Genomic DNA, 114,169 nt, shown 5'->3' with positions numbered 1-114,169 from the left:
CGTGGGAGACCTCGAGGACGATCGACTCGACGGTCGTGCCGGCGAAGCTGTTCTTGGCCTGGTCCATCCGCCACGCCGAGCGGTCCACCCGGGCGCCGTCCTTGAGCGCGCCGTTGATGGTGGCGAGTTCGTCGAGGTCGATGTAGAACGGGTCGCTGATCCGCCCGGCCCAGATCCGGACGTTGCCCCCGGTCGACACCTCGCCGGTGTGACCCTCGGCGATGGGGGTGCCCATCGCGGCGTCGTCGCGGGCATCCTCGCCGGCGAGTTCGTACAACTGGAAGGTCTGCTTTCCGTCGCCGTCCGTCTCGCCGAAGGCGAACCGGTAGGTCAGCCCCTCCATCTCCGCGCCGTTGAAGTGGATCTTTATCTCGTAGCGCGCCTCGGCGTGGAAGCCGCGCTTGATGTCCGCCTTCGTCACCGAGCTGTTGACGTCCATCACGAACACCGTGGCGCGGTCGCCGTTGAAGACGTACAGATCGTCGATGTAGAGCTGGCCGCCCTGGGCGGCGAGGGGGGTGTCGAGATGGTGCGACATGAGCTGACTCCCGAATTGCCGGATTCTGGACGTATCCGAACATAGCGGGCGTCGGCCTGCTCTCCCTGCCATCGGACTAATTCGGGCTCGCCCCGAGTGCGGCGGGGACAGGGTGCGGGGCCGCCCGACGCTGCTGCCGCGGGCGGCCCCCCATCCGTGCCGGGTGTCGCTCAGACGCGGGACCACTTCTGGTTCGCCGCACCGATGCAGTCCCACAGGTGCAGCTTGCCGCCGTTGTTGGGGTTGGCGTCCCGCACGTCCACGCACCTGTTGGCGTTGAGGTTGACCAGGTCGCCGGCGGCGTTGAGGGTGAAGCGCTGCGCGGTGTTGCCGTTGCAGGTGACCAGGTTGACCTCGGTGCCGTTCGCCGTGCCGGCCCAGGCGGGATCCATGCACTTGCCCATCGCGCGGACCGTCCCGTCGGAGGCGAAGGTCCAGGCCTGGGCCGCTGTGGTGTTGCAGTCCCAGATCTGCAACTTGGCGCCCTCGACCGGGTTGGCGCTGGGAATGTCGATGCACCGCCCGCTCTGCGCGCCCCGGATCCGGCTGGTGCCGGGTGTCGGCTCGCCGCCGCCTCCGGAGGTGTAGCTGGACACTCGCACGTAGTCGACGAGCATCTGCTGCGGGAACTGCGTGGAGCCGTCCGGGTAGCCGGGCCAGTTACCGCCCACCGCGACGTTGAGGATCATGAAGAAGGGGTGGTCGAACACCCAGCGGTTGCCGCCGAGTCGCGCGGGATCGACCCGGTGGTACTGGACCCCGTCCAGGTACCAGGTGATCACGTTCGGCTCCCAGTCCACCCGGTAGGTGTGGAAGCCGTCGGCGAGTGGCGCCCCGATGCTGCGACTGCCGGTGATGCCGCCGCCGCCGGAGTAGCCGGGCCCGTGCACGGTGCCGTAGACGGTGTTGGGCTCCCGGCCGATGTTCTCCATGATGTCGATCTCGCCGGCGTCGGGCCATCCGCCGCCGGTGCCGAGCATCCAGAACGCCGGCCAGATGCCCTGGCCGCGCGGAATCTTGATCCGGGCCTCGAATCGGCCGTAGGTCTGGGTGAAGGTGGCCGCCGACAGCAGCCGCGCCGACGTGTACTCGCAGCGCCCGTAGTGGCACTGGTAGTTGGCGGGATTGTCCCGGCGGGCCGTGATGACGAGGTTGCCCTGGCCGTCGTGGACGGCGTTGCTGGTGCTGTTGGTGTAGTACTGCCGCTCGTTGTTGCCCCAACCGCCGCCGCCGATGTCGAAGCGCCACTTGTTCTGGTCGACGGGGGTGCCGGCCGGGGAGTTGAACTCGTCCTGCCAGCTGATGGGGCCGATGGCGGCCTCGGCTCGGTCGGGATGCGCCGGGACGAGCGCCGCGGCGGTCGCGACGAGGGCGACCGCCAGGAGTACGAGGGGACGAGACCGGGTGCGGGCTGTGAACACGGGGGGCTCCTCAGCGGGGAGTGGTGGAGGCTGCGCGAGGAAAAGGGCGGAGAGCGCTCTCTGTAGAGAAGGATGTCGATATCGTGTCTTTCTGTCAAGAGTGTTTCCAATGCACCCGCATCGCCCTTCGCGCCCTCCACCCCGCGCGCGGTACGGCGATCGCCAGTGACTCCGAGATGGACGCGACGACCGCAGCGGTCGGGCTCGTCCGGGTGGCCCGCACCGCCCGGACGAGTGTTACTCGATAGCGGTCGAATCGACCCTTCCTATTGCCGTGGGGCGTCCACCCGGGACAGGATGACGAGGCGTGCGGGAAACCTCCTCGTAACCTGCGCGCTGCTGGTCTCTGTCACAAGGAAGTGGGAGTCAGTCATGAGCGACGCGTCGACGGCGCTGGGTGTGCGCCTCTACCCGGACCTGGTCGAGCGAGGTGGTCTGGCCCCCGCGCTCATCGAAACCGCTGCCCGACACGGGCTCGATCTCGGCCGGGTCACCGCCCCCGAGCAGGGGCGGAGCCGATTCACCTGCGCCGAGTTGCACTCCGAGCAGGGCGTGGTCTGCGTGAAGCTGGGATCGCAGGCCCGATATTTCATGATCGACCTGCGGGTGTCGGGCGAGGTGCTGGCCCGCGGCGACGTGATGGACCTGTTGCAGGTCGCCAAGGTGGCCGCGGCCTGGCAGGCCGGGCTGACGGTCGCCGAGCTCACCGCCCGGTTCCCGTTCATGGAGGAGATCAGGCACCGCCCGGCGCCCGTGGCCCAGGTCAGCTGACGCGCCTGCGCGCAAGGGTCAACAGCGCAACCGCGGTGGCAGGGGAGCCTCGACGCCGACCCCACGGTCCAGGTAGGTCGACTGGACGAAGGCGACGAAGCGTTCCGCGTCGGTGGCGGTGGACGCCAGCCCGAACGAGACACGGACCGCCCCACCCGTCGGCAGGCGCAGCGCGGCAAGGTAGCTGTCGATCGTGTCGACCCGCGCCAACAACCGCCGCCGCAGCGACTCCCGGCTGATCCCGAACGCGCCCTCACCCGCGCCCGGGTTGCAGAAGCAGCCAGTGCGCAGGGCGAAACCGGCCGCCGCCGACTCCCGCGCGACCAGCCGCTCATCGACAAGGGTGCCGTCCGGGTCGCGGAGGTTGAACGTCACGGTGCCGCCGCGGCCCGCGCCCGTCGTCGGCCCGTACACCTGGACCAGGGGTTGACCGCTGGCGTGCCGCAGCGTGGTCAGCCGCGCCAGCAGCCACTCGGTGAGCAGACCGACCCGGGAGTGCACGAGGTCCACCCCGATCGAGTCCAGCCACCGCAGCCCGAACTCCACGTCCGGGATGCTCAGGAAGTTGAGCGTGCCGTCCTCGAACGCCGACTCGTCGTCCATCGACCGGTGCCAGTCACCCTGCACGCTTACCGCGCGGATCGTGCCACCGGCGAACCACGGCCGGCGCAGCCGGGCCAGCGCGTCCCGGCGGGCCAGCAACGCGCCAACCCCGGTCGGGTAGCCGAAGAGCTTGTACCAGCTCAGACACACGAACTCCGGCCGGACGACGCTGAGGTCCAGCCGATTCGTCGGCGCGAAGGCGGCGGCGTCGAGCAGCACGTCGTAGCCGTGCTGGTGGGCCAACTCCACCCAGCCCAGCGGGTGCTGCACGCCGGAGAAGTTGCTCTGCGCCGGATAGGCCAACAGCCCTCGCCGACCCCGACCCCACCGCCGGCCACGGCTGGCGTCGAGCACCGTGGACAGGGCCGACTCGGCGACCCGCAGCTCCGGCCCGCTCAGCGGCACGTAGCGCACGGCCGCGCCGGCCGCCCGGGCGTACTCGCGGATGCCGTTCACCGAGTTGTGGTTGTCCCAGGTCAGCACGAGCGGAGCGGCGCGGCCGAAGTCGTACGCCTCACCGACCAGCCGGCAGGCGCCGCTGGCGTTCGGGGTGAAGACCACCGCGTACTCGGACGGGTCCGCGCGGAAGAAGTCGAGCACCGCGCGTCGTGCCGACTCCACCAGGGAACCGGCCGCCGCGCTGCTCGGGTTCTCCGAGTGCGGGTTGCCGTACAGGCCGGCGAGCAGCCGGTCGTGATGTTCGCGTACCTGGGCCTGCGCCGCGACCCCGGCCCCGGCGTAGTCGAGGTACACCTGCCCGCCGCTGTCCAGGTGCCGGTATTCGGTGGCGCGCAGCTCGTCGATCCGGCCGGTGGCGGCGTATCCCGGCAGCGCCGTGGGGGAGGCGTGCGGGATCGGCTCAGGACGCACGGCGGGGGTCCCGTCGGACCAGCACCGCCCAGGCGGCGACGAGGAAGAGCACCGTGAAGCCGCCGAGCACCAGCCAGTTCACCCAGACCGGCCGGGAGAAGCTGTCACCGTACGTGGCCAGCAGCGGTGGACCGAGCGGGGAGCCGCCGTCGCGCCAGAGTCGTTCCACCCCGGCGGTGTGCCCCAGACCCTCGAACGCCCAGCGGTTGGACATCGCGAAGCTGAGCCACTGACCACCGACCGCCATGGCCGGCACCGGCAGGATCGCACCGACGAAGAGCACCTGCGGAAAGCAGAGCATCGGCAGCATGAGCGTCGCCTGGGCCGCGTCGGAGACCGCCGCGGAGCACAGCAGGCCGAGGGTGAGCGCCGCCGCCGAGGAGAGCAGCAGTGTCGCGTACAGGGCCGCGAAGTCGGTGCCGTCGACCGGCGGCAGCCGGTCGATCCCGCGCAACACCCCGAGCAGGGCCAGGTCCACCAGGGCCAGCAGCGGCAGCAGCACCGCGACCTTGCCCATCAGGTACGGCAGCAGCCGGACACCCGCCAGCCGCTCCCGGCGCAGGATCGGCAGCTCGGTGCAGATCTGCAGTAACCCGTAGGTGAGCCCGAAGAAGAAACCGCCGAACGCGATCCAGAACAGGATCATCACGGTCACGGTCGGGCTCGGCCGGGTGGGCTCGAACGCCCCCGGTCGGAACAGCAGGGCGAACATGGCGAGCACCATCAACGGCGAGCCGAGCAGGATCGCCAGGGTCAGCCGATTACGGACGACGATCTCCGCGTCGCGGGCGGTGAGGACGGCCCACTGGCGCAGCCGGCCGACCCGCCGGGGCGCCGGCAGGGCGCTGCCCCCGCCGCCTACCGCACCGGCCGGTCCGCTGTCGTCGCGCTGCGCGGCGAAGCGATCGGGCCACTCGGCCGGATGCGACGCCTCGTCGAGCCGAGGGTGCACCTCGACGAGGGACCGCAGGTCGAAGAACTCCCGGGCGGCGGCGGGCGTGCCGCTGAACGCCAGTCGGCCCTGACGGGTCAGTACGACCACCCGGTCGCAGCGGTCCACGTCGGTGATCTGGTGGGTGGTGAGCACGACCGTGGTCCCGGAGTCGGCGAGCGTACGCAGCACCCGCAGCAGCTCCACGGCGATCGCCGGATCCAACCCCGAGGTGGGCTCGTCCAGGAAGAACACGCCGGGCCGGGTGAGCAGCTCGACGGCGATGCTGGCGCGTTTGCGTTCACCACCGCTGAGCAGGCCCACTCCGGTGGCGGCCCGTTCGGTGAGGCGCAGTTCGGCGAGCACCTCCGCGACGCGGCGGGTGACCTCGGCCGGCCCGGTGCCGGGTGCCAGGCGCAGTCGGGCGGCGTAGCGCAGGGTGCGGGCCAGTGGCAGCTCGCGGTGGATGATGTCGTCCTGCGGGACGAAACCGATCGCGCCCGCCGGGGCGGTGCCGTCGTAGGTCACGGTGCCCGCCGTCGGTCGCCGTACCCCGGCCAGCAGCTCCAGCAGGCTCGTCTTGCCGGCGCCGCTGACGCCGATGATCGCGACCAGTTCGCCAGGCGCGATGGTCAGCGAGATGTCGTCCAGGATCTGGCGACCGCCCCGAACGGTCTGGCCGAGACCACCGGCGGCGATGCCGACGCCGGTACGCGAAGGAGAGGTGGTCTGCTCGGTCGTCATGTCGGCTGCTCGATCCGGTCGGGGAGTGGTCCGCCTGAACATCGTGCCCCGCCGATGCTACTGAGTGGCCGCGCAGTGCGCCCGGAGTGGACGGTCGACGACAGTCGGCCGTTCAGCCGGTGGTGGTCCTGGCCTGCGCCGGCACCTGGAGGAGGTCCAGGCAGTTGCGCCACAGCATCTCCAGCTGGCCGGGGTCGTTGAGCAACTTCGCGAGCAGGACCCGTCCCTCGATCTGCGCGACGATCGATCGGGCGGCCTCCCGGCTGTCGACCGCCGGGCCCGCCAGGCCGCGGTCCTTCGCCTCGACGACGACCTGCTCGATGAGGCTGATCTGCTCCTCGAAGATCTCCTGGAGCCGACCGCGGATCTCCTCGGCCTGGTTGCTGAGTTCGAGGGCGAGGTTGCCGAACAGGCAGCCGGCGACCACGCCGGCTTTCTGCTTGCCGACGCGCTGGATGTCCTCGGTGGCCTCGAACAGGTCCTGCAGCCGCTGTAGCGGGTCGCGCTCGCTGACGAGCACCTGCTCCCACTGGCGGCGCTGGGTGACCCAGTGCTCGTCGATGACGGTGCGGGCGAGTGCCTGCTTGGACTCGAAGAAGTAGTAGAAGCTGCCCTTCGGCACGCCCGCCGCCGAGCAGATCTCGGCCACCCCGAGCGCCGTGTAGCCGCGCTGCTCGATCAGCGCGGCGGCCGCGTCCAGGATCTTGTTCCTCGCGTCACTTGTCCGTCCCATGCTTCGACAATACACGACCGGTCGGCTAGCTTTTAGTAGACCAGTCGTCTAGAGGAAGTTGTCTTCTCATGAACAGCAGTCAGGCACAGAAGGTCGTGGTGATCACCGGCGCCTCCCAGGGCATCGGCGCCGACCTCGTGGACGCGTACCGCAAGCTCGGGTACGGCGTCGTCGCGACATCACGCTCGATCGGCGCGTCCCACGACCCGGAGGTCGTCACGGTTCGGGGTGACATCGCCGAGGCCGACACCGCGGAGCGGGTGGTGCGTGCCGCTCTGGACCGGTTCGGGCGGATCGACACCCTGGTGAACAACGCCGGCGTCTTCGTCGCCAAGCCGTTCACCGACTACACCGACGAGGAGTTCGACCAGGTCACCGCTGTCAACCTCGCCGGGTTCTTCCACCTCACCCGACGCGTCCTGCCGCACCTGCTGGCCGGGGGATCGGGGCACATCGTCAGCATCACGACAAGCTTCGTCGACCAGCCCAGTTCGCACGTTCCGTCGGCGCTCGCGTCGTTGACCAAGGGCGGCATCAGCTCCGCCACCAAGTCCCTGGCCATCGAGTACGCGGCCCGCGGCGTACGGGTCAACGCCGTCGCGCCCGGCATCATCAAGACCCCGATGCACCCGGTCGAGACGCACCAGACGCTCGCGGGCCTGCACCCGGTCGGCCGGATGGGCGAGACCAGCGACGTGGTCGACGCCGTCCTCTACCTCGAGTCCGCCCCCTTCGTCACCGGCGAGATCCTGCACGTCGACGGCGGCCAGAACGCCGGTCACTGACGCCACCGCACACCGGAAAGGGAGTAGACGATGCCGATCGTGACCATCCAGATCACCCGCGAGGGCAGCACCGCGGGGGCGTCCGCGGCGACCGCCGAGGAGAAGGCCGCCCTCATCAAGGGCGTGAGCGAGCTGCTGCGCGACGTCCTGAACAAGCCGTTGACGTCGACCTTCGTGGTGATCGACGAGGTCGAGACCGAGAACTGGGGTCGCGGCGGCCTCCCGGTCGAACAGTTCCGTAAGCAGCAGGTGCCCGAGTAGGGCCGAGGGTGCCCGCCGACGTCCGGGGCAGGATCCGCGCCGCTGGTGCGGATCCTGCCCGGGCGGCGCCCGGCGGAAGGTAGGCCGGAAGAGCCGAGCCGCTGCCGCGCCCTAGGCCGGCGGGGCCTCGACGAAGAACTGCCGCAGCGCGTCGGCGACCAGGGTGGGTGCCGTCATGGTCACGAAGTGCGACTGACCCGCCCAGACGACGTAGCGGGCCGCCGGAATCGTCCGCGCGAGCGTGTTCATCGTCGTGGGCATCGGCTCCCAGGTGTCCGCGCCGGCCAGCAGCAGAGTCGGCACGGTGATCGAGGACCACCGGCTGATGTCCGTGCTGTCCCCGGCGAGGGCCTCGAGGTCGTGCAGCCAGCCGGTCGCCGCCCGCCGCGCCTCGACCGGGTCGGGCGTCCGGTCGCCCGCCGAGGCGGCGAGCGCGGCGACGATCGCCGCCGGGACCCGGGTCACCTCGTTCAACGCCGCTGCCATCGCCGCCGCGTCGTCGCGGGCGAAGGCGGAACGGTACCGGGCCAGCAGGGGTGCGATCTCCGCTCCGGCCGCGAAGAGCGGAGGCTCGAAGATGGCAAGCGAGCGGATGCCGCGCGGATCGGCCGAGGCGGTGTGCAACGCCAGTGTCGCTCCGTACGAGGCGCCGACGACATGGACGGTCCTGCCGGTGGGCTGGCGTGCCGCCTCGACGACCGCGAGCAGGTCGGCGGTCTCCTGGGTGAAGGACTTGGGGCCGGGCGGGACGTCACTGGGACCGTAGCCGCGGCGGGCCGGCAGCCACACCTCGTGGTCACGGGCGAGCTGGTCGGCGACGGTGGCCCAGGAGTGCAGCCCACCACCCGAGCCGTGCACGAGGACGACGGGGTCGCCGGCACCCAGGCGCCGGAGCGCCAGGCGCGTCCCGTCGGAGGACTCGACGTACTGGTCGGGGCTGCTCACTGCTGCTCCTGTTCTCCGGTCGGCCAGTTGCTGAGCGTCGTGTGGACCGCGTCGAGGATCGAGTGCCACGACGCGTCGACGGCGCGGGGATGGCCGAAGCCGTCGACGACTTCGAGACTCGCGAAGCCGTGCAGGGTGCTGCGGACGAATCGCATCGCGTCGGTAAGCGCCGGCTCGTCGAGCCCGTAGCCGCGCAGCATCGCGTAGCTCAGCTCGATCAACCGCAGATGCCCGGCCGAACCCGTGCCGACCTCCGGTGGAAGCGGGAGCTGCGTCGCGGCGTACTGCCCGGGGTGCGCCACGGCGAACGCGCGCCAGGCGTCGGCGAACCCGACGAGAGCCCGGTGGCCCGCCCGCCCGGCCACGGCGATCGCGAGCTCGTCGGCGAAAGCGGCAGCCGCCCGGACCGCGACCTGCTCGATCAACGCGTCGCGGCTGCGGACGTGCACGTAGAGCGCGGCGTCCGAGACGCCGAAGTGCCGGGCGACGGCCGCGACTGTCAACCGGGACAGGCCGACCGCGTCGGCCAGTTCGGCCGCGGCGGCCGAAACGCGCGCGCTGGTCAGTCCCTGCCGTGGCATACCGAACCTTTGTCTCGCTAGGAAGAAACTTAGGGGCCCTAAGATAACACCCCCGTCCGCCCGGTCCACCGGCCCGGGGCATGAACGGCCCAGTCGGGGGAAGACCGCTCTTTCGTCACCGAACAGGAGGCCCGGGATGCGAGCCGTCGTCTACGCCGACGTCCGGACCGTCGCCGTGCGGGAGGTGCCCGACGCGACGCTGGAGGCGGAGACCGACGCCCTGGTGCGGATCACCTCCACCGCGCTGTGCGGCACCGACCTGCACATGTACGACGGGCGGACCGGTGCCGACCCCGGGCTGGTGCTCGGCCACGAACCACTGGGCGTGGTGCAGGAGGTGGGCCGGGCGGTGCAGACCGTCCGGCCGGGCACCCGCGTGGTGATCCCCACGCACCTCTTCTGCGGGACGTGCGTGATGTGCGCCCGGGGGCTCTCGGCCGCCTGTCTGCGGGCGCGGGCGGAGGGGCCGGGCGCGGCGTACGGCTACGCCGGGATGGGCCCCTATCGGGGTGCCCAGGCCGACCTGCTGCGCGTGCCCTGGGCCGACGCCAACTGCGTACCGGTGCCTGGCGAGCCGGGGGACGGGTACGAGGACGACTTCGTGCTGCTTGCCGACGCGTTCGTCACGGGGTGGCACTCCGCCGCCACCCTTGCCGGGGTCGAGGCCGGTGACACGGTGGCCGTCTTCGGCGCCGGCACCATCGGCCTGCTCGGCGCCTACGCGGCCCTGCTGCGGGGTGCCCGGGTCGTCTACTGCGTCGACGGCGTCGAGGCGCGGCTCGACAAGGCCGGGGAGATCGGTGCCGTGCCTGTCGATTTCCGCCGGGGGGACCCGGTCGAGCAGATCCGCGCCGACCGGGCCCGGGTCGGGCTGCCGCTCGGCGAGGAGAAGCTGGGCGGTGTCGACAAGGTGATCGACGCGGTCGGGTTCCAGGCCCGCGACCGGGAGCACCCCGAGCGGGAACGCCCGGACCAGGTCATCGCCGACGCCGCCCGGTTGGTCAACCCGGCCGGCGCGATCGCGGTCGCGGGCGTGTATCCGGAGAAGGACCTGCGTCCCGGGCCCGGCGCGGACGCCCACGAGGATCTCGTCGTCCCGTGGGGGACGTTGTTCGCCAAGGGCGTCGCCGTCCGGTTCGGCCGCACCCACGACCGCCGTTACACGGTGCTGCTGCGCGACCTGGTCGTCGCCGGTCGGGCCCGGCCCAGCGTCGTCGTGACCCACCACGGCAGCCTGGCCGACGCGCCGGAGCTGTACCGCCGCTTCGACCGCCGGGAGGACGGGGTGATCAAGGTGGTGCTGCGCCCGAGTTGACGCGTCGGCGTCGGCGCGGACAGCCTCGATTCGCCCTTGAGGGCCGTTAAGCCGCAGATCCCTCCCCTGGTGGCGGGCGCGACGCGACGATCACTGTCGATCCGACCCGTCGGTAGAGGCGTGGGTCACATCGTCCGTCGAGGATCGTCGTGCCGTCCGGGGCTCGGTGCGGACCCCGCGGCCCGATCAAGATCATTCGATGATGACGAGCGGGCGACGTGGCGTCCCGTCTCCGGCCCGACGCGGATCAGCGCTGGTGGTGGGCCTGTCGGGGATGATGGGAGCCGATCGCGGCGTTGTCTTCCATTTGACAACGTTGCCACCGGCAGGCGAAGGTGCCGGGAGGGGCTGCGGAGGCGGCTGTGACGGGCGAATACTCTGCTTCGTCTATATTGCCGGATTGTTACTTTTTCAACAGTCCCTCGCCTTGCGGATGGCCCTGCGGCCGCAATACGTTGCCGTCAACAACAAAACCAAGTGAAGGTTCAACCTTCCGGAGGCAACCGATGACGTTGGCGAGGTGGTACGAGCGATGAGCGACGTGCCGATCCTCCTTGAGATGCGCTCCATCACCAAGGAGTTCCCCGGAGTCAAGGCCCTCTCCGACGTCAACCTGGTGGTTCGCGCCGGTGAGATCCATGCCATCTGCGGCGAGAACGGTGCGGGCAAGTCCACGCTGATGAAGGTCCTCAGCGGGGTCTACCCGTACGGCAGCTACGACGGCCAGATCGTCTACCAGGGGTCGGAGAGCAAGTTCTCCGACATCCGGGCCAGCGAGAACGCCGGAATCGTGATCATCCACCAGGAGCTCGCGCTCATTCCCGGCATGTCGATCGCCGAGAACATCTTCCTCGGTAACGAACCGCGCAAGCGGGGCGCGATCGACTGGAAGGCCGCGAACCGGATGGCGCTGGACCTGATGGCCCGGGTCGGTCTCCAGGAGGACCCGGACACCCTGATCAAGGACATCGGCGTCGGCAAGCAGCAACTCGTGGAGATCGCCAAGGCGTTCGCCAAGGACGTGAAGCTGCTCATCCTGGACGAGCCGACGGCCGCGCTGAACGAGGCGGACTCCCGGCACCTGCTGGACCTGCTGCGCGGCTTCCGCTCCCGTGGCATCACCTCGATCATGATCTCGCACAAGCTGAACGAGATCGAGGCGATCGCCGACCAGATCACCATCCTGCGCGACGGCCGGACCGTGGAGACCCTCGACGTCAAGGCGGACGGGGTCGACGAGGACCGGATCGTGCGGGGCATGGTCGGCCGGGAGTTGCACAGTCGGTTCCCGGACCACACCCCGAAGGTCGGTGAGGTCTTCTTCGAGGTCCGCGACTGGAATGTCAGGCACCCGATCTCCGCCGACCGGCAGGTCTGCAAGAACGAGAGCTTCGTGGTGCGTCGCGGCGAGATCGTCGGCTTCGCCGGCCTGATGGGCGCGGGCCGTACCGAACTCGCCATGAGCATCTTCGGCCGCTCCTACGGGGTGTACGAGTCGGGCACGATCATCAAGGACGGCAAGGAGATCGTCCTGAAGTCGGTCGCGGACGCGATCGACAACGGGCTCGCGTACGTCAGCGAGGACCGCAAGGCGATCGGCCTCAACCTGCTCGACGACATCAAGTCGTCGACGGTGGCCGCCAAGCTGTCCAAGATCTCGCACCACGGCGTCCTGAACGAGGTCGAGGAATACCAGGCGGCCGAGGCGTACCGCAAGGAGTTGCGGACCAAGGCCCCGACGGTCGACGAGAGCGTCTCGAAGCTCTCCGGCGGCAACCAGCAGAAGGTCGTCCTGGCGAAGTGGATGTTCACCGACCCGGACCTGCTGATCCTCGACGAGCCGACGCGCGGCATCGACGTGGGTGCCAAGTACGAGATCTACGGCATCATCCAGCGGCTCGCCGACCAGGGGAAGGGCGTTGTCGTCATCTCCTCGGAGCTGCCTGAGCTGATCGGGCTCTGCGACCGCATCTACACCGTGTTCGAAGGCGCCATCACGGGCGAGATCGCTCGGGCGGACGCCACCCCGGAAAACCTCATGAAGCAGATGACCTCGACGAAGAAGTTGGCCTCCCGATGAGCCGTATCAAGGACCTTCAGAAGAATCTGTTTGGAGGTACGACCTCCAACGCGCGCCAGTTCGGGATGATTTTCACCCTGGTGGCGATCGTCGTCCTGTTCCAGATCCTGACCGATGGCCTGACCCTGCGGTCGGACAACCTGATCGCGCTGTTCCAGCAGAACTCCTACATTCTGATCCTGGCCATCGGCATGCTCATGGTGATCGTGGCCGGACACATCGACCTGTCGGTCGGCTCGGTCGCGGCCTTCGCGGGCATCCTGGTCGCCAAGTCGATGACCGAGTGGGACCTGCCCTGGCCCGCCGCCATCGTGTTCGGCCTCGCCATCGGCGCGGTCATCGGCGCCTGGCAGGGATTCTGGGTGGCGTACATCGGAGTCCCGGCGTTCATCGTCACCCTGGCCGGCATGCTGCTGTTCCGCGGCGGCAACCAGTACATCGGTAACGCCAACACCATCCCGGTGCCGGAGGGCTTCCGGGAGATCGGCTCCGGCTTCCTGCCCGAGTTCGGTCCGAACACCGGCTACAACAACGCCACGCTGCTCCTCGGCCTGGTCGCGGCCGTGGCGGTGGTGTGGCGCGAGATCCGGGCCCGCAACACCCGACGGGCGATGGACGCCGACCCGGCGCCGATGTGGGTCTCGATCCTGCGGATGGCCATCATGGTCGGGGTGATCGCCTTCGCCTCGCTGCGCTTCGCCAGCGGTCGCGTCGGCACCAGCTTCCCGATCTCGGGGATCATCCTGCTGGTGCTGGTGATCGCGTACTCCTTCTACACCCGCAACACGGCCGGTGGCCGGCACATCTACGCGGTGGGCGGCAACTCCCGGGCGGCCGAGCTGTCCGGCGTGAAACTCAAGCGGGTCAACTTCTTCGTCATGATGAACATGTCCGTCCTGGCCGCGCTGGCCGGCATGATCTTCGTGGCCCGTTCGGCGGCCTCCGGACCGCAGGACGGCAACGGCTGGGAGCTGGACGCCATCGCCGCGGTGTTCATCGGTGGCGCGGCCGTCTCCGGCGGCATCGGCACCATCAGCGGCTCGATCGTCGGTGGTCTCGTCATGGCCGTGCTCAACAACGGCCTGCAGCTCATGGGCGTCGGCACCGACCGCGTCCAGATCATCAAGGGTCTGGTCCTGCTGCTGGCCGTCGCGATCGACGTCTACAACAAGAGCCAGGGGCGCTTCTCCATCATCGGGAGCCTGATGCGGCCGTTCCGCCGCGACGACTCCGCCTCGCCCGCCTCACCGCCGGACGCGGAGCGCGAGCCCGCCAAGGCAGCGGTGTCCGGCTGACGGTCACCGACCTCACCACCCCGGTTACACATCCAGAAAGGCAAGTCCTCACCATGCGTAAATTCTTCGGCACGTCGGTGGTCGCCATCAGCGCCGCCGCCATGCTGGCCCTCGCCGGTTGCGGCTCCGGCCGTGACGGCGACTCCGGCACCAGCGGCGAGGCCGCCAAGGGCTTCCCGGCCAACTCCCTGATCGGCGTGGCCCTCCCGGCCAAGACCTCGGAGAACTGGGTCCTCGCCGGTGACCTGTTCACCAACGGCCTCAAGGAGGCCGGCTTCCAGGGCAACGTGCAGTACGCCGGTGCGTCGACCACGGTCGCCGACCAGCAGGCGCAGATCACCTCCATGGTGACCAAGGGCGCCAAGGTCATCGTCATCGGCGCGACCGACGCCGCACAGCTGTCGACCCAGGTCGCGGCGGCCCACGCGGCCGGTGTGAAGGTCATCGCCTACGACCGGCTGATCACCAACACCCCGGACCTCGACTACTACGTCGCGTTCGACAACTTCAAGGTCGGCCAGCTCCAGGGCCAGGCCCTGCTGGACGGCATGAAGGCCAAGAAGCCGAACGGCCCGTACAACATCGAGCTGTTCTCCGGCTCGCCGGACGACAACAACGCAGGTGTCTTCTTCAACGGCGCGATGAGCGTGCTCAAGCCGGAGATCGACAAGGGCACCGTCGTCGTCGCCTCGGGTCAGAAGGACGTCAAGCAGACCGCCATCCAGGGCTGGAAGGCCGAGGGTGCGCAGGCCCGCATGGACCAGCTGCTGACCTCGACCTACGGCAACAAGGAGCTGGACGGCGTCCTCTCCCCGAACGACACCCTGGCCCGCGCCATCCTGACCTCGGTCAAGGGTGCCGGCAAGCCGACCCCGATCGTCACCGGCCAGGACTCCGAGGTGGAGTCGGTCAAGTCGATCGTCAAGGGTGAGCAGTACATGACGATCAACAAGGACACCCGCAACCTGGTGAAGGAGACCATCAACATGGTCAAGGCTCTCCAGGCCGGTGACAAGCCGCAGGTGAACGACACCAAGTCCTACAACAACGGCAGCAAGGTCGTCGACACGTTCCTGCTCCCGCCGGTCGCCGTCACCAAGGCGAACGCGGCCGAGGCGTACGCGAACGACCCGAAGCTCGCGCCGCTCACCAAGTAATCACCGCACGACAGGTAGCAACGCCGATGGGTCCCGGGTCTCCTCTTCCGGGACCCATCGTCGTCCGGACAGCCCCGCACCACCCGGCACCGATCCGGAAGGAGGTCTGACCGTGGCACCACCCGTCCGGTCCAGGCCAGCCGGCATCGGCCGCCACACCGAGCCCTCGCTGCCGTCGGTACCCGGAGCCAGCCAGGAGGAGATCCGGCGGCAGAATCTCGGCGCCGTGCTGCGCTACGTCCACGTGCACGGGCCGACGTCCCGGGCCGAACTGACAAGCCGGCTCGGCCTCAACCGAAGCACCATCGGCGCCCTCGCGGCCGACCTGGTCGCCAGCGGCCTGGTCACCGAGGAGGCACCGACCACCGCCCGCCGCGCCGGCCGGCCCTCACTCGTGGTCAGTCCCCGCTTCGACCGCGTCTACGCACACGCGTTGAGCATCGACGCCGACCGTCTACGTGCCGCCCGGGTCGGCCTCGGCGGGGAGATCCTCGATCGGCGGGAGATACCGCGACCCAGTGGCCTGTCGGCTGTCGACGCCGTCAGGCCCCTCGCCGACCTGGTCCGGGACATGGAACGGTCGGTGGCCGCCGACGCGCTGCTTGTCGGCGGCGCCGTTGCGGTCACCGACACCACCCGTGACCAGGCCGGCCGGATCCGGATCGCCAGCATCGACGAGACGCTCGCCGTCGCACTGGAGGCGGAGTTCAGCGGCGGCCCCGGTTTCGTGGCAGGTGACCTGGCCGACATCGCCGGGCTGGCCGAGCACGTCCGGGGCGTGGCGGTGGGCACCGACGACGTCATCTACCTGCACGGCGACCTCGGCATCAGCGCCGGCATCATCGTCGGTGGCCGACTGGTGATAGGCCACCGCGGTCACAGCGGCAAGGTCGGCCACATGGTCGTCAACCCCAACGGTCTGCCCTGCGGCTGCGGTTCACGTGGCTGTTGGGAGACCGAGATCTCCGAAGCCGCGTTGTTGCGGCACGCGGGCCGCGATCCGAGCGACCGCGCGGCGGTGGCCGAGGTGCTGCGCGCGGCGGCGGACGGCGACCGAACCGCCCGGGACGCCGTCGAGCAGGTCGCTGGGTGGCTCGGCTTCGGGGTGGCCAACCTGGTGAACGTGGTCAACCCGGATGCCGTGGTGTTCGGCGGATCGCTCCGGGACATCTTCACCGCCGGAGCGGACGCCGTCCGCGAGCGGTTGGACACCATGCCGCTGCCGGCGTCCCGCGAGCACCTACGGCTGCGCGCGGCGGCACTCGGCCGCGACGCCGCCCTCATCGGCGCCGCCGAGCTGGCCTTCGACAAGCTCCTGGCCGACCCGCTCAACGTCGGCGTCGTGGGCCAGGCCGCGACCGCGTCCTGACCCACCCGACAGATGCGCCAGCGGTGGTCGATCCACCGGGGGCGCGGTCGGTCAACCTGCCGGTCGTAGCACCCGGCCGGGGCCGGCGGCGTTGTCCGCGGCGGCCTGGCTGCGCTGCGCCCCGGTGACGCAGACGTCGTCGCCGATGAACGCCTCGCGCCACACGTAGCCGGCCACGCAGGTGTGCGGGCCGTACGGGCCACTGACCCAGCGACTCGCGGCGACCGCGTTGTCCGCCAGCACCTGGGAGCGGGTCGTGCCGCTGACGCAGACGTAGTCGGACTGGTCGGCGTCGCGCCACACGTACCCGCTGACGCAGGTGTTCGGGCCGGACACCAGCCGGGCCGGGTTGCGCCGGGACGCAGCGGCGGCGTTGTCGGCGGCGGCCTGGCTGCGCTGCGCCCCGGTGACGCAGACGTCGTCCCCGGCGTACGCCTCACGCCACACGTACCCGGCGACGCAGGTGTGCGGACCGTACGGGCCGTTCACCCAGCGGCTGGCCGCGGCGGCGTTGTCCGCCCACACCTGGCTGCGCGTCGCACCTGTGACACAGACGAGGTCGCCGGCGCGGGCCTCGCGCCAGACGTACCCCTGGACGCAGCGGTTGACCACGTCGGTGGTCACGGTCACGGACGCGGAGTTGCCGGAGAGCCAGTTCACGCCGATCTGCACACCGTTGGCGTTGAGCGACTGGGCCGGGCCGCCGCCGGGCCCGGTACGCAGCAGGGTGGGCGTGCCGTTGCGGACCTCGTGCAGCAGCACGGTGTCGGCGGGGATGCCGGCGCTCCAGCCGGTCTTCCGGCGGAACTCGACCGTGTAGTAGTGGAACAGGTCGGCCGGGTCGAACGGGATCCGGACGAGCTGCGGGCCGCTCGCGGCGGGCACCTCCAGCGGGGCCAGCGTGAGGGTGCGCGAGCCGACCCCGTCGGCGGCCATGGTGAAGACCCGGTTCTTCGGCAGCCAGCCCAGCTCGTCGCGGTGCGGCCCGTTCAGGCCGACGGCGCTGGTGCCGTAGTTGGCGGTCCCGAAGGCGTGGATGTGCATGGCGCTCATCTCGTCCCACGGGTCGTCGTACTCGCCCGGTTGCGACCAGGGCGCGTTCTGGTACGTCGTGTCGTTGGAGAACGAGTGGTCCAGGTTGTAGCCGTGCAGCATCTCGTGGGCGGCGAAGCCGACGTTCCAGGCGCCCGGGTCGAGCAGCACCCGGCCGCCGGCCGCACCGGAATCCACCCAGTCGTTGAGCATGACCGCGATCCGGTTGCCGGCGGGCACCGCGTAGCCGGCGGTCGCCGCGGTGTCCACGCAGCGCTGGATCCGGGTCCACCTGTCGATCGACTGGAACTGCGCAAGCGTGTACGGCATCGAATACCAGCCCCGCACCACCGAGCCGGCCAGCGACACCCGCCCGCCGGACTGGTCGGCGAGATAGTCCGCCACGCCGCCGGTGCCGACCCCGGCCGCGGTGAGGAAGTTGGCGAAGTGCGACGGCGGTTGTGGTTCCGCCGGCTTGTCGCTGAACTTGCACAGCAGCACCGACCAGGCGGTCGCGTTGCGGATCGGGCTGGCCGACGCCGGAGCGGCAGGCAACGCCACCGCGCCCAGCACGGCGCAGCCGAGCGCCACGGCCGACGCGGCGACCCGGCGGAGGATTCTGGACTTCACGCGTGCTCCCATCGCTACGGTCCGGCCAACCCGGGCCCGGAGTCCACATCGGAGCACTGCGGGTGAGCGGATCGGCACGTTGAGTCGCGTTGGCGACGGGCCGGAATCCGACTTCGCCGACCGGGGCGTTGTCGGTGGCCGAGGTTAGGCTCGGCGGCGTGGTTCCCCACCAACTCGATCGGGCCCAGGCGCGACAGATCGCCGTCCGGGCCCAACTGCTCGCCGCTGCACGTCCGACCGATCTGCTGACGATGGTGCGTCAGTTGACGCTTGTGCAGATCGACCCGACGGCGGTCGTCGCGCCCAGCGCCGACCTGGTCTGCTGGAGCCGGCTCGGCTCGTCGTACCAGCCGGCGCAGGTGCGCCAGGCCCTCGAACGGGACCGGACGCTCTTCGAGCACCAGGCGATGATGCGGCCGATGGACGATCTGGGGCTCTATCTCGCGGCGATGGCGGCCTGGCCCACCCACCGGCGGGAGCGCGAGTGGCTGCGCGTCAACGACTCCTTCCGGCGGGACGTGCTCGACCTGCTCGGCCGCACCGGGCCACTGCTCTCCCGCGACATCCCGGACACGTGCGCGGTGCCCTGGCCGTCGTCGGGCTGGACCAACAACCGCAACGTCACCCAGATGCTGGAGTTCCTGGTCGCGCGCGGCGAGGTCGCGATCGCCGGCCGCCAGGGCCGACAGCGCCTGTGGGACGTGGCCGAGCGGGTCTACCCGGCCGACACGCCAGTCGTGCCGCTGGAGCAGGCGCTCCGGCTGCGCAACGAGCGGCGACTGCGGGCGCTGGGCATCGCCCGGGCGAAGACGACGGTCCTGCCCGGCGAGCCGGCGGACGTCGGTGACGCGGGGGAGCCGGCCGTCGTCGAGGGCGTCGCGGGGCAGTGGCGGGTGGACCCGGCCGCGCTCGGGCAGCCCTTCTCTGGGCGTACGGCGCTGTTGTCGCCCTTCGACCGGCTGGTGCACGACCGGGTCCGCCTGGCGGAGCTCTTCGAGTACGAGTACGTGCTGGAGATGTACAAACCGAAGGCGAGCCGACGGTGGGGCTACTTCGCGCTGCCGATCCTGCACGGCGACCGGTTGGTCGGGAAGGTCGACGCGAGCGCGGACCGCCGGCGGGGCACGCTCACCGTGCACGCCGTCCACGAGGACGTGCCCTTCTCCGGGGAGCTGACCCGGGCCGTGCACGACGAGCTGCGCGACCTCGCGTCCTGGCTGGCGCTGACCGTCGAGGGCCTGCGCTGACCGGTGATCGCCGAGCCCCCGTGGCCCCGGCGATCACCGGTCGTCGACTACGCGATCCGACGCACCCGGCGGATGGCGAGGTAGAGCAGGAGCAGGGCCAGGGCGACGAAGATGCCCGTCTCGATCCCCTGGAACAGCCAGAACCGGTCCGCCGGCTGGTACAACTGCCAGTTGTACGCGCCCGGCTCGAGTCCCAGTTCCGCACCGCAGACCCGACCGTCCGGCCCCTTGCCACCCGGCGGGCACTGGATCCGGCCGCCCTCCGAGATCATCGTGCCGTCGGGGTTCCGGACGCCCTGGGCGAGGATCCAGTCGCCCCGGCTGATCTCCGGTGGCCCTTCCCCCTCGATCGGAAAGGTCTGGGTGTGGGCCGGCTGGTAGTGCCGTCGGGCCAGGAGCTCCACCGCCGCCCGTACGCCGATGTAACCGGCGAGGGTGATGCCCATGGCGGGCAGCATCCGCTTCCAGACGGTGCCGGCGAAGACGCCGAGCGCCACGGCGAACAGGGTGTACCCGATCGGGACGATGCCCTGCAGATCGAAGACGATCATGCCGAACCGGCCCTCGTGCGCGGCCTTGGTGAGCGGGTCGACCCACCAGGACATGCCCAGCCCGTAGACCGTCGCGAGGACCAGGACGCCCGCGCCCACCAGCCCGAACTTCACCAGTGCCCAGCGGGTGCGGCCGACGCCCTGGGTCCAGACGAAGCGGTGTGTGCCCTGTTCCACCTCGCGGGCGACAAGCGGTGCGCCCCAGAACAGGCCGATCAGCGCCGGCAGGGTGATCAGCAGCACGGCCACCAGGTTGAGGCTGCCGTACTGGTTGCCGAAGCGCCGGAAGCCCGCGTCGCAGGTCTCCCGGGTCGCCGCCGCCACGTTGGTGTCCGCGAGCTGGCGCGCGCAGTCCGTCAGCCCGAGGTCGGCGAAGGTGTTCCGCATCGCCAGGCCGATCGGCACCAGCAGCGCGGCGAGCGCCACGAGCCCCAGCAGGGTGTAGAACGCCTGCTTGCGGTGTTGCCGCCAGGTCAACCAGATCATGCTGCCACTCCCCACTCGCTGTGCCTGGTCTGCGTGGTGCCGTCGGCCAGGTAGGCCAGCACGACGTCCTCCAGGCTGACCTCGCGGACCGTCCAGGCCGGGTCGGTGACCGGGCCGTCGGTGCGGACCAGCAGCGTGGACTGCCGGTCGGTGTGGCTGGCCCGGATCACGGCGGCGACGCCCCCGATGACGCCGCCGTCGTGCCGGGGGCCGACCAGTTGGCGGTGCTCGGCGACCAGGTCGTCGACGGCGCCGGTGAGCTGCACCTGGGCGGAGTTGAGCACGATCAGGTAGTCGCAGACCCGTTCCAGGTCGGCCAGCAGGTGCGAGGAGAGCAGGACTGTGGTGCCGGATTCCGCGACGCTGCCCATCAGCGACTGGAGGAACTCCCGCCGGGCCAGGGGGTCGAGGCTGGCGACCGGCTCGTCGAGCAGCAGCAGCCGGGGCTGCTTGGCCAGCGCGAGGGCGAGCGCCACCTGGGCCCGTTGCCCGCCGGAGAGCTTGCCCACCGGTCGGTCCGGTGGAATGCCGAGCTGTGCCAACCGCTGGCGGGCCAGCGTGGCGTCCCACCGCTTGTTCAGCTTGCCGCCGGCGATGACCAGCTCGGCGGCGGTGAAGTCCCGGTAGAGCGGGGTGTCCTGGGCGACGAATCCGATGTCGGCCAGGCCCTCCGTGTCGCCGTACGGGGATCTGCCGAAGATCCGGACCGCGCCCGCGTCGGGCTTGAGCAGGCCGACGGCCAGGTGCAGCAGTGTGCTCTTGCCCGCGCCGTTCGGCCCGACCAGCGCGGCGATCCGGCCGGCCGGCAGGTGCAGCGAACAGTCTCGCAACGCCCAGGTGCTGCCGTACCGCTTGCCCAGCCGGTCGGCCTCCAAGACCATGTCCATCCTCTGTCCTCTCGATCCGGCTGCGCCCCCGGCTTCGCGGCGGAGCAGCCCTTGCTTCGGTGCCTGGTGGTTCGCTCGCCGCGCACGCTCAGGCGGGCTCCTTCTGCGGTGCGTCGTCGGCGAGGGTGGCTCGCAGCGTGGTCTCCACCAGGGCGATGACGTCCTCGGCCGAGAGGCCCGCGGTCTGCGCGCGGTGCAACCAGGCGACCAGGTCCTCGCGTAGCTCGGCCTGGTTGGGCAGGGACGCGCCGGCCAGGGTGCGCTGGACGAACGTGCCCACCCCGGGTCGGCCGCCGACCAGACCCTCGATCTCCAGCTCCCGGTACGCCTTCAGCACCGTGTTCGGGTTGATCGCCAGTGACTGCGCGACGTCCCGGACCTTCGGCAACTGGTCGCCAGGCGTCAGCAGACCGACGCGCAGCGCCTGCTTCACCTGCTGCACGAGCTGCATGTAGGTGTTCACCTTCGACCGGCTGTCCAACACGAACTCGATCACTCGCGATGATCCTTCCTGTTGTCCTACGACAGTAGGACTAATAGACAGCTTCATCGGCGTTCCCGCCGCTGTCAAGTCCGCGGCGCGTCGCGGTGCCTCCGGCGCGTCGGGCTCGGTGGCACCGGCGGGCCAGAGGTTGGCACCAACGGGTCAGCCCACCGGGAAGGGACCGGCACGCGATTCGTGCCGACGGGGAGGTGTTCGGTGGTCACCAACGAAGTGGCGACGTCGAGAGCGACTCCACTGCAGGTGGCCCGTTCCCGCGGGCGGGTACGCGGGCGACTGATCCTGCTCGGCCCGGCGTTCGTCGCCGCCGTCGCCTACGTCGACCCCGGCAACTTCGCCACCAACTCCGCAGCCGGCGCCCGCTACGGCTACCTGCTGGTCTGGGTCGTGGTGGTGGCCAACCTGATGGCGATGCTGGTGCAGACCCTCACCGCCAAGCTGGGACTGGCCACCGGGCGCAGCCTGCCCGAGCTGTGCCGGGAGCGGCTGCCCCGGCCGCTGAACCGGCTGATGTGGGTGCAGGCCGAGCTGGTCGCCATGGCCACCGACCTGGCCGAGGTGATCGGTGGCGCGGTCGCCCTGTACCTGCTCTTCGGCATCCCGCTGCTGCCCGGCGGGCTCATCATCGGCACTGCGGCGTTCGCCGTGCTCGCCCTGCGCTCGCGCGGGTTCCGCGCCTTCGAGATCGCCATCGCCGTACTGCTCGGTGTGATCGTCCTGGCCTTCGCGGCCAACCTGCTCGCGTCCGGCTCGGACCCCGGCTCGGCCATGGCCGGTCTGGTGCCTCGCCTCCAGGGCACCGACAGCGTGCTGCTGGCCGCCGGCATCCTGGGCGCCACGGTCATGCCGCACGTCATCTACGTGCACTCCGCACTGACCCGCGACCGCATCCCGGCCACCGACGACACCGAGCGTCGGGTCCTGTTCCGGGGCCAGCGCACCGACGTGCTGCTCGCCCTGAGCGCGGCCGGCGCGGTCAACCTCGCCATGCTGCTGATCGCCGCTGCGAGCTTCCGTGGCGGCGGCCCGGGTGGCGCGGACAGCCTGGAGGGAGTGCACGCCGGGCTCGGCCAGACCATCGGCACCGCGGCGGCGTTCGGGTTCGCGGTCGCCCTGCTGGTGTCCGGGCTGGCCTCCACGAGCGTCGGCACCTACGCCGGTGAGGTGATCATGCAGGGCTTCCTGCGGCGGCGGGTGCCGCTGCTGCTGCGCCGGCTGGTCACCCTGCTGCCCGCCCTGGCCGTGCTCGCCATCGGCCTCGACCCCACCCGAGCCCTGGTGCTGTCCCAGGTCATCCTCAGTTTCGGCATCCCCTTCGCGCTGATCCCGGTTGTCGCGTTCACCAGGCGGCGCGAGCTGATGGGCAACCTGGTCAACCACCCGCTCACCACCGCCGCCGCGTCGCTGGTGGCCGTGCTGGTGGTCGCGCTGAACGCCTTCCTGCTGTGGCAGGTCACCGCCGGCTGAGCTGGCTGGGCCGGCTCAGGTCGGGCTGGCCGGCTTCGCTGGCTGGTCGGACGTGGTCGGTTGAGCCGAGCCGTCCAGGTGCCGTCCGCGCGAGCGTGATGCCTGTGAGTCATCTTGATGACTCACAGGCATCACACGCGTTGGCGACCTGCACCCCGGCGTGGGTGGCCGGGCCGGCGGTGTACGCGCTCAGGTGCGGCGGCCCTCGTCGCGGGTGGGGATCTCCTGGCGCTGTTCGAGGGCGTCGGCCGGATTGGCGTCGGCCGGCAGCGACGTCACCTCCTCGAGCGTGCCCGCCGGGAGGGCGCCCTGTTCGGCAAGGTCCGCCTCGGACGCTTCGGGGTCGACGTCACCCGAGACCCGGTCCGGCGGCCCGTAGTCGACGGCGTTCTGCCGTTGCTCCAGGGCATCGGCCTCCGGAGGAGGAAACGTATCGCCCTGGTCGTCCCGGTACGTGCTCATCGGAGCCTCCTGCCCGGCGGGTGTCGACATGCCGCCGGGCCGCTGCCTACCCGCCGCCGCCGTCGGCACGCCTGGAGAGAGCCATCATCCGGGGTTGTCGAGTGGACAGGAGTGGGCAGTCGACCGGCCCGTGACCCGCCGACGGCCGCGCCCAACGGTGGTCAGCCGACCGGCGGCTCGACCGTGGTGTCCCGGCGGGCCCTGGCGGCCAGCCCCAGCCCCAGCAGCGCGCATCCCGCGCCGACCAGGAAGAGCAGCGAGGCCGCCGGCTGGCCCAGCCACTCCCACAACGGGTGCCGGGCCGGGTGCGGCTCGCCCAGGTGGTGCCGCAGCAGCTGCGGTGCGGCCAGCAGCACCGGCAGCCACCACAGCACCACTGCCACACCGAACAGGACGTTCACCGGGCCGCGACGCCGGCGTCCCTCGACACGTCGGCTGACCCAGCCGAAGACCACCCAACCCGCGACCGCGCCCAGCAGCGTGCCGAGCACGCCGGCGGGGAGCACCGCCGGGGGTGGCGCGCGGTGCAGCTCGACCGACAGGTAGGTGGCTTCGGCGGCGGTCTGGGTGGAGATCGAGGCGCTCAGGATGGTGTCGCCCCGTCGGGCGACCAGGGCGGTGTTGGTGATCGCCCGCGGTGTGGCGCACACCTTGTCCCCGCAGGTGATGCCCTCGGTCACCTGCGGGTCGTACACCCGCCAGCCGGCACCGGTCAGGCGTTCCCGGGCAACCGCGACGATCTGCTCGGCAGGCACCGGTGGCGCGCCGAAGGCGGCGGCGCCGGTGGCGCTCTCCTGATATTCGCCACCGTCACCGAACACCAGGGTCTTGACGGTTTTCAGGCGCAAGGCGTGCCCGTAGACGACGAAGAGCGCGGGCGGGACGTCGATGTCGCCGAGGTCGTGCCCGGGAAACACCTCGGCCAGGATCGCGCCGGCCTCGGCCCGGTCGGGTTGCGGTCGGGAGGTCTCCCAGGCGGCCCGGCTGGCCAACGCGCCGGTGAAGAGGCCACAGATGACCGCGGCGAGCGGCACCCAGGCGACGGCGGCACCAACGGCCGGACGGTTGAGGCGGCGCAGCGGCCGCCCGAACCGGCGGACCACCCACGTGTCGATCACGGGCATTGTCACCCTTCAGACTGAAGATCAAGCCGGGTGACAGTACATCGACAGGGGGAGCGGGCGGGTACCCGCGATGACCACCGCCGGTGGCCGGGATCGGCCAGGATGGGCGGGTGGCCGCGTCACGGTCGCGACGAGGAGGGTGGGCGATGCGGGTACGCGGGCGGTTGACCTGGGCGCGGCGTTCCCGTGCGGGTGCGGCGGTGGCTGCCGTGCTCGCCGCGGTGCTGACACCGGCGGTGCTGCCGAGGGCGAGCGCGGCGGCGGGTGCGGCGGCGGCCGGGACGCCTGTCTGCCAGGTGCGCGACGACCGGCTCCGCGAGCTCTCCGGCATGGTCGCCACCGACGACGGGTACGTGGTCGTCAACGACGGTGCCGACGACGAGGCCCGCCGCCGGATCTTCTTCCTCGACAAGCGCTGCGCGGTGGTCCGGGCGGTGGCTTTCCCGTCCCGCCCTCGCGACACCGAGGACCTGGCCATCGGCCGCGACGGCACCGTCTGGGTCGCCGACATCGGCGACAACGACCACTCCCGGCCGACGATCGCCGTCTGGCGGCTCGCTCCCGGGTCGGACGAGCCGGTGCTGCACCGGATGACCTACCCGGACCGCCCGCACGACGCGGAGGCGCTGCTGCTCGACGCGTCCGACCGGCCGCTTGTCATCACCAAGGGCGGCAGCGGCACCGTCTTCCTGTACGCGCCGACCGCCGCGCTGCGGCCGGGGGCGACGACGCCGCTGGCCTCGGTCGGCCAGGTGACCCTGCCGACGACCAGCACCAGCAACCCGTTCTCGTTCCTCGGGCGCGGTGTGATCACCGGGGCGGCGAGCGCACCGGACGGGCATCGGGTGGTGCTGCGCAGCTACGCCGACGCCTTCGAGTACGACGTGCCCGACGGCGACGTGGTCCGCGCGCTGACCACCGGCACCCCGCGGATCACCCCGTTGCCGGACGAGCCCCAGGGCGAGTCGGTCACCTACAGTCGCGACGGCCGGTCGTTGCTCACCGTCTCCGAATCCGCCGACCAGCCGGCGGGCACCTGGCCGACGATCCTGCGCTACCCGGCCACGGACGGACCGGCCACCGCCGCGCGCCCGACCGGATCCGCCGCCTCGGCGTTGCCCACCCTCGTCCGTCCGATCGCCGAGGACGCCACCGGCCCGGTTGGCCGTACCTGGCTGCTGGCGGCCGGCGCCGGCGTCCTGCTGGCGCTGCTCGGCCTGGCCGGCGTGCTGCGCTGGCGGCACACGGCGCGCCGCTGAGCGGACGCCCGCCGTGCGGCAGGATGGTGGGATGTCCGTGCTGTCCACGTTGCGTCACCCGATCGTCGCGGCCCCGATGGCGGGTGGCCCGTCCACGCCAGCGCTGGCGGCAGCCGTCTCCGCCGCCGGTGGACTGGGCTTCCTGGCCGCCGGGATGATCGACACCGAGCGGTTGGCCGCCGACGTCGCGGAGGTTCGCGCGCGCACCGACCAGCCGTTCGGCGTCAACGTCTTCCTGCCCGACCCCGGCGGCGTCGACGACGCCGCCGTCCGGGCGTACGCCGAGCGGCTCGCCCCGCAGGCCGCCGAGCGCGGGGTGAGGCTGGGTGAGCCGGTCGGCGGCGACGACGCGTACCCGGAGAAGGTGGCCGCGCTGCTCGCGGACCCGGTCCCGGTCGTGTCCTTCGTGTTCGGGCTGCCGGACCGGGCGGCGGTGCTCGCCCTGCGCGAGCGGGGCACCGAGGTGTGGGCCACCGTCACCCGCCCGGACGCCGCGACGGCCGCCGCCGACCTGGGTGTGGACGCGGTGGTGGTGCAGGGCACCGAGGCCGGTGGGCACCGGGGTGGTCTGCCGGACGACGACGACTACGCGCTGCTGCCCCTGCTCCGGCTGGCCGCCACCCGTTGCCACCTGCCCCTGGTGGCCGCGGGGGGCGTCGTCGACGGTCCCGCGCTGGCCGCCGCGCTGGCTGCCGGTGCCACCGCCGCGCAGCTCGGCACGGCCTTCCTGCGCTGCCCGGAGGCGGGCAGTTCGCCGATGCACCGGGCCGCGGTGGCCGGGGCCGCGCCGACCGCGCTGACCCGGTCGTACACCGGCAAGCGGGCCCGGGGCGTAGCCAACGACTTCCTGCGCCAGCACGACGCGTCGGCACCGACCGGTTACCCCCAGGTGCTCAACCTGACGCGTCCGCTGTTGGCCGCCGCCCGGCGCGACGGCGACGCGTCGGTCGCGAACCTGTGGGCGGGGCAGGCGCACTCCCTCGCGCGGGACCTGCCGGCAGCCGACGTGGTCACCGAGGTGAGTGCCGGCGCCCGAGCCGCACTGGCGGCGGTGGTCGAGCGGTCGGCACGCTGGGGCTGACCGGCGGCTCGGGCCGGCGGGACGGCCGACCGGGTAACCCGTAGAGTCTCGCCATGATCGAGATCGGTGCGCAGGTCGACCTGTCCCACCCGCCCGACCGGGTCTGGCTCGCACTCACCGATCGGAAACTGCTCGGTCGGTGGTTCGCCGAGGCCGACACGGTCGAGGGCGTGGCGGACCGCCTGCTGCTGCACACGGCCGAGTTGCCCGGCTTCGAGGCGAACGTCGAGGTCGAGGTGACCGAGCGGCAGGAGCCGGCGCTCCTCGTGCTGGCCTGCGACGAGGCCGGCCGGCTCAGTGAGCTGACCTGCGCGGTGACGGCCACCGGCCAGGGCTGCCGGCTGGAGGTGCGGGAGGTCACCACGCACGGCGCGTGGTCCGCCGAGCAGCACGACCCACGCGAGCAGCAGCTACGGCAGGCGCTCACCGTACGACTGCCGGCCATCCTCGACTGGCTCGCGTTCCAGCAGGTCGACCTGCGTCGCGGCGACGGTGGGATGACCACCGAGCTGCCGCTGGTCATGCTCCGCGCGTCCGGCCGCACCCGCCGTCGGCGTCGCATCCTGGTCGCCCTGGTCGCCGGGGCCGCGCTGCTGGCGGGTACGGCGGCCTGGATAACGTTGCCGCCCGAGTCGACGCCCACCGCCGCCCCGACGTCGACCGGCGCGCCGTCGCCGTCCGAGACGGCCGGCGCGACCGCCGCCGCGCCGAGGGCGACCCCCTCCACGCGCCCCTCGCGGAGCACCGCGTCGGCGACCACCCGCCCGAGCCGGACCCCGTCGGCGCAGCCACCGAGTTCACCAGCGTCCGCTCCACCACCCGCGCCGCCCGCGCCGCCGACGCCAGTGGTGGCCCGGTACGAGACCGACTCCAGCCGGCTGTTCGGCTACACGGGTGAGGTCGTGGTCGACAACCCGGGCGGCGTGGCGGTGGCGGACTGGGCAGTGGTGGTCACTCTCGGCGAGGGCACCACAGTCGACGACGTCGACGGCGCGAACTGGCGACTGGACGGGCGGACGATCACCTTCACCGGCGCCCCCCTGGCGGCCGGGGGGTCCCGGACGATCAGCTTCGACGTCCGCGACAGCCGGCCGAAGGCCCGGGAACCGGAGAGCTGCACGATCGGCGGGCAACCCTGCGCGGGCCTCTGACTAGGCTGCCGGCATGGCACTTCTGCACAAGGCGACACTGCGCCCCACGAAGCTCGACCTGCTGGCGGCCTGGCTTCCCGACCGACAGTGGTACGCCGGGCCCGCCGGCGTCGAGCTGGTGAGCCGGGGCGCGTACCGCTTCGACGACCCGGCTGGCGAGGTCGGCATCGAGACGGTGCTGGTCAGCACCCCCGACGGGCCGGTCCATCAGGTCCCGCTCACCTATCGGGCCGCGCCCCTCGACGGCGCGGACGCCTGGTTGGTCGGCACCACCGAGCACTCGGTGCTCGGCCGGCGCTGGGTGTACGACGGCTGCGTCGACCAGGTGTACGCCGCCGCGCTCGCCCACGCCATCCGCTCCGGCTCCGGCCAGGCGGAGCAGTACTTCGAGGTGGACGGTCGGCGTGAGGTGCGCGAGCCGAGCGTGACGATCGCCGTCAGCGGCGCCGTGGACGCCGACGCGGCCCCGGTCGGCGCCGTGCGTCGGGTGGTCGACGAGGACAGCACACTCGTCGTCACCGACACCGTCGAACTGGTCGTCGTCCGCCGCCCCGGCGCTGCCGAGGCCGCCGGGGCTGCCCTGCTGGGCAGTTGGGCCGGGCAGCCGACGAGCGTGCCGCTGGCGTACGTCCGGGCGCGCTGAGCGAGGCGGTGGGCGGCCCGACGAGTCGGACCGCCCACCGCGTTCACCACTGCGCCGGAGGCGGGGGCGGCGACACGGGCGGCCGGTCGTCGCAGGTGATGGTGTTGGGTAGCAGCCACGGCGCGAGCCACCCGCCGTCGTTGCCGCCGAGGTCGGTCACTGTGAACTCCGAACCGGCCGGGGTGAAGTGGAACGAACCGCAGTTGTTGATCCCCACCGCGCCCACGTTGCGGGCGTCCACGTTGGCGAACGAGGCGGACCCGGCCGAGCGGGCGCTGACCACCGAGGTGCCGGTGCCGTCGACCCGGATGTCCCGGAACCGCACGTTGGAGATCGAGTAGAGGTCCTTCACCGGCCAGTCGCTGACCAGCATGATCGCGTTGTAGGTGCTGTCGAGGTACGCGTCGCCGGTGACCTCGATGGCCGCGTCGATGCTCCGGTCCAGGGCGAAGAACCAGATGGCGCCCAGCCCGATGTTCCAGTTCAACTCGTAGGTGCCGGCGCGGGCGGTGGTGTTGTCGGTGATCCGTAGGTGCCCGGTGAACGGCTCCGCGCCGAAGCGGGCCCCGACGTGGAGGCCACTGCCCTCGCGGACCGGGTCGGCGACGAGGTTGTGCGAGACGGTGGTGTCCGTGCCGCCGTAGATGGCGATGCCGTTGGCAAGCGTCGGTGACTGCACGGTGTTGTGGTCGAACGTGTTGCGCGCGTTCGCCGTCTTCTCCGACCACATCGCCAGACCGTCGTCGCCGGTGTTGCGGACGAAGTTGTGCGCCACGAGGGAGTCGGTCACTCCGGTGTGGAAGTTGAGCGCGTCGGCGATCTGGTCGACGACGATGTTGTTGGTGACGCGGACGTTGCGCATCGGCCCGTCGAACCACAGGCCGGCCTTGGTGTGGCGCAGGTAGAGCCCGTCGATTGTGGAGTCACTCATCGCCCCACCGATCGCGTTCACCTGGTCGGTGTCGATGCGTTCCCGGACGTCGCCCTCGATGGTGAAGCCGGAGAGGTGGACGTTGCGGCTGCCGCCGTCGGCGGCGTCGCGGCCGTAGAACCCGACGCCGGTGTGCACCGAGCCGTCCGGCGCGGGCGTGGGCAGGGCGACCTCGCGGCCCTTGATGACCGTGTACCAGTTGCCGGCGCCCTCGATTGTCACGTCGTCGACGATGATGTGCCGGTTGACCTGGTAGGTGCCCGGCGGGAGGTAGACAGTGAGGTGGGCGCGCCGGGCGAAGGCGATGGCCCGGTCCAGCGCGTCGGCGGAGTCCCGCCGGCCGGTGGGGTCGGCGCCGAAGGCGAGCACGTTCGCCGCGAGCAGCTTCACGCGCGGCGGCGCGACCAGTTCGGAGTCCAGCAGGTCGATGACGGTCCAGGCCGCGGCGCTGCCGGTTGGCGCGGTCAGCCGGATCCGGTCACCGGCCCGGTAGGTGCGCCCGAGCAGCAGGCGCTGCTCGTCGTAGAAGTGGGTGGGCCGAAACGGCGTGCTGATGCTCGGGTACGGCGTGGTGGCCGCCGGCACGCACTGACACTCGGTGATCCACCAGTCCGGGTGCAGCAGCCCGGCCTGCGGGTCGTTGGAGAACGGGTACTGGTTGTAGAGCCACGAGTACTGGGAGGTCAGCGTCATGCTGCGCACGTGCCTGCCGTTGGCGTCGACGCGCAGCGGAGCGGTGATCCCGCCGCCGGACGGCGCGTCCGGGATGCTGTAGCGCACGTTTATCGCGTTCGCCGCGCTGGGGAGGACGAACTCCACGTACTCACCGGGGGTGAGCCGGACCGCCCGGCGGCCGGAGGCCTCGGCGGGCAGCGTGTAGGCAGACCGGTCGGGGCCGATGATCTCGCCGTTGGTGCGCGCGTTCTCCGCCTCCTGTTCGACGAAGTCGACGTCGGCGCCGCGCCCGGCGACAAGTGCCGGGTCGAGGGCGGCACGGGTGACCACCGGCCGGGTGCCGGCGGGCGCGGATGGACCGGCGACGGCCACGGTGGGCACGGCGACCAGCACGGCGAGCCCGGCCGCGAGCGCCACGGCGGTGCCGGCAGGCCGGCCGGGGCGTCTCCGGGCCGGCGGGATGCTGCGAATCATCGGTGACCCTCCTGGGTGGGTGGTGGTGGAGGTCCGCCCGGCGCTTCCCCCAACGCCCGACATTGATCGTCATGATGCAGCACCGAACATGGCACTGCAAGACCACAATCGAACAACGAAAATAGACGACCATTAGACCGCAAGAATTGGACGATCGACGAGTTGAGGTGTCGCGCTTCGCCTGCGCCCAGACCGCCCACTGCCGGCGTACCCTGGGCCGCGTGGATCAAGAAGACCGGATCGCCCTGTTCCTCGACTACGAGAACCTCGCGTTGGGGGCGCGCGATCACCGTGGCGGCGCGGACTTCGACTTCCGGCCGATCGCCGACGCGCTCGCCGAACGGGGTCGGGTGGTGGTCCGCCGCGCGTACGCCGACTGGTCCTACTTCGACGAGGACCGCCGGATGCTCACCCGGTCCCACGTCGAGCTGATCGAGATCCCGCAGCGGATGGGCGCGTCCCGGAAGAACGCCGCGGACATCAAGATGGCTGTCGACGCGATCGAGTTGGCGTTCGAACGTGACTACATCTCCACGTTCGTCATCTGTAGCGGCGACAGCGACTTCACCCCTCTCGTGCACAAGCTTCGCGAGCTGAACAAGCGGGTCATCGGCGTCGGGGTCGAGGGGTCGACGTCGGCGCTGCTCCCGCCGGCGTGCGACGAGTTCCTCTACTACGACCGGCTGGAAGGTGTGGACATCCCGCCGACCCGCAGCCGGCGCGGTCGTCCGACCCGGCAGACCGGCCCGGACCAGCGCCCGCCCGAGCCGGAGCTCGAGCGGGAACCCGAGCCGGAGGTGGGCGGTCGACCCGCCGGCGAGGAGCCCGGACGGGACGTCGACGCGCTCGCCGTGCTCGTCGCCCAGACGGTGGCCGGGTTGCAGGGCAGCGCCAACGGCGAGGTCACCGCGTCCCGGCTCAAGCGCACCCTGTTGCGCAAGGACCCGACGTTCAGCGAGTCCGACTACGGTTTCCGCACCTTCGGGGAACTGCTGCGACACCTCGCCGAGCACACGGTGATCGAGCTGGCCGAGGGTCCCGCGAAGGGCGACCCCGAGGTCTCGCTGCCCGAGCACGGCGACCGGGAGGTGGCGTTCGGTCTGCTCCGTGGCGTGGTGGCGGAGCTGGGCAGCGGCGGCAACCCGGTGGCGCTGTCCGGGTTGAAGAACCAGTTGCGGCGGGCCCGGCCCGACTTCAGCGAGAAGAAGCTCGGATACCGCAGCTTCTTGCAGTTCTGCAAGGCCGCGGCCACCGGCGGCGCGGTCGACCTGCGGTGGAGCCCCGAAGCTGACGACTACCTGCTGACCACCCAGGGTTGATGCATCCCAGCCCGGCAGGCCAGCACCCTGGCCGGTGTGCTCAGCGGCAGGTGAGTGCACCCTGATTGGTCGATCAGGACGGGGTGGATCTGCCGTTGCGGCTCCTCCCCGTCAACGCATAGGCCGAAATGCGCCGGAATTACGGCTATCGCCCTGGTATAGGCCCACCTGCGCCGTACCCCCGGCGCAAAATTTGCTATACGGTCGGCGAATGAAGGTCGAGGAGCATTGGTGGAACGGAGACACGACCCCGCGCGGGCGCCGGGACGTGTATATCCGTACTGACGGGCAGGGTTGGGAGGTCCGCGCCCAGATCGGTGGGGCGTCGGGTCGTGAGCGGGTGCAGCAGTGCCCAAGCCGGGCCTCGGCGGCCATCCTCGCCGACGCGTGGCGCGGCACCCACCCATCCTGGCGCGAGCTGAAGCAGCGCTGATCCGGCACCGGGCCGGGCCGGCAACGCTCCTGGGCTCCCCGCCCGGTGCGCTCCCCGGCCGGCCCGGCGCTCGGCTCAGCTCGCCAACGACGCTCAGCTCACCGCTTCTGCAGCATGATCGAAGCGACGTCTGCCATCAGCGCCAGACGTCGAATCTTCTTGATCAGTTGATGAAAAGTAGGTTTCCGCGGGCGGATTCGACTACTTTCCATCACCTGATCAAGGGACGCCGCAGGTGGTCCGTGTTCCCGTCGTCAGGCCGGGTACACGGAGATCGGCCGATCGTGCCCGATGGAGGTCGCTCATGTCGCAGGGTCCCGACGAGGAGAAGCCCAGGCTCGACGAGGAGGCCCGGGAGGCCGAGCGTCGGCTCGGCCAGCTCAGCCGCCCGTCAAACGACGCGCTGACCGACGACGACGCCCGCACGCCGGACGACGCCCCTTCCGAGGAGGACGCCGACCAGTAGATCCACTCGGCTTCGGTGAAGTCGGTGTGTCAGGGACATCCTGATACCGCGACTTCACGGAAACCGAGTCGATCATCAGCGGGCCGGCGGCCATCGCCCCGGTCAGGCGGTCGGGACCGGCAGCACCACACCCTCGGCCGCCGACCGGTGCGCCAGCTCGATCAACTCGACGGTGGCGACCGAGTCCCGGGGGTCCACCGGCATCGGCGTGCCGTCGCGCAGCGCCGCCGCCACCTGTGCGTAGAAGCTCTGGTACGCGCCGGCCTCGGTCGGCACCGCCCGCAGGTCACCATCCACGCCGAGCATGCCGTACCGCTCCGGCGGCACCTCGCCCCAACCCGGCTGGTCCGGCCGGCCGCCCTCGTGCAGCGCCGCCTCCTGCACGTCGAGGCCGTACGTCGTGTAGCCGGCCCGGTCGCCCAGCACCCGCAGCCGGGGCCCGAGCTGTGCGGTCACCGCGCCCATCCACAGGTGCGAGTGCACCCCGTTGGCATGGGTCAACGCCACGAAGGCGTCGTCGTCGACGGCCGCACCCGCGCGGCGGCGGTCCACCTCCGCGTAGACGCGGTCGACCCGGCCGAACAGTTGCACCGCCTGGTCGATCAGGTGGGCGCCGAGGTCGAAGAGCGCGCCGCCGGCCTCCTCGGGACCGGCAAGCTCCCGCCAGCCCGGCTTGATCGTCGGACGGAACCGCTCGAACCGGGACTCGAAGCGCAGCACCCGCCCCAACTCGCCCTGCTCCACCAGCCGGCGGGCGGTCAGGAAGTCGCCATCCCAGCGCCGGTTCTGGAAGACCGTCAACGGCACCCCACGCTCGGTCGCCTCGCCGATCAGGGCGCGGCCCTCCGCGGCGGTCGGGGAGAGCGGCTTGTCGACGACGACGGGCAGCCCGGCGGCAAGTGCCGCCCGGGCCATCGGCACGTGCTGTCGGTTCGGCGTCGCCACCACGACCAGGTCCAACGCATCCGGCGTACGCCACAGCTCGTCGGCGTCGTCGACCAGGCGGGCGTCCGGGAAGTGCTGCCGGGCCTGGTCGCGTCGCTGCGGATCGCGGGTCACGATCGCGTCGAGCCGCAGCCCCGGGGTCGCGGCGATCAGCGGCGCGTGGAACACCCGACCCGCCAGCCCGTACCCCAGCAGACCGACCCGCAACGCCTCCGCCATGCCCGTACCCCCGTCTCGCCGGCCCGCGCTCCTCGGTGGCCGCGGTACCGGTTGTCGAATCTACGCGCCGGCCTCGGCCCGACGCTGGTCAGCCCGCCGGGTCGCTGCGCAGGTAGGTGAGCACCGCGAGCACCCGACGGTTGGTGTCGTCGCTGGGCGGCAGGTCGAGCTTCAGCAGGATGTTGCCGACGTGCTTACCGACCGCCGCCTCGCTGACGTGCAGTCGGCCGGCGATCGACGCGTTCGACCGACCCTCGGCCAGCAACGCCAGCACCTCGCGTTCCCGGGCGGAGAGCGCGGCGAGCGGATCGCGCGGGCGGTGCAGCAGTTGCCGCACCACGTCCGGGTCGATGGCGGTGCCGCCCGCCGCGACCCGGCGCAGCGTGTCGACGAACTCGGTGACCTCGGCAACCCGGTCCTTGAGCAGGTAGCCCACCCGCTGACCGTCGCCGCTGTCCAGCAGCGCCGCCGCGTACCCGGTCTGCACGTACTGGCTGAGCACCACCACGGGCAGGTGGGGTCGCTCGGCGCGTAACGCGACGGCCGCCCGGAGCCCGTCGTCGCGGCGGCCCGGCGGCATCCGGATGTCGGTGAGGACCAGGTCCGGTTGGTGCTCGCGGGCCGCGCCCAGCAGCTCGGGCGCGGAGCCGACGGCGGCGCACACAGTGAACTCGAAGCGGGTCAGCAGCGCGACCAGACCCTCCCGCAGCAGCACCTCGTCCTCCGCGAGGACCACCCGGGTCACCGGCGACACGGCAGCTCCACCCGGACCAGGGTAGGCCCGCCGGGCGGGCTGGACAGCAGCAGCCGGCCGTCCACGGCGGCGACCCGGTCGGCGAGACCGGTCAGGCCGGTGCCCCGGGTGGGGTCGGCACCGCCACGCCCGTTGTCGGTCACCTCGATGACGAGGTCCCCGCCGGCCCGGGTGAGGCGTACCTCGGCGTGGGTCGCCCCGGCGTGCCGGGCGACGTTGCCAAGTGCCTCGGACACCACGAAGTAGGCGGTCGTCTCGACGATCTCCGGCAGGTCGCCGTGCAGGTCGGCGTGCACGGTGACCGGGATGGTGGCGACGTCGGCCAGCTCGCTCGCGGCACCGGCCAGGCCGAGGTCGGTGAGGCTCTGCGGGCGGATGCCGTGCACCAGTTGCCGCAACATCACCATCAGGCCCCGGGCCTGGTCGTGTGCCACGGCGAGGGGCCGGGCGGCGGGGGAGTCCTCGGGGACGTCCAACCGGGCCAGGCCCAGCTGGAGGGTGAGGCTTGTCAGTCGTGGTTGCGCGCCGTCGTGCAGGTCCCGTTCGATCCGACGCCGTTCCGCCTCGTACGCGCCGACCAGCCGGGTGCGCGACCGGGCGACCTCGCGCAGCGCCGCCGCGTCGACCGGCCAGGCCAGCGCCCACCGGGTCACGGCTGCCTGGGCGGCGGCGACCAGACCTGCCGCGTAGCAGAAGACCGGCAGGAGCAGCACCGCCACGATCGCGTACGGGATGGCTTCGCCGGTGGTCTCGATCGGCTGCCAGATGACCACCGGCTCGGCGTCGCCGGCCAGCCAGGGACTCGTGATCATCCCGACGTCGAGCAGCACCAGCAGCAGGAACACCCAATACACGACCGGCACGAAACCGCCCAGGCAGAACAGGTACGCCACCTCCCGCCAGGCCCCGGCGCTGCGGTAGCGGGCAACCAGACCCGGCCACGGCGGCGCGGGCAGCGGGCGGTTGTCCACGAGCCCCAGCCGCCACCGCTCGATGACGGCCACCGGGAAGCTCACGATCGGTGCCAGCGCCAGCAGGCTGAGGCTGCCGGTCGCCAGGAACAGCAGGAGCGCGACACTGGGCGGCCGACCATGCAGCAGCAGGCCGTTGGCGGCGGCCAGCAGCGGCGCGCCGATGATGAGCAACCCGATGGCGAGCAGGCCCGCGATCGGCACGGTGCTGACCAGGTAGGCCAGCGCCCGCCAGGGCCAGGCGGAGATCAGCCAGTCGCGGCGACGCAGCGCCTCGGCCAGTCGGGAGGGGAGTTGCGGGGTCATGCCGAAAACGCTAATCGCGGACGACCCGGCGCCCCAGCCGACCAGATCCACTTTCCGAGGTAGGTCCAGCACTACCTGCCGAACCTGTGGCCCGGTGTCGTCCGCCGACTCCGCGGCCCGGCCAGCGGGCGACGTACGGCGTACGGCCGCGTTGTTAGGATGACCGGACCATGGCGAGCGAACGCAAGGCGACCGCGGACCCGGCCCGCAGCCTGGCCATCCTCTGGCGCACCAGGGAACCGGCCAGCCGCAGCGCCGGCCCGGGGCTCAGCGTCGACCGGATCGTCCGGGCCGCGATCGACATCGCCGACACCGAGGGCCTCGACGCGCTGACCATGCGCCGGGTCGGCGAGGCGTTGGGCGTCGGCACCATGTCCGTCTACACCTACGTGCCGGGCAAGGCCGAACTCGTCGCCGTCATGATCGACACCGCGTACGGCGAGATGCCGCCCCTCACCGTCGAGGGGGACTGGCGGGCCCGGCTGGAGCGGGTCGCCCGCGACAACCTCGCGCTCTACCAGCGGCACCGGTGGATGCTCCGGGCCGAGACGACCCGACCCGTGCTCGGCCCCCACCTGGTCGCCAAATACGACCGCGAGCTGAACACGGTCGCCGACATCGGGCTCACCGACGTCGAGATGGACGCGGTGCTCACGCTCGTCCTCGGGCACGTGAAGACCTCCGCCCGCGCCGCGTCCGAGGTGGTCGACCTGGAACGGGAGACCGGCATGACCGACGGCCAGTGGTGGCAGTCGCACGCGCCCTGGCTGGAGACGTTCCTGACGGCCGGGGCCTACCCGACCGCCGCCCGGGTCGGCACCGCGGCCGGCCAGCAGCACGGTGCCGCCTACGGCCCGGAGTACGCCTTCGAGTTCGGCCTGCAACGCGTCCTCGACGGGATTGCGGTGGTGGTCGCCGAACGGGCCACCGCCGGCTAGCGCAGCCGGGACCCGGCCGGATCGGGCACCCCGGCCGCCGCGTGCCGGGCCAGGCGGGCGAGCGCGCGCGCCGACGGGCTGCCCGGCTCGGCGTGGTAGACGACGAGCGACTGGGTGGTGCCGGCGATCGTGAGCTTCTCGTAGCGCAACTTCAGCTCGCCCACCCGGGGATGGCGGAACACCCGGACCCCGCCACCGGCGCGGGCGACCACGTCGTGCCGGGCCCACAGCCGCCGGAACCGTTCACTGCCGGCGGACAACTCCTCGCGCCGCAGGCCGGGCACCCGCCGACGGCCGTGCGCGGGCAGCCCGACGTCGCCCGGCCTGATCAGCTCGCGCCGGGCACGCAGGTACTCGCCGAGCGGACCGGCCGTGCGCACCAACCCATCGTAGGAGCGGCCACCGGCCGCCCATCCTGGTCCTGCCACTACCAGGAAAACCAGGAACCCGGCTGGCGGCGGCCGCCGGGGTGACAGTTTGTGGCGGGAGCCTCAACGAGAGATGGGACAGAGATGAGCGAGCGACTCACGACCCCGTTCGGTTTCGCCTCGACCGCCGACGAGGTCCTCGCCGGAGTCGACCTGAGCGGCAAACGGGCCGTCATCACCGGGGGCGCGGCCGGCATCGGCGTCGAGACCGCTCGCTCGTTGGCCGCCGCCGGTGCCGAGGTCGTACTCGGGGTACGCCGGGTCAGCGCCGGCGAGCAGGCCGCGGCCGACATCGCGGCCGGCATCGGCGCCGACCGGGTCACCGTCCGTGAGCTGGACCTGGCCGACCAGGATTCGGTACGCCGGTTCGTCGCCGGTTGGGACCAGCCGCTGCACATCCTCGTCAACAACGCCGGGATCATGGCGCTGCCCGAGCTGGAGCGCACCGCCGAGGGCTGGGAGATGCAGTTCGCCACCAACTTCATGGGGCACTACACGCTGACCGTCGGGCTGCACGACGCGCTCGTCGCCGCCGGTGGCGCCCGGGTGGTGTCGGTCAGCTCAAGCGGCAACCTCTTCTCCCCGGTGATCTTCGACGACCTGCACTTCGCGTTCCGGCCGTACGACCCGCTGCTGGCCTACGGGCAGTCCAAGAGCGCCGAGGCCCTGCTCGCCGTCGAGGCGACCCGCCGCTGGTCCGGCGAGGGCATCTACGCCAACGCGCTCAACCCGGGTGCGATCGCCACCGGCCTGCAGAAGCACACCGGCGGGCTGCGTACGCCCAGGGAACGGCAGAAGACCCCGCAGCAGGGCGCCGCGACCTCGGTGCTGCTCGCCGCGTCCCCGCTGCTGGACGGCGTCGGCGGTCGCTACTTCGAGGACTGCGCCGAGGCCCCGGTCGTCACCGAGCGGCCCGCCGACTACAGCGGGGTGGCGGCGTACGCGATCGATCCGGACAACGCGCAGCGGCTCTGGGACGTGGCGGCGGACCTGGTCGCGGCCGGCGCCCCGACGTCGGTGCGCCCCCGATGACCGCGCACCGACGGGTGGCGCCGCCCGCCGCGGGAAGCGGCGCGCCCGATCAGCGACGGCACGGGTAACCGCCCCGATGCCGCAGCGACAGGCGCATTCCGGCGACCAACCGCGACACGACGACGTGGTGGAGTTGCGGGTGCACGGCGTGTCGGGGGCACGGCCCTCGGTCGTGCTGCACGAGGCGAGGGTGCGGCAGGTCGCGGGCGACGACAGCGGGGGCTTCCACCGCCGCGCCGGGCCGGACGGCACCGACGCGGACGGGCTGACGCTGGAGGCGTACCGCTGGGGTGACCTGCCCTCCGGCACCGTGGCTCGGACCCTCTCCATGGTCTTCCTGCTGCCGTTCATGCTCAGCAACCTGGCGGTGTGGATGCGGCCCGCCGGCCGCGCCGCCGGCGGGGTCACCGTCCTGTGCCGGCTGCTCGCGCTCAACCTCACAGTGGTGTACGTGGTGTCCATCGCCGGGGTCGCTCTCGACCTGCTCGCCTGGCGGTGTCTCGGCGCGGTCCACTGCCGGGCGCCCTTCGACACGATGGCCGGCTTCGACGGCCGGCACGTCGGGCAGCGGCTGGCCGTGCTGGCGCTGCTGCCGATCGCCGGGGTCGCCCTCCTGCGGCTGCTCGGCACCCGCCGGTCCCGTCCGGCCGGCAACCCACTGTGGGCGGTGGAGCCGCTTGTGGAGCGGCTGCGCGCGATCCATGTCGCCGCCGCGCTCGCGGTACTCGATCTCCTGCTGCTCACGGCCCGTCGCGCCGGCGGCGCGACGCCCGCGACGACGCTGCTGCTGACGCTCAGCGCGGCGGTCCTGCTGGCCTGCGTCGGTCTGCTCGCCGTGCCGGGGCTGATCGACCGTGCCGCGACCGCGCGGATGTCCACCTGGACCGCGAGGGCCGCGGGTCTGGTGGCGGCCGGGCTGACCGTGGCGACCCTCGTCGCCGTCGCGAGCGACGAGCGGGGCTGGCCGTCGTCGACAGCGCTCCCCGGCTACGGCGCGATCACGGGCGCGGCGCTGCTCGGCCAGATGGTGCTGCTGGTGCTGCTCTGCGGGCTGGTGCTGTGGCGGCACCGTCGCGTCAGGGGCCGGTCGGCCCTGCCGCGAGGACTGGGCGCGACGGTCATCGCGGCCATCGCGGTCGGTCTGTCCGGCGCGCTCTCCGCCGGCCTCGTCTATCAGACGGGGGTGCTGCTCGGCGGCTATCGCGGTGACGACCAGCCGCCACTGCCGTACCGCTGGACGATCATGGCGGTGTTCCTGCACGTGGTCGCGGCGGCGTTGGTGTGCAGCGCGGTGACCGTCCTGTCCCGGCGTCGCCGGTGGCGTGCGGCGGCGGACATCACCGCCGGCGACTTTCCCGCGCCGCCGCCGGAGGCGACCGGGCGGCTGCGGGAGGTCACCAAGGCCGTGGCCCGGGCACGGTTCACCGAGTGGCTGGGCCCCCTGGCCACCGCGTACGCGCTGCTCGCGGTGATCGGGCTGACCACGAGTCTGCTCGGGCAGTTCGGGCGCGAGCCGGACGAGGTGGCGTGGCAGGTTCTCGGGCTGCCCGCCGGGTTCGTCGGGATGGCACTCACCGGGGGCACCTACGTCATCGCCGCAGTGGTCCTCGTCCTGTTGTCGGGTGGTGTGTTCGCCTACCGGACGGCATGGTTCCGCCGGCACGTCGGGATCCTCTGGGACCTGGGCACCTTCTGGCCCCGGGCCGCCCACCCGTTCGCACCCCCGAGCTACGCCGACCGCGCGGTGCCGGAGTTGGCCGACCGGATCACCCAGCTCGCCGAGCGGCACGCGGGGGTGGTGCTGTGCGGGCACAGCCACGGCTCGGCGTTGCTGGCCCTCGCGGTGCTGCGGCTGCCTCCGCGAACACGCCGACGGGTCGCGCTGCTCACCTACGGCTCCCCGCTGGACCGCCTCTACGCCCGGCTCTTTCCGGCGTACCTGAACGAGAACGTGCTGCGCGAGGTGGGGAAGCGGATCGACTGGCGGTGGCTCAACCTCTGGCGCGACACGGACCCGGTCGGAGGTTGGATCTTCGCCGCGCACCGGCCCGGCGATCCGCCGCCCGACGCCGCCGACCCGGCCGGACGGGTCGACCGCAGGCTGCGCGACCCTCGGGACCTGCTGGCATCACCGGGGAAGCGTCGACCGCCACCGTTGCGCGGGCACCACCCGGACGAGTCCGAGCCCGAGTTCCGGGCGGCGCTGCGGGAACTCGCCGGCCGACTGCGCACCAGCAACGGCGGATGAGCCGCCCGGGTCAGGGGCCACCTTCGACGACGTGCGGGCGCCGGGGCGCGCAGGAGCGGCGGCCGCGCGCCCCCGGCGCGCACAGTGTCGGAAGTATTACCGGAGGCGACCGGCGCTCAGCGGTGGTCGATCAGCGCCGCAGCAGGGCCCGCAGTGCCCCGACCACCACCGCGGGGGCCTCCTCCGCCATGAAGTGCCCGCAGGTGACCGTCTGGTGTTCGAGGTCCGGGGCCCAGGCCCGCCACACCCCGGCCGCGTCGTAGCCGAGCGCGGCGCCCCAGTCCTGTTGGAGCACTGTCACCGGCATGCGCAGCCGGTTGCCCGCCGCCCGGTCGGCGCTGTCGTGGGTGACGTCGATGCCGGCCGACGCCCGGTAGTCGGCGACGATCGAGGCGACCGCGTCGCGGGACGCCCGCAGGTAGGCGGCGCGCACCTCGGCCGGCAGCGCCCCCGGGTCGCGGGTCCAGACGTCCAGGAAGTGGCCGAAGAACGCGTCCGGGCTGCCGCCGATCAGCTCCTCGGGCAGTCCGGGCGGCTGGGCCATCAGGTACAGGTGGAAGGCGACCGCGGCGCTGGCGCCGTGCAGCACGTCCCACATGTCGAGGGTGGGCAGCACGTCGAGCAGCGCGAGCCGGCTGATCGCCGCCGGGTGGTCGAGGCCGGCCCGGAACGCGACAAGGGCGCCCCGGTCGTGCCCGGCTAGGGCGAAGCGCTCATGGCCGAGCGCACCGGCCAGCGCCACCACGTCGGCGGCCATGGTCCGCTTGGCGTACCCGGTGCCGTCGGCGTCCACTGGTTTGTCGCTGTCTCCGTAGCCGCGCAGGTCGGGGCAGATGACCGTGTGGTCGGCGGCCAGGTCGGCCGCGACGTGCCGCCACATGAGGTGGGTCTGCGGGAAGCCGTGCAACAGCACGATCGGTGGCCCGGAGCCGCCCACGGCGGCGGTGAGCGTCACGCCGTCGGCGACGGTGACGCGCTGGTAGTCGAATCCGTTGATCCTCGGCTCCACGGGGAACCTTCCTGGTGAGCAGGGCCGGCTCGGGCGGTGACCCGTCGCCGTCGTACGGTGTCGAGCCTGCCCGGTGGTGATCAGCAGACGGTCAGCGCCGGATCAGTGCGGGCCGGCACAGCCGCCTAGATTGGTGTCATGACCAGGCAGCCGACGCCACCGGTGGAGGTGACGTTCGGGGTCCTCGGGCCGGTGACCGCCGCCGTCGGGGGCGGCCCGGTTTCGGTGCGGGGGCACCGGCAGCGCCTGGTGCTGGCCCGGTTGCTGATCGCCCACGGCCGGGTGGTGTCGGTGGACCGCCTCGTCGACGACCTGTGGGAGGTCCCGCCGGACGGCGCGGTGGGCGCGATCCGCACCTTCGTCGCCGACCTGCGCCGGGCGCTGGAGCCCGACCGGCCGCCCCGCCAGCCATCCCGCCTCCTGGTGACCGAACCCTCGGGGTACGCGCTGCGGGCCGCCCCGGACGCGGTGGACGCGGCACGCTTCGAGGCGGCCGTCGGCGAGGCCGGACGGCTGCTGACGGCCGAACTGCCCGCACCGGCCCTGGCCGCGCTGGACCCGGCGCTCGCGCTCTGGCGCGGACCCGCGTACGCGGACTGCGCAGGCGCGCTCTGGGCCGTCGCGGAGATCAACCGGCTGGACGAGCTGCGGATGCTCGCCGTCGAACGGCGGGCCGAGGCGCTGCTCGCGCTGGGTCGACCGGACGAGGCCGCCGCCGACCTGCCCGCCCACCTCGCCGGCCATCCGCTGCGGGAGGACGCCTGGCGGCTGCTCGCGTTGGCCCGCTACCGCGCCGGCCGGCAGGGCGAGGCGTTGGCCGCGCTACGCGAAGCCCGCGACGCCGTGGTGTCCGCGCTGGGGGTGGACCCGGGGCCTGAGCTGCGGCGGCTGGAGGCCGACATCCTGGCCCAGGCGGCACACCTCACCCGCACGCCCGCGGTGGCCGTCGCGGTCGGGCCGGTCCGAGGTGGCGGGTCGGGATCGGTGCCGGGGCGGCCGTTCGTCGGGCGGGACGCGGAGGTGGCGCGGCTGCGGCACGCCGCCGAGGCCGCCGCCGGTCCGGGCCGGCCAACCCTCGCCCTGCTCAGCGGGGACCCGGGCGCCGGCAAGTCCGCAGTGGCCGAGGCGCTGACCCGGCAGCTCGCCGCCGCGGGCTGGAGCACGGCATGGGGTCGCAGCCCCGAGTACGACGGCGCTCCGGCCGCCTGGCCGTGGACGCAGATCACCGACGCGCTCACCGGGCCGGTGGGCGGCGGGCTGGCCGGGACGGCGGTGACCGAGGGCCCGGGTGATCCCGCCGTGGCCCGGTTCCGTCGGCACCGCGCGGTGGCGGCGCTGGTCTCCGCCGTCGCCGACCGGGGACCCCTGCTGCTGGTCCTGGACGATCTGCACCGCGCCGACTGCGACACGTTGGACCTGCTCACCGGCCTGCTCACCGGGCCGCAGCCGGCCACCGGGCCGGTGCTGGTCCTCGGCACCTACCGGGCCACCGAGGTGAGCCCCGAGCTGACCGCCGCGCTGGCCCGCGTGGCCGGACTCGAACCGGTGCGGGAATACCTCGGCGGACTGTCCCCCGAGGCGACCGGCGAGCTGGCCCGCGCCGTCGCGGGGCCGGAGCTGGACCCGCCCACCGTCCGGCTGATCCACCACCGCAGCGGCGGCAACCCGTTTTTCGTCCGGGAGCTGGCCCAGTTGTACGCGAGCGCGGGTCCGGCGGCGCTGGCGGCGGTGCCACCGGGGGTGCGCGACGTGATCCGGCACCGCCTCGCACAGTTGCCCGCGCCGACCCGTACCGTGCTGCGGCAGGCCGCAGTGCTCGGCCGGGACCTCGACCCCGCGGTGCTCGGCGAGCTGGCGGGCGACCCGGCGGCCCTGCTGGACGCCGTGGACCGCGGGTTGCAGGCCGGGTTCCTGACCGAGCAGGAGCCCGACGGGCGACTACGGTTCACCCACATCCTGGTCCGCGACACGCTCTACGCGGACCTGTCCGCGTCGCGTCGCGCGGCCTGGCACGCCGCCGTGGCCGAGGCGATGCGGCGGCAGCAGCCCGTCGACCCCGCCGCGCTCGCCCACCACCTGCTGCACGCCGGAGGGCAGGAGAACGCCCACCGCGCCGCCGGCTACGCCCGAACCGCTGCCGAACAGGCCGAACGGGACGGCAACCCGCACGAGGCGGCTCGGCTGTGGGCGCAGGTCGTCGACGCGTACGACCGGGCCGGGCTGAACGAGCGGCGCGAGCGGCTCGGCGCGGTGCTCGGCCTCGGGCGCGCGCTGGCGGTGACCGGCCGGTTGGCCGAGGCGCGGCGGCACCGCGCGGCGGCGATCACCGACGCCGAGGCGGTCGGTGACCCCCGGCTGACCGCGGAGGTGCTTGCCGGTTTCGACGTGCCCGCCATCTGGACCCGCAACGACGACGACGCGCTCTCGGAGCGGATCGTGCGCGCCGCCGAGCACGCCCTGACCGGCCTCGGCCCGACCGGTTCGGCGCAACGCAGCAGGCTGCTGAGCACGCTCGCGCTGGAGCTGCGGGGCACCACCGGCGACCGTGGCCGCCGGGCCGCGGCCGAGGCCGAGCGGATCGCCCGGACGATCGCCGACCCCGGGCTGCTGGCGTTCGCGCTCAACGCGCGTTTCATGCACGCCTTCCACCGGGTCGGGCTGGCCGACGAACGGGCCAGGATCGGCGCGGAACTTGTCGACCTGGCCACTCCCCGACAGTTGGTGACCTTCGAGGTGCTGGGTCACCTCATCCTGGTCCAGGCGTGCTGCGCGCGGGCCGACCGGGCCGGCGCGGACGCGCACGCCCGCGCCGCCGACCGCCTCGCGCAGCGGTACGAGTTGCCGCTGGTCGGGGTCTTCACCGGCTGGTACGCGGCGCTGCGCCTGGCCGTGGGCGGGGACGGGGAGGCCGCGGCGACCGCGTACCGGGCTGCCGCCGAACGCCTACCCGCCGACGCCATGCCGGGCCTGGCCCGGGGGTTGCTGCCGCTCGCCCTGCTCGGCCTGCGACTGGCCGACGCCGTCAGCGACGACCCGCAGGTTCCTGGGCATCAGCGCCCGATTCCCGGCCCGGACGACGAGGACTGGGCGCGGCTGGACTGGGGCCCGCACGAGCCCTGGGTCCGACCACTGCTGCTCGCCGCCGCCGGTGACCGGGTCGCCACCCGGGCGGCGCTGCGCGCCCTCCCGGACGGGCCGCACGACCTGTTGCGGGAGGTGCGGCTGTGCCTCACCGCTCGGGCGGCGCTCGCCGTCGGCGACCGGGCCACCATGGAGCACGTCGCCGCCGCGCTCCGGCCGGCCGCCGCCGAGCTGGCTGCCGGCAGCGGGCTGGTCACCGCCGGCCCGGTGGCCGGGCACCTCGCCGAGCTGACCACCGCCCTGGGTCGCGACCAGGAGGCCGCCGCGCACCGCCGTACCGCCCGCGCGCTCACCGCGCGCGTCCGCGCCGACGACCCGACCTGAGCGCCGTGCCGACGTGGTTACGCATGCGGTGCGTCTGGACAGCGACGCCGGCATGCGTCAGGCCAGGGTGTACTCCAGGACATAGGAGTGGCTGCCGTCGTCGGCCTGGATGATCTCGAAAGCTCCCGCGATCCCGGTGAGGTCACCGGAGCCGGTTCCCGGGACGACGCGGATCGCGAGATACTCACCGTGGCTGCCGGGTGCGCTGTGTTGGAGGACGAACGAGCCGTTGCGGCCGTCGAGTTCGCCCGTGAACCGCTCCACGGCGACATAGGCAGCGGGGCTGCCCTCGATGTCGGTCACCGACAGCATGGTCACCGTACTGATGCCGGCCAGGCCGCCCTGGAAGGTCTTGGTGATCCGCGCCCGGCCGAGCGCGGCCCCCGGGCCTTCGTCGAGCGCCTCCGGCTCGAATGCGGTGACGTCGAACGTTCCGTCCGTCTTCGTGCTCATCTCGCACCCTCTCATCTTGATCGCCTTTATCGCGGAGCAGCCTTGCAGACGGCACTGACATTCCCCGGACGGTGACCCGCGGAAGCCCTGCTCAGTGCTGCCGGCGGGGGCCCAACGGGCATCGGGGCATCTCGCTGCTCGGCCTCCGCGGTGGCGGTGCCCGTTCTCGTGCCACACGGCACGCCCCCGCGCTCGGGCTACGTGGCGACTTGCCGGTTTCCGCCGGAACCAGCCGGCGCGTGCGGTCAGATGGAACCACCGGCGCGTCCGCCGTCGGCCATGGTCCGAGGGGGTACGCGTGGAGGTGCTCGTCCTGATCGTGGTGCTGGGCGCCACCGTCCTGATCGGCACCACCCTCGGCGGCCGGTACCGGGTCGCCCCGCCGGTCCTGCTCATCGCGTTCGGGGTGCTGCTCGGGCTCACGCCGCCGCTGTCCGAGGTGACCCTGGAACCGGACCTGGTGCTGCTGATCTTCCTGCCGGCGATCCTGTACCGGGAGAGCCTCACCATCAGCCTGCGCGAGATCCGGGCCAACCTGCCGGTGATCGGGCTGCTCGCCGTGGTGCTCGTGGTGCTCACCATGGTGACGGTGTCGTTCACCGCGCAGGCGTTCGGCGTGAATTCCGCCGCCGCCTGGGTGCTCGGCGCGGTCCTCGCGCCAACCGACGCCGCAGCGGTCACCGGCCTGGCCAAACGGCTGCCCCGGAAGCTCCTCACCACCCTGCACGCGGAGAGCCTGATCAACGACGGCACCGCGCTCGTGGTCTTCGCAGTGGCCGTGGGCCTGCTCACCGGAGGTGCGAAGCCGGGCGTGCTGGGCGTCAGCGAGGAGTTCGTCGGCGCCAGCGTCGGCGGCGTACTCGCCGGTCTGCTGGTGGGTGCCGCCGTGGTGCTGATCCGCAAGCGGCTCGACGATCCGCTGCGCGAGGGCGCGCTGAGTGTGCTGACACCGTTCGGGGCCTTCCTGCTCGCCGACACCGTGCACGCCAGCGGGGTGCTGGCGGTGGTGGTCGCCGGGCTGGTGCTGGCCTACGCCGGCCCGCGGGTGATCCGCGCCCGGTCCCGGGTGCTGGCGTACGCGTTCTGGGACCTGACCACGTTCCTGATCAACGGCGGGCTGTTCGTCCTGCTCGGCACGCAGATCCCCCGGGCGGTGCGGGGCATCACCAGCACCTCGCCGCAACGGGCGCTGGTGATCGTCGTGGTGGTCACCCTGGTCGTCGTCTCCACCCGGCTGCTCTTCATCTACCTCACCTCCCAGTCGGCGCGGCTGCGGCGTCGCCGGATGGTGGACGACGGCGGGGGTCCGTCCGGCTGGCGGGTGGGGACCGTGGGCGGCTGGTCCGGTTTCCGGGGCGCGGTGTCGCTCGCCGCCGCACTGGCCGTCCCGACGATGACGGTCGCCGGTCAACCGGTGGTCGAACGTGACCTGATCATCTTCGTCACCGCGCTGGTGATCGTGCTGATCATGCTCCTCCAGGGCACCACCCTGCCGCTGGTGGTGCGCTGGGCGGGGCTGACCGGTGACCCGGAACGCGTGGACGAGACCAGGCATGCCCGGCGGCGGGCCACCGAGGCGGGGCTGGCCGCCCTGCCGCAGGTCGCCGCCGAGGTCGGTGCCCGCGAGGAGGCGGTGCGCCGGTTGCAGGCCGAGTACCAACGGCACCTGGCGGACGTCAACGAGACCGGGGGGAACACCGCCGAGGAACGTCGCCTGGAACATCGGCTGCGCCTCGGCGTCCTCGCCCACAAGCGACGGGAGATCACCCGACTGCGGGACAACCGGGAGATCGACGACCTCGTGCTTCAGGAGCTCCAGGCCGCGCTGGACAACGAGGAGATTCGGCTGCTGGGGCGCGGGCCCAACGAATAGGCGGCGGCGCTGGGTCAGAGCACCTGTGCGAGGAACCGGCGCAGCCGAGGATGCTCGGCCCGCTCGAAGATCGCCTCGGGTGGGCCGGACTCCAACACCACGCCCCGGTCCATGAAGGCGACGGTGTCGGCGACCTGCCGGGCGAAGCCCATCTCGTGGGTCACTACCACCATGGTCATGCCGGCGGCGGACAGGTCGGCCATCACCCCGAGGACGCCCTTGACCAACTCCGGGTCGAGCGCCGAGGTGGCCTCATCGAAGAGCATCACCTCGGGGCGCAGCGCCAACGCCCGGGCGATCGCCACCCGCTGCTGCTGACCACCGGAGAGCTGCGCCGGCCGCGCGTCGGCCTTGCCGGCCAACCCCACCAGCTCCAGGTGGTCCCGCGCGACGGTCTCCGCTTCGTCCGCGCCGAGCTTGCGGAGCCGACGCAGCGCGAGGGTGACGTTGCGCAGCACGCTCAGGTGCGGAAAGAGGTTGAAGTGCTGGAAGACCATGCCCACCCGCTGTCGCAGCGCGTCCGGGTCGTCGGACAGCACGCTGCGCCCGTCGAGCAGCACGTCGCCACGGTCCGGCTCGATCAGCCGGTTGATGGTGCGCAGCAGGGTGGACTTGCCCGACCCGGACGGGCCGATCACACAGGCCGTCGCACCGCGCGGCACCGTGAGGTCGACGCCGCGCAGCACCCGGTTCGGTCCGAAGGCGAGGTGCACATCGCGGACGTCGAGGCTGACCGAGGTGGTCGTCACTGTGGTCATCGCCGGTGTCCTTCCGTCGCGGCGTACGCCGATGTGGTGTCGTCGTCCTCGTCCTCGTCGGACGGTGTGGTTGCCGCCCGGCCGTTGCGCAGCCGCCGGTCGATCCAGTTGACGACGTGCGTCAGGGGGACGGTGAGGGCCAGGTAGCAGAGCCCAGCCAGCAGCAGCGCCGACTCGTTGCCGGTGGTGGCTGCGTAGTCCTGCCCGATCCGGAACAGCTCCCGCTGACTTGCCACCAGGCCGAGGAAGTAGACCAGGCTGGAGTCCTTGATCAGGGCGATGAGCTGGTTCACCCAGGCCGGCAGCACCCGCCGGATGCCCTGCGGGATGATCACCAGCCGCATCGCGTCGGCCCAGGAGAAGCCGAGAGCACGGGCACCCTCCAGTTGGGCGGCCTCCACCGACTGGATGCCAGAGCGGAAGATCTCCCCGATGTACGCGGCCGCGATGAGCGACAGCGCCAGGATTCCCAACGGGTAGGGGTCCGGCCCCCAGACCTCCATGCCCAGCGGGGCCAGCCCGACGCCGATCAGCAGGATCGTCGCGGCCGCCGGCAGCCCTCGGAACACGTCGGTGTAGACCCGCGCCGGCCAGCGCAGCCACCGACTGCGGGAGATGCCGGCGACGGCCAACAGCAGGCCCAGCACCGAGCCGAGCAGGGCGGCGGAGACCGCCAGGATCAGCGTGTTGGGCAGCCCGACGGTCAGCATCTCGGGCAGCGCCTCGCGCATCGCGTCGGCGTCGAAGAAGGTCTCCCAGAGGGTGCTCAACGGATCCATCGGTCGCCTCTCCTACCGCCCCGCTCGCTCGTCACCGGTTCAGGACGCGGCCGACGCCGACGCGGTCGGTGCCGGCACCGTGCCGCTGCCCGGCCTGAAGTCCGCCGGGATCGGCCGGCCCGGGTAGTACTGCGTCTGCAACCGGCTCCACGTGCCGTCCGCGATGACCTCGTCGAGGCCCCTGTTCAGCGCCTCGCGCAGCTTGTCGCTGCCCTTGGCCACGGCGTACGCGGTCGGAGCCGGGCTGAGCTGCTTGGCCGCCACGGTGATCTTGCCGTTGCTGTCGGCGGCCGACTTCTCGCCGATCTCGGCCGGGGCGATCCACGCGTCGGCGGTGCCGGCCTTGAGCTGGTTGATCGCGCCGTTGTAGTCCGGGACCCGCACCGGGTCGAGCTGCTTGCCGGTGGCGTAGTCGTCCTGCACGGTGCCCTGCACCACCACGACCCGCTTGCCGGTGAGCTGGTCGAAGCCGGTGATCGGTGAACCGGCCGGAACGTCCAGGCCGAAGTAGCCGAAGTCGTAGCCGTTGCCGAAGTCGACTGTCTTCTTGCGCGCCTCGGTGATGGTGATCGAGGAGCTGCCGACGTCGAACTTGTGGTTGTTGACCTGGGAGAGCAGCGCGGAGAAGTCGGTGCCGACGAACTCCACAGTGAGGCCGAGCTTGCCGGCCACGGCGGTCAGCAGGTCGTTGTCGAAGCCGGTGAACCTGCCGTCCTTGAGGAAGACGTTCGGCGGGGCGTCGGTCAGGGTGCCAGCCCGCAGCACGCCCGGCTGGGCCAGACCGTACGGGTTGGCGGTGGCATCGGACGAGCTGTCGTCGCCGCAGGCGGTGAGCGCGGTGGCGGCCAGGATGGTTGCCGCGCCCAGGGCGGCGGCTCGGGTCAGGGCGGGAAGAAATCGCACGGGTGTCTCCGAAGGCTGGTGTCTCGGCGCGCACAGGCGTGCGCCACCGACGGCACGCCCGATGGGCGTACCGGTGGGAAGAAGTGCGGGAAGGGGTGCGCTAGTGCGTGGTGCCGCGACAGGCGGCGCTGCACATTCGCATCATGTCCACGTGCCGTCGCCGGGTCAGTGCCGGCGCGGGCCAACCGCCGCGGAGTTCCGCGACGTCGGTCGGTGGGGCGGTGCCGAGGATGTGCATGGTTCTCCCGGGTCTGTGCTGACCTGGGTGCCAGGCCACGCTTGCACCGACGTCGTGCCGGTGCCTGGTCTTCACCCGGGGCACCCCACCGCGGAGGAGGGTTGCCGGCCAGCGAGCCGGGGCTTCGCGCTGGCACTCATGACCTGCGGCGAGGTTAGCAGTACGCCCGGGCGGAACGTCCAGTCGTTATGACCACGCTCACCGTGCCCAACGGGTGCCCGGCCGCAGGTCAGCCAGCGTGCACGTGCGGCCGGCGACACGGGTCGGGTTCCTGGCGGCGCAGGATCTCCCGGGTGACCGAGGCGATCGCGCCCTGCCCGAACGCCAGGTAGCGCAGGAAGTTGCGGGTCGGGCCGCCCTCGCTCCACTCGAAGTAGATGTGCGGTCGCCGCCCCGTCCGGTCGCGGATCTCCAGCAGCAGCACGGCCAGCGCGTTGGGCACCGAGGAACTGGTCAGGCTGAGCACCGCGAAGCGGTCGTCGGCCAGGCCGCCGCGTACCAGCAGTTCGGTCTCGAAGTCCGACGGGTCGGTGACGTGCACCTCGACGAAGATCACGTCGCTGTCGTCGGGGAAGTCGTTGTCCGCCATCGTCTGTTTCAACTTGGCGCGGTATTCGGCCTCGTCGTGCCGGTCGGGCTCGTGGGCGACGAGCCGGATGCGCCGTCCGGCACGCTCGTCGATCATCCGGGTGGCGACCGGATCCAACTCGACCCGGTCCACCCGCAGCTCGTAGGCCCGGGAGACCCGGGACAGCAGCGAGACCACGATGATCCCGCCGATGAAACAGGCCGCGATCTTGACGCCGTCGGGGCGTTCCACCACGTTCGCCAGTGTGGTGTAGACGAAGACCACGGCGATGACGCCGAACGCGATGGTGCGACCGCGCTGACGCCGCCGGGCCGCCGCGAGCGTCACCGCCGTCGCCGCCGAGGTGATCAACACCAGCACACCCGTGGCGTACGCGCCACCCTGCGCGTCCACGCTGGCCTCGAAGACGACAGTGATCAGGAAGGCCACCGTGGTGAAGACCAGCACCAGCGGCCGGACGGCCCGCGCCCAGGCCGGTGCCATGCCGTAGCGGGGCAGGTAGCGGGGGACGAGGTTGAGCAGACCGGCCATCGCCGACGCTCCCGCGAACCAGAGGATCCCGATTGTGGACAGGTCGTAGACGGTGCCGAACACCTCCCCGAGGTGCTGGTGCGCCAGGTAGGCAAGCGCCCGGCCGTTCGCCGGCCCACCCGGGCGGAAGTCCTCCGCCGGGATCAGGATGGTGGTCGTCACGCTGCTGGTGATCAGGAAGACGCTCATGATCACCGCGGCGGTGGTGAGCAGTCGGCGCGCGCCGCGGATCCGGCCCAGCGGTCGAGCCTCCGAGTCCTGCGGGTCGCCCCGCACGCTCGGCATCACCGCCACCCCGGTCTCGAAGCCGGACAGGCCCAACGCCAGTTTCGGGAAGACCAGCAGCGACAGCCCGACCACCAGCCAGGGATCGCCGTGCCCGGTGGTGAGCGTGGTGGTCCAGTCCTCGACCGCGCTGGGATGCGTCACCACCCGCCACAGCGCGTCGGCCACCACCACCGCGTTCAGCGTCAGGTAGACCGCGACCAGGACGACGGCGATCCCGATGGCCTCGGTGAAACCCTTGAGGAACACCGCCCCCAGCAGCGACACGAGCAACAGGGTGACCAGCACCTCGTGCCCCTTGAGCCCACTCGGCCAGAACGGGTTCTCGTCGATGTGCGCGGTCGCGTCGGCGGCCGACAGGGTGATGGTGATGATGAAGTCGGTGGCCGCGAAACCGAGCAGCACCAGCACCAGCAACTTGCCCGGCCAGTAGCTCAGCAGGCGTACGAGCATCGCGATGGAACCCTCACCGTGCGGGCTCTCCACCGCCACCCGCCGGTAGACCGGCAGCGCGCCCAGCAGGGTCACCAGCACCAGCACCAGCGTCGCCACCGGCGACAGTGCCCCGGCGGCCAGCGCCGCGATGCCCGGCTGGTAGCCCAGGGTGGAGAAGTAGTCGACGCCGGTCAGGCACATCACCTTCCACCACGGATGGTGCCGGTGCTCCGACGGGCGTCGGTGCGGCCCCGGGTGCCGCACCGCCTGGTCCGAGCCGGCGTCGAGCAACCACCCCCGCAGCCGGCCGCCGCGCCTGTCGACCTCCATCGGCGCGTCCCCCGTCATCCGCCCATGGTCACCGTGAGTATCCGCCCGTTGGGCCGCGCCCGTCCCCGGGTGCCCGGAACCCATTCGGCGACGGGCGGGTTTCGGGTCACAGACATGGGGGATGCAGCGCCCCCGGGTTGGCGGGAGCGCACCGGGCCGGACGGCGCCGGGGGAGGGGACAGGCATGGTCGGTGGCCGTCGCTTCCGCCCCGGTGGTGGTTTCGGTCGCCAACTGGACGAGTACGAGACCCGGGTCGGCGTGCCGCCGTCGACGGTGGCACCCGAGCCGCCCACCGGTGGTCTGGTGGACAGCGCGGTCTACGTCCGGGGGCACCGCTTCGCCTCGCCGTCCGGGCTCGCCGAGACGTACCGCTGCCTGCAGGAGCAGGACGGTGCGATGGCCTGGATCGGGTTGTACCGGCCCGACATCGAGCAGATCACCTCGCTGGCCCGGGAGTTCCGGCTGCACGACCTGGCGGTCGAGGACGCGATCAACGCCCACCAGCGCCCCAAGCTGGAGCGGTACGGGCACACCCTGTTCGTGGTGCTGCGCGCCGCCCGCTACGACGACAGGCGCGAGGAGGTCGAGTTCTCCGAGCTGCACCTGTTCATCGGGCCGGGCTTCGTGGTCACCGTCCGGCACGGTGAGGTCCCGGATCTGGCCGCGGTGCGGCGGCGGATGGAGACCGAGGCGCCGATGCTCGCCCGGGGTCCGGAGGCGATCCTGTACGCGATCCTCGACCAGGTCGTCGACGGGTACGCGCCGGTGGTGGCCGGGCTGGAGAACGACATCGACGAGATCGAGACCCAGGTGTTCGGCGGCGACCCGAACGCCAGCCGGCGCATCTACGGCCTCAGCCGCGAGGTCATCCAGTTCCAGCGGGCCGCCCGCCCACTGCTCACCGTGCTCGACGCGCTGGCCGACGGCGCCGGCAGCGCCAGCACCGACGAGGAGCTGCGCCGCTACCTGCGGGACGTGACCGACCACCTGACCCAGGTGGTGGAGCGGGTGGACGGTTTCCGGCACCTGTTGCAGAACATCCTCACCGTCAACGCCACCCTCGTCTCGCAGCAGCAGAACGAGGAGATGCGCAGCCTCACCGCGGCCAGCTACGCGCAGAACGAGGAGCTGAAGAAGGTCTCGTCGTGGGCGGCGATCCTGTTCGCTCCCACGCTCATCGGCACCGTGTACGGAATGAACTTCGTCCACATGCCGGAGTTGAACTGGCGCTTCGGCTACCTGTTCGCGCTGCTGCTGATGCTGCTGGTCTGCGGCACCCTCTACCTGATCTTCAAGCGGCGCGGCTGGCTGTGACCCACGCGGCCGGGATCACTCGATGCCGCGCAGGATGTGCCGCTCGTCCTCGACGTCGTCGTCGCCGGCGGCGATCCGCCCGAGCAGGACGGCGGCGGCCCAGATCGTCAGTGGCGTCGCCGCCCCGGTCATGCCGCCGCCGGTCCGGTCGTCCCGGGCCTGGCTGCGCTCCGCACGTGCTGGTCTGCGCTGAGCCTGCATGGGCCCCGCCTCTCCTCGTCGAAGCCGTCGTCGGCGGCGCGGCGTCAGCGCGCCACCGGTACGACAGCCACTCGAACCTTCCCACGCCCGGCCGTATTCGCACCGCTTGTTTTCGGGTTTCCGACTGTGGCCTGCCAAACCGGACATTACGCATCGACGTTGTAGGGACCGAACGATTGGGTAGCGGAACCGGGTGAGCCGAACTGCCGAGATGGCCCCGCCCGTCGTACCCGCGCGCCGAACGCTGCCCCGCTACCTCGTCGCCGCGACGCTGGCCCGGGGCGCGGACGCCGGCGCGGCGGTGGGGGTGGTGTTGCTGGCCACCCTGCCGTCGGTGGGGGCGGCCCGTCCGGCGCTGCTCGGCGGCCTGCTGGCCACCTGTCTGACCGCACCGCACCTGCTCGGCCCGCTGCTGGCCCGGTGGCTGGACCGGGCGCCGGACGGCCGGGGCCGGTTGGCGGTCGGCTTCGCCACGTACGCCGTGGCGGTCGCGGCGGCCGGGCTGCTGCTCGGTCGGGTGCCGGTCGGTGTGCCAGCGGTGTTGCTGATCGTCGCCGGGACCTGCGGACCGCTGCTGACCGGGGGCTTGAGCAGCCGGCTCGCCGGGCTGCTCGATCCGGACGAGCGGGCGCAACGTCGAGGTCAGGGCTGGGACGCGGTGACGTACGGGATCGGTGCCAGCGCCGGACCGGCCGTGGTGGCGACCCTCGCCGCGCTTGTCGGACCCCGGATGTCACTGGTCGGGTTGGGTGCCGCCACCCTGATCGCGGCCGCCCTGGTGGGCACACTGCCGCCCCGGGTGCCCGGGGACGTGCCAGCGCGGACCGGGCCGCCCGCGCGGGGCGCGCTGAGGGCCGTGCTCGGCCCCGGGCCGCTGCGCCGGGTCACCGCGGTCACCACGGTCGCCGCGCTGACCGGTGGGGCGATCTCGGTGCTCACCGTCGCGCTGGCAGCGGACCTCGGCCGGCAGGCGGTCTCCGGTGCGCTGCTGGCGGCCGTCTACGGCGGCGGAAACCTCGCCGCCGCCCTGCTGGTCACCGCGTTCCCGCTGACCGGCGAGCCGGAGCGACTCACCGTCCGATGGGCGGCGCTCGGCGCGGTGGGGATCGCGCTCTGCGCCGCCGTGCCCGGCTTCCCTTTGGCGCTCGTCGCGTTTGCCCTGGCCGGGGCGGCGACCGCGCCGCTCTTCGCCGCCACCCTGGCGGCTCGGTCGGCGTACGCGCCGGACGCCGTGCGGGCACAGGTGTTCGTGTCGACGGCGGCGCTCAAGGTTGCCGCTGCCTCGCTCGGCACCGGGTTGGCCGGGGTGCTCGCCCCGCTGGGTCCGCGCCTGTTGTTGGGGGCCGGAGCGTCGGTCACGCTCGCCGCGGCGGTGGCGGCGGCGGTCTCCGCGCGCCAGCGGCGCGACAGGTGACACGGCCGTCCACGTCGGTCGGCGCGGGGCCGCTGGTGCTCAGGGCAGCGGGTGGGCGATGCCGCGGGCGTGGTCGGTGAGCGCCGCGCCGACCACCGTCGCGGCCAGCGGCAACACCTCGAGACAGCGGCGCACCGCCGCGGCCATCAGCGCGTTCGGCACCCGCATGGAGAGCGTGCAGTGCGGCACCCAGCGGCCCGGCCGGTAGTGCTCGGCCAGGGGGATGCCGGCGGCGGTGAGCCGGTCGGACACCATCCGCTGGTGGGTCAGCAACTCCGGGGTGGGCGCCGGGCCGAGCCAGAGCACCCGGCCGACGAACTGCCCGGCGTGCTGGAAGTCCAGCCGCAGCGGGGCCGCGACGACAGTCCCGCGCAGCGCCTCGGCGACCTGCTCGGGGTTGAAGCGGGGCGCCACCGCGAGCGAGACGTGCGGCCGGTGGCGCTGCTCCCACAGGGAACGCATGCTCTGCACGCCCTCGGCCTCCAGGGCGTCCCAGAGCACCCGGATCCGCCGGGTGGCGTCCGGGTCCAGATACAGCTCCAACGCCGCGACCACCCGATCACCGTAGTCGCCGAGGTTTGATCGCACCGGCCAGCGGTACCTGAGGGGAAACCGACCAGGAGGGCGTGCCCGTGGACGTGAGTGACCTGCTGACCGAGGCGTACGACCGACTGCCCGACCTCGTGCGTGCGGCGGTCGACGGGCTGCGCCCCGAGCACCTGCACTGGGCGCCCGGCCCCGGTGCCAACTCGATCGGCTGGCTCGTCTGGCACCTGACCCGGGTCCAGGATCACCACGTCGCCGACCTGCTCGACACCGACCAGGTCTGGGTGAGCGGCGACTGGGCGGGCCGGTTCGGGCTCACCGCCGACCCGGACGACACCGGCTACGGTCACTCGGCCGCCCAGGTCGAGGCGGTGCGGCCGGAGAGCGCGCAGGCGCTCGTCGACTACTACGAGGCGGTGGCGTCGCGGACCGCATCGTTGCTGGCCGGCCTGCGCCCGGCGGACCTGGACCGCGTGGTCGACGAGTCGTGGGACCCGCCGGTCACCCTCGGCGTGCGGCTGGTCAGCATCGCCGAGGACGACCTGCAACACGTCGGCCAGGCCGCCTACGTGCGCGGCCTGATCGACGCCGACGCGTCCACAGGCACCGGGACCGGTCGGTAGGAGGCCCGCCGGGACGCGGGCGCGGCGATGACGCTCGGGAACCTCAGCCCATCGTCTTCGCGCCGTCGATCGACTCCCGCAGAATGTCGGCGTGCCCGGCGTGCTGGGACGTCTCGGCGATCAGGTGCAGCAGCACCCGGCGGACCGTCCAACTCGCGCCCGGCTCGAACCAGGGCGCCTTCGGCAGCAGGTGCGCCGAATCCAGGTCGAGGGTGGCGATCAGCGCGTCGGTCCGGTCGGCCACCTCCTGGAACCGCTCGACCAGACCGGCGAGGGTCTCGCCCGGCGTCATCCGGAACTGACCGACCCAGTCGATCTCCTCGCGCTGCATCGCCTCGGCTCCGCCGACGGCGAAGAGCATCCACCGGTGCTCGACGCCGGCCACGTGCTTGACCAGGCCGCCGAGGCTCAGCTCGCTGACCGTGGAGCGGGTGGCCGCCTGCTCGTCGGTGAGCCCGTCCACAGTGCGCAGGAGGAGACCCCGGTGCCGGCGGAGCGTCTGCAGTAGGTCGGCCCGCTCACCGGTGAGCTGCTCCGTGCTGGTCATGCCGCCACCCTTCGTCGATGTCCACTCGGGTGCCACCCTAGGGCGAGGCACCGACACTTCCGGTGTCGGACAGGACGTGCGACGAACGAGTCGCCAGCGGTTGCCGATCCGCGTCCGGGGCGGTCCACTGAATGACATGGGTGTGATTAAGGTGGGCACGTCGTCCTGGGCCGACCAGTCGTTGCTGCGCTCCGGGTGGTACCCGCGCTCGGCGAACACGCCGGCCCGTCGACTCGGCTTCTACGCCGGCCGGTTCCCGCTGGTCGAGGTGGACACGTCCTACTACGCGGTTCCCGTACCGGAGACCACGCTCGGCTGGGTCGACGCCACACCTGACGACTTCACCTTCGACGTCAAGGCGTTCAGTCTCTTCACCGGTCATCCGACGCCGGTCGCCGCGCTGCCCCGGGACCTGCGTCCGGCCGGCGGCCCGAGCCGGATCCGCCGTCGTGACCTGCCCGAGCGCGCGTACGACGAGCTGTGGACCCGGTTCCGCGCGGCCCTCGCCCCGATCGCGGCGGCCGGCAAACTGGGTGCGGTGCTGTTGCAGTTCCCACCCTGGCTGGTACGCGGTGTCGCGGCCGAACGCCGGATCATCGAGCTGGCGCAGCGCTGCCGGCCGTGGCGGGTCGGCGTGGAGCTGCGGCACAGCTCCTGGTTCGACGGTCCGGCCGCGGCGGAGACGCTTGACCTGCTGCGCGCGCACGACCTGTCACTTGTCTGCGTCGACATGCCGCAGGGGCACCCGTCGTCGGTGCCGCCGATCCTGACCATGACCGCCGAGCCGGCGATCGTCCGGTTCCACGGCCACAGCCAGGCCTGGCGGGACGGCGACAAGCAGGAGAAGTTCCGGTACGCCTACGCCGACGACGAGCTTCGGCACTGGGCCGGGCTGCTTGCCGAACTCGCCGGCCCGGTCGACGACCTGCACGTGCTGTTCAACAACTGCTGTGCCGGTCAGGCCCAACGCGACGCCACCCGGCTGGCGCACCTGCTCACCGAGACGATGATCGCCGATCGGACCGTGCCGGCCACGTCGACCGGCTGACCGTCAGCAGTGGTGTCAGGAGCGTCGGCCGCGGCTGCGCAGCGCGTCCTGCGTCGACTCGCCGATGTCGGCGTCGTCCGGGAAGGTCCGGCCACTGGGCGCCGGGTCCGGTGGGGCGCCCGGTCCGGCCATCGCCGTCCGAGTCGGCTCCACCGAGCCGAAACCGTGCCGTCCCGCCGGGTCGGTCCGGCTCGCCGGGGCGCCCGCCCGCCGGTCTCCGCGTCGTCCCTCGGGCACGGCGGTCTCCTCGCTGCCCTCGTCCATCGGCGAGTCCTCGTCGCTGCCCCAGGGCGCGTCGGCGTCGAAGCCGTCGCCGCCACCCCACGGCTGGGTCGCCTCCGGCTCCTGCCGGTCGTTGTCGCCGCTGCGTCCCCTGTGCGCCGTCATGACCACCCCGCTCGTCGGTCCGCCACAGTCGGCGGACGGTGTGCTGGTCTCAGGCCGCGCGGTGTGATCACCCGACCTTCGTCGCGTCGGTGCGCGCGCAGGGCCGGCCTGCGCCCCGCCGTCCAGAGGGGCGGCGGGACGCCGGCCGGCCCGGCGGTCAGCGCCCGGCCATCGCCATCGACCGCTTGCCGTTGCTCATGCCCGGCATCTTGATCATGCTCTTCGAGGCGCCCTTCATGCCGCCACTCCGGCCGAGGATCCCCTTGAACACCTGGCCGGGCTTCTGCTGCTCACTCATGTACGCGGTGACCACGACCAGGGTCCCGGTCAGCGCCGGGATGGCCCACTGGAGCAGCTTCATCTGCCGCTGCGAGGAGGCCACGCTGGCCGGGGTCTGGTGGTTCGGCTCGGTGGTCCCGCTGACCGGTGAGGCGCCGGCCTTCTCCAGGCGCATGCCGACCAACCGGCTGTAGCCGGTCACGGCGAGCGCGCCGATCGTCAACGCCGTCTTGATCGCGCTGGTCCGGCCGACCCCGGACTGGGCCGCCACGCGTGGGCTCTCGGTCACCAGTTCGCCGACCGCGCCGGCCAGGTGCGCGCCGATGGCGGCCGCGTTGACCGGGGTCCATTTGGACCATCCCGCCGACGCTACCGAGAGTCGCTGGGTCGAGTCGCTGATCTTCCCGGCTGCGCCGTTGACGCCGAAGGCACCCATGAGGGAGCCGCCGAACCAGGCCGCGAGGCCCAGATCGTGCATCGAGCGCAGTGCGGTATGCCGTTCGGACATGTGATCCCCTTCCGCCGTGTTGGGCGCTGCGGCTTACCCGCCGCCCGGGCGGCTAACCCCGTCACCCGGCGGCTGATCCGCGCCGCACCGGCACGACCGGGACGTTCGGGCTTCGACGTACCGCATCGCCGCCGACAGGAGTCGTCCGCGCGCTGGCGGGTAGATCCCGAGCGACGCTGACGGAGAGGGGAACGGGATGTCGCAGCCGGACGAGAGTCGGGAGAAGACCCCCAAGACCGACGCGGTGCTCATGCACCCGGACAACGACCCACACCGGAACACCGCGGAGGTCGCGCCGCGCAAGGATCACGCGGAGATCCAGGTCGAGCGCGACGGCGAGCTGGTGCCGCTGGACCAGGACGAGTGAGCCTCCCGGACGCTCCGGCGCGGCTCAGCGGGGCGGCAGGTCGCCGGCGAAACCGGCGATCCGCCGCGCCAGCGGGGTGCTCGCGCGGACCCAGGTGAAGTGGTCCAGCGCCGCGCCGGCCTGCGCCGCCGTGTAGCGCTCGCGGGTGAGTGGCGCGGCCACGAGCTTCACGCAGAGGTTGTCCATGGTCTCGTGCGGGGTGTACTGGTCATCGTCCACACTGATCGCCAGCACCGGTGTGCGCACCGCGCGTACCGCCGCCTCGGTGTCCGTACCGTTCAAACGGGGAAAACAGCCGCTGCGCGCGGTGTACGCCCAGTCGCGCATCACGCCGCGCGCCTGCCGGCCGCCGAAGCCCCAGCCCGGCCAGACCCCGAGCAGGGCCGCGGTGGCGGCGATCCCCTGGGTGTACGGCAGCAGGCCGAGGCCGCGCAGGCCCGGGTAGCTTCGCCAGTACGGGATGCCGACCGCGATCAGCGCCAACGCGTCCACCTCGTCGGCACCGTGCAGGGCGAGGTGCAGCAGCGCGGCCTGACCGCCGAGCGAGTGCCCGACCAGCAGCCGGTTGCGCCCGTCCAGCCGTGGCTTGAGCGCGGCCAGCACGGCGCCGACGTCGTCGGCCAACTCGGCGTAGCCGTAGCGGTCGGCCCGGCTCGGCGTCGGGGTGCTCGCCCCGTTTCCGCGGAGGTCGGCGACGACCACGGCCAGCCCGGCGGCGCGTAGCTCGGCCGCGAAGGGGCGGTAGTAGCGGGCCCGCACACCCATCGCGGGCCAGAGCACGACCACCGGCGCATCCGTCGTGCCGACCGGCTCCGGGTAGACCTGCACACCCAACCGACCGCCGTCGACGTCGACGAACTCCTGCGCGTACCCCGGATCTCCGTCCACCGGCCCAGCTTACGGCCCCGCGTTACCGGCGGGTAGCCGACGGTGCCGGGCGCGACGGAGGGCCCCGCCGTGGCGGAGCCCTCCGGTTGGCGACGCAGTCAGGAGACGGAGATCGTCCCGTTGCCGGCACGGACGCAGGCCACCGAGCGGGCGCTGGTCGAGGCCGCGCCGCTCAGGCACTGACCGAGCACCTGGTGCCCGGTGGCGTTCGGGTGCCACGACTCCTGGCAGGTCTGGAAGTAGCTGACGCAGGTGTTGGCGATCCGCTGGATGTCGAGCTTGTCCTTGCCGGCGAGGCTGGTGACGAAGGTGCCGCTCGCGCCGTCCTGCAACCGGATCGGGGTGGCCAGCGTGCCCGTCGGGCTGTTGGTCTGCTCGCAGAGGCGGGCGCCGTTGAAGGCCTGCTGCACGTTCAGGTACACCAGGTCGTCGGCGGGGAACTCGGCGGCCAGGGTGTCCCGGGTGGACTTCACGATGGCGCCCAGGCCCTGCGAGAAGCGGTGGCCCGGCGCCAGGCTGGCGCGGTGGATCGGGCAGCCGGCCGCGTACCGCTCGGCGCCGAGGTCACGGAACTTGTCCCGGGTGTCGTCGCGGCTGTCCTCCTCGTGGAACTGCGGGTTCAGGTCCAGCGGCAGGGGGTTCGTGTAGTCCTGGAACACCACCCGGTGCTGCCCGTCCGCGTCGATCTGGTCCAGTGTGGTCAGCACCTGGCGCACGGCGGCGGTGGTCTCCGCGGTCGCGGCGCTGAGCTGCGCGGCGGTGGCCAGGTCGGCGTCGCTGCACGGCTTCTGCTCGACCGGGCCGTTGAGGTACGCCCAGAACTCCCACCAGCCGGTCCACGCGTCGGCGATGAACCGGTTGGCGCACTTCTCCGCGACGCTGCCGAAGGTGAACGAGCTGTTGTTGGAACCCAGGCCGATAAGCACCAGGTCGATGTCCTGGGTCTGCGCGACGGCGCGGAGCTGGTCGAGCTGCGCGGCCACGGTGCGGCCGTTGGTCCGCGCCTGCGAGGCGTTGGCGATGTCGTGCGGCTGCCCACCGGAGCAGGCCAGGTTGAACCGGTTCTGAATGCCCGGCAGGTTCGCCTGGTTGAGCGAGGCGTTCGCCGACCGGTGGCAGAAGTACGCGTTGTTGTTGGCGGCCGCCCAGCCGGGGAAGCCCTGGGTGACGCCGTTGGCGTCGACCACCGGGGTGTACGCCCCGGCGCCCTCGCCACTGATGAAGCTGTCCCCGAGTGCCACCGCGGCGGTGGGCAGCGCGGCGGACGCGGGTGCGGGCAGCGCGACGGCTGTCGACAGCGCGGCCATGGCGATCGTCAGTCCCGCGGCGAGCGCGGTACGCCGGAACCTGGGCATGGGGCCCCCATCCATCGAAAGATGAAAGATTCTCTGAGAGCGCGATCAGATCACCCCTCTGCGACGGGCGTCAATGGCCCGTAACAGATTCGTTCGATGAAAGACACGCGCTTGTAGGCGCGACGTCCTACCGCGTGGAGGTCCGCGCCCGCCGGCGCACGTCAGCGCCCTTCGGCGCGCGGGGCTATCGGCCGGTCGGGCCGCCGCGGCGCCTCAGCAGAGCCGCGCCGACGGCGTTCAGACCGACACCCCAGATCAGGAGTACGCACAGCCACTGCGCCCACCGCAGCACGGTCATGTCACCCGAGAGCAGGTTGCGGACACTGCCGAGCGGGGTGAGCCACGGCTGCGCCGGACGGAGAGCGTCCACGGCGCCCAGCAGCCCGAACGGGACCAACGGCAGGACGATCGTGGCCAGGAACGCGATCACCGTCGAGCGCAGCAGCAGACCCAGCCCGGTGCCCACCAGACCGGCGACGACCTGCACCAGCACACTGCCCAGCGCGACCGTCCCGGCGAACCGCCACGGCTCGTCGGCGACGTCGGCCGGGGTGAGGGCCAGCGTCGCGGCGCAGATCAGCACACCGCCGACACCGAGGACGACCGCCGGCAGCCCCACCGCGAGCACCGTGGGCAGGACCGGGACGCGCACGGGCGCCCGGCGCAGGTCGTGTACCAGCAGGATGCCGAAGAGCGGCGTCATGACCGACAGCAGGCTCTGGACCGTGTCCGAGAGGTCGGCGAAGGTCCGGTCGGCCGGGGCCGCCGCCGCGACCACCGCCACGGCGGACAGCAGACCCGCCACCAGGGTGCCCACCAGCAGCCACCGCCGGGCCCGGGTGCCGAGGGAGTGCCGCAGCGCGTCGCGAATCGTTACGTCCATCTCGACCGCCTCCTGATCTCGTTGACCCGGACGGCGTGCACCCCGCGCGCAAACCGGCCCGCGATCATGGGTGAGCGTACCGGCGACGCTGTCTCTGCGTGGTCCGGTGATCACCGAGTGGGTGTTCGTTGGCTCACGTCCGGCGGCCGGCGCGCGGCGGGTCGCGTAGGTCCTCCGGGAGTTGTCCTAGCCTCGGGCTAGGCTCGCTGCGGCGCGCCACGCCGGCTGATGTCGCCGGTGACGGGCAGCACACAGCCGAGACCGGGGAGTACGACCAGTTGACCGCAGAGCCTGACACCCTGTATGGGGCCGATGACCTCACCCACCTTGAGGGGCTGGACGCTGTCCGTAAGCGGCCCGGCATGTACATCGGCTCCACCGACAGCCGTGGCGTGGGTCACCTCGTCAACGAGATCCTCGACAACTCCACCGACGAGGGTGTCGCCGGCCACGCCAGCACCGTCGAGGTGATCCTGCACGCCGACGGCTCGGTGCAGGTCGACGACGACGGCCGGGGCATCCCCACCGACGTGCATGCCAAGTCCGGCATCTCCGGCGTCGAGCTGGTGCTCACCCGGCTGCACGCCGGCGGCAAGTTCGGCGGCTCCGGCTACAAGACCTCCGGCGGCCTGCACGGCGTCGGCGCCTCGGCGGTCAACGCGCTGTCCCGCCGGTTCGACGTGACCGTCCGCCGGGCCGGCAAGATCCACACGATGTCGTTCCGACACGGCGTCCCCGGCATCTTCGACGGCGCCGGGCCGGACGCGCCCTTCACCGCCGGCCCCGGGCTCCAGGTCATCGGCGCGATGAAGCGCGGTCAGCGCACCGGCACCTCGATCCGCTGGTGGCACGACGCCCGCTACTTCGAGACCGGCGCCGCGCTCGACGTGGACGCGGTCCGCACCAAGCTGCGCAACACCGCCTTCCTGGTCCCCGGCGTGACCTACCTGCTGCGCGACCTGACCGGTGAGGCACCCGCCGAGGAGCGGTTCCACTACCCCAACGGGCTCAGCGACATGGTGGAGTTCCTGGCCCCGGCCGGCGACCGGCCCGTCTCCGGCACCCTGCTCGTCAACGGCGAGGGGACCTACCGGGAGAACGCCGCCGACGCCAACGGCGTCATGCAGTCGAACGTGCAGCGGCGCGCCGAGGTCGAGGTGGCGTTCCGGTGGGGCACCGGCTACGAACGCACTGTCGAGTGCTTCACCAACACCATCCGCAACGCGCACGGCGGCACCCACCGCAAGGGCTTCGAGCGGGCTCTCGTCCGCGCCCTCGCCGAGGCGGTCCGCAACACCCGCGGTCTGCTCAAGGCCAAGGAGGAGCCGCCCCTGCTGGACGACGTCCTGGAGGGGATGACCGCGGTGGTGCACGTGCGCATCCCCGAGCCGCAGTTCACCTCGCAGACCAAGGACGAGCTCTCCACCCCGGGGATCACCAAGGTGCTCCAGAGCCTTGTCGACGCGCACGTGAAGGCCTGGCTGGAGGACCGGCGCACCAAGGCCGAGGCACGCACCGTCCTGCAGAAGATCGTCGACGCGGCCCGGGTGCGCCTCACCCAGAAGCAGCAAAAGGACGCCGCCCGGCGCAAGACCGCCCTGGAGGGCGCGTCGATGCCGCCGAAGCTCGTCGACTGCCGGGCCACCGGCATCGACCGCAGCGAGCTGTTCATCGTGGAGGGCGACAGCGCCCTCGGCACGAGCCGCATGGCCCGTTCCTCGGAATACCAGGCGCTGCTGCCGATCCGCGGCAAGATCCTCAATGTGCAGAAGGCCAACCTCCAGCAGGTTCTGGACAATGCCGAGTGTGCGGCCATCGTCCAGGTCCTCGGGGCCGGCTCGGGGCGCACGTTCGACCTGGCCGCGCTGCGCTACGGCCGAGTGCTGATCATGGCCGACGCCGATGTGGACGGCGCGCACATCCGTACGCTGCTGATCACTCTCTTCGCCCGCTACATGCGGCCGCTGATCGAGGCCGGTCGGCTCTACGCCGCGATGCCACCCCTGCACAAGATCACCACCAGGGGGCGTAGCCCGCAGACCGTCTACACCTACACCCAGGCTGAGATGGAGACGACGGTCCGCAAGCTGGAGAAGGCCGGCAAGCAGATCGTCACGCCCATCCCACGCTTCAAGGGTCTCGGTGAGATGGACGCGGACGAGTTGTGGGACACCACGATGAACCCGGCCACCCGGGCCGTCCGACGGATCACCCTCGACGACGTCGACGCCGCCGAACGCATCCTCGAACTGCTGATGGGCGAGAAGGTCGAGCCGCGTCGCAACTGGCTCATCGACTCCGCCGACCGCGTCGACCGGGATGCGATCGACGCATGAGCGAGCGAGTTCGGTGCAGCGTCCGTTCCGTTCCAGTGGAGAGCTGAGTCATGGCACGCCGTAAGGAAAACAAGGTCGACCTCTCCTCGTTCGACCAGGCCGGCGCGCGGGTCTTCGACAACCCGCTGGTCACCGAGGTGTCCGACTCCTATCTGGAGTACGCGTTCTCGGTCATCCACTCCCGCGCCCTGCCCGACGCGCGCGACGGCCTCAAGCCCGTGCACCGGCGCATCCTCTGGTCGATGTACGAGCAGGGCTACCGCCCGGATCGCGGGCACGTGAAGTCTGCCCGAATTGTGGGCGACTGCTTCGTCGCCGGCACACTCGTCTCGACGCCCGCTGGCCTCCGGGCCATTGAGGAGATCGAGGTCGGTGACCTGGTTCTGGATGGTGCTGGCACCCCGGTGCCGGTGACCGCTGTCTATCAGAATCCGGTGTCCGACCTCGTACGCGTCACCTGGAGCAACGGGCACACGATGCTCGTCACCCCGGGCCAGCGCTTCCGCGTGGTCGCCGATGACCTTTCTGTCAAGTGGGTGGAGGCTCGGGAACTCCCGGGGCAGTTGGCGCTGGCGTACGGCAGCCGCCGAAATGTGGTGTCAACACCGACCGGCGACGTCTACGACTATGTGCGCGGGCTACTGGTGGCCGAGGGCTTCCCTGTGCACCGATCTCGCGCGGCGGACGGTCGGGTCCGGATCCACATGTGTGACATCGAGCCGCTGGATGTCGCCCATGGTTGGGCCATCGACAGTGGGCTGAACGTTTCCCGAGGGAAGCGTGAGGCCCAGAATCCGTTGCATCGCGACCAGCACATCCTTACCTTCAGCCGACACGAAGGGCTGCTGGAGGCCACGCGGCCGCTCAGCCGCGACAAGTATGTGCCCGGCGACATCATTGGCGACCGATCGGCCTGGGTGCCATTTCTTGCCGGCTTCTTCGATGGAGACGGCTACATTCGTAAGCGTTTTCGGGAGATTGTCTTCGTCAGCACCAGCGAGGTACTGGTGCGGCAGATTTACGCCATGCTTGCCGACCTGGGGCTACACGGGCACCACTGGACCAGCGGCCGTCGCTCACAGGAGAACCCACTTCTTGGCCTGTCGGTCAGCGGCCGAGACGCCTCGGCTCTCGCCCGTCTTCTGCTGCCGTGGGTGCGGATCGGTTACAAGCACGACGACTTGCAACGGGTCGCCGAGATCGACTACCAGTACAGCGGCAAGCAGGGCAACGACCGGCTGCCGTACGGCCCGGTCATCGCCGAGTTCACGGCCGCGCACCAGGGCGGCGGGTGGTTTCGGGACCGGGATGGCCAAGCGTTCCGGGACTCGCTTTCGGCGAGCGGCGGGCCGAAGGTGCGATATGGCAAGGACCGTAATGGTGTTCTGCTCGCTGACCGATCTTTCCAATTGGAGCGCGCGGTACGAGACGGCTGGATCCGCAAACTCCACCGCCTCGGCTCGCCGCTCGCTGCTCGGCTTGACGCGTTGGTCGGCAGTTCGTTCCTTCGGGTCACCTCGGTAGAGCCGGTGTCGCCGGACGTCACCTACGACATTCAGGTCGGCAGCGACGAGCACGCCTTTGTTGCCGAGGGTTACGTTGTCCACAACTGCATGGGTAAGTACCATCCGCACGGCGACACGGCGATCTACGACGCCATGGTCCGCCTCGCACAGGACTTCTCGCTCAACGTGCCGCTCATCGACGGCCATGGCAACTTCGGCTCTCCCGACGACGGCCCGGCAGCTTCGCGCTACACGGAAGCCCGAATGTCCCGGGAGGCCATGCTGCTCGTCGGTGAGCTGGGCGAGGACACCGTCGACGTCGAGCCCAACTACGACGGGTCGCTGACCCAGCCGACCGTGCTGCCGGCCGCGTTCCCCAACCTGCTGGTCAACGGCGCGTCCGGGATCGCGGTCGGGATGGCCACCAACATGATCCCGCACAACCTCGCCGAGGTCGTCTCCGCGGCCCGCTGGCTGATCAACCACCCGGACGCCACCCTGGACAAGCTCATGGAGTTCGTCCCCGGCCCCGACCTGCCCACCGGTGGGGTGCTGCTCGGCCTGGACGAGGTGCGTCGGGCGTACGAGACCGGGCGCGGTGTGGTGCGGATGCGCGGCAAGGTGGAGATCGGCCCGATCGAGGGCAGCCGGGGCCGCCAGGCGATCACGGTGGTCGAGCTGCCCTACGGCGTCGGCGCGGAGAAGGTCATCGCCGCGATCACCAACGAGGTCACCAAGACCAAGCGGCTGACCGGCATCGCCGACGTCAAGGACCTCACCGACCGGGAGAGCGGCACCCGGCTCGTCGTCGAGTGCAAGGTGGGCGTCAACCCACAGGCGTTGCTCGCCGACCTCTACCGGCTGACCCCGTTGGAGCAGTCGTTCGGCGTCAACAACCTGGTCCTGGTCGACGGGCAGCCGCGCACGCTGGGGCTCAAGGCGCTGCTGGAGGTCTTCCTGGCGCACCGCTACGAGGTGGTCACCCGGCGCACCTCGTACCGTCGGCGTAAGCGCCAGGAGCGGCTGCACCTGGTCGACGGTCTGCTGATCGCCCTGCTGGACATCGACGAGGTGGTCCGGCTGATCCGGGGCAGCGACGACGCGCAGGCCGCGAAGGACGGGCTGATGAGCCGGTTCGGCCTGTCCGACATCCAGGCCACCTACATCCTGGACACTCCGCTGCGCCGGCTGACCAAGTTCGACCGGATCGAGCTGGAGGCCGAGCAGGAACGACTGCGCGCCGAGATCGCCGAGCTGAGCAAGATCCTCGACGACGAGCGGGTGCTCCGGAAGGTGGTCTCCGACGAGTTGGCCGCCGTGGTCAAGCAGTTCGGCACCGAACGGCGGACGACGCTTGTCGACGGGGACCTCAAGGAGGTGTTGGCCGCGTCCGCGCCGGCCGGCCCCCTCGAAGTCGCCGACGACCCGTGCCAGGTGATCCTCTCCGCGACCGGGCTGGTCGCGCGGACCGCGGCCGAGTCGGAGGAGAGCGCCGAGGGGCGTCGGCGCAACGGCCGGGTCAAGCACGACACGGTACGTGCCATCGTGCACTCCACGGCCCGGGGTCGGGTGCTGTTGCTGACAAGCGCTGGCCGGGCCTTCAAGGTGGACGTCCTGCCGCTGCCGGTGTTGCCCGAGCAGGCCGGCACGGTATCGCTGCGGGGCGGCATGTCCGCGGCCGAGTTGGTGCCGTTGGCGGCGGGGGAGACGGTCGTCGGCCTGGCCCCGCTGGGCGGGCAGGCAGAGGGTTCTCCGGGGCTGGCGTTGGGCACCCGGCAGGGCGTGGTGAAGATCTGCGCGCCGGAGTGGCCGGTGCGCTCCGACGAGTTCGAGGTGATCGGCCTGCGGGACGGCGACGAGGTGGTCGGTGCGACCTGGTTGGCCGACGGCACCGAATCGCTCACGTTCGTCACGTCGGAGGCGTCGCTGTTGCGGTTCCCCGCCGGGCTGGTCCGTCCGCAGGGCCTCAAGGGTGGCGGGATGGCCGGCATCAACCTGCCGGCCGGGGCGCGGGTGGCGTTCTTCGGCGCGGTCCGCACCGACGACCCGGGGCATGGCGAGCCGATGGTGGTCACCTCCACCGGCGCGACGGTCAAGGTGACGCCGTTCAAGGCGTACCCGGCGAAGGGTCGGGCGACCGGCGGTGTGCGTGCGCACCGCTTCCTCAAGGGTGAGACCGACGTGGTCGTGGCCTGGGTGGGTCCGCGTCCGGTCGGCGCGACCGGCACCGGTGATCCGGTGGAGTTGCCGGCGGCGGATCCCCGCCGCGACGGCTCCGGCTTCGCGGTGATGCTCGGCCCGACGGTGGTCGGCCACGTGATCGAACGCGACTGACCCCCCCAGAGGGGGGCACTCATGCGTGCGAGGGAGGCTCTCATGCGTGCGGGGGAGATGGCGGGCACCGGCAAGATCGCCCGGCGGCGCGATGCCGTCGGGGCGGCGAAACGGGAGGCTTGACCACGTCGAACACACGACGCAAGCACCCCGAGGAGTCACCACAATGGAGTTTCGCCCCGCTTTCATCGCCGCCCCGGTCCTGGTGATGAGCTATGGCATCATCCGTCTCGTCGACGGTCTGGACGGCGAGCGTGGTCCCGGCCCAGCCTGGACCATCGGGCACGTCGCGTTCATCGGCGCGCTCGTCGCGTTCGTCTCGGTGTTCTGGCAGATGCGCCGCATGACCGGCGGCCGGGTCCTGGCGACGGTGTTCGCCACGGCCGGCACCGTCGGTGCGCTGGCGCTGATCACCCAGTTCTCGATCGACCTGGTGGCCGGCTTGCTGTCCACCGACAACTACGGCATGAGCATGATCATTCACCAGGTACGCACCCTGCCGGGAATCTCGCAGCTGGCCTACGATTTCGGGCCCTACGCCTTCTACCTCGGCCAGCTCGCGTTGGTCGTCCTGCTCGCGGTGCGGCGCCGGGTCAAGGTGTGGACGCCGGTCCTGGTGCTGGCCGACCTTGCCACGCCGTTCATCGACAAGGACCTGATTCCGCTGGGATCGGTCCTGTTGCTGGTCTCCTTCCTTCCGCTGGCCCGCCGCGCCACCGCCGCCACCCCGGCGAGCCCGGTGCCGGCCCTCGCCTGAGCGGCGGGTCCCGAACCGATCCCCCCGGGGCCGGGGGATCGGCCGCCCGTGGGAAGGAGGGTCAGGGCTGATGCACACTGTCGCGATGTCGTTCGCCCGTCTCGTACGCACCACCAATCCGTACGTGGTGGATGCGGCCATCGCCGTGTTCGTTCTCGTCGCGGTGTCGCTGCCGTTCGTGCTCCCCCAGCGGGGTGGCGCACCGGGGCTGCTGGCGTACCTGATCAGCGCGGGTACGGCGATCCCGCTGATCTGGCGCAGACGGGTGCCGTTCACCGTGTTGGTGGTGGTCGCACTTGCCACGATCGCGGGCAAGGCCGTGGACGCGCCAGGGCAGCCCCTCGCGTACGGCGGGCTTGTCGCGCTCTACACGGTCGCCGCGCTGGGGGGTCGCCGGCAGCGCTGGGGAGCGCTCGCCGCCACCTTCCCGGGTGTGGCGGCAGGGGTGGCGTTCAACACCAACCGCATCAGTGAGTACTTCTACACCTTCCTGGTCTTCTTCACCGCTTACGTCCTGGGTCGACTCAGCCACGCTCGCCAGGAGCGCGCGACAGTGCTGGAGGATCGGGCGCTTCGGGCTGAGCGTGAGCGTGAGTTCGAGGCCGATCGGGCCGCCATCCGCGAGCGGGCGCGAATCGCCCGGGAGATGCACGACGTGTTGTCCCACGCGGTGAGCCTCATGATCGTGCAGGCCGAGGCCGGACCGGTCGCGGTGCGGACCGCCCCGCACCGGGCCGAGGCGGCGTTCGACGCGATCGCCGCCGCCGGCCGCGACGCCATGGTGCAACTGCGGGGCATGCTCGGCCTGCTGCGCACGGAGGCCGGCCCCCGCAGTCCGCAGCCCACCCTGGCCCAACTGCGGCCGCTTGTCGACGGAGTCCCGGCGGCCGGGTTGCGGGTGACCGGTGAGCAGCGCCCGGTGTCGGCCGACGTGGAGCTGGCGGCGTACCGCATCGTCCAGGAGGCCCTGACCAACGCCGTCAAGCACGCGGCGGCCAGCACCGTCGACGTCCACCTGGACTGGTCTCCCGAAGCCCTCACGATCACCGTGGCCGACGACGGTGCCGGAGGCGGTGGTCCGGGTGGCGGGCACGGCCTCGTCGGCATCCGGGAACGGGCGATCGCCTGCGGAGGTACGGCGAGAACGGGGCCGGACGTCGGTGGGCGCGGGTTCACCGTCGAGGTTCGGCTACCCTTCCCGGCGTGACGATTCGGGTGGTGATCGCGGACGACCAGGAGCTTGTGCGCAGCGGGTTCGCCATGATCCTTGACGCCCAACCGGACATCACCGTCCTTGCCGAAGTCGGTGACGGCGAGGCGGCGGTGGCCGCCGTTCGGGAGCACCGGCCGGAGGTGGCGCTCCTGGACATCCGGATGCCGGTAATGGACGGCATCGAGGCCGCCCGTCGTATCTGTGCCGACGCCGGTAGCCGGGTCATCATGCTCACCACCTTCGACCAGGACGACTACATCTACGAGGCGCTCTACGCCGGTGCCAGTGGTTTCCTGCTCAAGGACGTACGCCGTGAGGACCTCGTCCATGCCGTCCGGGTGGTGGCCTCCGGCGATTCGCTGCTCGCCCCCTCGGTCACCCGGCAGATCATCGCCGACATCACCGGTCGCCACCGCAGTGGTGTGACCCGGTCGGTCGGCGGGTCCGACGCCCGCCTCGACGTGCTCACCGCCCGCGAACGGGAGGCCCTGCACCTGCTGGGTCGAGGTCTGTCCAACGCGGAGATCGCCGAGACCCTGGTGGTCAGCGAGCACACCGTGAAGACCCATGTCAGCAACGTGCTGACCAAACTCGGCCTCCGGGACCGTGCCCAGGCGGTTATCTGCGCCTACGAGACCGGCCTGATCGCCGTCGGTGAGAGCTGAGCCTGCCTCAGGCCACGCCGGCCGGGCGGAACTGGACGCTCACCCGGGGGCCGACCGGGCGTGTGGTTTTCGGGATGGCGTGCTCCCAGGTGCGTTGGCACGAGCCGCCCATCACGATCAGGTCGCCGTGGCCCACCGGGAAGCGGAGGCTGTCGCCACCGCCGCGCGGGCGTAGCAGCAGTGGTCGGGGTGAGCCGAAGGAGACGATCGCGACGATGGTGTCGGTGTGCGCGGACCGGCCGATGGTGTCGCCGTGCCAGGCGACGCTGTCGCGGCCGGACCGGTAGAGACACATGCCGGCGGTGACGAAGGGCTCGCCCAACTCGGGCGCGTAGTGCCGGGTCAGCGCGGCCCGGGCCTCGGTGAGCACCGGGTGGGGCAGTTGCCGGTCGCCGTCGTACCAGCAGAGCAGGCGGGGCACGTCGACCTCGCTGTCGTACATGGTGCGCCGCTCGGCACGCCAGGGCACCTCGGTGAGCAGGGTGTCGAGGATCGTGTCGGAGCCGTGCACCCAGCCGGGAAGGTGGTCGACCCAGGCGTTCCGGCTGAGCTGGTGCCGGCGGATCGGGCCGGGCAGGGGCCCCACTGTCGGCCCGGCGTCGGCCAGGTCGAGCATCGACGGCTGGTAGGCGGCCTGCGTCATCCAGCCACCCTAGCAGCACTTTCGTACACCCGTGCCAATGGTCGACTCAGCTCGGGCGGAGGGCCTCCAGCACCGCGTCCACGACCCGGGCCCGGCCCTGCCCGTCGACGGTCGACCAGGCCTGCGTGGCGAGCGTCGCGCGCCGCTGCGGTGAGCTGAGCAGCCCGAGCAGGGTCCGCGCCGCCGCCGCGCGGGTGGCCCGTCCGGCGACGCCGGCGGCGGTCAGCTCCGGCAACTCGCCGAGACCGGCGGCGAGGCCGTGCCGCACCACCCGGGTGTACGACTCACGTTGGTTGTCGACCACGCACACCAGCGCGGCGGGCGCGCCCAGGCAGCAGAGTTCCCAGGTGGACGTGCCGGCGGCGCTGACCACCAGGTCGGCTTCGGTGATCAGTGCCGGCAACGCGCCGGTGGGTGGCACCGGCCGGATGATCTGCCCGCGGCCGGGGGTGACGTCCTCGACCTCGGCCTCGATCTCGGGTCGACCGACGATGACCGTGAGGTCCATCGGATGGCCGGTGGCGACGAGCACCCGGGTCAGTACCGGTGCCGCACCGACCGCGTCGGTGCCGCCGAAGAAGGCCAGCACCCGGGGTCGGCTGACCGTCGTGGCCTGTGGGGGCGTCGCCGGCCGGGCGGTGATCACGGAGTCACGCAGCAGGGCGTACCGGCTGCCGGCGAGCAGCCGACCCGGCAACCCTGGCAGCTCCGCGCCGAAGTTCTGGTCGAGGTAGAGGTCGGCGTCCTGGCCCCGGCTGTCCCCGTCGATCACGGCGAGGGTGAACACGCCGGCGGCGCGGAGGGCGCCCGCCCCGGCCGGGTCCAGCTCGTAGGAGTCGAGGACCAGCACGTCCAGGTGGTGTCGGCGGGCCGCCTCGACCAGCCCGTCCGGCGAGTCCGGGCCCGGATGCAGGGGAATGCCCCGGGCGGCCAGCTCCGCGGTGGCCCAGGGGAGCCGTTCGACGGTGCCGAACACGGCGACGTGGGCACCCCGGGCGAGGAACTCCTCGGCGAGTGCCAGGCAGCGCACGAGGTGGCCGACGCCCCGCCGTGGACTGGCGTCGCAGCGCAACCCGACCCGCGGCGTGCTCAGCACTCCTCCAGTTGCTTCTGCCGGACGTCGGCGTTGAGCGCGCGCAGGTGGGGTTGCCCGTGCAGCCAGTCGGCGAGCTTGGCCAGCGGCACGCTGACGTCACCGAAGTGGTCGACGACGGCGCTGACCAGCGCCCAGTCCCGCTCGGTGTCGAGGGTCAGCCGCAGCGCCGACCGGTCCGGGGTGAGCGTCACCCCGAGCACCCGGAACAGCTCCGGATGGGTGTACGCGTACGAGGTCACGTGCACCCGGTGGTGGTCGGTGGCGAGCCGGTCCAGGGTGCGCAGCGTCTCCGCCGCGATGATCTCGACGTCCAGCCCGCGGGGCAGGGTGCGGGCGATCGACGTGCTCGCGTAGTCGAGCCCGGGGACCGCCCGGTACACCGACGCGACCAGGGCGATGATCTCCGGGTCGAGCAGTGGGCAGTCGGCGGTGAACCGCATGACCGCGTCCCCCGGGTGCGCCGCGAGCGCGCCCACGAATCGGCCCAGCACGTCGTCGACCGGGCCGCGGTGGCACGGCACACCCAGCCGCGCGCACTCGGCCACCACCGCGTCGTCGACAGTGTCCGTGCTGGTCGCGACCACCAGGTCGGCCAGGACGCCGCTGTCGCGGGCGGCGCGGACCACCCGGCCGAGCACGCTACGCCCGGCGAGCGGGCGGAGCACCTTGCCGGGCAGCCGGGACGAACCCATCCGGGCCTGCACGATGCCGACGATCCGGGGCCCCGCGCCGTTCGTCGGGGTCAGCCCGGCTGCCGGTACGCCGGTCACTGCTGCTCCTCCTTCGGGGTGAGCGCGGCGGTGGCCCGGCGCTTGGCGGCGCGGGCGCCCCGCTTGGCAAGCCGAGCGGGGGTGATGGCGAGGCGGCCCACCCGGTAGCTGAGCGATCCGCTGAGCAGGCCGATGGTCGTCTCGGCCCGACGCAGTGCCCGCTCCCGGGAGGTGAGTAGCTCCTCGGTCCACGCGGTCAGTGCCGCCAACCGGGCAAGCTCCTCGCGTTGGCGCAGCCACGCCTCGTGGAGCTGTTGGTAGCTGCGCGCGCCGACCGGCGGGTCGGTCGGTACGACGGCGTGCAGCTCGGTGGCGAGGTTGAGCCTGCCGTCGGGGTCCAGGCCGTGCAGCGCCGCGGCGATGGCCGCCTCGGCCTCCACCGCCTCGCTCACTGTCGCGCGGTCCAGGTCGTGGCCGGCGAGGCCGCCGAGCACCACGGTCAGACCGGCGACGTCGAGGGTGGACGACCACGGGTGGGCGTACCCGCCGGTGAGCAGGCCCGCCGCGAAGCGCCACAACCCGCGGGCCAGCACCACGTCGGCGGGCAGTGGGTCGGTGGACCGCCAGCTCGGGTCGAGCACCGCGTAGCGCTCGCCGTCGACGACCACGTTGTCGGTGCCGGCCAGCGCCGCCGCACCGGCGATCCGGCCGTCGGCGTCGGCCTGGTCGGCGAGCCAGCCCGCGTACCCGTGCAGCAGCGTGCGCAGGGTGGCCAGGTCGCGGCGCAGGGCCGCGTCGAGCAGCAGGGTACGCAGCAGCCGACCGGCCGGCACCGGCCCGGACAACGCGTCCGCGTCCCGGTACGCGGCCTCGCGGCTGGCGAACGGCGCGGCGGGCGGCAGGTCCGTGCCGGTGGTCGCGACGCGACCCCAACGCCATCCCGACGGGCCGTGCAGCACCTCCAGCACGCCGATCCCGGGCCGCCCGGTCTGCACAAGCGCCACCGGCAGATCCCGGTCGTCGGGCGGCGTGCCCGGATCCGCCGGGTCGGCGGGCCGGTGGGCGAGCACCAGCCAGCCCGGCGCGAGGTCGGCGGCGCGGCCGGCGTGCAGCGCGTCCACCGCCAGCCGGGACGGGTCCTGGAGCACCGTGTCGCTGGTGAAACCGCCGGCACACGCGCCGTGCAGCACCGCGTCGAAGAGGCCGGAGCCAGCGTCCCGGTCGAGGTGGTCGGCGTCGAGCAACGCCGTCGGGGTGCCGGCGTCGGGGTACGCGGCCCAGCACGCGACGGGCCGCAGCCCCGCCGTGGTGAGTCGCTCGCGGAGCTGGTCCCGGTTGGCCGGGTGGGTCCGGTCGAGGACCCCGCCGATCGTCCACGCGGAATCCTCCCGGCCGGCGTACCAGGGGGTGGTGGCGACGAGTCGGTGCAGGCCCAGCGGGTTGTCCGCGCGCAGCAGCAGCGCGCCACCCGGTCGCACCGCGGCGACCAGTCGCGCCAGCACGCCGTCCCAACCGAGGCGGGTGCCCTCCACCGACTCCACCGGGTCCAGCCCGGCGGCGGCGATCACCACGTCGTAGGTCTCGTCGTCGGGCAACCCGGCCGGTCCACCCACCACGAGGTGGGCGGCTCGCTGGGCGAGCGCGACCGCGTCCGGGTGGCTGCGCAGCAGGCAGGTCACCTCGGCGTGGCCGAGCTGGTCGAGCAGGGCCGGGTCGTGTGGCCCGGCCACCAGCACCCGGGCGCCGGGCGGCACGAGCCGGGCGGCCAGCGCGGCGAGGGGCCCACCGTCGGCCAGGCGCTGCTGCGGCAGGTCGGACCAGGCCAGCATCTCGCCGCCGGGCAGGGTGATCCGGCCGGCGGGTGCCGTCTCAGTCGTCACGGTGGTCCTCTTCCTCCTGGAGGTTCGCCCAACCGAGCAGCTCGCGCAGCTCTGCCGGCGTGCAGCGGTGGTCGGTGCCCAGTTCGGCGCGGGCGATCTCGACCGCGGTGGGCAGGTCGACCTCGGTGCCGTGCAACTGCGGCCACTGCCGCCGGATGCGGGCCGTCCCGCCGAAGGTCGGGTCCTCGTTGGACAGGATCATCGGGTCGCCGTAGACCGCCGGTTCGCAGCCGGCCGCGATGCCGTAGAAGATCGCACTGGTCAGCCGGTTGGATGCTACCCGGCGGTGTCGACGCAGCTCGGTCAACTGCTTGTCGAGGAACTCCGGGTCGGTGTCCTTCCACCAGTGCCCCCGGTAGCCGTGGCAGATCACCCGGAAGCCGGCGCGCTCGTAGAGCCGGCGGACGCTGCGCATCCGGTACTCGTGCCAGTAGAGGCAGACGGTGACCGGGCCGGGCTCGGTGTCCCGGATCAGTGCGATCAACTTCCGGTGGTCGCCCTTGACGTGCTGGCCCTCCCAGCCGTGGAACGGGTACCAGATGGTGCCCTCCCGCTCCTCGGCCGGCGGTTGCTCGGGGCGCAGGGCCAGCAGGTAGGTGAACGGCGCGCCGATGACCACCACGTTGCGCCGCCCCACCGACCAGGCCCGGCGGCGGGTCTGTTCCGACCAGAGCAGGCTCGGGGTGCGCTCGGCGTACGGGTGACCGGGCGCGAGGCCGTCGCCGATGTTCCAGCCGTGCTGCACGTACCCGTTGATCCGCGGTGGGTGCCGGTCGCCGAGACCGGCGTAGCGGGCCAGCACGTGCGCGTGGCCGTAGAAGTGGTTGGCGTGGTGCATCAGGTTCCCATCAGGCGGCGGAACGCACCGAGCCGACCCGCAGGGCCGCGGTCAGCGCGTCGATGACGCGATCCTGCTCGGCGTCGCTGAGTCCCGGGTAGAGCGGCAGCGAAAGCTGCTGGAGGTAGAACGACTCGGCCACCGGGCAGGACCCGCGCCGGTAGCCGAGGTCGGCGAAGGCCGGGTGCCAGTGCACCGGGAGGTAGTTGACCTGGACGCCGATGCCGGCGGCCCGCATCCGGTCGTACACCTCGCGGCGACGCCCGTCGAGCACCCGGATCGGGTAGAGGTGCCAGGCCGGGTCGGCCCACGACCTGCGGGTCGGCCGGAGTACGCCGTCCAGGTCGGCAAGTGCCTCGTCGTAGCGGGCGACCAGGGCGGCGCGTCGGGCCTTGAACTCGCCGAGCCGGCGCAGTTGGCTGCGGCCCAGGGCGCAGAGCACGTCCGGCAGGCGGTAGTTCAGCCCGAACTCGTGCACCTCCTGGTGCCAGCCGCCCTCGTCGCCGAGGCGCAGCTCATCGCGGTCGCGGACCATCCCGACGCCACGGAAGCGGCGGGCCCGCTTGAGGATCCGCGGGTCCAGTGCGGCGACCGCGCCACCCTCGGCGGTGGTCAGGTTCTTGGTGGGGAAGAACGAGAACGTGGTCAGGTCGGCGAGTGAGCCGACCGGCCGACCGTGGTACGTCCCGCCGATCGAGTGCGCCGCGTCGGCGAGGAGCAATGCGTCGCTGCCCGCGACCGACCTGCGCAGCGCGTCGTAGTCGGCGGGGTGGCCGGCGTAGTCGACAGCGGCGACGACCTTGGTCCGCGCGGTGACCGCGGCGGCGGCCGCGGCCGGGTCGAGGCAGAACGTCTCGTCGTCGACGTCGGCGAACACGATCTTCGCGCCGAGGGCGATCGCGCTGCTGGCGGTCGCCACGAACGTCATCGGCGGGACGACCACCTCGTCACCCGGTCCCACACCGGCCGCCGCGTACGCCACGTGCAGCGCCGCGGTGCCGTTGGAGACGGCGGCGACGCCGACCCCGCCGGTCCACCGGGCGAGGTCGGCCTCGAAGGCGTCGACCTGTGGGCCGGTGGTGAGCCAGTCGCCGCGCAGCACGTCGGCGACGGCTGCGATGTCGTCCTCGGTGACCGAGTGTCGGCCGTACGGGAGCATCCCCGTCATGCGGTGAGGCCGAGCATGTCGCGCAGTTGCTCGACGGTGAGCCACTCGTCGTTGGTGTCCGACTGGTAGGCGAAGCCGTCCGGCACCGGGTCGCAGTCGACCGGCGGCTGGTAGCCCCAGGTGGCGATGGTCGGCTGGACGATGAACCGGCCGTCGGCGCGCAGCGTCCGGCGGCTGTCGTCGGGCGCGATCATCTCCTCGTGCAGTTTCTCGCCCGGCCGGATCCCGATCTCGTGGGTGGTGGCGTCGGGGGCCACGGCCTCGACCAGGTCGAGGATGCGCATGCTCGGGATGCGGGGCACGAACAACTCGCCACCCTGCATCTGGTCGAACGAGTCCATGACGAACTGCACGGCCTGGTCGAGCGTGATCCAGAAGCGGGTCATCCGCTTGTCGGTGATCGGCAGGCTCTTGCCCTCGGCGGCCAGCCGGCGGAACAGCGGGACGACCGAGCCGCGGCTGCCCACCACGTTGCCGTAGCGCACCACGGCGAACCGGGTCGGGTGCTGGGCGGCGTAGTGGTTGGCCGAGACGAACAGCTTGTCGCCGACCAGCTTCGTCGCGCCGTACAGGTTGATCGGGCTGGACGCCTTGTCGGTGGAGAGCGCGATGACCTTCTTGACGCCGGCCTCGATCGCGGCGTCGACGACGTGCTGCGAGCCGGTGATGTTGGTGGCGATGTACTCGGAGGGGTTGTACTCCGCGGTGTCCACCTGCTTGAGCGCGGCGGCGTGCACCACGTGGTCCACCCCGTGCATGGCCCGGGTGAGGCGGTGCCGGTCCCGGATGTCGCCGATGAACCAGCGCAGCCGCGGGTCGTCACCGAGTTGCTGGCGCAGCTCGTACTGCTTGAGTTCGTCGCGGGAGAACACGACCACGCGGGCGGGGTCCGCCTCGGTGAGGATGTGCCGGAGGAAGGTCCTGCCGAAGGAACCCGTTCCCCCGGTGATCAGAATGGACGATCCATTCAACTCACTCAATTTGGTGCTCCCGTGATCGTGGATGAACGAGCGGCCCTCGGCCGGCCGACCGGGGTGACACGCTAGCCATGGCGGGTTAACTTCCCGACGCTCGTGGGTTAACCACGGCCCCTGCTCCCGTGAATGGCGAGCACCGCGCAGGCGAACACTTCCGGCCTGTCCGCGAGAGGCCTGACCTGGTCCGATCGGGCCGCTACAGTGACCGCGCGAGTGACCCGGCGGCCCTGTCCGCGGCCGGTTGCGCGTTCACCCGACATCCGCACCGGCTCGGTGCGAGCGGGTCACCCCGAGCGTCACCGGTGCGGGCCGACGTGCCCGCCGGGTCTGCGCGGGCCCGGTCCGGCCGGCAGTTCTGGAGGCGTTGATGGCATCCGGTAGCGACGTGATCGAGCGACCGGCGGTTGCGGCGGAGTCGACGGAGTCGGCACCCGCGCGGCGCTGGTTGGTGCCGGTGCTGCTCGTCGTCGGTTGGGTGCTCAGCGTCGCCTGGCGGATGTGGCTGTCCCGGCACATCGTGCTGCCGATCGCGCACACCGACGAGGACAGCTACCTGAACACCGCCCGCGCGCTGGCCGGTGGGCCGGGCGGGTTCAGCAGTGAGAACGACCTGCTGCGCCGGGTCGGCTACCCGATGCTGATCTCGCCGGCGTTCCTCGGGGACCGGGACTTCACCGACAGCTACCGGATCGTCCAGTTGATCAACGCGATGGCGAACTCGACGCTGTTGCCGCTGGCGTACCTGCTCGGCCGCCGCCTGCTCCGGCTGCGCCGGTCGTACGCGCTGCTCGGCGCGGTCGCGGCGGCGACCCTGCCGGCCACTGCCTTCTACGCGGGCATCGCCATGATCGACACGGTGATGGCCCCGCTCGTCGTCGCCTGGCTGCTCGCCGTGCACCGCTGGATCGAGCGGCCGGGCCCACTCGCCGCCGCCACCGTCGGCCTGCTGGTCGGCGGATTCCACCTGCTGCACTCGCGCGGCCTGGTGATCGTGGCGGTGCACGCCGGGTTGGTCCTGCTGCTGCTCGTCCGCCGCCGGATCAGCCCGCCCACGGTGCTCGCGGCGCTGCTGCCGGTGCTCGCCGCGGCACTCGTCAACGCCGCCGTCATCCGCTACCTCGGCGACAAGGTCTACCTGCTCGGCAGCACCCCCGGCGGCGGCACGGTCGAGGCGGTCGCCTCCGTGCAGGGTGTGGTCCGCGTCGGCGCGGGCGTCACCACCCAACTCTGGTACCTCGTGGTGATCACGTTCGGGATGGCGGGGGTGGCCTGGGCCGCCGCCGTGCGCGAACTGTGGCGTCCACGGCACGGCGACGCCGCCCGCTGGACGATGGGCGTCGCGCTTGTGGTGACCGTCGGGGTGGCCGGCGGGGCGTCGGTGATCCTGGCCGGCATCACCGGCAAGCCGCTGGACGCGATCTACGGCCGCTACGTGCAGATGCTGGCGCCGTTCTGGCTGCTGGTCGGGCTCGGGGTGCTGCTCACCGCCGGCCACCGGGTGGTGCTGCGCCGGGCGGCCGTCGCGGTGGCAGTGCTTGTCGGCGGCGGCGCGCTGATCGCCGTCCGGCTCGCGTACGTGGCAAGCCAGGGTCACCGGTTGCGCTACGGCGGTTTCAGCGCGCCGGACCTGGCTGCGTTGACCGGGGGCTGGCGGGAGATGCGCCCGGTGCTCGGGTCGCTGGTGGGGATCGGCGGCTGCCTGCTGCTCGTCGCCGCCGCGCTGCTGCCCCGACTGCGGTTGCCGATGCTCGGCGTGCTCGTCGTGGTCAACCTCATCACCATGCAGGTGATCGAGCACCGCATCGTGCGGCCGGCCGTCGCCAGCACCGCGCCGACGCCTCGGGTCGCCGACGTCGGCGTACGTCCCGGCGAACGGGTCTGGGCCTCGACCGGCGTGCACTACGTCCTGCGGTTCAACCTGAGCCACCAGGTGACCTGGACCGACGTCCGGTGGTTCGGCGAGCAGCCGCCGGCCGCGGCGCAGGTGGTGTTCGCCCGTTGGGCGCCCGGCCAGCCGGACGACTGGGACGGCACCGCGTACGGCTTCGTCCGGCTCGGCGGCAACCCGGTGCAGCACTGGGCGGCCTGGCGGCGGGCCTGACCCCGGTGGACACCGCTATTCGTGAACGGCGGATGTCCACCGGGAACACCATCGGTTAATGATTCAGGTCCATTACCCGCACGGGCCCGACAATCAGCGTTGGCGGCGGTCGGCCCGAGCCAGGGAAATCGGGATGACGGTGATTTCCCGACCGTCGGACAGCTCCTGTCTCGGGGTGCCCTCGACGAATCGGAAACGCCTGTTCATCTGTCGGACGACGGTATTGTGGCCGAGCACCTCGCCGTCGAGCCGGTCCAGGTGCAGGCCGTCGAACGCGTACTCGACGGCCTCCCGCATGACCCCCAGCCAGGCGGGCAGCGTCTCGTCCCGCCCGGCCAGCCCGTCGGCGTCCAGATAGAAGCCCCACGCCCCGGTACGAGGACCGTCGAACCGCAGGTCGAAGAAGGTGACCACGCCGCAGGGCTGGTCGTCGCGGACGTACACCAGGACCCGCCGGGACGGATCGTCGCGGACCGCCGACCACCACCGGGCGTGCTCGTCGGCGGTGATTTCGTGGCTGTTCTTGCTGACCTGCCGGTTGGTTTCCTGATTACGCCAGGACAACATCAGGTGAACGTCGTCCGCCGTCGCTTCGCGCAGCACGTGCGTCTCGCTTTCTTAGCTGTTCACGTCCGGTCCGGGCACCTTACCCGGGCCTACCGGGAAAGCGGATATGCATTCGTTGGGTTGTAGACTGCGCCGCATGAACGAATTGAGTCGCGCGCAGATCCGCGACCTCATGGCTCAGGTGCTGAAGAACCAGGACAAGGAGCTGCCCGCGGACGACGCGGCGCAGTTGCGGGAGATCGGGTTCCGGTCGCTCGACTTCTCCGAGTTGGCCCTGCGGGTGGAGGACGAGACGGGGGAGGAGCTCAACTTCGACGCCCCCGGCCTGCGCCGCATCGCCACCGTCGGAGACGTCCTCGACTTCCTCGTCGAGCTTCAGCACCAGTGACCGTCGCGACGGCGGGCCACCCCACACCGGCGCACCCCGAGCCGGCTGGTGCCGACAACCGGCTCGTCGTCGGTGGCGCCACGCTGACCTGGCGCTCGCTGCCGCTGCCCACGCTCCCCGACCCCGCGGCGGTGCTCGCCCACCGCGCGGTGCACGCGCTCACCGCCGCCCGGCAGCACGCCGTGTACGGCACCGAGCTGCTGCTCGGCACCGCGAGTCGGGTCGACGCGGCGATGCGGACGGAGTTGCTGGCGGCCGGTTTCACCGTCAGCCTCCTCGACGACGACGGCGGGCACCCGAGCGCCCCGACCCGGCCGCGACCCGCCGAGCCCGGCCGGCTGTGGCTGCTGACCTCGGGCTCGACCGGGCGGCCCAAGCGGGTCGGGCACACCCTCGACACGCTGACCACGGTGCGGGCCGAGCAACCCGCCCGGACGTGGCTCTGTCCGTACGCCCCCGGCACGTACGCCTGGTGGCAGGTGGTCACCCTGTCGCTGACCCAGCCCGGCCAGCACCTCGTGGTGGTCGAGCCCGACGAGCTGGACGACTGGCCCACCATCGCCGCCGCGCACGGCGTCGACGCCGCCTCCGGCACCCCGACCTTCTGGCGGCGCACCCTCTACCGCGACGCCGCCGCGCTGGCCCGGGTGCCGCTGCGCCAGATCACCCTCGGCGGGGAGCCGGTGGACCAGGCGATCCTGGACCAGCTACGGGAGGTCTTCCCGGCGGCCCGGATCTCCTGGATCTACGCGTCCTCGGAGGTGGGGGCGTCCATTGTGGTGCACGACGGGCGGGCCGGCTTCCCGGTGGACTGGCTGGACCGGCAGACCCCGGGCCGGCCGACGATCTCCGTGCGCGACGACGAACTGGTGGTCACCTCCCCGCACCACGGGGCCGGGCTGTCCGGCCCGATCCGCACCGGGGACCGGGTGCAGGTACTCGACGACCGGGTGCTGATCACCGGCCGCCTCGACTCCGACGAGATCAACGTCGGCGGCAGCAAGGTCTCCGCCGGGGTGGTCCGCGGTGTGCTGGCCGGGCATCCGGCGGTGGCCTGGGCCCGGGTGACCGGTCGCCGCGCCCCGGTGCTCGGCCGGATGGTGGTCGCCGAGGTGGTCCTCACTCCCACCGACCCGTCCGACCGCGCCGTGCCCGACGAGGCCGCGCTGGTCCGCTGGTGCGCCGACCGGCTTCCCGAGCACGCGGTGCCCCGCCGCATCCGCGTGCTGACCGAGATTCCCGTCAAGGAGACCCTGAAGAGCGATGTCTGATCCCACCGTCACCCCGCTCGTTCCGCCCAGCACCGTGGTCCTCGTCTCCGGCGGCTCCCGGGGGCTGGGCCTGGCCATCGTCACCGACCTGCTCGACGCGGGCGTGCGGGTGGCGGCGTTCGCCCGCACCGTCACGCCGGAGTTGGCGAAGCTCGCCGCCGAGCACCCCGACCGGGTGCACGTCGGCTCGGTGGACGTCACCGACCTGCGGGCCGCGCAGAGCTTCGTCCGCGAGGTGGAGCAACGCCTCGGACCGATCGACGGCATCGTCAACAACGCCGCCGTCGGGCAGGACTCGCTGCACGTGCACACCGCCACCGACGACATCGCCCGGATCATCGAGACCAACCTGACCGCCCCGTTGCAGCTCACCCGGCTGGTGGTCCGTCGGATGCTCGGCAAGGGCATGCGCGGGCGGATCGTCAACATCACCTCGATCTGCGGGCAGCGCGGCTTCCCGGGTCTGGTCGCGTACTCGGCCACCAAGGGCGGCATGGACGCCGCCACCCGCTCGCTCGCCCGGGAGTTGGGCGGCCGGATGCTTGTCAACTCGGTAGCTCCCGGCTTCTTCGCCTCGGAGATGTCCGCAGTGCTCGGCCCGACCCAGCTCGACCAGATCGTGCGCCGCACGCCGACGGGTCACCTGACCGAGCCGGCGGAGGTCACGCCCGTGGTGCGGATGCTGCTGCGGGAGCAGACCAACATCAACGGCCAGGTCATCGTGGTGGACGGTGCCGCGTCCATCTGACCCGCCGCGCCCGGTGCCGGTGCTGCTCGCCGCCGCCGAACGGCACCTGCGGATCGGCGTACCCGCTGACCTGGCCGACGCGGTGACCCGCAGTCACCTCGACGACGGACGCTGCGTCGGCTGGTACGGACCCCCCACGCCCGGGTGGCGGGTAGCCATCGACGCGGAACGCGCGGACGCCCCGGTGCCCCCGGCGTTGGCCCGCCGGTTCGGGGTGGCGGACTTCTGGGCGCGGTGGACCCGCGCCGAGTGCTGCTGCAAGCTCGCCGACGTGCCGGTGGCGGCGTGGTGGCGTCGCCACGGGCTGGGCACGCCGGCCGACGGGTCGGCGGTCTGGCGGACCCTGCGGGTGGCCGACCTGGTGGTCACCGTCGGCGTCGCCCCCGCGCCCGACGGTGTCTGCCCGCCCGGCGGTGCCGCCACGCCCGGCTCCGTGCCGGCAGAGCGCGCGGGCCGTGCCTGGGCACGGCTCGGTGTCCGCGCCAGCCTGTAGAGCTGCCCCGTATCCGGGGCACCGTTCACCGTCGGAACTGCGAGCCGGCGGTGAGCCGCGCCAGTGGGACCGCCCCCTGCCCCATGTCCGGGGCAGCTCTACAGGCGCTGAACCAGGCCCCAACGGTCGGGCTGCGTGTCGGCTGAGCCCCGCCCAGGGTCGGGCTGGTCCGCTCGCCGTCCGGCGGCCCAGCCCGACGCGACGGTCAGATCAGGTCCCAGCTCAGCGGGGTGCCGCGCGGGACGTCGGTGGCGAAGGTGCGGCCCAGCACCCGGTCGATCTCCACGGGCGGCAGCCCGCCGGCCGGCCGGATGGACCTGACGTTGTCGCTCGTCACCTGGTCACCGGCGCGCACGTCCTCGACCACGAAGAGCGAACGGCGGAACCGCAGCCCCTCCCGCTCGGCCGGGGTCGGGCCGATCGCGGTGCCACCCAACGCCGCGTACGCCCGGCCGGACTCGGCGACAAGCGCCGTCAGCTCCGCCGGGTTCAGCGAGAAGTCCGAGTCCACGCCGCCGTCGGCCCGGTCCAGGGTCACGTGCTTCTCGATGAAGCACGCGCCGAGCGCCACCGAGGCGACCGCCACCCCGATGCCGGGCGTGTGGTCGGAGAGCCCGACCGGCACGTCGAACGCGCCCGCCAGCACCGGCAACCGCCGCAGGTTGCTGTCGGCCGGCGGCGCCGGGTAGGACGCGGTGCAGGCCAGCAGGACGATGCCCGCCGCACCGCCGGCACGGGCGGTGCGCACCGCGGCGTCGATCTCGGCGACCGTCGCCATCCCCGTGGAGATCACCATCGGCTTGCCGGTGCTGGCCACGAGCCGGATCAGCGGCAGGTCGACAAGCTCCGAAGAAGCGATCTTGTACGCCGGCGCGTCAAGCGACTCCAGTAGCCGCACGGCTGTCGCGTCGAACGGCGACGAGAAGACGGTCAGGCCGTGCTCGCGGGCCCGCTCGAAGATCGGGGCGTGCCACTCGTACGGGGTGTGCGCCCGCTCGTAGAGGCGGTACAGGTTCTCCCCACCCCACAACTCGTGCCCGCTGGAGATCCGGAACGCCGGGGTGTCGACGTCGATCGTGATCGTGTCCGGCCGGTACGTCTGGAGCTTCAGCGCGTGCGCCCCGCTCTCGGCCACCGCGTCGACGATGTCCAGCGCGCGGCCCAGATCACCGTTGTGGTTGCCGGACATCTCGGCCACCACGAACGGTCGCTCCCCGGCACCGACCAGGTGCGGTCCGATCTTGATTGTCGCCGTCATTCCGACCTCTGCTCCGGTATGCCCGCACCCGCGTGCGGTGGTGCTGTTGTCGTCGTCCACCCGGTGGGCGGACGACCTGGAAAACCAGTGCGCCGGGAGTCCATCCGGCTCCCGGCGTGGTGTGCGGTGGTCCCGGTCACGGCAGTCGGCCCCCGGCCAGCGCGCCGTCCCGCACCGTCGCGACCTCCGCCCCTCGACCCGGGTCCTCGTCGGCGCTCACCGGACCGGCTGCGGTGCCGGCGCCACCGGCCGGGGCGCTGCGGCGCAGGCGACCGGCGACCCGGTGCGCCTGACGCAGCGCCGAGTACGCCAGCCAGTCACCGCGCCCGACGAGGCGGTGCTTGAGCCCGGTCACTCCGGCGGGCAGCGGATAGCCGCCGGTGGGCAGGTACCGGCGGTAGTGCTCGGCGGCCCGGTGGAAGAAGTCCCGCCGCAGGTGTGGGTGCAGCCGGCCGTCGTTGCCCACCACCACCAGGTAGTGGCTGATCATGAGCTGGAAAAGCTCGGCCTGCAACCGCTCGTCCGGGTGCCTGCGGGCGACCCAGTCCAACAGGCGCTCGTACTGGGCGAACGCGTCGAAGTGCCGCCCGCTGCGGGTGGAGGTGATCGCGCCGTGCCGGCCCTGCCGGTACAGGTAGCAGACCCGGTTCAGCACGGAGATCTTCTCCGCGCCGATCAGCAGCGGATGGCTGAACGGGATGTCCTCGTACCAGCCGGGGAAGAACCGCAGCTCCAGCTCGTCCAGGAAGTCCCGGCGGACCACCTTGTTCCAGGCGGTGTGCTGCACCCGCAGCAGGTGCGGCTGGTCGTCCAGGCGGGTCACGCCGGCAATTCCGTGCAGCAGGTGACTGCTCGCGTCGACCTCCCGCCGGCCGTCCTCGTGCACCCGCAGGTGGTCGAGCATCAGCACGTCGGGCTGGTGCTGACGCAGCCGGTCCAGCACCGCCGCGATCGTGCCCGTCGGCACCCAGTCGTCGCTGTCGATGAACCAGACGTACCGGCCGGTGGCCACGTCGAGCCCGGCGTTGCGGGCCAGGCCCAGACCCACATTCTTGCTCAGGTGCACGACGCGGACCCGGTCGTGGCCGGCGGCGTACGAGCGCAGCATGTCGCCGCAGCCGTCCGGGGAGGCGTCGTCGACGGCGATCAACTCAACCGCGTCCACCTCACCGGCCGGGATGTCGGCCCGGATCGACTCGAGGCACTGGTACAGGTACGCCTCGACGCCGTACACGGGCACGACGATGCTCAGCAGCGGTGCGGGTGCCGGCTCATTGACCACGCCCGCCACCTTCGACGACGCGGGTGACCGGCCCCGGAACCGCACGTGGCCGCCGATGGTGGAGTCGCTGAACTCCCGCCCAGCGGAAGGTTAACGCCGGCACCCGTGACGGGTGGGACACGTCCGGTTCACCCGGGAGTGACCCGGTAGGGTGCCCCGGGTGCGGCCCCGCCGGGCCGCCGCGGGCGTCGCCGTCGTGCCGTCCACGCCGCGCCGAGGAGGATACGAACGTGCTGGTGACCCTGCCAAGCCTCGGTATCCGCGCATGACGAGCACCGCGGCGGCGTCAACCGCCGGGCCGGCCCCCGCACCGCCCCGGCTGCCCTCGCTGACCGGGCTGCGCTGGATCGCCGCGCTGCTGGTCTTCGGATTCCACGCCGGCACCATGCGGATCATCGCCGAGCCGGACTACAAGGCAGTCGTCGACAAGCTGTTCAGCCTCGGCCTGTCCGGGGTGCAGTTCTTCTTCATCCTCAGCGGGTTCGTGCTGGTCTGGTCGGCCCGCACGGGCGACTCCCGACGCACCTTCTGGCGGCGACGGGTCGCCAAGATCTACCCCAACCACCTGGTGCTGTGGGGGGCGACGCTGCTCGTCGCCTGGTGGTTCGCCGACCCGGTCCTGCCGGCGGCCGCGCTGGAGAACCTGCTGTTGTTGCAGGCCTGGGACCCGCGGCCGGGCTGGTTCTACAGCATCAACACGGTGAGCTGGTCGCTCTCCTGCGAGTTCTTCTTCTACCTCTGCCTGCCGCTGGTGCTGCCGTTGCTGCGTCGGGCCCGGCCGAAGCTGCTCTGGGCGCTTGTCGTCGCGATGCCACTGCTGATCCTCGCGCTCTGGCCGGCCCAGCACCTGGTGCCGGAGGTGAGCCGGTGGTGGTTCACCCAGATCTTCCCGCCGGTCCGGTCGCTGGAGTTCTGGTTGGGCGCGGTGGCGGCCGAGTTGATGCGTCGTGGTCTGTGGCGTGGCCCCGGGCTGACCTGGGCCAGCGTCATCTTCGTGGGCATCTGGGCGGCAGCCGCGCAGTGGATTCCCGCGGAGCTGTGGACCACGCTGCTCGCTGTCGGGTACCTGCTGGTGATCACCGCCGCCGCGGACGCGGACGTGCGGGACCGGCGGTCACCGTGGCGGTCCCGGCCGCTGGTCTGGCTCGGCGAGGTCTCCTTCGCCTTCTACCTGGTCCACGTGCTGGTGATGACGAGCGTGCTGCGCTACACCGGGGACTGGGGGACCGGCTTCGAGGGTTGGCGCGGCCCGGCCGTGGTACTCGCTTTCCTGCTGGTGACCCTGCTCCTCGCCGGGCTGCTGCATCGCTACGTCGAAACCCCGATGATGCGCCGGCTCGCGCCGCGCCGTCCGGCCCGGTCGGCGTCCGTCCCGGCACAACGCACGGCCGGGACCCGGGCCACCGCCGACGCCGCCCCCGAGACCGGCGGCGTCGGGCCCCGGACCGAGGCCGGCGGGCCCGACCAGCCCGGCAGTCGATCAACGTACGCGGACACCCGCTGACACCGTCCACCCTGGTCAGCGGGTTCGGCGCGGCGTGTGTCGACACGCCCGTGGTCGATGCGCCCGGGTCGGCGCGACGGTAGCGTGGGGACGTGCTTCCGGTCGCGCTCACCTGTCCGCTGTGGTGGGTGGCGCGCTGGGCGACCCGGGTGCTGACCAGCCTCGCCGTCGTCGCGGCCCTGGCGCTCGGCGCCGGCCCGGCCTCGGCCGCCGTGTCACCGTCGCAGCCGACCTTCGCGCCGACCCCGACCGTCGCCCCGAGCGTGGGTGCCGCGCCGAGTGCGGGTGCCGCCGAGGAGGCTCTCCCGGCCTGGTCGGTCGACGCGCCACCGGCGCTCCCCGGTGACCAGGGCGTCATCGCGACAGGCGCGCTGCCGGTCCGCGCGGCCGGACCCGACCGGCTGCCCCTCGTCGACAGCCCCCGCAGCCGGGCACCCCGAGGTCCACCCGGGCGCTGAGCCACCGGGACAAGCGTCCCGTCGCCGCGCTCCGTCGACCCACCAGCTCCGCACCCCGCCGACCCGTGGCCCGCCGTGGCCGGGTGGCCGGCGGGGCTCCCCATCGCTCTGCTTCCTCCGCGAGGTGCCGACCATGGAGACTGCCGTCTTCTACCAGTTCGTAACCGAGGTACCGCAGGCCGCTGCCATCTGGTCGGCCCTGCTCCTGCTGGCGCTCGGCATGCTCGCCGTGCTTGTCGCCCGGCCCGAACGGGACCGGCCCACCGACGACCCGTCCCCGGCCGCACCGACCGCGCGGGAGGTGGCCGCGGCCGAGATCGTCGACAGGCGCCGGTACGCCGAGGAGGTGGCCGTCGCCGCGGCCGGCGCGGCCCGGACGGCCCGGCGGCGACGCGATGCCTGGCTGGCCAGTCAGGAAGCGGCCGAACGCGCCTGGGCGCGGTACGACGAGGCGGACACCGCGGCGCGCCGCTTCGCGGGGGCCGGGGCGCTGCCCACCCCCGACACTCCTCGCACCCCCGCTGAATACGCCGCCCGGGAGCGCTACCTGCACCGCGCGGCGACGGCGGCGTACTGGCGGGGCGACCTGAGCATGGCGCAGCTCAGCGACGTGTTCGGGCACCGGCACGGCTGGGATCCCCGGCGGCACCCGGTCGAGCAGGAAGCGCTGCTCAGCCGGTCGATCCGGGACGCGAGACGGGCCGACCACCAGGCCGCCGCCACCGCGGAGCGGGCCGCCTGGCGGGCTGCGGAACTGGCCGCCGAGTCGGCGCGTGCCCTTGCCGAGGAGGCGTGGGCGGCAGCGGCCCGGCTGCGGCCGACCCCCGCGCCCGCCCGCCGACTGGTGCGCGGGGCGGCCCGTCCCGCCGTCGTGGCACGCTGGCGCCCGGCCCGGGCGGGTTGAGCCCGATCCGTTATGTGAGCCCGGTCACGGGATTCCGAATTCGGGCGCGCGGCACGTTCGGCGCTATTTTTCCCGGAATTGTGACCGCGATATCGGCGAGCTGTCCGGTTGTCGCCCATAGGCGTCACCGTAACCGCTTGTCCCATCGAGTCACATCATCGGCAAGACGCGCAGAAATTGCCGCGCCGATTCGGGTTTACGCAGGTGAACCTGGCTTGGCAGGGTGTGAACGGGCCAGTAGTGTCGTCCCGTCCGGTGCGGTAACCGATCGCAAGAGGCGACGCCGCGCCGACCCGCTCAATCGTGATGAACGAACCGGGGACCCATCAGTAAGTCCGGGGTGAATCCGCGAGCCACGGCCCGCGGTAGGGCGATCTTCCCGCCCGAATCCGTCAGCTAACCCGGTAGGCGGTGTCGGAAGGAGTTCCATCCTCGTGCAGCACCTCTCCACCCCTCGGCTGTTCCCTCGCCTCCACGGCGCAGCGGTGCCCCCGCTCATCCGTCACGTGACGGTGAGCTGACCCCCCGGGTCATCGCCTAACCGCCCGGCCACGCCGGGCGTTCCCCTGAGCGGTTCACCATCCGCGGACCATCGTCCGCGCGCTGACGGCTGCCCGGATACCGGTCCGGCCCCGGTGTGCCGCTCTCCCCCCGATCCGTGGAGGACCCCGTGAAGCACACCCTTCAGCGCCAGCTCCGCCGCATCACGAGCGAGCGCCCGTACCAGATCGTCGCCGCCTCCGCCGCGGCCCTCGTGATCGCCGCCACCACCGGCACCCTGCTCGCCACCACCGACGACGCGCCGGCCGGCCAGCGCACCGCGACCACTGTCGCCGAGATGCGCAGCGGCGTCGCCGCCTCCCGTGGCGAGGCGCGCGACGCCTCCCCGTCGGCCAGCGCCGCGGCGGCCAGCGCCGCCCCGGCCACCAGCGCCGCCTCGCCCGCCGCCAAGGCCAGCAGCAACCCGGACCTGACCCGCAGGCCGGAGCGGCCGAAGCCGCCCGCGACCAAGGTGCTCGACTACGAGTACGAGGCGCAGAACACCTACTACAACTGCGGTCCGGCGGCCACCCGCAACGCACTGAGCGCCACCGGGATCGACCGCACCCAGGAGGAGCTCGGCGCCGAGCTGGGCACCACCGAGATGGGCACCAACTCGGCCGAGGACACCACCCGGGTGCTCAACGCCGAGGTGAAGGGCTCCCCGTACCGGACCCGGATGTTCGCCGGCGCGCCCAGCCCGGCGCAGATGGACCGCCTCCAGGCCGACGTGGTCAAGGCCATCACCGACGGCCGTGGCGTGGTCGCCAACGTCGTCGGGGACGCCACCGACACCGACGGCGGCTGGCACTCCTACGGCGGCGGGCACTACATCGCCGTCGTGGGTTACAAGGACAACGGCCGCACGGTGCGCATCGCCGACTCGGCGAACCCGGCCGACCCGTCGTACTGGATCACCACCATCGACCTGGCCAACTGGATCGCCAGCCGGGGCTACTCCGCCTGACCCAGGCACGCATACCGCCACGGGCGCCGTCCCTCACGAGGGGTCGGCGCCCGCGGCGTCTCTCCCGCCGATCCCGGGGTACGCCCCCGTCGACGACTCTCGTACCTGACCGTGAACCGTGGGAGACTGCGGCCGTGGTGGATGAATCGGGTGGTCACGCCGGTCGACGGCCGGTCCTGCTGCTGTTGCACGGGATGGGGGCGACCGGCGACGTGTGGTTGCCCTGGGCGCCCCACCTGGAACAACACTGGCCCGGGCGGTGGCTGGCGCCGGACCTGGCCGGTCACGGCTGGGCGCCGCCGCTGCCGTCGTACTCCTTCGCCGGCTTCGCCCAGCGGATCGCGCAGGCCCTCGCCCCCGACGACCGGCTCGTCGTGCTCGGGCACTCGCTGGGTGGCGTGTTCGGCCTCGCGTTGGCCGCGCGCGACGCCGGGATGCCGGTGGACGCGGTGGTCGGGCTGGGCATCAAAGCGCTCTGGTCACCCGCCGAGTTGGAACGCGCCGCCGAGCTGGCCGCCCGCCCGGTGAGCTGGTTCGCCAGCCGTACCGAGGCGGCCCGTCGCTACCTGCGCGTCTCCGGCCTGGCCGGCCTGCTCCCGCCGGACCACCCGGTGGTGGACGCCGGGCTTCGTCAGGTCGACGGCCGGTGGCGTCTCGCCATGGATCCGAACGCCTTCGCCGTCGGCGAGCCCGATCTGACCGCCCTGCTGGCGCTGACCGACGTGCCGGTGTTGCTGGCGCGGGGTGAGCACGACCCGATGGTCACCGACGCGCAGCTCAAGGAGTACGGCGTACCGGTCGCCACGCTGCCCGGTCTCGGGCACAACGCGCACGTGGAGGACCCGGCGGCGGTGCTGGCCCTGCTCGACCCGTACCGCTGAGCCTCGTCGCGGGTGTTCGGCGACGGGAAAAACGGTAGTGCCGCCCCACCCCGGCGCATACGATCCCGCGTTGATGTCCACTGTCGAGCAAACCCTGACCACCACAGTGAGCCTGAACGTCGTCGACGCCCGACTCGACGACGCGGCGCGTCGTTGCCGGCCGCTTTTCGCGTCGCTCGGCGCGGTGAGCCTCGAGGCGTCCCGAACCGAGGTCGACGGCCCGCGCAGCGGGGTGAACCTGGACCTCACGCTGACGCCGGCCGCCCCGTCGGCGTCCGGTGGGGAGGCGGTGCGCCAGGTGGCCGCTCCGCTGCTGGAACGCTTTCGGTGGGGCCGTGGCGACCTGGACGTCGAGGAGTCGGCGGCGGGCCACCCGACGGGCTTCGCGGCCGGCCGGGAGCGGACGACCGACGGGGTGACGCCGATCTGCGTGTCCATCTGCGCGGTCGGTGACACGGCAGAGGAGTGGTGGGACCCGCCGGAGTGGCTGCCCGCCGACGAATCCGTCGTGTCCGTCCGGCGACGGGTCAGGCGACTGCCGGCGGCGGCGTCCGACGACGATGTGGTGGCCCGGGTGCACGCCCGGCTGACGGCCCCGGATCTCGACACCGCAGTGGTCCGCTGTCTTCCACTGCTGGGGCGGCCGGACGTGTGGTCCGTCGACCTCCACCCGGTGACGGTCGACGGGGGCGGCGTCTGGGGTCTGGCCCTGCTCCTGGTGCTGCCGCTGGTCGAGGTGTCACCGCAGGCTCCCTTCGGGGCCGGGGTGGACGCCCTGGCCGCCGAGTTCGGATCACTGACGGGGCACCTGCGCAGGTCACCGCTCGGCACCTGGATGGTGGCGGCGATGGAGGCGAACCGTCCGCTCAGCGAAGCGCCGACGGTCGAGGCGCTGTACGTGCGGACCGGGATCGACCCGTTCGACCCGGGGCCGGTCGACCGGCCGGTGGAGACCCGGGAGATGGTGCTCCGAGGCCGGGATGAGGACGGTCCGGACGAGGCCGAGTTGACAAGCGCGATCGAGGAGGCGTTGCGAGACGCCGTACGGGTCGTGCTGTCGGTCGACGTCGCCGACCCGGTCGCGGACGCGGCGGCCATCGTCCGGGACGTCGTCGGGATCGACGACGAGGACATCGAGTCGATCAGCAGCGAGACCCTCGCCGACGGGCGACTGAGGATCGTGGCACACCTCGGGGCCACGCTGATGAGCGCCGAGGAGGTGCTGCGGATCGTCGTCGCCTCCTCCGAACTCCAGCCGTGGGAGTCGTCGCTCCCCGAGTCGGCCGACGGTGTCGCGACGGCCGAATGGCACGCGCCGGCCGGCACGGACGGCATCGTCCGGATCGAGCTGAACGCCGGATACCGGCTCGGACTCAGCTAGCTGTCAGCGCTTGGCTGGCCCGACAGCCCGGCTCAGGCGAGGGGGGAGAGCTGCGGCGAACGCTCGGCCGCGGGGTCCTCCACCGGCTCCAGCTCTCGGCGGGCCGCGCCCAGGAACGCCTCGGCGTACGACTCGGCGGGGAAGTCACCCAGGTAACGGCGGCGGGTGGCCCAGCGTTCCGCGGCCAGCGGGTCGGTGTCCAGCAGCGCGGTCAGCACCTCGTCCACGTTGGACAGGTCCCGACGCAGCACGTAACCCGACGCGGCCAGCGGGAACCGCTCGGCGAACCGGTCGCCCTCGTCGCCCATGTCGGTGACCGCGTACGGCTTGCTGGAGTAGAGGTAGTCCGAGATCACCCCGGACACGTCGGAGACCAGCGCGTCCGACCGGTTCACGCACTCGGTCAGGCTCAGCTCCCGAGCCGCCGCGCCGACCACGTGCTGGCGTCCGCTGCGGGCCCGGTCGGCGACGAGCACCTCGGTCAGCCGGCCCAACTGGCGGGCCGAGGCCGGGTTCTGCGTCGTGTACGGGTGGGCCCGCAGGATCACCGTCGCGCCGCGCTCCAACAGCCGACGCAGCAGCCCCTCGGCCACCGGCAGTGAGCAGTAGTCGGCGTCGGCGTGGTGCCCGGTCCACGTCGGGGTGTACAGCACCGTCGGGTGCGCCAACCCCCGGGCCGGCTCGGGGCGTACCTCGATCGACTCCACCTGCGGGCGGCCCACCACCACGAACTTGTCAGCGGGGATCTGCACGCCGGCGCGGGCGTACCTGTCGATCGCAGCCGGGCCGGCCACGAAGATCCGGTCGAAGATCCCGGACACCGGGTTGGCGCTCGGCGCCTTGTCGCTGTCGCCGTGGTGCAACTGGACGTGGGTGAGCTGGGTGAAGCGGATGCAGTGGCTGTTCTTCGCCCCGTGGTTGACGTAGAACGCGGCCCGCAGGCTCGGCACCAGCGCCTCGTCCATCGCCCGCAGGGTGGGGCAGTAGACCACCGGGGCGTCGGTGGCCGCGGCGATCGGGGCCAGGAACTCCGGCTCGCGCAGCATGACCAGGAACGGCCGGCCGATCCGTTCCAGGTACGGCAGCCACATGGTGACCTGGTATTCCGAGCCGGGCGGCGCGGAGAAGTAGAGCAGGAACTCCGGCTGGTGCCGGCGCAGCGCCCGAGCCACCGGCCCGCCACCGGTTCCCGGCCGGAACCGTCGCCGGGCCAGGTCCAGGGCGACCACCCCGGTGCCCGCGCCGACCAGCAGACTCGCGGCCAACGCCACGCCGGCCGGCAGGGTGAGCGCGGCGGCGAGCGCCAGGACGGCGAGCAGCCCGAGCAGGGTGGTGCCGAGCCGGTCGGCGATCAGCGGCGTCCAGGCCCGCACCGGCAGGTTCGCCGTGCGGATCTCCAGGTTGCCGGCGGTACGCAGGGGCCCCACCAGCAGCACCAACCCCAGCAGGACCAGGGCGGTGGCGACAAGCGTGAGGTCGAGCCCGTCATCCAGCCGCCGGGAGTAACCGACAAGGATCGCGGCGGCGATGAGCGTCGTCTCCGCGACGAGGTCGGCGTTGGGCCGGATCCGCTGCTCGGCGGCCGAGGCGGCCAGCGCGGCGACGGCGAGCGCCAGCCCCCAGCCGGTGGCGCCGGTGAGCGCCAGCACGACGAAGGCCAGCACTGCCAACCCGGTGCTCAGGCACCGGGCGGCCAGCTTTCGGACCAGGTCGCCGCGCATGTCGCTCCGTTCGTGGTTCCGCCGCCGGTAGGTGTCAGTTCGTCGACGTCGCGCCGGCCGGCGCGGCGACCTGACCCGGCCCGGTCTGGGCCGGCACGCTCGGCGTGGGCCCGTCGCCAGGTGCCCGGCGTACGTCGATGACCTGGCCGGTCAGGTCGGAGATCAGCACGTCCAGTGACGACTGGGCGACGGCCTCGGCGGCGAGCAGGGTGTGCTCCGGCTCCTCGCCGAAGGCCCGCGTACGCATCGGCGTGGCGGTCCGCTCCGGGTTGATGCAGTTGACGCGGACGCCCACGTCGGCCCACTCGTCGGCGAGTGCCTGGGTGAGGTTGACCAGGGCCGCCTTGGTGGCCGAGTAGAGCGCGTAGCGGGCCCGCCCCCGGGTGTAGGAGCTGGACGTGTAGAGCAGCAGTTGGCCCTTGGTCTGCTGGAGGTAGGGCAGCGCCTGACGGGCGATGGTCACCGGGCCGACGAAGTTGACCTGGAGCAGCCGGTCCATCGTCTCCTCGTCCATCTCGGCGAGGGCGCCCTTCTCCAGGATGCCGGCGGTGACCACCACGTGGTCGATCCGGCCGGTGGCCTCGAAGGCGGTCGTCAGTGCCGCCTCGACGTCGGCGGCCCGCTCCACGTGGGTGCCGGTGCTGGAACGGCTGAACGGGAAGACCTGGGCGCCGTAGCGCCGGGCCAGCTCGGTCAGCTCGTGGCCGATGCCGTAGCTGCCGCCGAACACCACGATGGTGCGGCCGGTCAGCTCCTCGCTGTAGCCGCGGTGGTCGGTCAGCCGGGGCGCCTGCGCCGCGGCGAGCTGGAAGAGCTTGTCCGCCAGGTGCACGTCGACCGGGTGGGTGACCTTGATGTTCTCGTCCGAGCCGTCGATCACCTTGATCGGGGTGCCGGGCAGGTAGCGCAGCACCACACCGCAGTCGTCGGTGGCGGCGAAGTTCGGGTCACCCTCGGCGATCCGGTACGCCTCGCGGATGGTGGGGGAGCGGAACGCCTGCGGGGTCTGCCCGCGGCGCAGCCGGGAGCGCACCGGGATGTCGGTGATGCAGTCGTTGTCGTCGACCTGGATGATCGTGTCCGCGGACGGGATGGCCACGTCCACGGCGTCGTAGGTCCACAGCGCGTTGACGCACTCGCGCACGATCCGCCCGCTGAGCAGTGGGCGCACCGCGTCGTGGAAGAGGATGTTGCAGTCCGCCGGGCCGACGGCGTCCAGCGCGATCCGGGTGGTGGCGTTGCGGGTGTCACCACCCTCGATCACCTTGGTGACCTTGCGCAGGCCGGCCTTCTCGACGATCTGCCGGGCGTCGTCGACGTGCCCGGTCGCCATCAGCACGATGATCTCGTCGATCTCCGGCGCCGCCTCGAAGACCGCCAGGGTGTGCTCGATGATCGGCTTGCCGGCGATCTTCAGCAGTTGCTTCGGGATGCCGAGGCCCAGGCGGGTCCCGGTGCCTCCGGCCAGAACCACGGCCACCGTCCGCGAGGGCCGCCACGGCGTCGGGGTCTCCGCTTCGGCGTCCGGGCCAGTGGTCTGGTCCTGCGTCATTGCCGGATCCTCACTCTCAGGGATGCGTTAACGGAAGGTTCCGCCCGAGCGGCGACGGAATGAACCTTAACGCGCGGACCGCGCCGCCCCAACGCGGGCGACGCGGTCCATGGGGCCGTGTCGATGCCGGCTGTTCGCCGGCGATCTACTTGCTGTTCGCGTACGCCTCGTAGGCCCGGATGACCTCGTCGGTGGGCCCGTCCATCCGCAGCACGCCCGATTCCAGCCAGATCGTCCGCTCGCAGGTGTCCCGGACGGAGGAGAGCTGGTGGCTGACGAGGAACACCGTGCCCGCGCCCTCCCGCAGCTCCCGCACCCGCTGCTCGCTGCGTTTGCGGAAGCCCTTGTCACCGGTGGCGAGCGCCTCGTCGATGAGCAGCACGTCGTGCTTCTTCGCGGCGGCGATGGAGAACCGCAGCCGGGCCGCCATGCCCGAGGAGTACGTCCGCATCGGCAGGCTGGCGAAGTCGCCCCGCTCGTTGATCCCGGAGAACTCGATGATCCCCGCGGCCTGTTTGGCCACGTCGTCCGGGTGCATCCCCATGGCCAGGCAACCCAGGGTGACGTTGCGCTCGCCGGAGAGGTCGTTGAGCAGGGCGGCGTTCACGCCCAGCAGCGACGGTTGCCCCTGGGTGTGGATCGCGCCCCGGTTGACCGGCAGCAGGCCGGCGATGGCCCGCAGGATGGTGGACTTGCCGGAGCCGTTGCTGCCGATCAGCCCGATCGCCTCGCCCCGGTACGCGGTGAAGGAGACCCCCTTGACCGCGTGCACCTCCCGGACGTTCGGCGCGTTGGTGCGCTTGACCAGCCGGCGCAGCGCGGCCACCGGAGTGGTGCCACCGGCGGCGCCCTGGTGCACCCGGTAGATGATGTGCGCGTCGTCGACCACCACGGTCGGGATGCGCTCCTGGGCCGCGGTCATCGTCGCGGTCGCCTCGGTGGAGGCCTCGAAGTGCTCAACCACGGCCGTACTCCTGTTCGCCGCGCCAGAAGTAGATGAACCCGCCGATCCCGGCGACCAGCGCCCACCCGCCACCGACCAGCCAGAGCTGGGTCAGCGACTCGTTGAGCAGCGGCGGGTTGTCAAGCAGCGCGTACCGGGCCAACTCGATGTAGACGAGCATGGGGTTGTACTGCACGAGCGTCGTCGCCCAGCCGGGCAGCCGCTCGAAGAGGCTGACGCTGTAGAGGACGCCGGAGCCGTACATCCAGGTGCGCAGGACGAACGGCATGACCTGCTTGAGGTCGCTGGCCTTGGCGCCCATCCGGGCCACCAGCAGCACCACGCCGGCGTTGAACACCGCCTGCAGGACCAGGGCCGGCACCAGCAGCAACCACTCCAGCGTGATCGGCTCGCCGGTGACCAGCACGATGCCGATCAGCACCACCATCGAGGCCAGTAGCTGCTGGAACTGGGTGAGCGTGGTGGACAGCGGCAGGCTGGCCCGGGGGAAGTGCAGCGCCCGGATCAACCCGAGGTTGCTGCTGATCGACTGGGTGCCGGCCAGGACCGCGCTCTGGGTGAAGTTGAAGATGAACAGCCCGGTGGTGAGGTAGGCGATGAAGTTCGGGATCTCCTGTTGCGCCAGCACCACCCCGAAGATCAGGTAGTAGACCGCCGCGTTTGTCAGCGGGGTGAGCACCTGCCAGAGCTGGCCCAGCTTGGCGTTGCTGTACGAGGCGACAAGCTTGGCGTTGGCGTACGCGGCGATGAAGTGCCGGTAGGCCCACAATTGGCGGCTGTACTCGACGAGGGTCGGTCGCTCACCGGCGACCCGTAGCCCGTGCCGAGCGGCCAGCTGCGCCTGGGTCAGGCCCGTGTCGGGGTCGACCAGCGCGGTGGTGGCCATGGAAATGGCGCTCCGATCTTTCGTGCAGACGGGTGGCTCGCGACGATGGAATCCTAGTGGGAGATGTGCGCGGGGCGCCGCCTCGTCGCTGCGTGGACAGTAGTCCGAAACACGTCGGGACGCAACCGTATCGTCGTTGCGCTACCCTGGGCACCGTGACCTGCGATAAGAGTCCCTGGTGACGACCGAGAAGAGGCGTGCCCCGGCCGGCGCGGCAGTGCTCCGTGGGGAGATCACCACGGCCATCCGGCGTGCGCTGATGCAGGAGCTCGCCGCGGTCGGCTACGGTCGGCTCTCCATCGAGGCGGTGGCGCGTCGCGCCGGTGTCAGCAAGACGGCCATCTACCGGCGCTGGAACTCCAAGCTCGACCTGGTGCTGGAGATCGTCGCCGCGGCGGCCCACGGCAAGCTGCCGGCCCTGGACACCGGCACCCTGCGCGGTGACCTCGCCCTGCTGTTCCAGGCGGTGGCACGCGCGCTGCGCCACCCGCTGGCGTCGCAGATCATCCCGGACCTGCTGGCCGAGGCGGCGCGTAACCCCAGCATCGACGCGACCCTGCGGAAGGTGCTGCACGCCCGCCAGCAGGAGATCGGCGGTCGCCTGGTCACCCGCGCCGTGCAGCGCGGCGAACTGCCCACCGACACCGACCCGGACGCGGCGATCGACCTCATCGTGGGCCCGCTCTACTGGCGGCTGGCCATCGCCCGCCTCCCGCTCACCGACAGCTACCTCGACAACCTGGTCGAATCCGTCGCCGCCGGGCTCGGCGCCGACAGCGCCCTACCCCGTCCCCGAGCAGCCCCGATATCGGGTTGACCAGCGTCCGACACTCCGCCGCCCGCAGCAACTGTCGCGCTGTCCGATTCCGCTACGCTGCCCCCGGACACCCGGCCGGCACCGCGCCGAAACCCTCATCCGTCTGACGAGTAAGGACGACCGTGGCCAACGTCGACAGCATCGCCGTAGCGCCCGCCGACCCGGACCCGACACGGCCCGCGCCGGCATCCCGTCCAGTCGGCCGTCGCGCGGCGATGTCCCGGGTACGCACGCTGGTGGCCGTCGCCCCAGCGGTGCTCACCGATGGTGCCGTGCTCGCGTTCGCGCTCTTCACAGTGATCTACCACCTGGCCTTCCTGGGTGACCTGCGTCCGTCGGTGACCTTCCGGATCTGGCTGGTGGCCTGCGTGGTGCTCGCGGTAGTGGTCCTGCTGCGCGCCCGCCGCCGGCTCGCCGGCACCCCGGCCGTCACCGAGCCGGCGACGCCTGTCGACAGTGCGCCGGCCGAGCCGGACGCCGCGCGGCCCGCCGTCGACCGCCGCCTGCTGATCGGGGTGCTTGGCGCCGCCGCCGTGGCCGCCGTCTCCGCGGGTGTTGTCGCCGGGCCCAAGGTCACCGTCTGGTGGTGGATTCCGGCGGTGACCGGCCTGCTCGCGGCGATCGGCGTGATGTTGCTGGTGCGCCGGGCCTGGCTGAGCGGCCCGGTGTCCGCCACCGTCGCCCCGGCACCCACCGCGGGGCAGTCGGTGTTCGCGCTCGTCGTCTCGGTGGCGGTCGGCATCTCCTCGTTCTTCATGGCCCGCAACACCCCGGACGACGTCTACTACGTCGGCAAGTCGGTCTGGATCGCCGAGCGCGACCTGATCCCGATCAACGACTTCCTGTTCTCCGAGAACGTGCTGCCGGCCATGGGCTCGCAGCCGCCGATCCCGTCGATCGAGGTCTTCGACGGCGCGTTCGCCAACGTCGTCGGCATCCACGCCAGCTCGGCCCTCTGGTACGTGCTGCTGCCGATCATGGCGGTGCTCGCGGCGCTGGCGCTCTGGCGGCTGACGCACCGGTGGGCGCCGCGCCGTCCGATGCTCGCCTTCGCCGTGGCGATCGCGTACCTGTACCTCGTCGCCGGCGGGGACGCCGCACTCGGCACGTTCCACCTCCTGCGGCTGCACGAGGGCAAGGGGATGTTCGTCTCGGCTGTCATTCCGCTGATGTGGCTCTACCTGACCGAGTGGTTCGACAACCGGTCGCGGCGCAGCCTGGTGCTCATCGTGGCGCTCTCGATCACCGCGATCGGCCTCACCAACACCGCGGCGATCATCCTGCCGATGCTTGTCGGCGCGGCCGGCTTCGCCATGCTGCTGGTCGGCCGGTGGAAGGACGCCGTCGTCGCGGCCGTCGCCGCCCTCGCGTACCCGATCGGCTCGCTCGTGGTCTCCCGCCTGCTGCTCGGCGGGATGACCGCGGCCGGCGCGGACGACGCCTTCTTCGACGCGGCGTACACCTACCGACGGACCCTGCTGTTCGGGGTGGTGGGGGTGATCAGCGGTCTGGCGCTGTGGTGTGGCCCACTGCTCGCCCGTCGGCGTACGCCCGCGCTGCTCGCCGCCGGTGCCACTCTGGCGCTGAGCGTGATGTTCGTGCCCGGCGTGCTCGAGGTGATGAGTGCGTTGAGTGGGATCTCGGTGGTGCTCTGGCGCGTACCGTGGCTGCTCGCCCTGCCGACGCTCATCGGTCTGCTCAGCACCGTACGCGTGCCGACGCCGAGACCGGCCCTGTACCGCACGGCGGCCGGCGGGATCGCGGTGCTGCTGGTCGCCTCGTTCGCGCTGTTCGCCACCCCGATGTGGTCGCCGAAGAGCTGGGTCGACGTGCACGAGCGCCCCACCTGGAAGCTTCCGCAGCAGCGGCAGGCGATCGCCTTCTGGATCAAGGGCCTGGACCGCCCGCAGGGCATGCTGCTCGCGCCGAAGACAATCATGCGGACGTTGCCGGTCGTCACCAGCGAGGTGCGGGTCGTCCTGCCCCGTGACTTCTACCTCGTCGAGTACGACCTCAGCTCCCAGTTCGCCATGGACCGGCTGCTGCTGGCCGAGTTCGCCGACGGCACGACCAGCCCGTCGCCGGCCGAGTTGACGCCGGCACTCGACCGCCTGGACGTCGGCACCATCTGCGTCTACAACGGCAACCACTACGCCCGCGACACCGCGCCGCAGCTCGGCTACCAGGAGTTCGCCACACGCAAGGCGCCCGGGGCGATGACCTGCTTCGGTCGGGCCGGCTGAGGGCTGCGCCCGTTGCCGAGCGCCGCACGCCGGGGCGGGGTCGGGCGCGCGACTTTGACCGAAATGGTGCGGGATACCCGAGCGACACCGAGCTGTCCCTTCGCGTTAAGGTCGCAGTCATGCGCAGCCGGCTGCGGTTGACCCGCTGCGCTACGGGGGAGTGACGTCGACCCATCACGGGCGCAGCCCGCAACGAAATCTCGTAGGGAGCGAACTCGTTTGTTCGGCACGTTGACAGGACGCCTCGGAGTGGCCGCCCACAGTGCGCTACTGGTACTGGCCTACCTGGTCATGCTCGTCGGTGGCGTATTCGGCTGGATCGGCCTGTTCGCCATCGCCGGACTCGCCGCCATCATCGGCGAGTTCGCCGTCGCCCGCTTTTCACCCCCGTCGCAGTTGCTGCTGGAGAAGGTGGGCCTGCACTGGTCGTACCGGCAGTTGACCCGGGACCTCGCGGCCGTGTTGCTTGTCGCCGCCGAGGTGCGGCTCAGCGGCGGTGAGCTGACCCTGCTGCTGGCCCTGCCGGCCGCGGTGTGGGTCGTGTCGGTCTTCGCCGGGGCGCTCTCCATCATGATCGAGCGTCGTAACCCGCTCTCCGCCATGGTGCGCAACATCGAGTTGGGCGAGCTGCGCTCCGCTCCCCAACTGCCGGCCTGGGTGGCGGCGGTGGCCGGTGAGCGGATGCCACTGCTCAACCTGCTGCTGGTGCCGGCCGCCGTGGCCGCCGCGGTGCAGCACGACCCGACGCCGTTCTTCGCCGCCGCCGCGGTGGCGGTCGTGGCGACAGGTGTGGTGGGCGCCATCACCGCGCTGACCTGGCTGCGCGGCCGGGGCCGCAGCACCGGGGAGGGCCCGCTGCTGCCCGCCGTGCAGCGTTGGCTGGACAGCTACCGGCCCGAGGTGGCGCTCTACTTCGCCGGGCCGGCCAAGGACGTCTACCAGGCCAACATGTGGCTCGCCCCCACCGAGGCGCTCCAGCAGCGCGCGGTGGTGCTGCTGCGCAGCCGGGACGCGTTCCTGGAGTTGGCCGACACCCGGCTGCCGGTGATCTGCGTACCGACCGGTGTCGACTTCATGAACCTCGATCTGCGCAGCATCCGGGCGGCGCTCTACTCCGCGAACGTCGGCGCGAACATCCACATGCTCCGTGAGCCGGGCACCAAGCACGTCTTCGTGGGGCACGGCGACAGCGACAAGCAGGCGAGCGTCAACCCGTACAGCAAGGTGTACGACGAGGTCTGGGTCGCCGGCCTGGCCGGCCGGGAGCGCTACGCCCGCGCCGGTGTGGGGGTCCTCGACTCGGACATCGTCGAGATCGGCCGCCCGCAGCTCGCCGGGGTGCACACCTTCGGCGCCGAGTCGGTGGACCGGCAGTTCACAGTGCTCTACGCCCCCACCTGGGAGGGCTGGCTCGACGACGACCCGTACCACACCTCGCTGGTGCTGATGGGCGAGCGGATCGTCAAGGGGCTGCTCGCCACGACGCCCCGCCTGCGTCTGATCTACAAGCCGCACCCGCTCACCGGGTCGCGGTCCCGGGCGGCCAGGGCCGTGCACGACCGGATCGTGGCGGCCATCCGCGCCGCCGGCGGTGACCCGAACGCGTCCTCCCTGGACGGCACCGCGCACCTGGTGGTCACCGGCCGTACGCCGGCGCTGTTCGACTGCTTCAACCAGACCGACCTGCTGATCAGCGACGTGTCCAGTGTGGTCTCCGACTTCGTGCAGAGTCAGCGGCCGTACGTGGTGGCCAACCCCGCCGGCCTGTCCGAGGACGACTTCCGCCGGGAGTACCCGACGGCTCGGGCCGCGTACCTGCTCTCCAAGGACTGCGGCGAGCTGGAGAAGATCGTGGCGCTGACCCGGGCCGGCGACGACCCGATGACCGAGGCCCGGCGGGAGCTGAAGACCTACCTGCTCGGCCCGGCCGAGGCGAACCCGATGGACCGGTTCCAGGAGGAGATCGCCCGCCTCTGCCGCTGAGCGGCCCGTACCGCGTTGCGCGCCCGGCCCGACACCGTTCGGGCCGGGCGCGACCGTCTCAGCCCAGCAGGGCGGCCACCGCGTCGGCGGCCGGAGTGTCCGCCGGCAGGGCCTGCGCCGCGACGACCGCCGCGACCGGCAGCGGGCCGTACACGTGCGGGAAGAACTGCCCACCACGGGACGGTTCCCACCGCAGCGCGTCACCCAACCGCTCTTCGGCCACGCTCAACAGGGTCAACCCGGTCGCGCCGGCGAAGTGCCGCCGCGCCGTCTCCACCACCTGGTCCGCCCCGGAGAGGTGGATGAACCCGTCCTGCCGGTCCACGGCCGAGCCGGAAAAGGCGCCGGCGGCGAGGGCGTCGTCCCATTCCGTGGTCGACAACAGTTTGTAGATCACCACCGCAGCCTAGGGGGTGCCCTCGGCGCGCTCGCCCGGTTTTCGCCGGTACCGCCGCGCCCGTCGCCCCCCGCCGGGCATGCTCAGGTCAAGGGCCGCGGAGGGGATGGACGATGCAGAGCTACGACGACGACTGGACCGACAGCCAGCGCGCGCTGTACGACGAGTGCTACCAGGCCGGCGGCGAGTGGGCCGAAGACCCGGACACGTCGTCCGACGACGTACAGCACGTGATCAACCTGGCCGAGGCCGACGACGACGCCTTCAACGATGCCGAGATCGACTTTCCGGCCCTGGTCGACGCGGTCACCCAGGCCAGCGGGGTCAGCGTCACCAGCGTGCCGGCCAGCCACGAGGACCCGGGTTTCCGCGGCTTCACCGACGGCGTCCGGGACGCCACAGCCGACGACGTCTTCGGTCTGTAGCCGGGTCCGACCCGACACGCGGCTTTCCGCCGGGCGTGCGCTTCTGCCACCATTCGCAGAACAGCGCTGCGATGGACGGGGGCACGGGTGCGCATCCTGCTGGTGGAGGACGACCGCCGGGTGGCCGCCGCGCTCTCCTCCGCCCTCACCCGCCGGGGCTACGAGGTCGAGCACGCCGCCACCGTCGCCGCCGCGCTCTCCGCCGCCCCGTGCGACCTGGTGCTGCTCGACCTGACCCTGCCCGACGGGGACGGCACCGACCTGTGCCGGGAGCTGCGCCGGCGCAGCAGCCAGCTCGGCATCATCGCGGTGACCGCGCGGGGTGAGGAACGCGACCGGGTGCTGGGCCTGCGTCTCGGCGCGGACGACTACGTCGTCAAGCCGTTCTCGATGGTGGAGTTGCAGGCCCGGATCGAGGCGGTGCTGCGCCGGGCCGCGAACGCCGCACCGGAGCGGCATCTCATCCAGGCCGGTTCGGTGCACATCGACGTGGCCGCGCGGACGGTGACCGTGGACGGGCGTGCCGTCACGTTGACCCGCAAGGAGTTCGACGTACTGCTCTCGCTGGCCCGTCAGCCCGGGGTGGCGGTGCCCCGCGACCGCATCCTGCTGGACGCCTGGGGCACCACCTGGGCCGACCGGCACACAGTCGAGGTGCACGTCGGGTCCCTGCGCGGCAAACTCGGCGACGCCCGCCTGGTGGAGACCGTCCGGGGCGTCGGCTACCGGCTACGCGACGCGTGAGGGGCTGACGTGCGTCGACGACTGGTGATCAGCTACCTGCTGCTGATGGTGCTCGTTCTCATCGCGTTGGAGACGCCGCTGGCGGTCACCATGGCCAGCCGTGAGACCGAACAGGTCCGGGCCGACCGGCTCGCCGACGCGACCCGGTTCGCCTCGCTGGCCGGGCCCGCGCTGCGCGACGGTGGGCCGGGTCCGATCGAGTCGGAGCTGACCAGCTACGACAACCTGTACGCGATCGGTGCCGCGATCGTCGACCGGGACCGGAGCACACCTGTCTCGTCACCGAGGTGGCGGCCCACCCCGGGCACCGCGTCGGTGCTCGACATCGCGCTGTCCGGGCAGCAGACAAGCGCACCGGAGTCGGTCTGGCCGTGGACGACCGGCCCGGTGGTGGTGGCGGTGCCGATCAACGACGGTGGTGAGGTGCTCGGCGCGGTGGTGATCGTGACCCCGGCCGACCCGATCCGCCGGGAGGTCGCCGCGTGGTGGTCGCTGCTCGCCCTGGCCGGCCTGCTCGCCGTGCTGGCCTGCGTGCTCACCGCGTTCGGGCTGGCCGGTTGGGTGCTGCGCCCGGTCACCGAACTGGACGCGGTCACCCACGAGATCGCCGAGGGCGACCGGGGGGCCCGGGTGCAGCACCGCCTCGGCCCACCGGAGCTACGTCGCCTCGCGGCCAGCTTCAACCACATGGCCGACGTGGTCTCCGACGTGATGGACCGGCAGCGCGCCTTCGTCGCGCACGCCAGCCACCAACTGCGCAACCCGCTCACCGCGCTGCGGCTCCGGGTGGAGGAGCTGGGCCCCAGCCTCACCGACCCGGAGGGCCGAGCCGAGCACCGGCTGGCCCTGGAGGAGACCGACCGGCTGGCGTTGGTGCTCGACGCGCTGCTGACCCTCGCCCGCGCCGAACGGGAGGAGAACGAGCGGGTCACCGTGGACGCCGCCGCGGTGGCCGCGTCCCGGGTGGCCGCGTGGGCGCCGCTGGCCCGGCACCGTTCGGTCGCGTTGCGGTTGACGAGCACCGACGCCCCGGCGTACGCACAGACCGTGCCCACCGCCGTCGACCAGGCGCTGGACGCGCTCATCGACAACGCGGTGAAGTTCAGCGGGGCCGGCGGGGCGGTGACGGTGTCCGTGGCCCGCCGCGACAACGGGGTGGCCCTGGAGGTGCGCGACTCCGGTCCGGGTATGACCGGGAGTCAGCTCGGCCAGGCGACCGAGCGGTTCTGGCGGGCGCCGGACGCGCAGAACGTGGACGGCGCGGGGCTCGGCCTGACCATCGCCGCCGTGCTCGTGGACGCGTCCGACGGGCGGCTCACCATGCGCCCGGGGGAGTCGCGCGGGCTGGTCGCGGCCCTGTGGTTCCCGGCCCCGGAGCCGTCGGCGGAGCCGGTGGACGGCGAGCCGGCCACCGACCTGCGGCCCACCCTGACAAGGTAGGGCCGCCGTCAGGGTTTGTCCGCCCGGTACCACGCGGCGGCGCCCGGGTGCAGCGGCAGTGGCGGCGTCACGATCGCCGAGCGGGGGCTCATCCGCCCCGCCGCGGGATGGGCGGCGGCCAGCTCGGCCCGCCGATCCATCAGCAGCCGGGTCACCTCCCGGACCAACGGCTCCGGCAGGTTGGCGCGGACGATCAGGTAGTTCGGGTCGGCCACCGTGGTCACCGCGTCCACCCCGTAGACCGAACGGGGAATGTCCCGGGAGACGTACACCTGGCCGTAGCGGGAGCGCAGCGGCTCGGTCCACTCGCTGAGGTCCACGATCCGGGTGGCGCTGCGCCGGGCCAGGTCCGCGATCCCCCGCACCGGCAGCCCGCCGGAGAAGAAGAACGCGTCGATCTGCCCGGAGCGCAACGCCGCCACCGAGTCGTCAAGCCCGAGCCGCTGGCGGCGTACCTGGTCGCCACCGAGGTCGGCCACCTCCAGCAGCCGGGTCGCGGTGATCTCGGTGCCCGATCCGGGTGCGCCGACGGAGACTCGCCGGCCCCGCAGGTCGGCGAGCGTGCGAACCGGGCCGCCGCCCGTGGTGACCAGGTGTAGCTGGTCGTCGTACACCCGGGCGATCGCCTTGACGGTGGGGCTTCCCGCTGTGCTGGTGGGGAGCACGTCGGCCTGGGTGAAGCCCAGCTCCGCGCTGCCGGACCCGACAAGTCTGACGTTCTCCGCCGAGGCGGCGGTGATCACGACGCTGGCGTGGACGTCGGGCAGTTCCCGGTTGAGGATGGCCGCCAGCGACTGCCCGAACGCGTAGTAGACGGCGGTGGGGCTGCCGGTGGCGATCCGGATCGACGTCTGCTCGGCCGGGGTGTCCTGGCAACCGGCGGCGCTCAGGGTCGCGGTCAGCAGCACCGTCAACAGGGCCGCCGCCCCCGCGCGCGGACGCCGGGGCCGGCTGGAGGAGGTACGTCTCACGCGGTGCACTGTGCGCCGTCGGACCGGTGCGCGCAAGCTCCGGGCCGGCGGGTGTGCCGAGCGGGTGTGGCCCGAGCGCCGTTCAGCAGGCCGGTCGATGTGCCGGCGGCACTGCCACGGCCCGCCCTGCCGGCCGGACCGTGCCGTGCGTCGCCGCGCGCGCCGGCTCCACCGCCGCGTTGCTGAGGATCCGCGCCCGGTCCGGGCCATCGGCCACGCTGACCAGGAAACAGCCGGTGCCCGCCCGCAGCCGGGCCGGCACGTCGAGCACGGCAGCGCTGCGAATCAGCACCGCGGCCAACTCCCGGTCGGCGAGCCGCACGCCGAGGATGTGCCGGCGGACGTGTCGTCCGGCGGCCAGCAGCGCCGACCGCCAGGCCGCCGCCGCGAGTCGGGTCACCAACCGCCGCCGGGCCGGCGAGGTGCCGGGGAGCGGCCCACCGAGCAGCTCGCGCCGCCCCTGCCACCACCCCGCGTCCAACATCCGGGAGTACGCGCCCTGCCGTTCCGGGGGCACCCAGAGGCGGTGCAGCTCGTAGCGGCGGCGCAGGCCCCCGACGGCCACCTCGTGCCTGACCGGAATATCCAACCGGGCGAGCAACTGCCGCATCCGCTGCGCGGCGTCCTCCCGGTTGAACTCCACCCCCGGTACGCGCGCCGGGCTCGGCCGGGCGGCGGCCGGCGGTGGGGTGCAGCGCAGCAGGCAGGCGGCCTCGAAGGCGTCGCCCAGCGTCAGCCAGTCCAGCGGGGGCGGCGGTGCCGACGAGCGCGGCCGGTCGAGCAGGGCGGGTTCGCGGGTCAACGAAGGCTCCCTCGTCGGAGTCTGGGTTCCCCTACCGTGGCCCCTGACCCGCGGTTACGGAACTCCTCAGGCCCAGCCTTGAGCAAATCTTGCGGCTGTTCCCACCGCTACAGGTCGGTGACCACCAGGTCCACCTGCCGCACCCGGCCGGGCGCGGTGGCCTGCTCCTCGACGGTGTGTTTCAACTCCCGCAGCGTGCCGAGCAGCTCCGCGGCGGAGCGCGGTCGGGCGCCGGCGACGAGCAGGTCACGGACCAGCCGGCCCTTGGTCGCCTTGTTGAAGTGGCTGACCACCGAGCGGACCGGCACGCCGTCGATCTCCCGCTCGTGCAGCACCCGCACGCTGACGGTCCGTTCGGCCACCTCTCCCCGCGGCGTCCAGGTGGCCGCGTACGCGCCGGACCGCAGGTCCAGCACCGGGCCGCGGCCGGCGGCGGCGTCCAACGCCGGCGTCAGCTCCCGACGCCAGTACGCCGACAACGCCCCGACGCCCGGCAGGCGGGCACCGATCGGGCAGCGGTACGGGGGGATCCGGTCCGCGAGCCGGACCGCGCCCCACAGCCCGGAGCTGATCAGGATCGACCGGCGGGCCGCCCGCTGCGCCGCGACCGGCAACGAGGCCAGCTCCAGCGCCTCGTAGAGGACCCCGGTGTAGAGCCGTTCGGCCGGCGCGGTGGCCGCCTCCCGCAGCCGGGCGTTGCGGCGCAGTTCGCCCCGCTGGCCCTCGCTGAGGCCGAGCGCCGCGAGCGCCGTCGCCTCGTCCGGCCCGGCGCTCAGCGCGACGAGGGCGTCCACCACCCGCTCCCGGGCCGGGTTCAGCTCGGGCAGCGAGAGCCGCTCCGGGGCCCAGCGCCGCCCGGTGCCGGCGTCGGCCTTGCCCTCCGAGGGCGGCAGCAGGATGAGCATGGGGTCTCCTCGACGGGCGGGACGGCGGCCCGGCCAGCGTACGACCCGCGGTCAGCGCCAGGGCCGCACCGGGGTCTGCGGGTGGTACACGCGATAGCCGCCCACCTCGCGTACCGGTGCGGCGTCGGCCCGGTCGGCGAGCAGTCGGCGCAGCCGCCGATCCATCGGGGAATCGGTCTCCACCACATAGCCCGGTCGTGGGGCCCTGCCGACCTGCCGCCAGTACGGGCGGTAGCGGTTCTGCCCGGGGGACAGGTTGCCGTTGAGCACCCCGCAGACCACCGTCTCGTCCGTGTTGAAGATCAGTCGGTTGCAGGTCCAGTAGTCCCCGTACACCTCGTGCGGGCCGTCGGCGCGCAGCGCGGCGGCCAACTCCCGGGCCTGGCGCTCCTCGGTCCGCGACGCCGCGCTGCCGGTGGCCGCGAACAGCACGGTGACCACAAGTGTGGTCGCGGTCAGGGCGACCAGCACGGCGGTGGACAGCGCGCCGGTGAGCCGCCCCAGCACGCTGCTGGTGCCCCGCCAGGCGGTCAGCGCCGCCACCCAGAGCGGCCAGAGCACCGCCGGCAGCGACAGTTGCAGCACCGACAGGTAACGGGCGTTGTCAAGTGGGCTGGTCGCGGCGAGCGGACTGCGGACGTACGACAACAGGGTCAACGCCGCGCCGGCGAGCAGCGCGAGCTGCACGACCGGCCCGACCCGGTCCCCGCGCCGGCCGGCGGCGCGGCGGTACGCGGGCACCGCGAGCACCGCGCCGACCACCAGCAGCACCGGGTACACCACTCCGAACCACTGTTGCCAGCGTCCGCAACCGTCCACCGGGCAGAGCCCGTGCGCCAGCGGCACCCCCTCCAGCAGGCCGCCCCGGATCCGCTCGGACCACGGCGGCAACGGCCCCGCCTTGGTGCTGACCTCCCGGAACACGGTCAGCGAGTCCTCGCCCGGCCCGGCCCGCAGGTTGTCGAGGACCATCGGCGCGATCCCGACCACGACGCCCACCACCAGCAGCAGGCCGGACCAGCCGAGCAGTTCGCGTCGCAGCGCCCACACCAGCGCCAGCCCGGCCACCGCCAGATACGGCAGGATCAGCCAGTCCGACCAGGCGGCCAGCCCGACGAGGAGGCCGAAGAGCGCGACGGCGAGCCGCCGGCGGCGCACGGTGCCGGCCGCCAACCCCACAGTGATCAGCAGCATCAGCAGCACCGCCGGCTTCACCTCCGGTCGCCCCCCGACGACCGTGAGCTGGTCGCGGACCACCCGCTCGCCGCCGAGCGCGAGCAGGCCGACGACGACTGTGGCGAACCAGGGTGCGCAGAGCCGGCGGGTCAGCCGGTGCATCAGGTAGAGGAACAGCGCGTACAGCGCGAGCATCGGCAACCGCAGCACCGGCCAGCTCGGTCCGGTCACCGCCAGCAGGGGCGCGGCCAGGTACGACTCCAACATCCCCATGTAGTGCTGGCCGTACAGGAAGACCGGGCGTTCCCGGCCCTGCCCGATGTGCAGCGCGGCGAGGCCGAAGGTCGCCTCGTCACTGTTCGACACCGGCACCGTGTACAGCGTCAGGACCAGCCGATACCCGACGCCGGCCAGCCCGAACAGCAGGGCGACGAACGCCGGCCGGTCGAGTCGTGGACGCCACCGCCCACCATGCTGCTCTGGATGCGACACGACCAACGCCCCCGTCGTCGTCCCGACCGGAGTGTTTCACGGACGGCGGGCGGGCCGGGGAGGTTCGGCGCAGCCCGCTCGGCTCGCGTGGCCGTGGCTGTCGACGTGTGGCAGGGTTGGCGCGTGCCACCGACTCCCGCCGGCCAGTTGGCCGTTCCGAACCTGCACCGGGCTGCGCGGATCGAGGACGCCGTGCACCAGCTCGTCGAGCGTCGGCTGCGGCGCACCGGCTGGCGGGTCAACATCGTCGCGTACACCGGTTACGGCGCACCGGGCTGGGTGCGGGTGATGTGCCGGGTGTTGCTGGGCCGACCGGACACCCGGCAGCGGGGCCGACTCGACAAGGTCCGCGGGTGGCGCAGCTTCACCACCCTGCCCAACAAGCACGTCACCGTGACTATCGAGGCCGGCGGGGTACGGCACGAGACGCAGGCCGACCGCAGCGGCTTCGTCGACACGCTCGTCGAGGCCGACCTGCCACCGGGCTGGGGCACGGTCCGCCTCAGCGTCCCGGACGCCGAGCCGGTCGACGCGCCGGTGCGCATCCTCGACCCGGAGGTCAAGTTCGGCATCATCTCCGACATCGACGACACGGTGATGGTCACCGCGCTGCCCCGGCCGCTGCTCGCCGCGTGGAACACGTTCGTGCTCGACGAGCACGCCCGCAACGCCGTGCCCGGCATGGCCGTGCTCTACGAGCGGCTGGTCACCGCGCACCCGGGCGCCCCGGTCTTCTACCTCTCCACCGGCGCGTGGAACGTGGCGCCCACCCTGACCCGCTTCCTGTCCCGGCACCTCTACCCGGCCGGGCCGCTGCTGCTCACCGACTGGGGCCCGACCGCCGACCGTTGGTTCCGCAGCGGAATGGAACACAAGCGGGGGACCCTGGCCCGGCTGGCCCGGGAGTTCCCCGACGTGCGCTGGCTGCTGGTCGGCGACGACGGCCAGCACGACCAGGAGATCTACCGGGAGTTCGCAGCCGCCCACCCGGAGAACGTCGCCGGGGTGGCGATCCGCCGCCTCTCCCCGACCCAGTCCGTGCTGGCCGGCACCCTGCCCGCGCCGGCTGGTCGCCCGTCGTCGGGGCCGGTGGGGCAGAAGTGGCTGTCCGCCCCGGACGGCGCCGGCCTGTGGCAACTGCTGCGCGACGCCAACCTGGTCTGACCGCCGGTCCTGCCCGACGCCCGGGTTGCCGTGCTGGGCTACGGTCCCATCCGACCCGCCTGGGCGGAAGGTGGGGGGCGAAGGTGGATGGCGTGGCCCGCACGGGCGAGCTGAACGACGGCGACAGTGACCAGACCGCGCGCCTACAGGGCGAACAGATCGCCGCGTACGAGCGGCGCGGGCCGTTCTGGGGGCGGCTGACGCAGTTCGCGGCGGTGGTTGCCCTCGCGGCGGGGCTCGTCGCCTCGATGCTCGTGCTGGACACCGTGCAGAGCTTCTACCCGGGCGTGGGAGTGTTCAAGTCCACCCCCGCCCAGCAGCCGGCGGAGGCGATAGTCGACGAGTGCCGCCGGGTTGGTCCGGTGAGCGGCGACGGGTTCGGCTACTGGTGGCACTGCGCGGTGACGGTCCAGACCCGCGACGGTCGCGAGGTGCGGACCGTGGTCCGGCACTCGACCGTCACCCCCGCCGACCGGGGCGGGCCGGTCGAGTTCCGCGAGGTCTGCCACGGCAAGGGCAACACCGACTGCCGGTACGGTCGCCCGGCGTGGCGGATCTGGGCTCTCGCTCTGGCAGTGCTGGGCATCCTGCGGACCGGCCTGGTTCTCGTGCTGCTCATGCTCATCGGGGTCTATCTGTTGCGGACGGCAGTCGGCGTCCCCAGGTACTACACCTGGGTCAATCGCCGTGGCAAGCGCCGTCGCTTCGAGGCTCGACGAGCGGATGCCGCTCGATCACTTGATGGTGAGTAGTTGCCAGGAGATCCACAGAACTACTCAGCATCAAGTGATCATGGGGAGAGCGTCAGCGGGTCAGCCCTGGCGCAGCCAGACGGCGCCGAGCGGCGGGACCTGGAGGGCCGCCGAGGCGACCATCCCGTGCCACGGCACGTCCTCGGCGCGTACCTGGCCCAGGTTGCCCACCCCGGACCCGCCGTAGTGGTGGGCGTCGGTGTTGAGCACCTCCGCCCACGTGCCGCCGGCCGGTAGGCCGATCCGGTAGTCGTGCAGCGGCTGGGCGGAGAAGTTCGCCACGCACACCAGGGTCGAGCCGTCCGGGGCGATCCGGACGAACGACACGGTGTTGTTGGCGACGTCGTCGCCGGCGATCCACCGGAACCCGGCCGGTGCGGTGTCCTGTGCCCAGAGCGCCGGGGTGTCCCGGTAGACCCGGTTGAGGTCGGCGACCAGGCGCTGCACGCCGGCGCGGGCCGGGTCGTGCAGCAGGTACCAGTCCAGGCCGCGCTCCTCGCTCCACTCCCGGTCGTCGGCCAGCTCGGAGCCCATGAAGAGCAACTGCTTGCCCGGGTGCGCCCACATGTACGCCAGCAGCGCCCGCACGTTCGCCAGCCGCTGCCAGGTGTCGCCGGGCATCTTGCCGGCCAGTGAGCCCTTGCCGTGCACCACCTCGTCGTGGCTGATCGGCAGCACGTAGTTCTCGCTCCACGCGTACGCCAGGGAGAAGGTGAGCTGGTGGTGGTGGTGCTGGCGGTAGATCGGGTCCTTCGAGGTGTAGAGCAGGGTGTCGTGCATCCAGCCCATGTTCCACTTGAA

General features: G+C 72.2%; 103 protein-coding genes, 2 pseudogenes and 2 riboswitches (2 of these 107 running past the window's edge). Of the genes and pseudogenes, 53 read left to right on the top strand and 52 right to left on the bottom strand.

The annotated features are described in order from the left end of the window. Together AB0F61_RS04320 and AB0F61_RS04315 are read right to left on the bottom strand one after the other, a co-directional pair. On the bottom strand, window positions 1-538 hold the 5' portion of the coding sequence (locus tag AB0F61_RS04320; protein WP_357803147.1) for a DUF4331 family protein. It extends 485 nt beyond the left edge of the window; only the first 538 of its 1,023 coding nucleotides appear in the window; its start codon is at window positions 536-538; its stop codon lies beyond the left edge, outside the window. A gap of 170 nt (window positions 539-708) precedes the next feature. Next, window positions 709-1,959: a family 16 glycosylhydrolase gene (locus AB0F61_RS04315; RefSeq protein WP_357803145.1), complete on the bottom strand. Its 1,251-nt coding sequence runs from the start codon at window positions 1,957-1,959 to the stop codon at window positions 709-711. Between the two features lie 372 nt (window positions 1,960-2,331). On the opposite strand from AB0F61_RS04315, the gene AB0F61_RS04310 reads away from it, so the two are divergent. Beyond that, a complete protein-coding gene (locus AB0F61_RS04310) occupies window positions 2,332-2,730 on the top strand; it encodes a hypothetical protein (RefSeq protein ID WP_357803143.1) in 399 nt (132 codons plus the stop codon). 18 nt (window positions 2,731-2,748) lie between these two features. Here AB0F61_RS04310 and AB0F61_RS04305 read toward each other — a convergent pair whose 3' ends face one another. The 3 genes from AB0F61_RS04305 to AB0F61_RS04295 all read right to left on the bottom strand — a co-directional run bounded on the left by AB0F61_RS04305 (window position 2,749) and on the right by AB0F61_RS04295 (window position 6,611). Beyond that, window positions 2,749-4,203, bottom strand: coding sequence for an aminotransferase class V-fold PLP-dependent enzyme (locus AB0F61_RS04305; RefSeq protein ID WP_357803141.1), 1,455 nt, complete (start codon window positions 4,201-4,203; stop codon window positions 2,749-2,751). Further along, window positions 4,193-5,878, bottom strand: a complete 1,686-nt coding sequence (locus AB0F61_RS04300; protein ID WP_357803140.1) for an ATP-binding cassette domain-containing protein — start codon at window positions 5,876-5,878, stop codon at window positions 4,193-4,195. The genes AB0F61_RS04305 and AB0F61_RS04300 overlap by 11 nt, the downstream gene beginning before the upstream one ends. 112 nt (window positions 5,879-5,990) lie before the next feature. Then, on the bottom strand, window positions 5,991-6,611 hold the full coding sequence (locus AB0F61_RS04295) for a TetR/AcrR family transcriptional regulator (RefSeq protein ID WP_357803138.1): 621 nt from the start codon (window positions 6,609-6,611) through the stop codon (window positions 5,991-5,993). Between the two features lie 68 nt (window positions 6,612-6,679). Here AB0F61_RS04295 and AB0F61_RS04290 point away from each other — a divergent pair, with 68 nt between their 5' ends. Together AB0F61_RS04290 and AB0F61_RS04285 are read left to right on the top strand one after the other, a co-directional pair. After that, window positions 6,680-7,396, top strand: a complete 717-nt coding sequence (locus AB0F61_RS04290) for an SDR family oxidoreductase (RefSeq protein WP_357803136.1) — start codon at window positions 6,680-6,682, stop codon at window positions 7,394-7,396. A 30-nt stretch (window positions 7,397-7,426) separates the two neighbouring features. Continuing rightward, on the top strand, window positions 7,427-7,657 hold the full coding sequence (locus AB0F61_RS04285; protein ID WP_357803134.1) for a 4-oxalocrotonate tautomerase family protein: 231 nt from the start codon (window positions 7,427-7,429) through the stop codon (window positions 7,655-7,657). Window positions 7,658-7,768: 111 nt separating this feature from the next. Here the strand turns inward: AB0F61_RS04285 and AB0F61_RS04280 are convergent, their stop codons facing one another. Both AB0F61_RS04280 and AB0F61_RS04275 read right to left on the bottom strand, forming a co-directional pair. After that, complete coding sequence (locus AB0F61_RS04280) at window positions 7,769-8,602, bottom strand: alpha/beta hydrolase (RefSeq protein WP_357803133.1); 834 nt, start codon at window positions 8,600-8,602, stop codon at window positions 7,769-7,771. Further along, window positions 8,599-9,183, bottom strand: coding sequence for a WHG domain-containing protein (locus tag AB0F61_RS04275; protein ID WP_357803131.1), 585 nt, complete (start codon window positions 9,181-9,183; stop codon window positions 8,599-8,601). The genes AB0F61_RS04280 and AB0F61_RS04275 overlap by 4 nt, the downstream gene beginning before the upstream one ends. A gap of 136 nt (window positions 9,184-9,319) precedes the next feature. Between AB0F61_RS04275 and AB0F61_RS04270 the strand changes: the two genes are divergently transcribed. From AB0F61_RS04270 to AB0F61_RS04250, 5 genes are all read left to right on the top strand, one after another. Continuing rightward, window positions 9,320-10,498, top strand: a complete 1,179-nt coding sequence (locus AB0F61_RS04270; RefSeq protein WP_357803130.1) for a glutathione-independent formaldehyde dehydrogenase — start codon at window positions 9,320-9,322, stop codon at window positions 10,496-10,498. A gap of 532 nt (window positions 10,499-11,030) precedes the next feature. Further along, window positions 11,031-12,578, top strand: a complete 1,548-nt coding sequence (mmsA, locus tag AB0F61_RS04265; protein ID WP_357803128.1) for a multiple monosaccharide ABC transporter ATP-binding protein — start codon at window positions 11,031-11,033, stop codon at window positions 12,576-12,578. Further along, window positions 12,575-13,873: a multiple monosaccharide ABC transporter permease gene (gene mmsB / locus AB0F61_RS04260; protein ID WP_357803126.1), complete on the top strand. Its 1,299-nt coding sequence runs from the start codon at window positions 12,575-12,577 to the stop codon at window positions 13,871-13,873. Before mmsA ends, mmsB begins: the two co-directional genes overlap by 4 nt. Before the next feature lie 53 nt (window positions 13,874-13,926). Continuing rightward, window positions 13,927-15,030 (top strand): sugar-binding protein, encoded by a 1,104-nt coding sequence (locus AB0F61_RS04255; protein ID WP_357803124.1) that lies wholly within the window; start codon window positions 13,927-13,929, stop codon window positions 15,028-15,030. Between the two features lie 112 nt (window positions 15,031-15,142). Further along, the gene (locus AB0F61_RS04250) at window positions 15,143-16,399 is read left to right on the top strand and encodes an ROK family transcriptional regulator (RefSeq protein WP_357803123.1); all 1,257 of its coding nucleotides are present in this window, start codon (window positions 15,143-15,145) and stop codon (window positions 16,397-16,399) included. A gap of 51 nt (window positions 16,400-16,450) precedes the next feature. On the opposite strand, the gene AB0F61_RS04245 is transcribed toward AB0F61_RS04250, so the two are convergent. Further along, window positions 16,451-18,061, bottom strand: a complete 1,611-nt coding sequence (locus tag AB0F61_RS04245; protein WP_357803121.1) for a hypothetical protein — start codon at window positions 18,059-18,061, stop codon at window positions 16,451-16,453. Between the two features lie 158 nt (window positions 18,062-18,219). Here AB0F61_RS04245 and AB0F61_RS04240 point away from each other — a divergent pair, with 158 nt between their 5' ends. Beyond that, the gene (locus AB0F61_RS04240; protein ID WP_357803119.1) at window positions 18,220-19,308 is read left to right on the top strand and encodes a crosslink repair DNA glycosylase YcaQ family protein; all 1,089 of its coding nucleotides are present in this window, start codon (window positions 18,220-18,222) and stop codon (window positions 19,306-19,308) included. A gap of 47 nt (window positions 19,309-19,355) precedes the next feature. Here AB0F61_RS04240 and AB0F61_RS04235 read toward each other — a convergent pair whose 3' ends face one another. The 3 genes from AB0F61_RS04235 to AB0F61_RS04225 form a co-directional block, all read right to left on the bottom strand. After that, on the bottom strand, window positions 19,356-20,345 hold the full coding sequence (locus AB0F61_RS04235) for a transporter (protein ID WP_357803117.1): 990 nt from the start codon (window positions 20,343-20,345) through the stop codon (window positions 19,356-19,358). Further along, window positions 20,342-21,232: an ABC transporter ATP-binding protein gene (locus AB0F61_RS04230; protein ID WP_357803115.1), complete on the bottom strand. Its 891-nt coding sequence runs from the start codon at window positions 21,230-21,232 to the stop codon at window positions 20,342-20,344. The genes AB0F61_RS04235 and AB0F61_RS04230 overlap by 4 nt, the downstream gene beginning before the upstream one ends. Window positions 21,233-21,320: 88 nt before the next feature. Beyond that, on the bottom strand, window positions 21,321-21,728 hold the full coding sequence (locus tag AB0F61_RS04225; protein ID WP_357246013.1) for a GntR family transcriptional regulator: 408 nt from the start codon (window positions 21,726-21,728) through the stop codon (window positions 21,321-21,323). Between the two features lie 204 nt (window positions 21,729-21,932). Here AB0F61_RS04225 and AB0F61_RS04220 point away from each other — a divergent pair, with 204 nt between their 5' ends. Further along, window positions 21,933-23,201 (top strand): Nramp family divalent metal transporter, encoded by a 1,269-nt coding sequence (locus AB0F61_RS04220; protein WP_357803114.1) that lies wholly within the window; start codon window positions 21,933-21,935, stop codon window positions 23,199-23,201. A 189-nt stretch (window positions 23,202-23,390) separates the two neighbouring features. Here AB0F61_RS04220 and AB0F61_RS04215 read toward each other — a convergent pair whose 3' ends face one another. Both AB0F61_RS04215 and AB0F61_RS04210 read right to left on the bottom strand, forming a co-directional pair. Further along, a complete protein-coding gene (locus AB0F61_RS04215) occupies window positions 23,391-23,663 on the bottom strand; it encodes a hypothetical protein (RefSeq protein ID WP_357803113.1) in 273 nt (90 codons plus the stop codon). A 161-nt stretch (window positions 23,664-23,824) separates the two neighbouring features. After that, a complete protein-coding gene (locus AB0F61_RS04210; RefSeq protein ID WP_357803112.1) occupies window positions 23,825-24,781 on the bottom strand; it encodes a hypothetical protein in 957 nt (318 codons plus the stop codon). Window positions 24,782-24,933: 152 nt separating this feature from the next. Between AB0F61_RS04210 and AB0F61_RS04205 the strand changes: the two genes are divergently transcribed. The 4 genes from AB0F61_RS04205 to AB0F61_RS04190 are packed head-to-tail and all read left to right on the top strand — an operon-like array spanning window position 24,934 to window position 28,921. Further along, a complete protein-coding gene (locus AB0F61_RS04205; RefSeq protein ID WP_357803110.1) occupies window positions 24,934-26,046 on the top strand; it encodes a hypothetical protein in 1,113 nt (370 codons plus the stop codon). Between the two features lie 31 nt (window positions 26,047-26,077). Continuing rightward, window positions 26,078-27,127: a nitronate monooxygenase gene (locus AB0F61_RS04200; protein ID WP_357803108.1), complete on the top strand. Its 1,050-nt coding sequence runs from the start codon at window positions 26,078-26,080 to the stop codon at window positions 27,125-27,127. Between the two features lie 53 nt (window positions 27,128-27,180). Continuing rightward, window positions 27,181-28,278, top strand: a complete 1,098-nt coding sequence (locus AB0F61_RS04195) for an SRPBCC family protein (protein WP_357803107.1) — start codon at window positions 27,181-27,183, stop codon at window positions 28,276-28,278. 13 nt (window positions 28,279-28,291) lie between these two features. Next, window positions 28,292-28,921 carry a hypothetical protein gene (locus AB0F61_RS04190; RefSeq protein ID WP_357803105.1) on the top strand — a complete coding sequence of 210 codons (630 nt, stop codon included), beginning with the start codon at window positions 28,292-28,294 and terminating at the stop codon, window positions 28,919-28,921. A 43-nt stretch (window positions 28,922-28,964) separates the two neighbouring features. Here the strand turns inward: AB0F61_RS04190 and AB0F61_RS04185 are convergent, their stop codons facing one another. After that, window positions 28,965-31,001, bottom strand: coding sequence for a glycosyl hydrolase family 28-related protein (locus AB0F61_RS04185; RefSeq protein WP_357803104.1), 2,037 nt, complete (start codon window positions 30,999-31,001; stop codon window positions 28,965-28,967). 221 nt (window positions 31,002-31,222) lie between these two features. Between AB0F61_RS04185 and AB0F61_RS04180 the strand changes: the two genes are divergently transcribed. From AB0F61_RS04180 to AB0F61_RS04170, 3 genes are all read left to right on the top strand, one after another. Continuing rightward, window positions 31,223-32,320: an NYN domain-containing protein gene (locus AB0F61_RS04180; RefSeq protein ID WP_357803102.1), complete on the top strand. Its 1,098-nt coding sequence runs from the start codon at window positions 31,223-31,225 to the stop codon at window positions 32,318-32,320. Window positions 32,321-32,531: 211 nt separating this feature from the next. Beyond that, window positions 32,532-32,753 (top strand): hypothetical protein, encoded by a 222-nt coding sequence (locus tag AB0F61_RS04175; RefSeq protein ID WP_030335934.1) that lies wholly within the window; start codon window positions 32,532-32,534, stop codon window positions 32,751-32,753. A 304-nt stretch (window positions 32,754-33,057) separates the two neighbouring features. After that, window positions 33,058-33,219, top strand: a complete 162-nt coding sequence (locus AB0F61_RS04170) for a hypothetical protein (RefSeq protein WP_357803100.1) — start codon at window positions 33,058-33,060, stop codon at window positions 33,217-33,219. Between the two features lie 102 nt (window positions 33,220-33,321). Here AB0F61_RS04170 and AB0F61_RS04165 read toward each other — a convergent pair whose 3' ends face one another. The 3 genes from AB0F61_RS04165 to AB0F61_RS04155 all read right to left on the bottom strand — a co-directional run bounded on the left by AB0F61_RS04165 (window position 33,322) and on the right by AB0F61_RS04155 (window position 36,414). Further along, window positions 33,322-34,383 (bottom strand): Gfo/Idh/MocA family oxidoreductase, encoded by a 1,062-nt coding sequence (locus AB0F61_RS04165; protein ID WP_357803098.1) that lies wholly within the window; start codon window positions 34,381-34,383, stop codon window positions 33,322-33,324. A gap of 88 nt (window positions 34,384-34,471) precedes the next feature. Next, window positions 34,472-35,137 (bottom strand): response regulator transcription factor, encoded by a 666-nt coding sequence (locus tag AB0F61_RS04160; RefSeq protein WP_357803096.1) that lies wholly within the window; start codon window positions 35,135-35,137, stop codon window positions 34,472-34,474. After that, window positions 35,125-36,414 carry a histidine kinase gene (locus tag AB0F61_RS04155; RefSeq protein WP_357803094.1) on the bottom strand — a complete coding sequence of 430 codons (1,290 nt, stop codon included), beginning with the start codon at window positions 36,412-36,414 and terminating at the stop codon, window positions 35,125-35,127. Before AB0F61_RS04155 ends, AB0F61_RS04160 begins: the two co-directional genes overlap by 13 nt. Before the next feature lie 170 nt (window positions 36,415-36,584). Between AB0F61_RS04155 and AB0F61_RS04150 the strand changes: the two genes are divergently transcribed. Next, window positions 36,585-37,352, top strand: a complete 768-nt coding sequence (locus AB0F61_RS04150) for a TetR/AcrR family transcriptional regulator (RefSeq protein WP_357803092.1) — start codon at window positions 36,585-36,587, stop codon at window positions 37,350-37,352. On the opposite strand, the gene AB0F61_RS04145 is transcribed toward AB0F61_RS04150, so the two are convergent. After that, window positions 37,349-37,732 carry a hypothetical protein gene (locus AB0F61_RS04145; protein ID WP_357803090.1) on the bottom strand — a complete coding sequence of 128 codons (384 nt, stop codon included), beginning with the start codon at window positions 37,730-37,732 and terminating at the stop codon, window positions 37,349-37,351. The genes AB0F61_RS04150 and AB0F61_RS04145 overlap by 4 nt on opposite strands. Before the next feature lie 132 nt (window positions 37,733-37,864). On the opposite strand from AB0F61_RS04145, the gene AB0F61_RS04140 reads away from it, so the two are divergent. Together AB0F61_RS04140 and AB0F61_RS04135 are read left to right on the top strand one after the other, a co-directional pair. Beyond that, a complete protein-coding gene (locus tag AB0F61_RS04140; RefSeq protein ID WP_357803088.1) occupies window positions 37,865-38,812 on the top strand; it encodes an SDR family NAD(P)-dependent oxidoreductase in 948 nt (315 codons plus the stop codon). Between the two features lie 76 nt (window positions 38,813-38,888). Then, window positions 38,889-41,060: a hypothetical protein gene (locus AB0F61_RS04135; RefSeq protein ID WP_357803086.1), complete on the top strand. Its 2,172-nt coding sequence runs from the start codon at window positions 38,889-38,891 to the stop codon at window positions 41,058-41,060. A 130-nt stretch (window positions 41,061-41,190) separates the two neighbouring features. Here AB0F61_RS04135 and AB0F61_RS04130 read toward each other — a convergent pair whose 3' ends face one another. After that, window positions 41,191-42,069 carry an alpha/beta hydrolase gene (locus tag AB0F61_RS04130; protein ID WP_357803084.1) on the bottom strand — a complete coding sequence of 293 codons (879 nt, stop codon included), beginning with the start codon at window positions 42,067-42,069 and terminating at the stop codon, window positions 41,191-41,193. Window positions 42,070-42,207: 138 nt separating this feature from the next. On the opposite strand from AB0F61_RS04130, the gene AB0F61_RS04125 reads away from it, so the two are divergent. Continuing rightward, complete coding sequence (locus AB0F61_RS04125) at window positions 42,208-45,534, top strand: BTAD domain-containing putative transcriptional regulator (RefSeq protein ID WP_357803082.1); 3,327 nt, start codon at window positions 42,208-42,210, stop codon at window positions 45,532-45,534. 57 nt (window positions 45,535-45,591) lie between these two features. Here AB0F61_RS04125 and AB0F61_RS04120 read toward each other — a convergent pair whose 3' ends face one another. Then, a complete protein-coding gene (locus tag AB0F61_RS04120; RefSeq protein WP_357803080.1) occupies window positions 45,592-45,987 on the bottom strand; it encodes a DUF3224 domain-containing protein in 396 nt (131 codons plus the stop codon). Window positions 45,988-46,285: 298 nt separating this feature from the next. Here AB0F61_RS04120 and AB0F61_RS04115 point away from each other — a divergent pair, with 298 nt between their 5' ends. After that, window positions 46,286-47,860 carry a Na+/H+ antiporter gene (locus AB0F61_RS04115; RefSeq protein WP_357803078.1) on the top strand — a complete coding sequence of 525 codons (1,575 nt, stop codon included), beginning with the start codon at window positions 46,286-46,288 and terminating at the stop codon, window positions 47,858-47,860. A 14-nt stretch (window positions 47,861-47,874) separates the two neighbouring features. Here the strand turns inward: AB0F61_RS04115 and AB0F61_RS04110 are convergent, their stop codons facing one another. The 4 genes from AB0F61_RS04110 to AB0F61_RS04095 all read right to left on the bottom strand — a co-directional run bounded on the left by AB0F61_RS04110 (window position 47,875) and on the right by AB0F61_RS04095 (window position 52,726). Then, complete coding sequence (locus AB0F61_RS04110) at window positions 47,875-48,618, bottom strand: amino acid ABC transporter ATP-binding protein (protein ID WP_357803076.1); 744 nt, start codon at window positions 48,616-48,618, stop codon at window positions 47,875-47,877. After that, the gene (locus tag AB0F61_RS04105; protein WP_357803074.1) at window positions 48,615-49,397 is read right to left on the bottom strand and encodes an amino acid ABC transporter permease; all 783 of its coding nucleotides are present in this window, start codon (window positions 49,395-49,397) and stop codon (window positions 48,615-48,617) included. The genes AB0F61_RS04110 and AB0F61_RS04105 overlap by 4 nt, the downstream gene beginning before the upstream one ends. A gap of 39 nt (window positions 49,398-49,436) precedes the next feature. Further along, window positions 49,437-50,300 (bottom strand): ABC transporter substrate-binding protein, encoded by an 864-nt coding sequence (locus AB0F61_RS04100; protein WP_357803073.1) that lies wholly within the window; start codon window positions 50,298-50,300, stop codon window positions 49,437-49,439. A gap of 270 nt (window positions 50,301-50,570) precedes the next feature. Next, window positions 50,571-50,682, bottom strand: a riboswitch (SAM riboswitch). Between the two features lie 85 nt (window positions 50,683-50,767). Then, on the bottom strand, window positions 50,768-52,726 hold the full coding sequence (locus AB0F61_RS04095; protein ID WP_357803071.1) for an amino acid transporter: 1,959 nt from the start codon (window positions 52,724-52,726) through the stop codon (window positions 50,768-50,770). Window positions 52,727-52,892: 166 nt separating this feature from the next. On the opposite strand from AB0F61_RS04095, the gene corA reads away from it, so the two are divergent. Further along, window positions 52,893-54,023, top strand: coding sequence for a magnesium/cobalt transporter CorA (gene corA / locus AB0F61_RS04090; RefSeq protein ID WP_357803069.1), 1,131 nt, complete (start codon window positions 52,893-52,895; stop codon window positions 54,021-54,023). A gap of 15 nt (window positions 54,024-54,038) precedes the next feature. Here the strand turns inward: corA and AB0F61_RS04085 are convergent, their stop codons facing one another. Further along, entirely contained in the window at window positions 54,039-54,224 is a 186-nt protein-coding gene (locus AB0F61_RS04085) for a hypothetical protein (RefSeq protein ID WP_357245912.1), read from the bottom strand. A gap of 193 nt (window positions 54,225-54,417) precedes the next feature. On the opposite strand from AB0F61_RS04085, the gene AB0F61_RS04080 reads away from it, so the two are divergent. Further along, window positions 54,418-55,638, top strand: a complete 1,221-nt coding sequence (locus AB0F61_RS04080; RefSeq protein WP_357803067.1) for an MFS transporter — start codon at window positions 54,418-54,420, stop codon at window positions 55,636-55,638. Window positions 55,639-55,677: 39 nt separating this feature from the next. Here the strand turns inward: AB0F61_RS04080 and AB0F61_RS04075 are convergent, their stop codons facing one another. Continuing rightward, a complete protein-coding gene (locus AB0F61_RS04075) occupies window positions 55,678-56,193 on the bottom strand; it encodes a 2'-5' RNA ligase family protein (RefSeq protein ID WP_357803236.1) in 516 nt (171 codons plus the stop codon). A gap of 77 nt (window positions 56,194-56,270) precedes the next feature. On the opposite strand from AB0F61_RS04075, the gene AB0F61_RS04070 reads away from it, so the two are divergent. Then, window positions 56,271-56,807: a DUF664 domain-containing protein gene (locus tag AB0F61_RS04070; protein WP_357803065.1), complete on the top strand. Its 537-nt coding sequence runs from the start codon at window positions 56,271-56,273 to the stop codon at window positions 56,805-56,807. Window positions 56,808-56,850: 43 nt separating this feature from the next. Here AB0F61_RS04070 and AB0F61_RS04065 read toward each other — a convergent pair whose 3' ends face one another. Continuing rightward, window positions 56,851-57,354 (bottom strand): DinB family protein, encoded by a 504-nt coding sequence (locus AB0F61_RS04065; protein ID WP_357803064.1) that lies wholly within the window; start codon window positions 57,352-57,354, stop codon window positions 56,851-56,853. Window positions 57,355-57,490: 136 nt separating this feature from the next. Between AB0F61_RS04065 and AB0F61_RS04060 the strand changes: the two genes are divergently transcribed. Further along, window positions 57,491-58,402, top strand: a complete 912-nt coding sequence (locus AB0F61_RS04060) for a DUF72 domain-containing protein (RefSeq protein ID WP_357803063.1) — start codon at window positions 57,491-57,493, stop codon at window positions 58,400-58,402. A gap of 15 nt (window positions 58,403-58,417) precedes the next feature. Here the strand turns inward: AB0F61_RS04060 and AB0F61_RS04055 are convergent, their stop codons facing one another. Beyond that, window positions 58,418-58,789, bottom strand: coding sequence for a hypothetical protein (locus AB0F61_RS04055; protein ID WP_357803062.1), 372 nt, complete (start codon window positions 58,787-58,789; stop codon window positions 58,418-58,420). 157 nt (window positions 58,790-58,946) lie between these two features. Then, complete coding sequence (locus AB0F61_RS04050) at window positions 58,947-59,576, bottom strand: hypothetical protein (RefSeq protein ID WP_357803060.1); 630 nt, start codon at window positions 59,574-59,576, stop codon at window positions 58,947-58,949. A 196-nt stretch (window positions 59,577-59,772) separates the two neighbouring features. On the opposite strand from AB0F61_RS04050, the gene AB0F61_RS04045 reads away from it, so the two are divergent. Beyond that, a complete protein-coding gene (locus tag AB0F61_RS04045; RefSeq protein ID WP_157563104.1) occupies window positions 59,773-59,943 on the top strand; it encodes a hypothetical protein in 171 nt (56 codons plus the stop codon). Between the two features lie 24 nt (window positions 59,944-59,967). Here AB0F61_RS04045 and AB0F61_RS04040 read toward each other — a convergent pair whose 3' ends face one another. The 3 genes from AB0F61_RS04040 to AB0F61_RS04030 form a co-directional block, all read right to left on the bottom strand. After that, window positions 59,968-60,831: an alpha/beta fold hydrolase gene (locus AB0F61_RS04040; RefSeq protein ID WP_357803059.1), complete on the bottom strand. Its 864-nt coding sequence runs from the start codon at window positions 60,829-60,831 to the stop codon at window positions 59,968-59,970. A gap of 98 nt (window positions 60,832-60,929) precedes the next feature. Next, complete coding sequence (locus AB0F61_RS04035) at window positions 60,930-62,186, bottom strand: hypothetical protein (protein WP_357803057.1); 1,257 nt, start codon at window positions 62,184-62,186, stop codon at window positions 60,930-60,932. Between the two features lie 184 nt (window positions 62,187-62,370). Continuing rightward, window positions 62,371-63,069, bottom strand: coding sequence for a hypothetical protein (locus tag AB0F61_RS04030; RefSeq protein WP_357803056.1), 699 nt, complete (start codon window positions 63,067-63,069; stop codon window positions 62,371-62,373). A gap of 206 nt (window positions 63,070-63,275) precedes the next feature. Here AB0F61_RS04030 and AB0F61_RS04025 point away from each other — a divergent pair, with 206 nt between their 5' ends. The 7 genes and pseudogenes from AB0F61_RS04025 to AB0F61_RS03995 all read left to right on the top strand — a co-directional run bounded on the left by AB0F61_RS04025 (window position 63,276) and on the right by AB0F61_RS03995 (window position 71,879). Continuing rightward, window positions 63,276-65,405, top strand: a complete 2,130-nt coding sequence (locus tag AB0F61_RS04025; protein WP_357803234.1) for a DNA topoisomerase IV subunit B — start codon at window positions 63,276-63,278, stop codon at window positions 65,403-65,405. Window positions 65,406-65,455: 50 nt separating this feature from the next. After that, window positions 65,456-65,710: pseudogene (locus tag AB0F61_RS04020) on the top strand (DNA gyrase subunit A); the annotation flags it as partial. Then, window positions 65,684-66,490, top strand: a pseudogene (locus tag AB0F61_RS04015) (LAGLIDADG family homing endonuclease); the annotation flags it as partial. The pseudogenes AB0F61_RS04020 and AB0F61_RS04015, both read left to right, overlap by 27 nt. 69 nt (window positions 66,491-66,559) lie before the next feature. Then, window positions 66,560-69,244, top strand: coding sequence for a DNA topoisomerase (ATP-hydrolyzing) (locus AB0F61_RS04010; protein ID WP_357803232.1), 2,685 nt, complete (start codon window positions 66,560-66,562; stop codon window positions 69,242-69,244). 166 nt (window positions 69,245-69,410) lie between these two features. Then, on the top strand, window positions 69,411-70,001 hold the full coding sequence (locus tag AB0F61_RS04005) for a hypothetical protein (protein ID WP_357803054.1): 591 nt from the start codon (window positions 69,411-69,413) through the stop codon (window positions 69,999-70,001). A gap of 70 nt (window positions 70,002-70,071) precedes the next feature. Continuing rightward, window positions 70,072-71,208: a histidine kinase gene (locus tag AB0F61_RS04000; protein WP_357803052.1), complete on the top strand. Its 1,137-nt coding sequence runs from the start codon at window positions 70,072-70,074 to the stop codon at window positions 71,206-71,208. Next, window positions 71,205-71,879 (top strand): response regulator transcription factor, encoded by a 675-nt coding sequence (locus AB0F61_RS03995; protein ID WP_357803050.1) that lies wholly within the window; start codon window positions 71,205-71,207, stop codon window positions 71,877-71,879. The genes AB0F61_RS04000 and AB0F61_RS03995 overlap by 4 nt, the downstream gene beginning before the upstream one ends. Before the next feature lie 7 nt (window positions 71,880-71,886). Here AB0F61_RS03995 and AB0F61_RS03990 read toward each other — a convergent pair whose 3' ends face one another. Genes AB0F61_RS03990 through pseB form a run of 7 tightly spaced genes read right to left on the bottom strand, consistent with a single transcriptional unit; the run spans window position 71,887 to window position 79,194 of the window. Next, a complete protein-coding gene (locus AB0F61_RS03990; RefSeq protein WP_357803049.1) occupies window positions 71,887-72,522 on the bottom strand; it encodes an alpha-ketoglutarate-dependent dioxygenase AlkB in 636 nt (211 codons plus the stop codon). Between the two features lie 46 nt (window positions 72,523-72,568). Beyond that, a complete protein-coding gene (locus AB0F61_RS03985; RefSeq protein ID WP_357803230.1) occupies window positions 72,569-73,615 on the bottom strand; it encodes a spore coat protein in 1,047 nt (348 codons plus the stop codon). Then, complete coding sequence (locus AB0F61_RS03980; protein ID WP_357803228.1) at window positions 73,612-74,364, bottom strand: glycosyltransferase family protein; 753 nt, start codon at window positions 74,362-74,364, stop codon at window positions 73,612-73,614. Before AB0F61_RS03980 ends, AB0F61_RS03985 begins: the two co-directional genes overlap by 4 nt. Before the next feature lie 20 nt (window positions 74,365-74,384). Continuing rightward, complete coding sequence (locus tag AB0F61_RS03975) at window positions 74,385-76,208, bottom strand: class I SAM-dependent methyltransferase (protein ID WP_357803048.1); 1,824 nt, start codon at window positions 76,206-76,208, stop codon at window positions 74,385-74,387. After that, complete coding sequence (locus tag AB0F61_RS03970) at window positions 76,198-77,046, bottom strand: hypothetical protein (protein WP_357803047.1); 849 nt, start codon at window positions 77,044-77,046, stop codon at window positions 76,198-76,200. Before AB0F61_RS03970 ends, AB0F61_RS03975 begins: the two co-directional genes overlap by 11 nt. Window positions 77,047-77,056: 10 nt before the next feature. After that, window positions 77,057-78,214: an aminotransferase class I/II-fold pyridoxal phosphate-dependent enzyme gene (locus AB0F61_RS03965; protein WP_357803045.1), complete on the bottom strand. Its 1,158-nt coding sequence runs from the start codon at window positions 78,212-78,214 to the stop codon at window positions 77,057-77,059. Beyond that, window positions 78,211-79,194 carry a UDP-N-acetylglucosamine 4,6-dehydratase (inverting) gene (pseB, locus tag AB0F61_RS03960; protein WP_110561940.1) on the bottom strand — a complete coding sequence of 328 codons (984 nt, stop codon included), beginning with the start codon at window positions 79,192-79,194 and terminating at the stop codon, window positions 78,211-78,213. The genes AB0F61_RS03965 and pseB overlap by 4 nt, the downstream gene beginning before the upstream one ends. A gap of 364 nt (window positions 79,195-79,558) precedes the next feature. Here pseB and AB0F61_RS03955 point away from each other — a divergent pair, with 364 nt between their 5' ends. Next, entirely contained in the window at window positions 79,559-81,292 is a 1,734-nt protein-coding gene (locus AB0F61_RS03955; protein WP_357803043.1) for a hypothetical protein, read from the top strand. A 93-nt stretch (window positions 81,293-81,385) separates the two neighbouring features. Here the strand turns inward: AB0F61_RS03955 and AB0F61_RS03950 are convergent, their stop codons facing one another. Next, window positions 81,386-81,895, bottom strand: coding sequence for a GNAT family N-acetyltransferase (locus AB0F61_RS03950; protein ID WP_357803041.1), 510 nt, complete (start codon window positions 81,893-81,895; stop codon window positions 81,386-81,388). A gap of 100 nt (window positions 81,896-81,995) precedes the next feature. On the opposite strand from AB0F61_RS03950, the gene AB0F61_RS03945 reads away from it, so the two are divergent. The 4 genes from AB0F61_RS03945 to AB0F61_RS03930 are packed head-to-tail and all read left to right on the top strand — an operon-like array spanning window position 81,996 to window position 84,759. Continuing rightward, the gene (locus tag AB0F61_RS03945) at window positions 81,996-82,247 is read left to right on the top strand and encodes an acyl carrier protein (RefSeq protein WP_091401397.1); all 252 of its coding nucleotides are present in this window, start codon (window positions 81,996-81,998) and stop codon (window positions 82,245-82,247) included. Then, a complete protein-coding gene (locus tag AB0F61_RS03940; protein ID WP_357803039.1) occupies window positions 82,244-83,518 on the top strand; it encodes an AMP-binding protein in 1,275 nt (424 codons plus the stop codon). Before AB0F61_RS03945 ends, AB0F61_RS03940 begins: the two co-directional genes overlap by 4 nt. Then, on the top strand, window positions 83,511-84,266 hold the full coding sequence (locus tag AB0F61_RS03935; protein ID WP_357803037.1) for an SDR family NAD(P)-dependent oxidoreductase: 756 nt from the start codon (window positions 83,511-83,513) through the stop codon (window positions 84,264-84,266). The genes AB0F61_RS03940 and AB0F61_RS03935 overlap by 8 nt, the downstream gene beginning before the upstream one ends. Then, window positions 84,250-84,759, top strand: coding sequence for a hypothetical protein (locus AB0F61_RS03930; protein WP_357803035.1), 510 nt, complete (start codon window positions 84,250-84,252; stop codon window positions 84,757-84,759). Before AB0F61_RS03935 ends, AB0F61_RS03930 begins: the two co-directional genes overlap by 17 nt. Before the next feature lie 205 nt (window positions 84,760-84,964). Here AB0F61_RS03930 and pseI read toward each other — a convergent pair whose 3' ends face one another. Both pseI and AB0F61_RS03920 read right to left on the bottom strand, forming a co-directional pair. Next, window positions 84,965-86,017, bottom strand: coding sequence for a pseudaminic acid synthase (gene pseI / locus AB0F61_RS03925; protein ID WP_357803033.1), 1,053 nt, complete (start codon window positions 86,015-86,017; stop codon window positions 84,965-84,967). A gap of 136 nt (window positions 86,018-86,153) precedes the next feature. Then, complete coding sequence (locus AB0F61_RS03920; protein ID WP_357803031.1) at window positions 86,154-87,299, bottom strand: glycosyltransferase; 1,146 nt, start codon at window positions 87,297-87,299, stop codon at window positions 86,154-86,156. Between the two features lie 265 nt (window positions 87,300-87,564). On the opposite strand from AB0F61_RS03920, the gene AB0F61_RS03915 reads away from it, so the two are divergent. The 6 genes from AB0F61_RS03915 to AB0F61_RS03890 all read left to right on the top strand — a co-directional run bounded on the left by AB0F61_RS03915 (window position 87,565) and on the right by AB0F61_RS03890 (window position 93,934). Next, entirely contained in the window at window positions 87,565-88,803 is a 1,239-nt protein-coding gene (locus AB0F61_RS03915) for an acyltransferase (RefSeq protein ID WP_357803029.1), read from the top strand. Between the two features lie 92 nt (window positions 88,804-88,895). After that, window positions 88,896-89,261, top strand: coding sequence for a hypothetical protein (locus AB0F61_RS03910; RefSeq protein WP_357803027.1), 366 nt, complete (start codon window positions 88,896-88,898; stop codon window positions 89,259-89,261). A gap of 133 nt (window positions 89,262-89,394) precedes the next feature. Further along, window positions 89,395-90,165 carry a hypothetical protein gene (locus AB0F61_RS03905; protein ID WP_357803025.1) on the top strand — a complete coding sequence of 257 codons (771 nt, stop codon included), beginning with the start codon at window positions 89,395-89,397 and terminating at the stop codon, window positions 90,163-90,165. A gap of 284 nt (window positions 90,166-90,449) precedes the next feature. After that, a riboswitch (cyclic di-AMP (ydaO/yuaA leader) is annotated at window positions 90,450-90,591 on the top strand. A gap of 232 nt (window positions 90,592-90,823) precedes the next feature. Further along, complete coding sequence (locus AB0F61_RS03900) at window positions 90,824-91,672, top strand: C39 family peptidase (protein ID WP_357803023.1); 849 nt, start codon at window positions 90,824-90,826, stop codon at window positions 91,670-91,672. Window positions 91,673-91,806: 134 nt separating this feature from the next. Continuing rightward, window positions 91,807-92,553, top strand: a complete 747-nt coding sequence (locus AB0F61_RS03895; RefSeq protein ID WP_357803021.1) for an alpha/beta fold hydrolase — start codon at window positions 91,807-91,809, stop codon at window positions 92,551-92,553. A gap of 73 nt (window positions 92,554-92,626) precedes the next feature. Beyond that, window positions 92,627-93,934, top strand: a complete 1,308-nt coding sequence (locus AB0F61_RS03890; protein ID WP_357803020.1) for a hypothetical protein — start codon at window positions 92,627-92,629, stop codon at window positions 93,932-93,934. Window positions 93,935-93,966: 32 nt separating this feature from the next. On the opposite strand, the gene AB0F61_RS03885 is transcribed toward AB0F61_RS03890, so the two are convergent. The 4 genes from AB0F61_RS03885 to AB0F61_RS03870 all read right to left on the bottom strand — a co-directional run bounded on the left by AB0F61_RS03885 (window position 93,967) and on the right by AB0F61_RS03870 (window position 99,057). After that, window positions 93,967-95,655 (bottom strand): CDP-glycerol glycerophosphotransferase family protein, encoded by a 1,689-nt coding sequence (locus tag AB0F61_RS03885; protein WP_357803019.1) that lies wholly within the window; start codon window positions 95,653-95,655, stop codon window positions 93,967-93,969. Window positions 95,656-95,689: 34 nt separating this feature from the next. After that, a complete protein-coding gene (locus tag AB0F61_RS03880) occupies window positions 95,690-97,207 on the bottom strand; it encodes a bifunctional cytidylyltransferase/SDR family oxidoreductase (RefSeq protein ID WP_357803017.1) in 1,518 nt (505 codons plus the stop codon). Between the two features lie 145 nt (window positions 97,208-97,352). Then, window positions 97,353-98,129 carry an ABC transporter ATP-binding protein gene (locus AB0F61_RS03875; protein ID WP_357803226.1) on the bottom strand — a complete coding sequence of 259 codons (777 nt, stop codon included), beginning with the start codon at window positions 98,127-98,129 and terminating at the stop codon, window positions 97,353-97,355. Window positions 98,130-98,163: 34 nt separating this feature from the next. Further along, on the bottom strand, window positions 98,164-99,057 hold the full coding sequence (locus tag AB0F61_RS03870; protein WP_357803016.1) for an ABC transporter permease: 894 nt from the start codon (window positions 99,055-99,057) through the stop codon (window positions 98,164-98,166). A 178-nt stretch (window positions 99,058-99,235) separates the two neighbouring features. Between AB0F61_RS03870 and AB0F61_RS03865 the strand changes: the two genes are divergently transcribed. From AB0F61_RS03865 to AB0F61_RS03855, 3 genes are all read left to right on the top strand, one after another. Beyond that, window positions 99,236-99,874 carry a TetR/AcrR family transcriptional regulator gene (locus AB0F61_RS03865; RefSeq protein WP_357803013.1) on the top strand — a complete coding sequence of 213 codons (639 nt, stop codon included), beginning with the start codon at window positions 99,236-99,238 and terminating at the stop codon, window positions 99,872-99,874. Window positions 99,875-99,996: 122 nt separating this feature from the next. Next, a complete protein-coding gene (locus AB0F61_RS03860) occupies window positions 99,997-102,117 on the top strand; it encodes a DUF6077 domain-containing protein (protein ID WP_357803011.1) in 2,121 nt (706 codons plus the stop codon). Between the two features lie 219 nt (window positions 102,118-102,336). After that, a complete protein-coding gene (locus AB0F61_RS03855) occupies window positions 102,337-104,100 on the top strand; it encodes a CDP-glycerol glycerophosphotransferase family protein (protein WP_357803009.1) in 1,764 nt (587 codons plus the stop codon). 58 nt (window positions 104,101-104,158) lie between these two features. Here the strand turns inward: AB0F61_RS03855 and AB0F61_RS03850 are convergent, their stop codons facing one another. Next, complete coding sequence (locus AB0F61_RS03850) at window positions 104,159-104,497, bottom strand: DUF952 domain-containing protein (protein ID WP_357803007.1); 339 nt, start codon at window positions 104,495-104,497, stop codon at window positions 104,159-104,161. A gap of 113 nt (window positions 104,498-104,610) precedes the next feature. Here AB0F61_RS03850 and AB0F61_RS03845 point away from each other — a divergent pair, with 113 nt between their 5' ends. The 3 genes from AB0F61_RS03845 (at window position 104,611) to AB0F61_RS03835 (ending at window position 107,106) form a co-directional block, all read left to right on the top strand. Beyond that, window positions 104,611-104,922, top strand: a complete 312-nt coding sequence (locus AB0F61_RS03845; protein WP_357803006.1) for a hypothetical protein — start codon at window positions 104,611-104,613, stop codon at window positions 104,920-104,922. Between the two features lie 87 nt (window positions 104,923-105,009). Continuing rightward, a complete protein-coding gene (locus tag AB0F61_RS03840; RefSeq protein WP_357803004.1) occupies window positions 105,010-105,666 on the top strand; it encodes a response regulator transcription factor in 657 nt (218 codons plus the stop codon). A 9-nt stretch (window positions 105,667-105,675) separates the two neighbouring features. Next, entirely contained in the window at window positions 105,676-107,106 is a 1,431-nt protein-coding gene (locus tag AB0F61_RS03835) for a HAMP domain-containing sensor histidine kinase (protein ID WP_357803002.1), read from the top strand. 8 nt (window positions 107,107-107,114) lie between these two features. Here AB0F61_RS03835 and AB0F61_RS03830 read toward each other — a convergent pair whose 3' ends face one another. The 4 genes from AB0F61_RS03830 to AB0F61_RS03815 all read right to left on the bottom strand — a co-directional run bounded on the left by AB0F61_RS03830 (window position 107,115) and on the right by AB0F61_RS03815 (window position 111,452). Then, window positions 107,115-108,077: a TAXI family TRAP transporter solute-binding subunit gene (locus tag AB0F61_RS03830; RefSeq protein ID WP_357803000.1), complete on the bottom strand. Its 963-nt coding sequence runs from the start codon at window positions 108,075-108,077 to the stop codon at window positions 107,115-107,117. A gap of 82 nt (window positions 108,078-108,159) precedes the next feature. Further along, entirely contained in the window at window positions 108,160-108,879 is a 720-nt protein-coding gene (locus AB0F61_RS03825) for a hypothetical protein (RefSeq protein WP_357802999.1), read from the bottom strand. A gap of 107 nt (window positions 108,880-108,986) precedes the next feature. Continuing rightward, complete coding sequence (yaaA, locus tag AB0F61_RS03820) at window positions 108,987-109,784, bottom strand: peroxide stress protein YaaA (RefSeq protein ID WP_357802997.1); 798 nt, start codon at window positions 109,782-109,784, stop codon at window positions 108,987-108,989. A 51-nt stretch (window positions 109,785-109,835) separates the two neighbouring features. Next, entirely contained in the window at window positions 109,836-111,452 is a 1,617-nt protein-coding gene (locus tag AB0F61_RS03815) for a hypothetical protein (protein WP_357802995.1), read from the bottom strand. Window positions 111,453-111,575: 123 nt separating this feature from the next. On the opposite strand from AB0F61_RS03815, the gene AB0F61_RS03810 reads away from it, so the two are divergent. Together AB0F61_RS03810 and AB0F61_RS03805 are read left to right on the top strand one after the other, a co-directional pair. Continuing rightward, window positions 111,576-112,616: a phosphatase domain-containing protein gene (locus AB0F61_RS03810; protein ID WP_357802993.1), complete on the top strand. Its 1,041-nt coding sequence runs from the start codon at window positions 111,576-111,578 to the stop codon at window positions 112,614-112,616. 92 nt (window positions 112,617-112,708) lie between these two features. Then, a complete protein-coding gene (locus AB0F61_RS03805; RefSeq protein WP_357802991.1) occupies window positions 112,709-113,368 on the top strand; it encodes a DUF6346 domain-containing protein in 660 nt (219 codons plus the stop codon). 60 nt (window positions 113,369-113,428) lie between these two features. Here the strand turns inward: AB0F61_RS03805 and glgB are convergent, their stop codons facing one another. Beyond that, a protein-coding gene (gene glgB / locus AB0F61_RS03800; RefSeq protein ID WP_357802989.1) for a 1,4-alpha-glucan branching protein GlgB crosses the window boundary here: on the bottom strand, window positions 113,429-114,169 show its 3' end. Its footprint extends 1,362 nt past the window's final position; the window shows 741 of its 2,103 coding nt (coding positions 1,363-2,103); its start codon lies beyond the right edge, outside the window; its stop codon occupies window positions 113,429-113,431.

The sequence above is a fragment of the Micromonospora sp. NPDC023888 genome, assembly GCF_040639415.1.
Lineage (GTDB): Bacteria > Actinomycetota > Actinomycetes > Mycobacteriales > Micromonosporaceae > Micromonospora.
Note: the sequence above shows the minus strand (reverse complement) of the source record. Positions and strands in the feature narration are given on the sequence as shown.

Coding starts and splice junctions, on each gene's coding strand:
- AB0F61_RS04310 (WP_357803143.1), top strand. CDS start 2,332: ATGAGCGACGCGTCGACGGCGCTGGGTGTGCGCCTCTACCCGGACCTG.
- AB0F61_RS04300 (WP_357803140.1), bottom strand. CDS start 5,878: ATGACGACCGAGCAGACCACCTCTCCTTCGCGTACCGGCGTCGGCATC.
- AB0F61_RS04295 (WP_357803138.1), bottom strand. CDS start 6,611: ATGGGACGGACAAGTGACGCGAGGAACAAGATCCTGGACGCGGCCGCC.
- AB0F61_RS04290 (WP_357803136.1), top strand. CDS start 6,680: ATGAACAGCAGTCAGGCACAGAAGGTCGTGGTGATCACCGGCGCCTCC.
- AB0F61_RS04285 (WP_357803134.1), top strand. CDS start 7,427: ATGCCGATCGTGACCATCCAGATCACCCGCGAGGGCAGCACCGCGGGG.
- AB0F61_RS04275 (WP_357803131.1), bottom strand. CDS start 9,183: ATGCCACGGCAGGGACTGACCAGCGCGCGCGTTTCGGCCGCCGCGGCC.
- AB0F61_RS04270 (WP_357803130.1), top strand. CDS start 9,320: ATGCGAGCCGTCGTCTACGCCGACGTCCGGACCGTCGCCGTGCGGGAG.
- mmsA (WP_357803128.1), top strand. CDS start 11,031: ATGAGCGACGTGCCGATCCTCCTTGAGATGCGCTCCATCACCAAGGAG.
- mmsB (WP_357803126.1), top strand. CDS start 12,575: ATGAGCCGTATCAAGGACCTTCAGAAGAATCTGTTTGGAGGTACGACC.
- AB0F61_RS04255 (WP_357803124.1), top strand. CDS start 13,927: ATGCGTAAATTCTTCGGCACGTCGGTGGTCGCCATCAGCGCCGCCGCC.
- AB0F61_RS04235 (WP_357803117.1), bottom strand. CDS start 20,345: ATGATCTGGTTGACCTGGCGGCAACACCGCAAGCAGGCGTTCTACACC.
- AB0F61_RS04230 (WP_357803115.1), bottom strand. CDS start 21,232: ATGGACATGGTCTTGGAGGCCGACCGGCTGGGCAAGCGGTACGGCAGC.
- AB0F61_RS04215 (WP_357803113.1), bottom strand. CDS start 23,663: ATGAGCACGTACCGGGACGACCAGGGCGATACGTTTCCTCCTCCGGAG.
- AB0F61_RS04205 (WP_357803110.1), top strand. CDS start 24,934: ATGCGGGTACGCGGGCGGTTGACCTGGGCGCGGCGTTCCCGTGCGGGT.
- AB0F61_RS04200 (WP_357803108.1), top strand. CDS start 26,078: ATGTCCGTGCTGTCCACGTTGCGTCACCCGATCGTCGCGGCCCCGATG.
- AB0F61_RS04195 (WP_357803107.1), top strand. CDS start 27,181: ATGATCGAGATCGGTGCGCAGGTCGACCTGTCCCACCCGCCCGACCGG.
- AB0F61_RS04190 (WP_357803105.1), top strand. CDS start 28,292: ATGGCACTTCTGCACAAGGCGACACTGCGCCCCACGAAGCTCGACCTG.
- AB0F61_RS04185 (WP_357803104.1), bottom strand. CDS start 31,001: ATGATTCGCAGCATCCCGCCGGCCCGGAGACGCCCCGGCCGGCCTGCC.
- AB0F61_RS04175 (WP_030335934.1), top strand. CDS start 32,532: ATGAAGGTCGAGGAGCATTGGTGGAACGGAGACACGACCCCGCGCGGG.
- AB0F61_RS04170 (WP_357803100.1), top strand. CDS start 33,058: ATGTCGCAGGGTCCCGACGAGGAGAAGCCCAGGCTCGACGAGGAGGCC.
- AB0F61_RS04165 (WP_357803098.1), bottom strand. CDS start 34,383: ATGGCGGAGGCGTTGCGGGTCGGTCTGCTGGGGTACGGGCTGGCGGGT.
- AB0F61_RS04155 (WP_357803094.1), bottom strand. CDS start 36,414: ATGACCCCGCAACTCCCCTCCCGACTGGCCGAGGCGCTGCGTCGCCGC.
- AB0F61_RS04150 (WP_357803092.1), top strand. CDS start 36,585: ATGGCGAGCGAACGCAAGGCGACCGCGGACCCGGCCCGCAGCCTGGCC.
- AB0F61_RS04140 (WP_357803088.1), top strand. CDS start 37,865: ATGAGCGAGCGACTCACGACCCCGTTCGGTTTCGCCTCGACCGCCGAC.
- AB0F61_RS04135 (WP_357803086.1), top strand. CDS start 38,889: ATGCCGCAGCGACAGGCGCATTCCGGCGACCAACCGCGACACGACGAC.
- AB0F61_RS04125 (WP_357803082.1), top strand. CDS start 42,208: ATGACCAGGCAGCCGACGCCACCGGTGGAGGTGACGTTCGGGGTCCTC.
- AB0F61_RS04120 (WP_357803080.1), bottom strand. CDS start 45,987: ATGAGCACGAAGACGGACGGAACGTTCGACGTCACCGCATTCGAGCCG.
- AB0F61_RS04110 (WP_357803076.1), bottom strand. CDS start 48,618: ATGACCACAGTGACGACCACCTCGGTCAGCCTCGACGTCCGCGATGTG.
- AB0F61_RS04105 (WP_357803074.1), bottom strand. CDS start 49,397: ATGGATCCGTTGAGCACCCTCTGGGAGACCTTCTTCGACGCCGACGCG.
- AB0F61_RS04095 (WP_357803071.1), bottom strand. CDS start 52,726: ATGACGGGGGACGCGCCGATGGAGGTCGACAGGCGCGGCGGCCGGCTG.
- corA (WP_357803069.1), top strand. CDS start 52,893: ATGGTCGGTGGCCGTCGCTTCCGCCCCGGTGGTGGTTTCGGTCGCCAA.
- AB0F61_RS04085 (WP_357245912.1), bottom strand. CDS start 54,224: ATGCAGGCTCAGCGCAGACCAGCACGTGCGGAGCGCAGCCAGGCCCGG.
- AB0F61_RS04065 (WP_357803064.1), bottom strand. CDS start 57,354: ATGACCAGCACGGAGCAGCTCACCGGTGAGCGGGCCGACCTACTGCAG.
- AB0F61_RS04060 (WP_357803063.1), top strand. CDS start 57,491: ATGGGTGTGATTAAGGTGGGCACGTCGTCCTGGGCCGACCAGTCGTTG.
- AB0F61_RS04055 (WP_357803062.1), bottom strand. CDS start 58,789: ATGACGGCGCACAGGGGACGCAGCGGCGACAACGACCGGCAGGAGCCG.
- AB0F61_RS04050 (WP_357803060.1), bottom strand. CDS start 59,576: ATGTCCGAACGGCATACCGCACTGCGCTCGATGCACGATCTGGGCCTC.
- AB0F61_RS04045 (WP_157563104.1), top strand. CDS start 59,773: ATGTCGCAGCCGGACGAGAGTCGGGAGAAGACCCCCAAGACCGACGCG.
- AB0F61_RS04035 (WP_357803057.1), bottom strand. CDS start 62,186: ATGCCCAGGTTCCGGCGTACCGCGCTCGCCGCGGGACTGACGATCGCC.
- AB0F61_RS04030 (WP_357803056.1), bottom strand. CDS start 63,069: ATGGACGTAACGATTCGCGACGCGCTGCGGCACTCCCTCGGCACCCGG.
- AB0F61_RS04005 (WP_357803054.1), top strand. CDS start 69,411: ATGGAGTTTCGCCCCGCTTTCATCGCCGCCCCGGTCCTGGTGATGAGC.
- AB0F61_RS04000 (WP_357803052.1), top strand. CDS start 70,072: ATGCACACTGTCGCGATGTCGTTCGCCCGTCTCGTACGCACCACCAAT.
- AB0F61_RS03990 (WP_357803049.1), bottom strand. CDS start 72,522: ATGACGCAGGCCGCCTACCAGCCGTCGATGCTCGACCTGGCCGACGCC.
- AB0F61_RS03970 (WP_357803047.1), bottom strand. CDS start 77,046: ATGCACCACGCCAACCACTTCTACGGCCACGCGCACGTGCTGGCCCGC.
- AB0F61_RS03965 (WP_357803045.1), bottom strand. CDS start 78,214: ATGACGGGGATGCTCCCGTACGGCCGACACTCGGTCACCGAGGACGAC.
- AB0F61_RS03955 (WP_357803043.1), top strand. CDS start 79,559: ATGGCATCCGGTAGCGACGTGATCGAGCGACCGGCGGTTGCGGCGGAG.
- AB0F61_RS03945 (WP_091401397.1), top strand. CDS start 81,996: ATGAACGAATTGAGTCGCGCGCAGATCCGCGACCTCATGGCTCAGGTG.
- AB0F61_RS03935 (WP_357803037.1), top strand. CDS start 83,511: ATGTCTGATCCCACCGTCACCCCGCTCGTTCCGCCCAGCACCGTGGTC.
- pseI (WP_357803033.1), bottom strand. CDS start 86,017: ATGACGGCGACAATCAAGATCGGACCGCACCTGGTCGGTGCCGGGGAG.
- AB0F61_RS03915 (WP_357803029.1), top strand. CDS start 87,565: ATGACGAGCACCGCGGCGGCGTCAACCGCCGGGCCGGCCCCCGCACCG.
- AB0F61_RS03905 (WP_357803025.1), top strand. CDS start 89,395: ATGGAGACTGCCGTCTTCTACCAGTTCGTAACCGAGGTACCGCAGGCC.
- AB0F61_RS03890 (WP_357803020.1), top strand. CDS start 92,627: ATGTCCACTGTCGAGCAAACCCTGACCACCACAGTGAGCCTGAACGTC.
- AB0F61_RS03885 (WP_357803019.1), bottom strand. CDS start 95,655: ATGCGCGGCGACCTGGTCCGAAAGCTGGCCGCCCGGTGCCTGAGCACC.
- AB0F61_RS03880 (WP_357803017.1), bottom strand. CDS start 97,207: ATGACGCAGGACCAGACCACTGGCCCGGACGCCGAAGCGGAGACCCCG.
- AB0F61_RS03875 (WP_357803226.1), bottom strand. CDS start 98,129: ATGACCGCGGCCCAGGAGCGCATCCCGACCGTGGTGGTCGACGACGCG.
- AB0F61_RS03870 (WP_357803016.1), bottom strand. CDS start 99,057: ATGGCCACCACCGCGCTGGTCGACCCCGACACGGGCCTGACCCAGGCG.
- AB0F61_RS03845 (WP_357803006.1), top strand. CDS start 104,611: ATGCAGAGCTACGACGACGACTGGACCGACAGCCAGCGCGCGCTGTAC.
- yaaA (WP_357802997.1), bottom strand. CDS start 109,784: ATGCTCATCCTGCTGCCGCCCTCGGAGGGCAAGGCCGACGCCGGCACC.